We start from the raw sequence: 115,343 nt of genomic DNA, 5'->3' as shown, positions 1-115,343 counted from the left end.
AAAAACCTGTTCGATAGTATTGGCAGTCCCGGCGAATATTGCGACGTACGGGCTGCGGCGATGGATTCCGTCTCCGGTGCTTCACAATATTACTCTTCGCTCAGTGCGTTTAAAGATTCCGGCGTGCACAAATATGTGCCAAATGCCGGCGGTTTTCCATTTACCGAAGTAGAATATACCCAGGACAATACAGGGCGGGTGAATCGCCAGGGTGGGGTAGGGTCAGACTTTCGCCTGGGAAGCGGTCATGAAACAAAATATTACTACAGTACACCCGATCAGCGCGAGCTGGATGCCCTCTTCGGAACGGAAGTAGGTGACAGGTCGCACTACTTCAAAAACGTGGTGCGCGATGCCAATGGACAATACAGCGTTAGTTATGTGGACATGCGTGGACGAACTATTGCCACCGCACTCGCCGGTAACCCTGACGCTAACCTTCAGAAATTGAGTTCAAATGCACCGGCCACCCGCACGGAAGTAATTGCCGATCCTTACTCCGTAGTGATCAAAGACCTGGTGATGGAGCATAAAAAGAGTCTGACTGTTACCACGGCAGGCAACAGGACATTCTCCTATCAGCTCAACCCATTGTTGTTGAAAGAAGCAGGTTGCAATATGGATTCAGTGTGTTATGATTGCCTGTACGACCTGCAGATCACTATTACGGATGATTGCAATAACCAGAAATTTGCGTTCGATACCGTTGTGCGCAACTTTTCGCTCAATGCCATCGATACAACCTGCGATAATGGTACCGGTTTTTCCTTCACGTTCAATAAATGGATGCCGGAGGGGAATTACGAGATCACCAAAAGCTTGTCGGTAAGCCGCTATGCGCTGGATTATTACCGCGACAGTATTTATATGGCGGCCAATACCTGCAAAAGCCTGGACAGCTTTATTGTGGAGCAACGGGCTTTGCTGGCGCAAATGACCACCGACTGTAAACCTTCCTGCGATGGCTGTAAGGCAAGTTTGGGCACCTGGCCAGACTTTTGGACCAAATTCCGGCAAACCAATGGTGTCGACAATGTGGATACTGCGGTATACAAAAGCATGGCCCTTGCTGCTTATGACGAAGCAGTGCAACAGTGTGCCGAGTTGTGCGATTCGTTGAGCGATGTGTTAAGTATACGTCGCACCATGCTGATGGATATGACACCCTCTTCGGGCCAGTATGCCAACATCGATAACCCGCAGGATCGTTATTCCATCTTCTTCAACCGTATAGATTCAGCGGATGACAACCAGATCAACGATACCTTGCCTAAATATACGCTGGTCACCAATTACCTTGATGAAGCGGGAAATCCCGACTTGGTATTTGATGAAGGTGCCGGTAAACTGGTGCCTCCGCAAAACCTGTCACCGGAATTATTTGCCCTGCGATTCAAGCCAAGCTGGGCCGAAGCCTTATTGGAGAAGCACCCCGAATATTGCAAACTGGTACGTTATGAACAGCTGGCGGCCAGCCATGAGTGGGACCGGAAGTTTGAAGCGGTCGACAGCTATGCGGCAGCTGTAGCAGCGGGCTACCTGAATCCTACCAGCCAAACAGGTAGTATAGCTACTTATTTTGGCCGTAATACAAGCGGTACAGATCAGTTGTGGATTAAAGACAGTACTTTTTTTAGCAGTCTGCGCGATTCATTGAACCAGTACCGCAAAATAGACGGGCAAAACATCAGCCTGTGGAGCGTAGCTACGCTGACGGTGATGTGTCCCGGTCAAACCGGCTTGGCAGCCTGTATCAATAATTACAGGACCAACGACAAAGCCTTCAATACTTCGCTCATGTGTGAAGGCGAGCTGGACATGGCCTGGCGCACTTTCAGGCAGCTGTACCTCGATATTAAACGCACGCACGTCAATAAATGGATTAAAACTGGTTGTGGCAGTGCTATGACGGCTGGGCAGATCGTAGCCTCTGGCCATTCGCCCCATTTTGCCGATGCTAACGAAATGAAGGCGTTGCAATCGCCTGCCGAAGTACCTTCTTCAAAGGCTGAAACAGAAGCCTTCATGCAAAAATATTATGCGGATAACTGCAAAGCATATGCTACCCGGTGGGTCCAGGACCTCGCACCCTGCACACTGTATAATATCGATAGCCTCAACAATGTCATTATACCTGCATTGATCGCTATTTGTAAAGAAGGTTCAGACTCCGTACACCCTTATGGAGCCAGCTCTGTAAAGCCTTCAAGTCTCAACCCTGCCCAATTCCGTAGCTTCGAAGCCTACCTGAAGTATTACAACGCTACGCATAGCATCAATGATTCCCTCAATTGTAATGCTTATGGTATTACAGCCCCTAAGCCCTATGATCAGCAGGCCATGCATGGCAATAAGCCCTTGTATTCCAAGCCCGATACCTGCGAGTGTACCAATGTTACCCGTTTATACAACTTGTACAAGCCCAAAAAAGCCCGTTATGGCAGCTTTTCCCAATACATGCGGGAGGTATACAAGACCGTTGTGGAAGACTCTGTGCTCAATACCCTGCTGAGCCTTTGCGGTAATACCGACTTTCCGGCAGCCGATTGTGATTTTATTTCCCGGCGCATCTTCCTCCCACCGGTGTTCCAGTGCAATACAGGCGACGTATGTGTCGATTGCGATAAGTTCAAACAACTGGACACAGAATTCCGGCAACGGTTCCCTGCCGTAAAACCGGTCATAACCGATACACTCATAACCGATTCTGCACAACTTGCCTGGAACAGGGTATACGAACAGTTCATGAACTACCGGCTGGGCTATGTGAAGACAGCAGGCGAATACCTGTTGTTCAAAAGCCAGTGTAACGGTGATCCATACAATGCCGTATGCGATAGTTTACAGACCATTGTAAGTGATTATAAACAACAACGGCAGCAACAGTATGGGGTACGGTATCAATTTAATTCAGCTGAAGGAGACATTTATACCGATCTGCACGATCTGGTACGTAATGGAGCTATACAGCTGCCCGATTCAATACGGCAAAGACCTGGGGGATGGTACAATAATATTCAGATTGGTGGGATGAATAGTAGTAAATATTTCTGTGGCCCCGACGGCTATGCTATAGAAAGCAGGTGGAAATATTTGAAAAATACAGGACATGAAAATGGCTTTTACCTCAATGTTGACAATAAAATAAACTACCTGTTCTCACGCTATTCAGCGCCCGTTACTGCTGGTGGTGTTACTTATGAACCAGGTCTTTACATTAGTGGAATATCAGACGAGTCCGGCAATTCATTCGGTTTTGAAAATGGTGGCAGTGGCTTCAATTTTATATTGGTCGATACCAACGAAAACTCTCTCTTCGATTGGTGTACATTTAAATTGTTGGTAAAACCTGGTTACCATGAGTTGTATTATAATGGCAAACTCATCCGTCGTACTAACTGCACCCCTGCATTGACTTTCGGCGGTGCAGTAAATGTGGTCCTGGGTATAGGTGGCAGAAATGGATGCATGGATTGGTATAAAACCTATGATGCAAACGGAGCATTAAAATATTTCGAAGACTTCCTCGATCCTGATCATCCGGCATTCCCTGATCCATCTATCGTTTGTCCATCTGCACCGCCAAACTGCCAATCGTCATTTGTAACTTATTTTAATCAGCGTACAGGTCGCAGCTATACTGCCAGTCAGATCGATTCGCTATATACCGCAACCTGCGGAAAATTGCCTGGTGCTTGCACCAATACAGGTAGCCTGCAACAGATAGCAGACAGCTTTAAGGTCAGCAGACAGCAGACCTACGGCATCACAACAAGGGTTTCTTCCAGTGAAGAAGAATTCTTCACTGATTTCCGTGATATTGTGCACAATGGAGTGATACAGCTGCCTGATACCATCAGGCAACGTGGAGGGCCATTCTTCAATTACGTAGGTTATTTTGTAAATAATAGTAAACAGTTTTGTACCAGCAACGGTGGGTATGCATATGAATTCAGGATGAAATTCATGCAGGACCTTCCATCAGGGCATGCTTTCTATGCAGGGGCTACCCATCTTACAGGCACATTTACGAGGGCAGGAACAGGCCTTTATCTTTCCGGTGTGGCTGCCGATACAAGCCAGTGGGGCTTCGACTTTGGGTCTAACAAGTTTAGCTATATTTTGGCGAGCGATGACCCTAATGTGATAGCTGATTGGTTCACCGTTAAGTTCCAGGTTTCGCAAACTAAATATTACATTTATTTTAATGGAGCGTTGATTGCAGCATTTGACCGTAATCCGTTGCTCCCGCTGAACAACACTACCCAAATGGGTATCGGTTATGGAGGAAGATATGGTACTGTAGACTGGGTGAAAATGTATGATGCCAATGGCAAAGTCCGTTATTTTGAAGATTACCTGGACCCCAATAAGCCTGCACTCCCTGATGCAGATTATATTTGTCCCTCAGCGATACCTGATTGTCAGTCGTCGTTTGTAGATTACTTCAACCAGCAACAGGGTACCAGCTACACTTTACAACAAATAGAAGCGCTATATGCCGCGGCTGGTGTAGTGCTGGATGTATGTCCGGATGCCGATCCTTCCTGCAATAAGCTGGGCCAGCTGTTGACACAATTCAGGAATGAATACCATAACCCTGCCAATAGCTTTGTCGATCTTGACATGCGTACTCTGGCAGGTGATAAAACACCCGATGAAGGTCCTAAAGGCGTATTTGATGTAAATGAGAACCTGATCGGCAATACTGTAGACGGTACCACTGTCCAGATCAATACATCCTTTGCACAAATATGGAACAGCAGTGCAGTGAACAATGCAGTAGGTACATTGACCGCGCTACCCAATGGACGCTTCCGCCTGCAACTGAACCCGGGCCAAACCATGCCTTGCAACGGAATCATCGGCATGCGTTACTTCCAGTTCGATATTCCAACTGCTACGCTGGATGCTGTGCGGATTGGATCAGGAAGTTATATTGACTTTGGAGATAGCATCCGCATGAAAGTGGCAAGTACACAAAACAGCCATACTACTATAAATAGCTTTATAAGTGGTGATGGAGGTGGTGACGCGAGATTCATTAATAACAGGCAAGGTATTCGTGCATACAAAATTTGGCATTACTACAGTTCTGCCATGTTGCGTACCATTACCATTTACCATAGTGATATAAGGACCGAAGAGTTCTTCTTTGATTGCGGTAGCAATTGTGTGAACATGACCACTCTGAAGAATATTCGTGGCTATATTCCATCTCATATAAAGGTATGGGGTTTCCACAGTACCCAGGATTCTACCTTCAACAATACCGCTAACATCAGGAATTTTAATCAGGTTAATACTGTCAGGCTGATTGAATTTGGTAATGGCGGCGGCTATAATTTCAGGACTAATAAATGGGAAAGCTTTGCCGGCAATAGAGGTATGCGTTCCCTGTGGCTGGACAATGATGTGAGCTTGCCTTCCAGTCAGCTGAGACCAATTAGTCAGTACCTGCCCAACTTGCCGCAGAATTTCCCCGATATAGCGCATATACGATTGGTGCCTTATGACTCGATTGTAGGAAAGGACATGGATTTTCGTTTACCGAAGTTGAGGGCGCTCTTCTTTCAGGCCACGTCTGCTTTAACGGCAGCGCAACTGGATAAGATTATTATTGATCTCGCCAATACTACAACGGTCGATAGCGGTGCATTGGGACTTTGGAACCTCCCGGTATCAAGGACCTCCGCCAGTGATGCAGCCATCAATACACTTATAGCCAAAAAATGGTGGATAAACCTGAATGGTGTCCAGGTAAATACAGGACCATTAACGAATTTCAAATCAGCATTGCCTGCTCCGGACTCCATCCGGTTTGCGAATGAGTTTTCGGATTACATCAATAACAAACTGGGCACAAACTATACCCTGCTGGAGATACTCAATCTCTATCAGAATAAGTGTGGTGCTCAGCCGGATTATTGTGCAGGGCCTGAAGTTTCCCTTACCCTTTGTGGTCGGCAGGAACCGGTATTCCCGCCCACGTTACTGGAAGCAATCGACAATTGCAGCGATTCCACCTTCTTTATCCAAAGCAAGGCACAGGACCTCTATCGCCGCTATACTGATTCGCTGAAAGGACGTTTCGATAGCCGCTACATGGCTAAATGTATGCAGGCATACAAGTTCGAGAAATTTACCGTACGCCATACGGTGAGTGAGTATCATTATACGCTCTACTATTATGACCAGGCAGGTAACTTGGTGAAAACCATTTCGCCCGCAGGCGTACGTCCCAACTACGATTCCTTGTGGCTAGACAGTGTAAGTGCTGCACGGCTGGCCAAACAAGTGAAAGTACCTGCACACCTGCTGCCTACACAGTATCGCTACAATACCTTGGATCTGGTGACTGCTCAAAAGAGCCCGGATGGTGGCAAAACAGAATTCTGGTATGACCGGTTAGGCCGATTGGCGTTAAGCCGCAATGCCCGTCAGTTGGGACTTAGCAGTAATAATAATTATTATTACAGCTATGCGAGATATGATGTATTGGGCCGTATCACGGAAGTAGGGCAGGTAAAAGATACGTTCACACATGTGGTAAATGATACCTTTACCCGGAATGAAGTGACACTTGTCAACTGGCATGATAAACTGCTGAACTATCGTGAGCAGGTAACCAACACAGTATATGATATTGCTTATGATGGTTTCACCGGCATTGATGGCAAGATGGTGGTAGCACAGCAAAATGTACGCAACCGGGTAAGCTATATAACCTATACCGATACGCCTGGACTGACCACTTCTTATAACCATGGTAGTTTTTACAGCTACGATATTCATGGCAACGTGGATACATTGTTGCAGGATTATGGTCGTTCTGATATTCGGCCCAACCTCATGAACAAGAACGGCAACCGCTGGAAGAAGTTTGTCTATGAGTACGACCTCATCAGCGGTAAGGTGAATAAAGTACAATACCAGCCGGGTTATTCCGATCAGTGGGCCCACCGCTACTTCTATGATGCGGAAAACCGGTTGACTGAAGTGCAAACAAGCGGTGATGGTTACGTGTGGGAAAAAGAGGCCAAATATGAATATTACCTGCAAGGTCCGCTCGCACGCACCATTCTTGGTCAACAGCAGGTGCAAGGCGTGGATTATGCCTATACCCTGCAGGGCTGGTTGAAAGGAGTGAACAGCACAGGGGCTACGGCTACACACGATATTGGCGGAGATGGTAAAACGGGTACACTCAATCAATATGTAGGCCGTGATGCGTTGGGCTTTAACCTTAATTATTTCCTCGGTGATTATAAACCTGTCAATCCGGGAGCAGTTTCTACCTTCCCGGCTTACAAATGGTCAGGTGGTGGCTTGCCTGATACGGCTTATCGTCCATTGTACAATGGTAACATTAGCAGCATGGCCACGCACATACGGATGTTCGATGCCATGGGGCATGTGCCGATCCTGTACAATTTTAAGTATGATCAGTTGAACAGGATAGTGAAGCAGGATGCATATTTCAACTTCAATGTAGGCACCAACACCTATGGCACGAATTGGGCCTGGGACCAAACGTTCCACGAAGAAATGGCGTACGATGCCAATGGGAATTTCCAAAGTGCTGTTCGACATGCCATTGGCGCCAATTCCAGAATGGATGAGTTGAACTACCATTATTATGCTGGCACAAACCAGTTACGGCGCGTAACGGACAATATAGACTCTACCAAGTATGGCTCGAATGCCTGGGAAACGATCCAGGATCTCGATACCCAGCCACATGATACCAACTATGTGTATGACGCTATTGGCAACCTGGTGCAGGACAAGAAGGAAGGGATCACCAACATCAAATGGAACGTGTATGGCAAGATCATGGAGATTACGCGCAATGTTACGACCCGGAATAATGTAGTGAAATTGGTATACAATTATGACGCTCAGGGCAACCGGATTGGCAAAGTGGAATACCTGAATGCTGGCACACGTAATTACACCTGGTATGTACGGGATGCGCAAGGTAAACTAATAAGTACCTATGCTGCAGTGGACAATAGCTCTGTATCACCCAATCAACTGGACGGGCTACAGTTGAGCCGTACTGAACGACAGCTCTATGGCAGTAGCCGGTTGGGGGCTATCCATTATGGAAGTAGTGTGGATGGTGGACCTGGCAACAGCCAGTTCTTCTCTGGAGGCGCTTACGATCGTGGACGCCGCCAGTATGAGCTGACGAACCATTTGAGCAATGTGCTCACCACAGTGAGTGATCGTAAAATAGGCGTATATTCGAATGGCTCTTTGACATTACCCAATGACAGTGTAGTGGCCATTGTGGATTACTACGAACCCCATATGGTAAATGCCACAGACTATTATGCCTTTGGCATGCCCAGCAGGATAGCCAGCAGTGCTACAGGAGAAGGATACAGGTTTGGCTTTAATGGTAAGGAGAATGACAATGAGGTAAAAGGTTTCGGTAATCAGCAGGATTATGGCATGCGTATTTATGACCCGAGGGTTGGGAGGTTTTTGAGTGTAGATCCTTTGACTCAGGAATACCCATGGTATACGCCTTACCAATTTGCAGGCAATAATCCAATTAGGTTTATTGATTTAGATGGTGCTGAACCTGGTGATGATGTGTCAAAATATTGGGAAAATCAGCCTCAAATTGATATGACAAAGGCTACTACAGTAAAAGGAACTAACTCAGCTGGGTTTCCGAGAAATGGTGTTTGGGCTGCACGTCAGCAATTTGCGCAAAAGCCAGAAATGTTTAGCCCGGATAATCAGTTTAAAATTTTTAAACAAAACATTATGCCTGAGGTCGATGAACAATGGGTTAAATACAATCCTACACATGCACCATATATGGGTAATACGACACTTCATCACCATATTGATGGACAAAATAAAGCCGTTATAATTCCAAAAGAATTAAATAGAGAAAAGTTTAGTGAGTTACATGCATATTTAAAAGATAAGGTTAAAAATGTAACAAGAGGAGGGAGGATTAAAGGCATTTCAGGCGGCTTAATGAACTTTTTAGGTTTTTTAGGAACTATTTCTATGTTTAATGCTAGCAATCCTGATGCTTTAATAAACGCATTTAGCGGAGGAGAGCAGCCTGAAGATTATGTTGATAAAGTAAAAAAGGATTTCCAAAGTGGTGTTTATGTAGAAATTACTGGAGTTAAGATAGAAAGGTTACCTATTATGAAAAATGGTAAGCCGATACTTGATAAAAATGGTAATCCCAAATTGTATATTTCTAAACGCATTGTGAATGGTACATTGTATTCGGGCTATATTTATGATGAAGATTCTAAGCGATATAGAGGTGTTGATAAAATTGGTACGCGCGAAGAAACTTGGACATATGATCAAAATGGCAATCGTAATAATGTACGAAGTATTGACCCTGATAAAATATTATGAAAATAATGAATAAAGATTCCTTTGTAAAAGAAATAAAGCGATACACACCTTCAAGAGATGACTTTAAGGGACTAGGAGTATCGGAGGGATTTATCGAAAGGGAGTTGAAAAAGTATGATTGTTTTCAGCGTGAAGCCCCTATATCTAATGTGTTTATTAATAGCGAGGTTTTACATCTGGTGAATTGGTATGACTGCTCAAAATTGGAAATAGGTGTTCTTAGATTCTCTAATATTATTTCGGAAACGGAGGATCACTATTTGATAGGAGAGATTGAGGCTGATGTCTTGGCTGTGAACAAAATTACACTGGAAATTGAGGTCTTGGACTATACGGATTTAAATTGGGTGATATGGAGTTGTGCTCAAAATGGACAAATGTTTCTTGATGCAATATTACTTAGCGCAGAGTACTTTTCGAAGATGCTTACTAATGATGATTTAAATCAGGATACAGCATTTAGACATAAATATGTATTGGAATGTGCCGAAAAAGCTGGAGGTGGAAAATATATCGAATTTTATAAATTATTGTTGGGATATTTTTGAATAGGTTAGACAGGCCCTCAACTGGCGCAAGTATGCAGTTAGGCTTTGTGCGGATGCGTACTTGTGCCTGGAAAGTTAAATGGAAATACGTCTTAAAAATAGACCGCTGGAATACCAGCGGTTTTTTCGTTACTGTGCACGAGTAAAGAGTACTTGTGTCTGCGAGGAAAGCAGTCATATTTCTTTTTTTCATTTAAAACCTACCCCACGACAAACAACCCTGCATACTGAGAATACCCAGAAAACGGCCATTATGCCAACCCGTAATCTTTTATTATTTTGTAACCAGTCCCGTAAAAGCCTTTAGTACAATGTATGAAAGAGTACCTGCTGAATAGGATCGAAAAGATAAAATGGCTTGTCAGGGCCAGCCTGATAGCAATAACAATTTGCTTGCTCCTTAGCGTATTGTTAGTGCCGGTTTGGCATGGAAATATGGAGCCTGCCGGAGCTCTTGAAGGAATAGCAGGTGCCATTATATGGATGGCTATTATCGGAGGACTATATATTCCCTTCGCATCGTTTGTCATCTTAGCGATTATTGCCTGCATTTACCGGTACTACAAAATAACGATCTGGCCTTTAATAAAAAGAGAAGTGATATGGACGGCCATAGCTATTGCGGGTATCCTGATGTTGGCTGGTGTAATATGGCTGATGGGGGTGTACAAAGGCATATAATAAATCAAAACAGATGAGCAATTTTTCGAACATAGGGTTTCGTGTAGAAACTGAAGAAGCCTTTCCGCTGCTGCTGGAAAAAGCTTACCAGCAAAGCCAGGCTATCAAAGTGCCTGAAGGTTCATATGCCGTATACCGCGATGCATCCGGTGCAGAATTATGGCTGCAGTTCAATCACAAAAATGAATGCATTGGTGTAAACCCACATTACAAAGGCAAGAGCAGCAGAAAAGTTTGCCTCACCGAAACGATCAACAGGCCCGAAAGCCAACTTGATGGCTCCTTCCATGGATGGGCAGAACCCGAAACAAAGAACGATCCCGACAGCGGTGTATATCCCTTTGTATTCGACCTGCCCGACTTCAGAACTGTTGGTACGATCGCCTTTCCGCGCGATTACAATATTCAGTTGACCGCCTTTGCCCTGGAGATCTCCCTCTATGCTTCTGAACAGGAATACGAGCAACAGCCAGACGGCGAACCAAAATTCGCCTCGCAGTCTTTCGTGCCCAGTGGTTTGTTTGCTACCACAACTGGTGGTGAGCAGGGTCAGCCACAGGCCGTGGGCATTTTCACCGGCATCATCAAAGAAGTAGAACGCAAGCGCAATGCTATGACACAGGATGAATATTACTGGATGCTGGTAGACACGCTGGGCGGTGAGGTAGACGTGGTAGCCGATGTTGCTTTGTTGGAAAAAGAGCCTGTACAAGGCGGCGTAGTGCAGGGACAGTTCTGGCTTTCCGGTCAATTGATCAATCCGCCCGCCCGCGAAGACAAAGCACCCGTCAATTTCCTCCGCAAACTTTTCGGGAAATAAGATTTCATTACAAATCATTTATTCTAACACAGTTCATCCTTATTCGTCATTTCGAACGAAACTCATTCTCATTGTCAATTCGAACGGACCTCACTCTTATTTGTCATTTCGAACGAAGCGATAGCGCAGTGAGAAATCTGCTATCGAAGCAAACGCAGTTCGCCTCCCTTCACACCAAAACTCCCGAAAGAGACCAAAAGGAATAATCTGGCCTCACCTGCACCGGAAACGGCTCATGCACATTTACAAGGCTCACTTTTTAGCACTACATTTGATGAACTATATTATAAGTGTCATTTAGACAGCAGTAGTGACAGGACGGAAGATGAGACAGGCAGATGAAGCGAAGATAAAGGCAGGGTATGGTATGGATGAAGTATAGCTACGGTATAGATGAAGTATAGATAGAGTATTGAAATAGCGTAGTTGACTAAAACGTGCAGTTTTCACCAAAAACAGCAGGGCAGTTCACGCCTGCAAATAATCAAACACGATTGAACACAACTTGCAACATATGAAAACGATAATAGCAACCCTCTTGCTGGCAATAACCCTGTCGCCTGCCATGGCACAAAGCAGGCAACCGGTAGTAAGAGAAAACATTCCTCTGGATTCTATACGCCTCAGCGATCCTTTTATCCTCGCAGATAAAAACACAGCGATGTACTACATGACAGGCACTGGCGGCTTGTTGTGGAAGAGTAAGGACCTGAAAACGTGGACTGGCCCTTTCAAGGTCACAAAACACGACACTACCTCATGGATGGGCAACAACCCGATGATCTGGGCGGCAGAGCTACACTACTACAAAGGCAAATACTATTACTTCGGCACCTTCACCAACCGCAACGTAAAGATCGACACAGTAAAAGGCAACGTCATCGAGCGTCGCGCTTGCCACATCCTGGTGAGCGATAAACCTGATGGACCTTACGTGCCGATGAAAGATCCTACCTACCTGCCCGCCAATATGCCTACACTGGATGCCACGCTGTGGGTTGATACAGATGGTAAACCTTACTTGGTCTATTGCTACGAGTGGCTGCAAAACTGGGACGGCACCATCGAAAAGATACAACTGAAGCCAGACCTCAGCGGCCCCGTAGGAGAGAGGAAACTTTTGTTCAAAGCCAGCACATCACCCTGGAGTAGGGAGCGCAATGAAAATGGAGATACGATCCCCAACAAAGTAACCGACGGGCCCTGGCTCTTCCGCACGCAAACCGGTAAGCTCGGCATGTTGTGGACCAGCTGGGTATACAGCGATTATACACAAGGAGTAGCCTACTCGCAAAGCGGCACGCTCGATGGCCCCTGGATACACGAAAAAGAACCCATCACCCCGCCCAACTTTGGCCATGGCATGATGTTCCGCACCTTCGAAGGAAAACTACTATTATGCCTCCACAGCCACCGCGTAGGAGAGGGTGGCCGTTATATCCGCATCCCCCGCCTTTTTGAAGTAGACGATACGGGAGATAAGATCAGGATAGGTAAATCCTGGTAAGCTGCCCAGGTATGTTATAGAAAATTAGTGCCGTATATATGCTTTTCTTTTTGCAAGTCTCTTATGGCTATCCCAAGCAGGTATGAAAAGCAGGTACATACGTTATTTAATTATCTATAAGCATGAAATGCCATATACATGATCGATCAGGCAGCAACGTTGGCGACGCTAAAAAAGCATAGAGATATGCTGGAGGAAGCATTTGCTGCTTTAAATGCAAGTATAGTAAAAACACCGGTAGGGCCTTCTTTTAATAGTGATCGTTGGGGAGATATCTACAAGGTACTGCGGCAATGGCAGGAAGCATTGGATACAAGTATTCAGACAGGTCTCTCCGAAAATGCGAACGGCTTTTTTCACGACCAGCGTTTTGCTAAAAACGTGACGCAGGAAGTAAATGTATACCTGAGCTGTTTGGTAGAAGTATTTAAAATATACAAGCAACTGCTTTTTCGCTTCAAAGCTGCCGGCTTCGATCCGCCCGCCATTAACTTTGAAACAGTCTTACCTTATCTCATCAAATTTGGCGACTCAAGGTCCAGGAGGCATGTAGCGAAATTAGCTGACTACCTGCCTGCTGCACTGCTTCAATTCTACAAAGACCATATGGTCGAGCGGCGTAGAAGAAAGAACTGGCGGCTGTTGGGTATATCATGCTTCACCGTTATCATTGCCTTTGTATTGAGCTACCTGTTGGGGCAACAAACCAGGTCTGTACTGGCTGTTCAATGTGCCCTTGGTCTGGGTGGCATGGTGGCTGCAGTATGTGCACTTAGTGCGGGAAAGCTCCGTGTACTCGATCACGCCTTGGTGAGAATAGGCATTGGTGTGGCAGTTATCATCTTTTTCATACTGAACCCACTGATTGTCGAAGATAAGTTCGACGTACAGTTTGTGTTAAGAAGACCAGATCTGTCACCTATTGTCGAACAAATGGAACCTGGATTGAAGGTGGGAGAAAAGGTAATCATTACGCTACATCCACATGATGAGATCTACTATCAGTATCATGGTCTTCCTGCACGTTATAAAAACAGGCTGGCTGAACTATCACTATATGATAGTAAATGGATGTTTCACAATGGAAAAAAGGATACTACCCTCACGTTGGCAGCAGTTGATGATCAAACTATCTCCATTACCCTGATACGAGACCCTGCTACACTGACTGTTCATGGAAAACTACCCGTTTCTGAACCCGTTGAGATTCATGTGGAAGGCTATCCGGCGTTGTCAAAAAATACCGATTCGGCAGGTAGCTTTTCCGTCCGTATGCCCGATAGCTTTGAAGGCAACTATATAAAGGTTTCATACCAGAATAAGCAAGGAGCTCGCGAAGAACGGACCATGAGCGTTGATAAAATATACAAGCCTATTTTTCCGCAACAACATCATCATCATTAATCATCTTCCTGGAGTTGCATAGTCACCGCTTCCATAACGATCGCCAGTTCTTCCTGAATTTGCGGGTCATTACAAGTGGTGAACAAGTCAAGCAGTGCGGTCAATTGCCCAACATTGTTCATAGCCCAATCTGCTAATTGATCCCTGGCCTCTTCACGGTATTCACTATCGGGCGAAGCCAGGCTCCAGGCCAATAGCAGCGGCGGCCCATCGAAACAGTCATCGGGTTCCAGTTCCACCGACAAAGGATGCCCGGAGCTATAAAAACGTCCGGCATTTTCTTCGTTCAGGTGTTGTCCATACAACGCCATCTCCCGGGCAACCGGTGTAGGGAATGAAATTAGTAAGGCATGAATGAAGTTTTTGCCCAGGTTCAATGCCTGATCGTATATGCGCGGTTTGATGAGGTCTGATATGATCAGCGCCCGTTCCTCCTGGCTATGGAGAAATTTTTCCTGAAGGATCGGTAAATAACCCAACACCTTATCACTGCTACTGCAACGAAGTACATGTAGTTGCAAAGTCAATAGCGAAAGCGCGTCAAAGTCGTTTACCCAATAGCTATTTTCTCCCACCATAATGCCATGATCTTCATATAAGACCAGTGCAGTGTAAACGATAGCATGATCGTTGTAAGGAAATTTCAAGGAGGTTGGTAGCTCCTTTAGTGGCTGGCGGGTTATTTCCGCTGTAGCACGTAGCGCAATAAAGTAATCAGCATAAGATTGGTAAGTGATGGAGTAGATGATGTCAACGGGCAACAGGCTATTGCCGCTCGGTAGGGACTCGCGAAGCAGTATACCATACGCACACAGCATATCCAATACCTTACCGGCAGAAACGCTGTCAATCCTCGACGGATCGATGAGCGTGATCGCTGTCACAAGCTGCTTATGCGGGATATGCTGCTCCTGCATAAACAAGGGCATCATACCCAACAGGATATTGCGGATGAGTTGATCCGCAGGAGACCATAGGAGTGGTTGTTGTTCGAAGAATTCCTGGGAGAGCCGTTCTATTTTATGGTTGAGTAACGTAGTGAGGCTGGTGGTCACAGCGTGATGGATCGTCGACAGGTCTTGCCCGGCATACTCCTCACAAAATAGTTTGAGCGAGAGCGCATTGCTGAACGATTGCAGTAGCCAGGGCGTTTTTTCATATTGTATCTTGAAGTAGCTGAGGTATGGAGGCACTAACTGCGTCAGCGAAACATCACCTTCTCCGCGCAAAGTAACAGGCAGCATCCAGGATTCGCTCCATTTCTCATTGAAGTAAGTTGGTCGATCCAACCGGATAGGCCGGGTGGTAAAGACAAAAACGATCCTTGGAAAGTGTTGATGCAAGGAAGCCACTTCGCCGATGCGTGCAAGCCAGTTCAGGTCATCACGCACCTCGTCCAACCCATCTACACAAATCAACACACGCGTCAGCTCAGGCATCATTTCATGCCCCTGACTGCCGACCGCCAGTTTGATATCGCAGGTATGGGCCATGGCCTCCAGGGCCCGTAGAATTTCAAAGTCAGTCCAGCTATAAAGCCCTCCAAGGGCCGATTGAAGGATATTGGCCCAACTGGTGGCTTTCACGGAACTGGCCTGAACGATCATGGCAGGAAGACCTTGGGCCAGTCGTTGCGCCACCGCGTGCACTACACCGTGCGTCTTTCCGGTACCCGGGCCGCCAGTTATGATACAACTGAAATGTTGCAGTAACGATGCTGACAACCTATGTTCATGAGCTTTCAAGAGCCTGAGCTGCAAACTTGCCCGTTCAACGATATGCCTGTCGGAATCAGGAAAAACCAGGACGTCGATCCTGGCGCGCAGATCGGCAACTTTCAGGTCATCCGGTCTTTGCACAGTTAGGGTAAATTGACCATGTTCCAATTGTTGTATTTGCTCCTCATCGATAGCAATGATAGCGTCGATCTTATGCAGCAGGTTGGAAAGAGGAGCCCACAAATCATGTGTTGCGTCCAGCACGTTGATCAATGCCAGAAGCGCATCTTTGGCGCCTTGGTATAAGGACAGATAATAGCGATACTGTTCGATAGCAGCTTCCCGGAAAGTGGGCGTGTACAAGAGTTTATTAATAGCCAGTTGGATATCCCCTTGCGCATGCAGGTCGGGTATATAACGCTCTTTAAGCCAGCCTTTGCGCGCTAGGTCAAAACGCTGTTCAAGGAACCCGATGGTGATGAGTTCCCGGTCAAACCAGTATTTGCGGATACCTTCATTCCCGGGTTGTTGAAGTTCGGCCAGTAGCCGGTGCTCATTCCAGTACTCGATCTGTAGGTGGGGGTGATTGACTTGCAGGCTGTCGGCCATTGCTTTCAGTCGCTGCTCCTCCGTGTTCGTTACTGGCCGGCCTCCTTTCGTTAACTTATCCGATTGAAAGTCCCTGGGCAGGCAAATAATATATCGGCTAAGTTGTGGACGCACCTGTAGGGCGGTCTCGATCGACTGTCGGATCTGACTGATCTGTCCTGGCCCCAGTACATGACGAAACCATTTCGCTTGCATGCCAATGGTCCCTTGATTGCTCGTTACGCCACAGGCCTCTATCCCTCCATCGCCCCCGGCACCGTTGATGGTAGTAAAAGAAATGAGCTCATCGGCATAAGTGCGCAGCAGCCACTGCTCGAATAACTGGTTGCAGAGCGCTTCAAACGCACGCTCGTAAGAATTGTTATGAGTGTGAAAGCCGGCGAATGTCATACGAAGTATAAGCTACACAAATTCTGGCATTCTCCGCCGGAGATAAATTAAGATAGGTAAACCCGGGTGATCTTAACACTGATAGCTTGCCGCACCCTTTTGATGTATTGAGCCAGCGGCATCTTGAACTGCTTCTTGAAGTTACGCCTGAACTGCGCAGGATAATGATAGCCAACCGCTTTGGCCAGCTCATTCACGCGGAAATTGCCGGCGCCGATCAGGTCGGTGGATTTTCTCAGCCGCACGAGGTTGATGACATCGCTGGGCGACATGCCCGATACATATTTGATCTTGCGGCTTAGCGTAGACTTGCTCATATTCATCAGCTGCGCTATCCTTTCTACATTCAGATCGGTATCGGACAACTTGCTAAGAATGAGGTCCGTTAACTCCTTCCAAAAAACTTCTTCCTCCTTTGAATGAGGCGTATTGCCCACATGCAGGAGCGGCGACCGCGCATAAGACTCCTTTAACTTCACGCGGTTCTCCAGTAAATTATCTATCTGGGCAAGCAACAGGTCCAGTGAAAAAGGCTTTTCGATATAAGCGTCAGCCCCTGTCTTGAGACCATCTATCTTCGATTCCAGCGAGCTTTTACCCGTCAACAGGATAATAGGAATATGACACAGCCCGGCAGTTGACTTGATAGTTGAACAAAGCTCGAACCCGTCCATCTGGGGCATCACTACATCGCTCACCACCAGTTGCACCCATTCATTGTGTAAAATGGCGAGCGCTTCATGCCCGTCCATAGCAGTATGAACATGATATTTTCCACTCAGGGATTGAGACAGGTAGTCCAATATCTCCTCACTGTCATCCACAAGCAGGATCACAGGCATAGCAGTTTTGGATAAGGGCACCATTTCCTCCATGGCGCTTAGTTTTGGTGGTGATTGTATAGGATACGATCATACAACACTAAGACAATTGGCCTCGGTGTTACAATTAGCGACTTTATATATTTTTATTCAATAATAACCTGCTGATCCTCTTCAGGTATTTGTGTATTCCTTACTTTTTCCAGGGTCAACGGTCCTATAAACCGGTAGTTGATCGGGAATGCAGGATTGGTAATATCACTATACCAGTATTCAAGGTTCATGGTGATATACGTCTTTTGGAGATAAGGCTGCACCTCATCCTTTCTTTTACTCATAGACCAGGTACCCTTTTGCTGAGAAAATTTGATCGCAGCATCAGGGGCGGAAAGCGTTACGGTACTGTCGGAATTCAAGGTCGCTATCACTTTGTATTTAGCCCGGTCATAAGCCTCTTCGTCGATATTGCCGGCAAAGAAGAATACGGTCTTCTCATTCACCACCCAGGCGTTCCGGTAAGGGGTAGTCAGCGCTGTCTGATTATTTTGCGGTACATCCCGGTTCCAGATCAGCCCGGCATTCGAATACCTGCCAGAATAATCGTTGAAAGGAATGATTTGCATCAGTGATTTGCTGAACCATCTCCTCGGCGAAACATTATTCCTGGAGGTGGACACTATTTTTACGGGCAGAATATATTTATTGATCAGGTCCAGTCCCTCCATCTTCAGGTTCAGGTCGAAATAACCCTGTATGGATCCGGCAGGAATAACAGCCGTCATGGAGGAGAATGCATAGTTGGCAGCAGGCAGTTCCTGGAAATACAGATCTTGCCTTAACCTAAACCGGTCGAAATTGAGATTATTGAGCGTATCCCTGTCCAGCCCGATGGATACTTCAATATCCTGGTTATTGCCGGTAGAACCACTGACTATCACGGGCACTTTAAGCGTAACAGAGCCGCCTTGGCTTTTGTACATGGCATTTAAACGCACCACGCCACTCTTTACAAAAGACACTTCTTTCACATACAATTCCCGCGTCCACTCTTTGGTACAGCCCAGGCCAAACAACAGGCCCGACAATATAACTAAATGAATATTTTTCATGTTGATGTAGTTTTAAAAAGGAGTTGTCCAACCAGGATTTTGAGTCAGTTTTCTGTTTCTTCTCAATTCGTCATGCGAGATGGGCCACAGGTACATTTTCTTCACGAATATGGTAGGGAAGGAGGGGATCACAACAGGCGTATGAAACAGGTCACGCTGCGCAACGGTCATATCCATATTGCAGCCCATCACGGGGGTGGCTTCTTCTACAGGCGCATCCTTCCAGCGCCGCAGGTCATAATACCGGTGGTTCTCACCCAGCAGCTCGATCTGCCTTTCCCGCTTAAGCGCTTTCCGGAAAGCCTCTTTCGAACCATAAACGCCACCATCAAAATCGGGTAGGCCTGCTCTTATACGCACCTGGCTCATAGCTTTGCTCATTTCCAGTACATCCCTCGAAACAGCGATTGTTTTAGCACCTGTATGATCGGCAATATTGAACGAGCCACTTAATTCATTCAGTGCCTCTGCGTAGATCAACAACACCTCTGCATACCGTATGGCAGGCTCATACTTGGGCACTACAAAAGAACCCAGCACTTTCCCATCATGCGAGTCGGTAGGGTTGATAAACTTTTTGACACCCAGCCCGGTCCTTACATGAAACTGAGGCGAGGCAGGCTGCTTTCCATCAGGCTCACCACGGTAATAGAAGATCTGTTTACTTCTCAAACCAGCATCGAGCGCACTCAGCCGGTACCAGATGCTGCCATTATAAGAAACCGATGCATAAAAGCGCGGCTCACGGTTGGCGTATTGTAAAGAAACACCACTCGGCAAAGGCAGGTAATCCCGGTCATTGGTCGTAAATCCAGGAGCTCGCGGCGTAGTAGGAATATCATTGCCATTGCTCATATAATAAGCATCACATTGCTTTTGCGTAATGCCATGCGCATTCCAGCCACCCATCGAGTAAGGCGTCTGGTGTTTGGCCAGCGCTTCAGGCCCCACGCCGCTCACCTCGGTCACCCGCGAAAAGATGAGTTCGGGATTACCGGAAGCAGTAAGCGCACCGTTGAACAATTGTCTATACGATTCAAACGGGTCGATATTCCGCCAGCCATTCGGAAAAGACGCATCTGAATACTTCGGATGATAAGGAGGCACGATCGTCTTGGGTTGAGCAGGCCCCTGATCATTAGCATTGAAGGGAGCCGTAAACAGCTGATAAGTCCCCAGGTCCATCACCTCTTTGGCAGCAGCAGCAGCCCTGGCCCATTTCTCCTCACTATACGTCTGCGATATCAGCGGTTTGCCTTCATGGTCTACCAGGTCGGCCATCTCCGTATTGCCATTGAACTCCGGACTGGCCGCATACAAATAAACTTTCGCCCGGGCAGACAGCGCCGCACCTTTCGTGGGCCGCACCTGTTCCCGGTTGGTACGGCCAGATGGAAGGTCCTTCGCTGCTATGGCCAATTCACGGGTAATAAAATTTACACAACTATCATAATGACTGCGGGGCATAGCCAGGTCTTCATAAGGCAGCGTATAATCGATGCCCTGGTCAGGCACCAGCGGCACTGGCCCATACTTGCGCAGCAACAACCAGTAATAATAGGCCCTCAAAAAACGAGCCTCTGCCTTGCGGCCCGCAATATCCTCCTGGCTCATTTCACGGTTGCGGTCAATATTGAAAATGAAAATGGAAGCCTTGCGAATGCCCTGGTAGCAGGAGCCCCAGGAACCTTGCGTCCAGCTTTCTGTATACTCCCCGTTCTTGTAATTTTTATAACTCCTGCCATCCAGCTCATCACCACGGTCACCAAAGAACATGTCGTCGGAGATGAGGTTGAAAGCTGCATAATCCTTACTGGCCACATCGAGATTTTCACCCCGTAAATGCGTGTAAGTATCCGCCAGCCATTGCTCCGCATAATCCTTTCTCACAAACAACGTATCTACATTCATCCGGTCCTTGAAGAAGTGATCCATATTCATAAACTTCTTGCAGGAAGTCAGCACGCTGCAAACAAGAACAATCGATAATAACCTGTATATAATAGATATCATGACGAGCTTTTTTGAGGTTGATTAAAATTTGAAAGTCATACCCGCCGTGAAAGTCTTGGGCAAAGGATAACGCGTACCATCACTGGTAGCCATTTCAGGGTCCCACACCTTCACCTTGTCCCACACCATCAGGTTGTTGCCAATCAGGTATATACGCAGGCTCCTGAGCCGTAGCCGCGTGCAAAGGTTGGCAGGCACAGTATAGCCCAGCTCTAATGTTTTAAAGCGCAGGTAGGCGCCATCCCGCAGCCAGAAAGTAGAAGGACGATAATTGTTGGCATTGCCACCATAACTTAAGCGTGGATATTTGGCCGTAGGATTTTCAGTACCCTTGTCACCACCGGATATGGCTTCCGATACCCACCGGCTGCCCGGCTCTACCACTTCAGTCAGGATATTGCCCCAGCCCCCTTCCACAAAAGGATAGACCGTTGGGCCATTCAGGAAGTAAGAGTTACGCCCGGCGCCCTGGAAAAGCACGTTCACGTCGAGCCCTTTCCAGCGGGCGGATAAACCCATACCATATTCAATAGAAGGTCGCCAGCCGGCGCCCACAGGCACGATGTCCTCATTGTTGATAAGGCCATCACCGTTTACATCCTTGTACTTGATGTCACCAGGCATATAGCTGCCAAACGTTTGCCGCGGACTATTCCTGATATCCTCATAATCTTTGAACAAGCCCAGTGCGATCAAGCCCCGCGTTTGTTCAGCACGATAGCCCTTTTGCATCAGGTAGCGGTAATTATTATTTTGTTCATCCCGCTCCAGTATCTGGTTCTTGTAATAAGTCATATTGCCCCGCAGCGTGAAGTCGATCCCCTTGATCTTTTTGTTGATCGAAAAGTTGCCATCGAAACCCCGGTTGTCCATTTCCCCTACGTTGGCCCAGGGCTGACTGCTGATACCCACCATACTGGGAAGCTGGCTTCTTTGAATATAGATGTTGCGGCGTTTCTCCTGGAAGATGTCAACCGTGAGCGAGAATAAATTGTTCGCAGTACTGATATCGATGCCTAAGTTCTGCTTCCGGGCTACTTCCCAGGTAAGCGCGTCCGAGGCCACCTGCGTATAATACAAGCCCGGATAACTATTAGGACTCACCGGCTCGCCAAAGTTGAAGCTGCCACCACTTTCGATGGTGCTCAGGTAAGCAAATCGCAGCCCACCAAAGTTATCATTGCCCACTTCACCAATAGAGTAACGGATCTTGAACAACTTCAGCCAGTCGAAATTATTCTGAATGAGTTTTTCTTCCGCTACGTTCCAGCCCACTGCAACAGCAGGGAAGAACCCAAACTGGTGCCCGGTCTTGAAGTTCTCCGATCCCGTATAACCAAAGTTGAACTCTACCAGATACTTGTTCATGTAGCCATACATGGCCCGGCCCGAAAGAGAAAGGTTGCGGCGCGGTAAACCATTTCTGATATCTGTACCCAGGTTCTGCGTTTGCCGTTGCTCACGCACAAAAGATTTCACCAAACCCTCTACATTGTGCTTCGAAGCAAATACCCGGTTATAGCCCAGTTCAAGATCCGTCTGGTAAACCCTTTCCCCCCATGAACCCGTTTCCTGCGTCATCAACGACTCAGTAGATATCCGGTGCATAATGAGCTTGCCGTTTCTGTCCCTGCGCCGCTCCACATTGTATTGCTCAGGCCATTTGATGCGGTTGATATCGTTGATGCTATTCGCGTCAAAGGCCAGTCTAGCTGTTAAGCGTAACCCGCGGGTCACCATGTCCAGCCGTTGATTCAGCGTTACGTTCGATTCTGTCTTATTCTCCCAGTGTTCGCGGTAGCCCGTTTGCGTGGCCAGCACCCAGGGATTGGTTCTGTTGCCGGTGCCATAGGCGGGTACCAGTCCATTGGAATACATAAAAGGGATCGATACCGGCGACTGCCCGATCAAAGAATACCAGATATTGAGATTGTTCAAGCCAGGGAAATTCTGCTTTTCAAGAAATCCGGAAACGCCGAGCGAAAGCGTAGTAGACTTGGAGATATCGAGATCATAATTCACCCGGTAATTCCACCTCGACAAATTAGCATTCGTTCTATAATCCTTTAATGCCTGATCGGCTTTATACATGCCCCCTTCATTCACATAACTGGCCGAAACAAAATAACGCGCAATAGAAGCCCCACCGGAAAGATTGATAGCAGCCCGGTAGATATTCGCCCCATCCTTCAGCATACGATCCTGCCAGTTTACATTAGGATATAAGTCTGGGTCCAATCCCTCTTTGATCAGCTCCAGCTCATTAGCCGTATACAAAGGCTCCTGGTTCCTGGTGATCTTTGCTTCATTGACGAGCTGTGCGTAAGTATAGCCATCTACAAACTTGGGCGTGCGGGTACGCGTTAAATAACCATACTCGATTTTGCCGTCGATGTTTACTTTGCCGGCCCGGCCCTTCTTGGTAGTGATGAGCACCACGCCATTGGCGCCCCTCGAACCATAGAGCGCAGTGGCCGAGGCATCTTTCAATACCGAGAACGATTGTATATCCTCGATGTTGATTTCATTGAACGGTCGCTCAAACCCATCTACCAGCACCAGCGCACTTTGATTGGCGCCAAAAGTAGAAATGCCACGGATCCAGAACTCAGATTGGTTATTCCCCGGCTCACCTGAGCCCTGCATGGCGATGATGCCCGGCACGTTGCCGCCCAGGCCATTGGTGATGTTGGCAGTGGGAATGCGTATTTCATTGATGTTGACAGCGGTGACTGCGCCCACCACCGACAGTTTTTTCTGTGGCCCGGCAGCCGTTACGATGACCTGCGTCAGCGCATTGGAATCGCCGCGAACAAGCGTCACATTCTGCAACCCCTTATTCCCGATCTTGATCTCCTGGACAATAAAACCAACATACGAGAAGATCAAAGTACTGTAAGGCTCTGTTTTGAGCTCATATTGTCCCTTTTGATCCGTCATAACGCCGCCGGTCACTTTATCCTTGATGGAAACACTGACGCCAACAAGCGGCATATTGGCTTCATCGATAACAGTACCGGTTACCTGTATCGTTTCCTGGGCAAAAGCAGTCGTTAAACTACCCGCCATAAGCAGTAGTAAGGTGATGTATCTTTTCATTGTAACAATATTCAGGGTTAACCCCGTGTAGGGTTAGAAGAAGATGCGTTGATTATTCAGTAGAGATGATCCTGATGCGTCGGTTTTTTTGATCGGCAACATAAAACGTTCCCGATTCCCGGTCATAGATAATACCCATGGGCCGGTCAAATTGAGCGTCCCGTAAGGCGCCGTCAGCGTATCCGTAACTCCGGGGACGGCCGGCAAAAGTGCTTACCACACCCTCGGGCGTTATTTTACGGATACAATGATTGAAAATATCGCACACATAAAAGTTATCGTTTTCATCGAAAGCCCCCTGGTGTGGCTGATCAAAGCGTGCATCTGTGCCCACGCCATCGAGGTGGCCAGCACTTCTTCTGCCTCCTACAAAATGTACCGGCGTCTCCAACTGCCTTGTTTCCCGGTTGAAGTTTGCTTTAAGGATGTAATGTTGATTCACCACCACGATATAGGCGAAGTTGCCGCTTGGCGCAAATTGAATATTGAATTCCCAGCTCACATCGCCAATACGAAATAGTTCCTGGGCCACCTTCGCTGTCCGGTCCCATTTGAAAATGGCGCCATTAGAATAAGAATTGTAGAAATAGTCGCCCGTTTGAGGTTGTGCAGCGCCACCGTTAGTCTGCAGGCTATAGATAAGCGAAGTCCACCGGGTAAAATTATCCGCTTTGGTAGCCACCGCCGTACTTAAGCCCGTCCATGATCCCTGATCATTGGTGATATAAAGCGTATCGTACGTAGTGTTGAAAGAAAGCGTGCGGGGCCGCCCCAGGCCGTTACCGGTCCTGAACTTGGTAGACACCTGCGTTTTGGCGGCATCGATAAAACGCATCCCCCGGTATTCTTCCAGTACATAGATATTTTTATTCTCATCGAAACACAACCAGTACGGCTCTTCAAATTGCGCCTTCTCGATAGGACCGTCTACAATGGCTGTGCGGCCATCCTTGTCGGTAAAACCGGCCAGCGTACTTACAGAAGGTAAGAAGATGTACTTGAAGGGGGTGGGGGCCACCACTTCTTTGGCGGGGTTGCCGATCACGATCTTTACCTCGCCCGTACCGGCTTTGGAAGGCACCAGCACATAAAGCGCCGTACCATTAAGGCCAATCACGCGCGCCGGGTGCCCATTGATATACACTTTGATAAGCGAAGTGTCACTTCCAAAGTTGGACCCGTAGATGATCATTTGCGTGTTGACCCCGCCACTATCAGGCGCGATGCGGGTCACGGTTACTGGCTTGGATGGATCGTAAGGAATGCGGTTGTCGATTGTGCCTTTGTCGGAACAGGCAGCGAAGAAAAGTAGCAGCAGGGCAGCCCATGGCAGGCCCCGTTTGAAGGCACAGGCAGTGTTTGGTTTCATGCTCAATCGTTATAGTAATCAAAATTACAAGACCCCTAAAAACACATGCTGCTGTGCTGATCAAAATAGGTCTAAAATGAGTCATTCTTCAAACGAGCTGACACCACTTACATACATGGATAGCTTATTTTTTGCTTAACAATAACATTTGTACCCATTTATATATTCCCATCCGGTTACTTTCGTAAAAGCAACCATTTCTTACTATATTGAATGCTATGTCCCGAAAGAAATATGTAAAAGGTTTTTTAATAGTGATCCTGGCAGTTATTATTTACGATAACCTTCCTTCACTGCCCATTCAATATTACCAAACCACCAACCGCCAGTACGGCAGCAGTTCTGATATTACCAATGGCGCACTCAGTCAGCTCAATAATAGGACCTATGTAATACAATTCGAAGACGGAGAGCAGTTGGTTTCGGGTACTGGGAGAGACAGTGTTATACTAAAGCAAAGCGGCAACTTTCATTTTGGACTCATGTCATTGCTGCCTTTCTACAAAACCATATCCCCCAAACTTGTCTTTGACTGTTATATAGCCAGGGGCAATAAGTACATTGGTAAAATTGAAATAGAGGAAAAGATAACCATGGCTGGTCTGTTCAACAGGAGCACTATGAAAAAGGTGATACAAAATAAGTATGTCAATGAGACGGTAAACGTGCTTAATTATAAGGCGATTAGTTATGAAGAAGCTTCCGGTATCAATCCGGTAATCAGCCAATATAAGCAAGCGGGTAACAAGTCAGTATCACTAAGTTCGGGTCTTGATCCTAAAAATCCCCGCATACAGGTTACGATCATGGATAGAGAGCTGTCTTTTTCCAGAAGACTCCCTATTCGTCAGCGGGACTTGGTTTACTCGGATACGATTTTCTTTAAACGTAATGATGCAGATTCCCTGTATCCGCTCTATGAAGTTTGTGAAGTCAGTAAGCCCAACAGACTTTTAACTTACAGGAGCTATAACGCCTCCAATAAGTTGATCTATTCAAAAAAGTTCAAACTGGAAAAAGTCGATGAAAACGGAAGTGGTTTTAATTTCACATCCTACTCCACCCATAATATAATAGAGGCACAATAAAAAAGCAAACCGAGCGGCTTGCTTTTTTTGTGAACCCGTTCGGACTATTATCGAACTCTTTCTGGAAAGAGTTTAAAATGCTGTTCGACCTGAAGATATTAATAGTCAGTGGTTTATAGCCGATATTAAGTGTTTTCGCATAAAAACGAACACCTGTCTGTGCAAGCAAAAGCGCGAATAAGCACGCCTAATCGCACTTTAGAAATGTCTTGTAAAAATTTGACAACAAAAACTGCCGGAGTAGACAAAGAAGTGCGCGGCTGGGAAAAGACGAGCGACCATGCGCCCGTCTGGATCGAGATTCGCTGAGTAATGATACTGGGGTAACAGGTCGTTGGCGCCGCACCCCAAATAAAAAAGGATGCCTCTTTTCATGAAACATCCTTTAGGAAGTACGAGACCATATTATTAATACATGGAATTCCTGCTGCGATCTTCTCTTTGCTTCGCCTCATTCACTTTAAGCGCTCTTCCATCAAGCGCAATGCCGTTTAAAGCAAGAATGGCTTTCTGTGCCTCCTGCTGATTCGGCATTTCAATGAAACCAAATCCACGGCTACGGTTGGTAAATTTATCAAGGATGATAGCAACAGAAGAGATAATACCATAAGGGGAGAATAGCTTTTTCAGGTCATCCACCTGCACGGTGAAGCCCAGATTAGAAACATAAATGTTCATTTTGATCAATTTAGAAGTAAAAATTAGCTGAGGAGAAAAGCAGGAGGTAATATTCGGATTACAAGATGCTGATAAACTCAAACTGTTATCTCATCGAAGATAGCCTTAATAGTTGATCCGGCCCATTGTATTTTACTTCAGTCAAGATGGGTTTATTCCTCTACCTTCACCAGCAACACAAGTACATCATCACCTATGGCAATAAGCGTAAACAGAACAGGCATCAGATTGAATCCGGACCTTTCCAGGGTCATTCCACGGTTTTTTAATATAGGAGAGGCCCGTTCACGGGCGTTGATCCAAAAGGTGCTGGAAATGCCCGAATCGGCAGCAGATCAATTACTGCAATGTGTTATGGAAGAGTTCTGTGCCCGGTACAGGGACATCGAGTTCATCTTTTATAAACACTTTCAATTAATTCAGTACTTATTACCTGAAGCTGAACTTCCACAACTTTCCCGGGAAAAGAAAATGTTAATGGGATCCTATTTTACAATGGAATACTCGCTGGAAGCGGCTGCCTTGTTCAATCCTTCAATCGTAGAAGATCCGGACCAATCAGGTACAGAACTGGGCGAAAAGAATGTGATTATCAGCTTCCGGGCTACGGGAGAGGGGCATATTTCGTCTGTCGTATTCAAACGTGGCAAATTGAGCAAAGAGGCATGGCTGCAAATAGAACCTTCAGCCAATTTTTCAGCGGAGGGAACCATTACACAAGTTATAAGAAACAAAAAGGATGTGTTCAAAGAACTACTATTGCAGACTGCTTTACCGGAACACATCCGCAACAGTATACTTTCTAAACTAAAGGATAGTTTTACCTACAAAGAGATCGAAATATTATTACGATCGGCGTTGCTGTTGATACCCTCTGCAACAGAAAGAAACAAGCTGCGATACGATATCCTCAGCATGGTAAATACAAGCTATGAGATCAACTTTCCTACACATTCACGATTAGCTGAACAGGTTATTTTTCCTGCGACCTTTACAGAGAAGAACGGTATGGAGGACGCAAGATTTGTAAAGTTTGTGGATGATGATGGTTCGTTCCTGTACCTGGCTACCTACACTGCCTATGATGGAACTTACATTTTGCCGCACCTGATAACAACAAAAGACTTCCTGCATTTCAAGATATCTCCTCTGCACGGGAAAATGGCAGTAAATAAGAACCTTGCTTTATTTCCCAGAAAGGTTAATGGACAGTATGTAATGCTATCCCGGATAGACGGCATCAGCAATTACATCATGTTCTCTGACGACCTTTATCTCTGGGAAACAGCCAGCTTATTACAACAACCTAAATACCCCTGGGAATTCGTGCAAATAGGCAATGGCGGCTCACCCATTGAAACCGAGGCAGGATGGCTGATTATTACACATGGCGTAGGACCTATGCGCAAGTATTGCCTGGGAGCCAGTCTGTTTAAACTTGACAATCCCACCCAGGAGATCGGCCGTTTAAAAGAGCCTTTGCTACTGCCTGCTGAGGATGAACGGAAGGGGTACGTGCCTAATGTGGTGTATACGTGTGGGGCCATGATCCACGAAGGACTATTATTCATCCCTTACGCTGTATCGGATTATGCTACTTCTTTTGCGACTGTGCCCTTGGATATGCTGTTGAATGCATTACTTCAACCACCGGCTGAGCTATAGCCCATTTGCATGAAGAGAGATCTTTTCATACAAGGCAATGTATCGCCTGGCCATAGTCTGGCTGCTGAAATTAGCCAGGGCATGTGCGCGGCAGGCCTCCCGGTCAATGTATTTTAGTTTATGCACAGCGGCTACAGCCTCATCTGTATCTTTCACCAAAAAGCCGTGTATACCATCTGCAATCAATTCTTTCATAGCCCCCCTTTCAAAAGCGATCACGGGCGTTCCACACATCATGGCTTCTGCCACACTTAAGCCGAAAGGCTCTTCAAAACTGATGGGGTGCAAAAGAGCGAGGGCGTTGCCGAGTAGTTTATTGCGGTCTTCAGGGCCTACATTTCCTTTATAAATGACATCTATGCCATTGATGAAAGGAGCTACTTTTTCCTGGTAATAAGCTTCATCCTGAATAAGACCGGCCATCACCAGTGGCCTATTTGCCTGGCGGGCTATATTGATCGCTTCGTGCGCTCCTTTGTGTGGATGTATCCTTCCAAAATACAACAAGTAATCACCATTTCCCTGCCCCGATTCAAATTGCTCTTCGTTTATTCCATTGTACACGGTATCGAGGTAATGGAGCTCCGGGCTACGGTCGCTATTGCTGATGGATACATAAGATGAGTTCCCATTATATTTTTTATATACGGGAATGATCTGTTGGGAGGAAAAACCATGAATGGTGGTGATGAAAGGAGTACGCACCATGCGTGACCAGGCAAGCGGTAAAAAATCGAAGTGATTGTGTATGACGGTAAAGTCCGCAGCCTGTTCCATGAGATGCGAAATATGCAGGCATTCGCAGACTTTGGCGTCAGACGGGTATTCACCCAGCGGCCAGGGACAAACGGATTCCAATTTAGCATTCGTGACAGAATCACCGGTAGCGAATAAAGTGACATCGATGCCATTTTTCACCAGCCCTTCTGTCAGCACTGAAGCCACCTGCTCCCACGGGCCATAGTTCCTGGGTGGCGTTCTCCAGGTAACAGGTGATAATATGGCTATTCTCATTCTTCCAGGGTTGAGGCTACCACCAGGTGAGATATCCAATAAGCGAGCGTGCTCTCTGCACCCTGGTTCAGATTGATGCCCGTGCTGTGCAGCCCATCCGCACATCCGCCGGTAGCCGGATCATACAAGGATAGTCCAAGGTCATTGGCACCCAGGAACCATTGGTAACTTTTATACATATATTCCCGGTATTGGTCTTCGCGGGTGATCCGGTAAGCCTGCTGGTAATACAAAACCATTGCCATAGCATCAATGCCCTGTTGATCAAACTGGGCAGGGGCACCACCATTGATCGACAACCAGCCCTGATTGCCTATCGGACGCAGGACACCGTTAACAAATACTTTTGACTCCAAAAAAGCCATAGCATCAAAAGCGATATCGAGGTACTCTTCCTGCTGGGTCACTTCGTATGCGTTTAACAAAGCCAGTGGCAGTATGGCATTATCGTAAGTAAGTACTGGCTCAAACCAGCTCCATCCTTCTTTTTTTGTCGACCGGTACATACTGATCATCTTATCTGACAGGAGGATCACTTTATCTCTTTTTAGATCATCTGGATAGTTGAATTTAATAAACTGGCATATACCAATAATGGAGTTGGCCATGCCGCGTATAGAAACGAGCCTTTCGGCATGCGGATAAGCTCTTGTGAAGATGTCTATCGCCGTTTTGGTAAGCAGCGGTACGCGGCACTCGTTTATCATAAAGCCGAGGGCCATTAACGTCCTTCCGTAGGAATCTTCAGAGCCTCTTTCTTCGTGGGTTGTTTTGGAATAGCTGATGAAGTTGCGAAAGTACCCATCGTCGGTTTGCATATAGTGTATGAAACTCAGATAAACGGACAGGTAACCGCTGGCCTCCTGTTTTTTCCTGTCTTTGCCTGCCCAGACGGCTAATAGCAAAGCGCGGGCATTGTCGTCTATGCAATAACCTTCTTTACGGTTTGGCATCGCAAATACAGCATGCTGGATCATACCGGTCAGATCGGTCAGGCTACTGATATGCTTAAAATTAAGGATAGGCAATTGCCGGTCTGTAAAAGCAACTGGCTTTTCGACGGGTCTTTTTATTGTTATTTCCATGTTTGTTTGCTTTAATCGTTGACGGGTGATACGATCACCCTTGTTTCCGGCGCCAGGATCTTTCCCAGGATCTGGCAAAAGAGGTTGAGGTGCATCAATGCTACTTTATTCCAGACAGTATCTCTTGTTTGCAGATAGGCATGATAGCCCATTTGCTTTCTGCGTTTGGGCTGCTGCAACAGCAAAATAGCCTGCTCTGCCAGTTCATGTTCATCATTTCCTTTCAGCATGATACCTGATTGCGCATTCAACATCTCCTCAGCGAGCACAAATGGATTGGAAATAATAGGGCATCCGGCACTCATAGCATACAGGAAGGTGCCGCTCATGGCCTGGTATGGGTCTTTCGAGGTAAACAAGTAGATATCTGTCAGGGCGAGATATTCCATCAGCTTTTCAGTTGGCACATATTCATTGATTAGCCGGACATTCTTCTGCAGGTTGTTATCGTCAATCAACTGTTGCAAATAAGAACGGTACTTCTCGCCCTCCTGGACCAGCAAATTAGGATGCGTATGTCCGACAATGATATACACGGACCCTGGAAAAGCTATGCTGATCTCTTTCATGGCCAGTATACCTTTTTCGATGCCCTTATTAGGACTTAATAAACCAAAGGTGGTCAATACCAATTTTCTTTTCAGGTTGTACCTGGCTTTCAGCTCCAATACATTGGTCCTGTTTTTCTCATGGGTACCATGTGATATGATGCATACCTTATCGTTATCGATCTGGTAATCTTCCTGTAGCAAACGGGCGGAATTCTTTGTCATGACGATTATTCTATCAGCCAGCAATGCTATGGTCTGCACGATTTTCAATCGTTTGCTATCGGGGGAGGGTAATACGGTATGGAACCTGATGACAAATGGTTTTTCCAGCAGTGCCAGGAATCCCAGCAGGTATTCACCCAGTTCACCACCATACAAACCAAATTCATGTTCGATACAAATAAGTTCTATAGAGGCATCCTTGTTAATAAGGCCGGCGGCTTCAATACAGGAATCGAGGTGATGGCCATCCATGATCATAGAGACTGGCGACTGGTATAGATGTGCATTTTTCTCTTTGTCCAATGCACAGACGCTGATCAAAAAAGCCCTTTTCATTTCAAGGGTGGCAGCAGCCAACAAATCCTGTGCAAAACTGGCTATTCCGCATTTGGCAGGGGGAAATGTACTGATCAATAATATCCGGGAGGGAGTAATAACGGTAGACATAAGATTACCTGTTTAATATGGTGACATGATCCATAATCCGCCACAACAGCAGTTATGAACAATACCTGATTTGCAAATAAGGGACCTAAAGCAATAGATTGATTGGCAGAAAGGACTATTATACGAAAAGAGAAGAAATAAAGCCTGACTCAAGTGAAGATAACCTAATTATACGGTTGCACCTAATTTAAAATTTCCGGCGGCAACTTTAGGGAGAAGTTGAGGATCGCTTGAGGACTTCATTCATTCGGAGATTTCATAAGATGTGCGGATCGTTGGCTATAAACAATCAATGCGAATGATACAAATAAACTCCTTTCAACCAGTTGAAAACTGACAATTCACTTTTCATATCGGAAGGCAGTTGCCAATGAATTAGCTTTTCAATTTTCTTACCTGTAAAAGTGGATGGGAGGCCGATTGATTGACAAAAACAGTTAATGATAAACAACACCTGGGCGCCGTTGTTTAAATCGAACAAACGGCGACTAGGAATGCCTTTGTACAGGTTGCCACATTCATTTGACCAATTATACTGATAATCCAGGTGTTCTCTTTGAAAATAAATATTCATGACTGTTATATGTGAAATATCGTCTAAAGCAATCTGATTGAAAAAAAGCCCGCACACAAGGTGCGAACTCTTCTTTTGTTACTATTTACGTTTGGAAAACTCGTTATCATTCCTGAAAGGACTACTTTGAAATGATTTTGCAGGTTTAGGTCTGGCTTCGGACACCTTGATTGATCTGCCATCAAGGCTCGACTGATCTAATTGATGTATAGCTTCAAGGGCGGCTGTACCATCCTCCATTTCTACGAATCCAAAACCTTTCGAGCGTCCTGTCTCTCTGTCATTAACAACTTTTGCAGAAGCAACGGCGCCAAATGGTGTAAATAAATTCTTCAACTCTTCATCCTGAATGTTGAAGGCAAGGTTTGAAACATAAATGTTCATTGTAATAATTTAAAAAAATGAAATCTGAGGAAGGCAAGAAGTAAGGTGATAAATGTGCAGAGGAATAGCAGATCGATGACTTTTACTGATGCGAGGCTCAAATGAATGAAACAAAGGTAACCTTAATAAACGGTACTATAATATTTATTTTCACCGTCAATAGACTATCTTCAAAAAAACAGCTATGATAGCAAAAGTGTTTTTATCATTAACGACATATCCAGTATTCCGCAGAATGATCTGGAAGCCCATCTATGAAGGCTTGGCGAAACATCTTAAAATAAGCGATTGGCACTTTATGAACTATGGCTATGCGCCGCAAACGTCTGAAGCGTATTTAACTTTGCTCCCGAAGGATGAGATCAACCGGTTTCCTATTCAGCTATATCATTTCCTTGCCAATAAAACGCAGATTCATGATAAGCGTATATTGGAAGTGGGAAGTGGTCGTGGTGGTGGGGCAAGCTTTATTTCCAGGTATATGAAACCGGTAGCGATGACCGGTGTGGACATTGCCCGTAATGCCATTAAGCTTTCGAGGCAAAACCACCGGGAAAAGAATTTGCATTTTATGCAGGCGAATGCAGAAAAGCTTCCGTTTGCGGAACAAAGCTTCGACGTAGTTATAAATGTGGAAAGTTCACATGCTTATGGCTCAGTACCACGTTTTCTTGCCGAAGTAAAAAGAGTGTTAAGCTCAGGCGGCACACTGCTGTTAACAGACATGCGCGATAGGAAAGGCATGTCTAAACTTAAAGAACATTTACAGTTAAGTGGATTAAAAATATTGTCAGAAGAAAACATCACCAACAATGTAATAAGTGCTATTGAACAGGAAGACAGTATCAAACAGGAACGAATCAGCAAGCACGTTGCCCGTTGGATGCAGCCGGCTTTCAGTCAATTTGCGGGCAGTAAGGGCTCCCGTATTCATCAAGACCTTCAGTCTAATGCGCTGATATATTATAGTTTTGTATTGCAGAAGACTTAGAAGCAGAATTACAGCCGTAAGTGGCCACCAAAACCAGCTACGCCCCATTCAGGTAAATAATAAATTAGTCAACTCCAAATAATAGGGTTATCTTGAACTATTGGCTTTCTATCGTGTAGTTTTACTTACTCCTCCCTACGCATGCACTTTACCTGGTCAATCCATCACCTCAGTAAATTGAACATTATGCGTATATTGATCAGCAACCTCAATAAACTTACTACTACCTCACAGGTAATAGCCTTACTGCTTCCTTTTGGTTTCGTTAATTCTGCTAAGGTAATAATGAATGCTGAAAACGGTTATTCGGAGGGATATGCCTTGGTGGACATGGAATACAACGCCGGAAAAATCGTAATACATGAACTCGATAGTATGCGATTCATGAATTGCTACATTTCTGTGGAAGAAACGTATGACCCGAAATGACTTAACGAACATAAATTATCTATCCCAAATACTTCGTTATATCAATCGATGATCAAGATATAAATAGCTTTCATTATCATCTGTCTCCGTCTTACCGCGATATTCTCGCACGACTTGGTGCAACCAGGAGTGCCAAAATTATCTGTGTTCGACAATTAGTTTTAGAATGATATTTCTCGAACACAAAAAAGCCTTCAAATTCAATCGAATCTGAAGGCTTCTTATTTTTCCGTGATCCGGATTGGATTCGAACCAATGACCTACTGCTTAGCTTACCAACTACAGGTTTCCCTGCGTCCTTGCCTGTTGCAAGGCTTTGTGGTCTGGACTATATCTTCACCATTTCAGGTGTGCCACGTGTAGTCTCTACGGAACCTTTTTGAATTCAGAAGCCAGGCGAATACCTTGCTGTTGATGATTCAAAGATGTTTTTTACCTTTAAACATGCAGACTTACAAGTCTAATTTAACCTTCAAAACACCCAGATCGCCTTTGCATTCATCACTAACAGGCGTATCTAAAGTTTCCTCGGGGTTGCCATCTGTCAAAGACAGGAAGGGTTCACCGATATAGTGGCATCCACTTATAAGGTTACTTTTCCCTTATAAGGCTCCTAGATTGAAGGCAGTTGCTCTATCCAACTGAGCTACCGGACCTTTTTCGAGCGGCAAATATAGAGATTAATTCCCATTGTCCTATTGATAATCAGAATGTTTATCCCACTTTTTTGACCAGGTTCAAAAACTGGTAACGCTGCAAACTAAAGCAAGCAGCAATTTCCAATCCCTTGTTTTCCAATTAAATACAGCTTGCCCGCCACCCGCCATCCTCCCATTCGCATTTATCTTTTCACAAACCTGCTCATCCTGTCGATTATCGTTTTATCTTTAGAATAGTAGAACTGCAATGATGTCCCGTTACTTGTCCGCAACCTTCTTTCTTTTTAATTGATCCGCCTCACACATGTTAGTGACTGATTAGAACAGCAATCCATCTATCTATTCACGTAAAAATTGATTGTATGAGAAAAATCAGAATGATCTGCATTGCAGTTGCCATCACCCTCAGTGTCGGTGGCGCTTTTGCCAAAAAAGCGGCTTCTTGTTTCGCATGTACCAACTTTCCACAGTACTGGTACGATGGCGCCAATTATTTGACCGCAAGCCAGTATGGCGTCATCTACTATTGCGAAGACGAACCAGGCGTTTGCACCTGGTACAAGCCCAATCCTTTCCAGCCCAACTATTACGCACCCTGTCGCGAAGGCAGATACGAGTGGGTAGAGTAGGAGCCAATTCATTCTCTTGGGTTCTGAACCATCTTGCTATTAGCCAGCACATCAACCGGAAAAGGGAAGGTATAACGCAGGTCATTCGGCTGCAAAACATAATACCTGCCCTTCACAAACCGCTTGATGATGTGGACAGGATTTTCTTTGTTCAAACGGCGAAGATCTGTCCAGCGCAGGCCACGGAATGCGAGCTCCTTCCTTCTTTCCTGGAACACCAGCGCCAAAGCACTATCCGGTGAGGCGGCACTCAGCGCGTGGAAGGTGCCTGGTTTATACCGGTGTTCCAGTAGCTTGTTCAGCGTGGCCATGGCCAGCGGGAGGTTATGATTACGCGCGGCGCATTCTGCACGGATCAGGTAAAGTTCATCCGTGGCAATACCTCCAAAGCAAAAGATGGAACCGGAGTAACTGCCATGTAGAGAGACCCTTTTACCATCGGCCCTGTAGAAAAGCGTTTTGCGCAGATCATTGGAATCGTAAGAATCGTAAAGGGAAGAATCGATCAGCAACTCGCTGTTGTTGATTCTTCCCTTTAACAATTTGCTGTCATCATGCAGGTAAGCCTGGTACACAACTTCAGGGTTCACCTTGCCAAAAGGAAATGGTTTGATGTTGATGACTTCCTGATAGTTGAGCAGGTGATCGTAATACCTTAAACAACTATCTGCATACTGTGCTGCAGAGGAGTAAGCCCGCATGCTTAAATAAGTCCTGGCCAGCAAGCCCCAGGCGGCCACCTTGGAGGGTTTGTTAGGCTTTGCCGGGTCTGGCAGCAGTGGCAACAACCCCACAGCTTGCCGCAGGTCGTTGATCACCTGGTCATAACAAGCCTGCATGGAAGAGCGATACTGATCCCCCTCTTTATCCAGCGTCAGCACAAGCGATATACCCATATCTGTAGCAGCCGTCGCGGCATCATAAGGCCTGGCATACAGTTGCAGCAGGTTATAAAAAGCATAACTGCGGTAAAATAAACAGGCCCCTTCGATATTATCTCTGAGGGCCTGTTGCGAAGGAACAAGCGGGATACGTTCTAAAGCATACAACACCTCGTTGCAGTGGTTGATCTGCTTGTAGGGAAAAATATAATCGGGAATGTTTTTCTCCTGTTGGTACAGATCGGGCTCCCATACATAATGCCGTAGGTCCATGGGCGACACATCAGACGACAAGGCACTGTCCCTGAAATAATAATTGTCAGCCGAAATCTCAGTAGCCGCCGGCTGCTTCCCCATATTATCGGTATTGTTCAATACCTCTTCACACTTTTCCAGGCTGTTGATCGTCGAGATAGTATTCGCCACGGGTTGCTGCAGTTGCTTCTCACAGCCCGTCAGCACTGCCGCCAAAAAAAGGATAAGTACAAAATGTTTCATGCTCGGGTATTAAAAATTTAACTGCATACTTACGCTGATCCCTTTACCAGGCCTGTAAGGCAAGTATATCGTTTCGGGATCTTCGTGATAAGGGTTTTTCGTCCAGATGGGTTTCAGGTTGTGTACCGTCAGGTAAAAGTTCAGCTGCGATTTCTTTAAAACCCGCAACTTGGTATGGTCAAACACAAGCCCCAGCCGCAAAAACTCCAGCCGGATATGATCGGCCGGCTGAATAAGCGCTTCACTGTGCTCGTAAAAAACATCCCGCGCTGCGTAGTTGGTGGTCACGATGGCAGGCACAGAAGTCGTAAGCTCATCGCCGGGATGTTGCCAGCGACGGTAATAATCACTGTGCAGGGCAAAACCTTTGATCACATCTCCCGACAACAAAGAAGACCGCTTATAAAAATACCCCAGCTTGTAACTCACCTGAAAGGCCACGTCTATAAAGTCGCGGATCAACATAGAGTGAGTAAATCCGCCGTAATACCGGGGCGTAGCAGGCCCCACATACTTGATGGAAGACGGGTCGCCATTATTGGTGATCTTTTCATAATCCTGGCTGGTATTGCCGTTGAGGTAGCCGATAGGATTGCCTTGATGATCAACACCCGCATACCGGAAAGCATAAAAAGCATTCACAGGATGCGCAAGCTGCGGCCGGTAATAAGCCACCATGGCATACTTATATACTTTGTCCAGCGGAAGCAGGGGCGAAGTGATCGTGTTGGTGGAGTAGCTGAGCCACGCAGAACTGTTCAGCGCCAGGGCAGGCCATCCATAACGCGTTCTCATATAAAAATCGAAACCATAACCTTTGAGAGAGCCACTGTTACTTTTGATCAATCCGCCCCCGACATTGGGATGCAGCTGCTGCCAGCTCCACAGGTTGTGACTTCTTTTCTGAAAGATGTCGAAGCCAAACTGAAAAGTACTGTCTTTCAGCGTCAGGTCTACACCAGCATTGATGATCTGTACCCGTTCCGGCTCCAGGTGCGTGTTGGCATATTGATCGATGTCGGCCACAGGATCATCGTATGCATTAAAGCCACCACTGAGAATGGTGCTCTGTAGCAACAACGATTTATTGTCATTGCCCGATTCTCCAATGGTGGCGCGGAAGGTGAGTGCAGGCAGCTTGTTGAAAAAAGGAACCACCTTATGAAGATGAATGGCGGTCCCGGCACTGTAAAAAGGCCAGCCTTTCAATAAAGGCTGAGGGCCGTACCGGTTTAATTGGTCCTTGCGTAAACTGCCGGAAAAAATGAACTTGTCCTTTACGGAGTAAATAGCATTCAGGTAAATACCGGTGTAATAATCGAAGGAGTCGACGTTGATATTGGGCACGGCAGTTTCAGGTTGCGTAGTGCCATAACCATACGTGCGGCTATTCGCCAGGTGAGTGGTAGTCGATTGTGTTTCTATACCTGCAATAGCAAAAAACTTATTATGATCCCCCTTGATGCTGAAGTTCGCTTGTGCCCGGAGATCATTGAATCGCATAGACGATACAAGCGTATCCACCATGGCACCGCGTGCTATCTTGAACCACAACACATGATTCGTGACGGCCGAATGTTGACGAAGCTCGTTACGCGTCAGCAAGCTCTGCTCATGGTGAACGGTAGTTTCCAGGTAATCCTGCCGGCCATGATTATAAATAAAGTCCAGCGATAGCCACGACTTCACTTGCCAGTTGAAGCCTGGATTGATGGTGAAGTACGATTGCCTGTATTGATTGTTGGTCAGGCGCAATTCCTGCACAGGAAATTCACCCACACTCAGCTTTTTGCCATCCGCCATCGTGTCCGACAAACTGGTCTGGCCACCCCCTTCAATCGGCAGCGGGTTACCTTCCCTGTCTGCCAGCGCAAGAAAAGAAATAGGCTTGGATAAGCGATAAGGCACCTTATGACCGCTGATGCGCGCAAAATAAACATGCAGGTAAGCAGCGACACGGTTGATAACGTTGGAGTGCAAAGACAGCTGACTGGTAGTGCGGTGTCGAAGCTCCCCTTGCAGCGGAGAGCTCGACTGATCATTACCAATGGATGCAGAAAACGCCCACCGGCTAAACGATTGCGCCAGCTGCAAATGAGTTTGCCGGCTGATGCTGGGCTGATAAAAATAATTGCCAAGGTCCCGCCTGATGTCTTGTGCTTTGGCATACGCCAGGACAGAGTCGAGCCCAGCCTCCGATAAAACCCCACTGCGGCGATCCGCCAGCGCAGCGATCAGGTATACCAGCGGCTCTTTCTTGTTGATCCTTTCATCATAAGCGCCTTTGTTAAACAATTGCTGGGTCAGGTCTACATGATCCGCGGCGCGCACACCCACAGCAGGAAAGTCAGTAGGACGCTGTATATAAGAGTAATGATTGGTAAAACGGCCTTGTAGCTCACCGCTGCGCGATCTTTTGGAAGTCATGATTACCACCCCATTGGCTGCCCGGCTTCCATACAAAGCCATGGTAGCCGCATCATTCGCAAAAGTAACAGTAGCGATATCGTTGGGGTTGATGGCATCCAGGTTCCTCACGGGCATATTGTCCAGCACATACAGCAAACCCATATTCCCATCGATGGTACTAAGGCCCCGTGTAGTACCTGTCAGCGGCAGCCCGCCGGGTATACCGGGCACGTACGGTTGATAGGAGGGAGTGCTCACACGTAGCCTGTCAACGATCTGCAGCCCCACACTTTTATCATATTGCGCAGCATCGGCCACCTGGTTGGCGCCGGTAACATGGTCCGCTTCGATATCCTGGTACCCGTTGGAGCGTTTTACGGAGAGGCTGGATAGAGCAGCGATCCGCGCAGGGAAACGAACAACCTGTGCAGTGCTGCCACCAAAAGGATGGATGACTTCTTCTGTATTGATCGAAGGTAAGAACCGGATACTGTCGCCTGCTTGCAGGCCCGGCAACAGCAGGATGCCTTTGTCCCGCAGCAGGAAGCGTTGTTCCACGCCACCATTGATGCGCAGTTTTACCTCCTGCAAAGGTTCTCCCTCCTTATCCAGCAAAAAGAGCAAGGTGTAATGCCTATCCAGCACCGAATCACCCAGCGAGGAAATGGTAAAGCGGATCACCGACTCGAGTATACTGTAGGTCACTAACGCGTTATTACAATAAGTGTCCAATACATCGGTAAGCGATGCTTGCCTGGTACTCGTTGCCGGTATAGGCATGATCAGGTCCCACGCCTTTTCTTTACAGGCAACGTGGAAGCCACTTTTAGCGGCCAGTGGCCTGATGAAAAGCTCGGGCTTCACAAGCGCACGAGGTGGTTGAATAAATTGAGCCTGGACAATACTAATAGGTAAAATCAGGAGCATGGCTGCTATTTTGCTTTTCATTTAACTAACCATTTTTTGTGATGAACAAAAAGAGAAGCTGCGCATAAGCCGTGCTTACTGCGCAGCCTGTTTTTCATGGATGAGATGTTCATCAACACTAATGTCGAGCCGGTTCTGGTATAGTGTTGGGGGATGGTTTAATGGTTAATAATGGCTAAGGTTAATGGCTGCCCAAGGCTAATTCGTTACAATAATTTCTTTGCCGGATACGCGATACTGTAGCGATGTAATCGAACGAAGATGATTGAGTGTAAGGGATAAAGACTGTGTTCGGCTAAAAGTGCCACTGAGCCGGTCATTTTTGATAGCAGGGTCAATGACCACTTTCATATCGTACCAGTGGCCGATATCTTCCATCACCGATCGCAGGTCCTTGGCAAGGTTGAAACTCGATTGTTGCCAGGCATTTTTATCGGCATTGGGAGAGTCGCAGGCAACAATACTTTCGCGCTGCCCGTCGGCTATGAACTGGTGAAGGGGTTTGATGTGAATGTTCTTGTTGATATGCACTTTACCACTGGCAAGTTGCACCACGGTTTGTGTTTCTGCCGGATAAGAGCGCACGAGAAACCGCGTGCCGGTGGCAGTTACATCATACTTGTTCAAATGCACTATAAACGGCGTATGCCGGTGTGGGTCGACCTCGATATACGCTTCCCCTTCGATATGCACCTGTCGGGTATCACCGGTAAAGGCCGAAGGAAATTTGATCGTGGAAGAAGCATTTAAATAAACCGATGAGTTGTCCGGCAGGTACAGGATACAGGTGCTCCCCACCGGTAAGATCAGTTTGTTCTGTTGGCTGCCGGAGGCGTCGCCCGTACCGATTTGCTTCACATAAATAGCCAAACCTTGCTTCCTGATCTGCAGGTGCTCCGTTTGCTTGATGATACCGTCTTGTTTATCTCGTAAGAGATACTCCGATCCATCATACAGCAACAGTTTGGCGCCGTTGGGTGGCGGGACGATTTTTTCTTCGGCAGCAGTAAGATAAACAGCGGGCGTAGCCGGTTCTTCCCCGGAAACAACCCGCGGCTCCGGGGTGCGATCGTAAACAAAATAAAGGATCACACCCACCAGTAGGGCTGCTGCGGCAGCAGGATAAATCCAGCGCTTCCTGGCGCGAAGCCGCGCTTGCCGTTGTAAGCGGGCCGCCCGCCGCTCCACATCCCGCCAGCCGGCTTCCATAGCTTCGGTGGCAGCATGCATTTCCTGAAGGCGCGCCAGGCTCCAGGCAGGATCGCTGATCTGCTGAAACTCGGCTTCCCGCGCAGGAGAAAGTGAACGTTGCCGGTCGAGTTCCGCTTGCTCGTCGGCAGTGAGGGTGCCCTGCCAGTATTTCACCAGCAAGTCGGCCCATGGAATTGTGTTTTTTTGCATCTGAAAAGGTTTAATAAATGGTCAATGGTATTATTGCTAACAAATAATAAGCGTTCGTAAAAGCATACCCTAAAGAGGCCAGCGCCAGCAACACCGCAATAGATAAGATACCTCCATCCTTCAGCATGTTCAGCAAAGTCTTCTTGGCTCTGGAAACATAATTCCTGGCAGTAGCTTTTTTTATATCCAGTGCTGCGCAGATCTCCTCGTATGACTTACCCTGCATCCATTTCAACACGAGAACGTCTTTGTCGGGATTGGGTAGCTGTGCTATAAATTCGTTCACTTTGGCGAGTATTTGTATGATCAGTAAATGCGCCTCGTCTTCTTCCGGGCGCTGTTCCATATAATCGATCAGGTCTGGCCTTGTATCTTCCAGGTACCGGCGGTAGCCGGCCTCCTGGCGCATTCGCTGCTTGATCTTGTCATAACATTTATTCCTCGTAGCTACGAATAAGGTGGCTTTGGCCTGTTCATAACTCTCGAAAATTCTTTGTTGCACCACCAAATAAGCAAACACCTCTTGCACCACTTCATACCCCTCTTCCTTATCCCTAAGTAGATTAGAGGCATAAGCGAGCAGGGTAGCGCCAAAGTGGATATATAACCAGGTCTGTTGCTCATGACTATCCATCCTGTCAGGTACGAAATCCGGTAACTGGTCTTTTAGCATATGATTAGCAGTTAGTGAAAGGCTCCATATATAATACGACGGAATTGAAAAACATCACTTTTTGCCCTGTTTCCCGTTTCAACGTGTAGGTATTACACACGCAGCGGATCGTTGGTGACAGTATAAAACGGGGTAGAAAGCATGGCCAACCACCGATAAGCAGCAAAGCCATTTTCGCAAAAGGGAAACTTTTTATGTTGCAACAGCGAGTACCAGTGTACCTCAAAGGCCTTTTCAACTAACCCGCCAAAGCCCTTTCAACCTATCAACTTGTTAACTTATCAACTTCTCTTTACCTTAGTAGCTAAATCGGTATAGTTTGCCGGTTCACCCATTATCAATCGTAACACAACACTTGCATTATGAAACGTAGGATATTCCTTCAGCAAACAGGCCTGGCAGGCGCCAGCCTGCTCATGGGGCCTTTGTCATCATTGGCTGCTTCGGGCGCCGAAGCTTCAGCGAAGGCGGCCACGAGCATCGACGAATTCCCCGTAGTCCGCATCCCGGCCGACAAACGCCATTTCTCCAGCGCGGCCGTAGAAAAAGCCATAGCAGAGTTCAAAGCCAAAGTCAGGAACCCCGAGCTGGCCTGGCTGTTTGAAAATTGCTTCCCCAATACCTTAGATACCACCGTATACCATACCACCAAAGAAGGCCGCCCCGACACCTATGTCATTACCGGCGACATCGACGCCATGTGGCTCCGGGACAGCTCGGCCCAGGTATGGCCCTACCTGCAGTTCATGAAGCAGGACCAGCCCTTGCAGCAATTGGTAGCGGGTGTCATCAACCACCAGACCGCCTGCGTCCTGAAAGATCCCTTTGCCAATGCTTTTTATAATGACCCGGAGAAAAGAGGAGAGTGGACAAAAGACCATACCGACATGAAACCCGGCGTGCATGAGCGCAAATGGGAAATAGACTCCCTCTGTTATCCCATCCGCCTCGCTTATCATTATTGGAAACTCACCGGTGATACCGCGCCGTTCGATAGCCAGTGGCAGCAGGCCATCAAAGCCATCTATGACACCTTCCGCGACCAGCAGCGTAAGACGGGCAACGGCAAATACAAGTTTCAGCGTACCACGCCCTTTGCCACCGATACCCTGCCTATGAACGGATACGGGTATCCGGTAAAACCAGTAGGATTGATCTGCTCAGCATTCCGCCCAAGCGATGACGCCACAGTTTACTCGTATTTGATCCCTTCCAACTTCTTTGCAGTCGTAAGCCTGCGCCAGGCAGCGGAGATGTTGACGGCCATCGCAAAGGATACCAAAACTGCGGGCGAGTTAAAGGCATTGGCGACAGAGGTTGAGAAAGCCTTGCAACAACATGCCATTGTAGAGCACAAGGCGTTTGGAAAAGTATATGCCTACGAAGTAAACGGTTTCGGTAGTTATAATTTGATGGACGATGCCAATGTGCCCAGCTTATTATCCATGCCCTACCTTGGTTCAGTAAAGGGAACGGACCCGATATACCAAAATACGCGCAAGCTGGTATTGAGTGCAGAGAATCCTTTCTTCTTCAAAGGTTCAGCTGGCGAAGGCATTGGTGGTCCCCACGTCGGACAGGATATGATCTGGCCCATGGCCATCACCATGCGTGGCCTAACCAGTAGCAGCGATGCAGAGATCAAAGCGTGCATCAGCCTATTACAAAAAACGCACGGCGATACCGGCTTCATGCACGAAGCCTTCCACAAAAACGATCCCAAAAATTTCACCCGCAAGTGGTTCGCCTGGGCCAACACCCTCTTCGGCGAATTCCTCTGGAAAACCTACAAAGAAAAACCAACACTGTTAAGCTAATCAAGTAAGCCAGCTAATAAAAAGCTATTGCCAAATACAAATAGCAGTAAGTAAAAAATAATCAAGGACCCTGCATAGTAGAAATTACAAAAAGCAGGGTCTTTGCCATTAATAATCCACCCCAAAGCAAAAAATCCAAAAAGATAGTAAGCAAAGCTAAACCTGGGGTGGCGTTGGCCCGTCAGGCCGCGCGGAGCGTTCGGGCCTGACTTGATTTTTCTTTGGTTACTTTCTTTTCATCAAGGAAAAGAAAGTGACATCATCGCAAGCAGCGATACAAGCTGCAAGCTTGAAAAAAAGTAAGATTAATTTAAACTGATAGTAAACGTTGCGCCTTGTCCAGCGCCCCTGCTGTAAGCCTGTAAGTCCCCTCGCTGATGCCTAATAATCTTCCGACTCAAATAAAGTCCCAGCCCCGTCGTCGGCTCCCCAGCCGTCCCCTTACGTCCGGATTTAGTAAATCTTTCAAAAAGCTGTTCACCAATACCAGCGTCAAAGCCAATACCACTATCAATCACCTCGATAAGGGTTTGATGATCCTGCTGATGAATGCGAATTAAGACAGAAGTCCCAGGATGAGAAAATTTGATAGCGTTACCAACGAGATTTTTCAACACCTGTTTAAAGAGATCGGCATGCACATGAATCGATCCTGCATGACGCACATCAGTCGTGAGCGCGATCTGTTTGTTGGCAGCGATAGGTTGCATGGATTGGAGGATGTCGTCAACAAGATGAGCAAGCGAGACAGCTTCAAGCTGACTACTATCTTGGAACAGATAATCCATACGTAAGATCTCGAGGATGTTGTCGAGGATCAGCTGTTGTTCTTTGGCCGATTCGGTGATGCCTTCAGCAATCTCTTTCACCTCTTCTGGAGAGAGCGACTGCTCTTGAATGATGCCGGCATACGTTTGTACGTTGCGTAGGGGCGTGCGTAGGTCATGCGATAGGAGAGCGGTGAGGTCTTTCTTTTCTTCCAGCACACTGTTGAGTTCGGTGAGGGTGAGTTGAATATGTTGCATCAGCTGACCGGCCTCGTCGGCATAGTGCGTGGGCAGTTGAGGCAGTTCATGCTCGTTGAGGAAGAGCTTTAAGGTATGCTGACTTTGCCGCAAGGGCGCCAGCAGGCCATTCAATATAAACAGCGTGGCGGCAGTAGCGCCCAGCGTTAGCAGTAAGGTTATTAATAAGATAGCGCCGGTGCTGATCACGCCGGTAGCTACCAGTACAAAAATGATCAATCCGATAAGCGGCACGTGAATGCCGAGAAAAGCAATAAACAGGAATTTAAAAGTGTAGCTGCGCGATAAAAAACTTACCCGCGACAGCTTGTCGTAGATAGGATGCATGGGGTTGGGCCTTTAACCAGGTTAACGAATGACATTGCCAGAATTGATAGTTGACTATTTTTCCCGGCAACACGGTTTAGTGAATGCATTGTAACGGACCCCGATTGGATATATTTTATCCCCTAAGCATTTTCGCTTAGATTTTAATGTAACCGTCACTAGACAGTAATTCCAGCAAGTGTAAATATGACAATTGTCAAAGCTAGTAACAATAACAGCGACTATGCCCAAGACATGAACCCCGCCTAACTGCAACATCGAAACCAATGAACTACCCAACAATAATCCATCCCAAAGCAAAAAAAACAAAAAAGTAGTAATCAAAGCCCAACCCGGGGTGGCGTTGGCCTGTCAGGCCGGCCGGAGGCTTCGGGCCTGACTTGATTTTTCTTTGGTTACTTTCTTTGCATCCAAAGCTTGTCCCGCTCCGCGGGAGCAAAGAAAGTGACATCATCGCAAGAGGCGATATTATGCGCAAGCATTAAAGAAAAGGTGGTAGCAAAACAGCGACACATTCGCAAAAAGTAGTATACTAATTAGCCCTTTTAAGCGTTTAATAACTAAAGTCAATAATTAAACGACGAATAATCGTCGAATTGACATTTGTTAAGCTTTTTTTATTACTTTCAAGTTGTGTTTGACTGATATTTAAAAATTGATAAATATTATTAAACAAACAATGGTTAGTATTAAGGGAAAGTTATCTTTGCCGCACTGCGGCAAAATAGAGCCGCCAGTTTTCCCACCTTTCCTTTTCCTGACTATAAAATATTTCCGATGTGCCTTCAGGAAGAATGTGTGTGCTACACATTCAGGCTATTACAGTGATAAAAGTTACTAACCCCATTAATAACTACTATGCATGCACCCCTTTGCGTAGGCCAACCTTTTTGTATGGCTGCATCGGAAAAAAGATCATTTAGATTCAACCAATCCAATCGTGAAGAAACCGCATTCCTTCCAAATGCCTTTCTATCTTCTCTCGTCACTTTAATACTTTGTCTGTTTATCGTGACTCCCGATGCTGCCGCCCGACAGGTATTGCCGAAGATGTTTGATGATGACCCATCTGTACAAGAAGTATCGAATGCGTTGACGGCAACCAGGAGGGTGGAGGTCAAATCAGCGATTGCCCCGCCACCTAAGGCATCGGTACTCAACACGCTTACGTCCCTGTTTTCCAACTATACCCTTGTCCGGAACCAGGTAGACCTATATTGTCACCTGGACAAGAACATTTACATCCATAACGAAAACATCTGGTTTGCCGCATATGTGCTCAACCCCGATACCGCAGTGAAGCAGCACACCTTGCGCGCTCTGCTCGTAGAGGAGTCCACTAAAAAAATACGGGCCTCAGAAAGGTATGTAATAGAAGGCGGCCGCCTGGCTGGGGGCGCATTATTTCTGCCCGATTCACTACCTCCTGGTAAGTACAACTTCATTGCGTATACGAATACCTATCTCAATCTTTCCAACCAGGTGGCGTTCCAACAGCCCATCATCATAAAGGGAAGAAGCAACAGTGTAGAGCGGAAACCAGTAGCTACGTTAGTCTCGGCTGCCCAACAGAAAGTAACGATGAAGTTATTTCCCGAAGGTGGTGTTCCGGTCAGCGGTCGGCATGGACTGTTAGGCATAGAGCTAAAGACAGATGGAAGGCCCTTCTCCACAACGGGTCAGTTACTGGAGGATGGTATACCAGTGAGTAAATTTTCCACCGATCAGTGCGGCCTGGGGTATACCCGCTGGCGGCCACAAATGGACAAGAGATATACAATCCGGTTGGCCGATTCTACTGTAAAGGTGGTAGGTGATTTTCCACTAATTGAGCCCGAAGGATATACCCTTCACGTGCCGGAGGCAGTAGTGGAAGGCGATAACCTGCTTACAGAGATCGGTGGTCGAAGTGGCGACACCTGCCACTTGCTGATCCACAATTACCGCGATATCTTTTTTTCAGGTTCGTTGTTGCTGAAGAACAGCCGGGCACGCATGCGATTGCCCGTAAAAGATATACCCGAAGGCGTGGCCACGCTCACCCTGTTCAATGCAGCCGGAGAGCCGCAGGTTGAGCGGGCCGTATACATCAAAAAAGGAGAACCCCTGCAGGTGAGTATGAAGGCATCGCCTCAATACGGTACGCGCAATAAAGTGAAATTGCAAATAGAGGTGACTGATGGCAAAGGCCGGCCGGTACAAGCCTATTTTTCATTGGCATGCGTGTTAGCCTCCCGCCTCGATACAACAGACGTGCCCGACATGGTGCGTTATTACAATCTCGAACGCTTCCTGCCGGCCAGGGCTGAGGGCACTCCGGGCAATCTTATAAGGGGCGGGGCAAACATAGAACGGTTATTGCTCACCCGTTTTTGGACACAATACCAATGGAAGAAAGATGTGGAAAAGGCTGGAAACGAAGGGCACCCGCAGGAGGAAAGAAAATGCATCACCGGATATGTCTATTACAAAGGCAGGCCGGTGGCCGAGCCGACGGAACTCACCGTGATTGGCGCCGGCATGTATAGGGTGCGTACCGACTCCACAGGTCTTTTCGCATTGCCCGATCAGGCGCTGCTGGCCCAGGCCGATCAAAAGCCGGTCGTACTGCCTGCGGCAGATAGAGGGCAGGCCCGGTATTACGAGGTAAAATGGCTCGATGCCTGCAGCGGCATGGAAGATACCTTGGTGCAGACCCGTTATCAGGAAACGGCTTATCCGGTGGCAGAAGGGGAAGAGTTTGAGCACGGCCCCTTCAATCAAACGCTCACAGCCGTAACCGTCTCGGCTAAAAGGAAGGAAGACCTGATAAGCATAGACGCAAAAGCCCCTGTCTTTAAAAGTTCCACCTGCAATGATTGGGTGTGCATGTATAAGTTCCTCAACTGCAAAGCGCATCCGGTAGGCACTGTTCCACAAAGCGGGGAGCAATATTATTTTCAAAATCAATGGGTCACTTACAGGGGCTGTGAGTCGGATAATGACCAGGGGCCTGCATTTTTATTGCAAAGGGTAAATGGGGTGTATTTTTCTAAACAGTTTTATAACACCGACTATGAAAAGTATAAGCTTGGCGAAGAGGAAAGAATGCCCACCCTATATTGGTCACACAACATATTGACAGGTAGAGACGGCAAAGTCGAAGTGCCGTTTTATACCAACGATCTTACAGGTAAATTCAATTGTATATTACAAGGATATAGCCACTCGCAAGGCCCCATCAGTGACAAAATAGCCTTTCGGGTGGTAGCAGGTGAACAAAAGCCTGGATATGCTTTGCTTGCGTGCGATTGAAGAGGCGATTGTCAAAGCCCATTGATCATCAATACCTTTTATCGTATCTTTGTACAGTTTATGAGGACTTTCGAAGATACATATAGGCACAAAGGGCTCCGCATGCAGTTGGTAAAGATATTGCGCGAAAAAAACATTACCGACGAGCGCGTGTTGGCAGCCATTCAGAACATTCCCCGGCACTTTTTCATGGATTCCGCGTTTGACAAGATCGCGTATGAAGACCGGGCTTTCCCCATCGAAGCTGATCAAACCATTTCGCAACCCTATACCGTAGCCTACCAAACCCAGTTATTGGAAGTAAAGCCATTGGAAAAAGTATTGGAGATTGGTACCGGCAGCGGCTATCAGGCCATCGTGCTGGGGGAGATGGGGGCCAATGTGTTTACCATCGAGCGGCAGAAAAAACTATTCGATGTACATCGTAGGTTTGTCCTGCGCGACAAATATCCCCGTCTGAAGTATTTTTATGGTGACGGCTATGAAGGGCTGCCTACTTATGCGCCTTTCGATAAGGTGATCGTGACGGCTGCAGCGCCCTATATCCCGCCTAAGTTGGTACAGCAGTTAAAGACGGGTGGCAAAATGGTCATCCCCGTAGGTGAAGGGCATGTGCAACGCATGTTGCGCCTTACCAAGCAGGCCGATGGCAGCACTACAGAAGAGATATTCGAGAACTTTTCGTTTGTACCAATGCTGGAGGGGCGTAATAGCTAACAACTACCATAACTATGTCAGAGTTTACCCCCGTATAAAACGGGGCTGAGCTTGTCGAAGTCCCCTTCTTCAAACTCAGCCTGAAAAGCTATTCGTATAGTAGCGAACTACTTCTTGGTATAGCTTCCTTTTACTTCCCAATTATCACTTTGAGTTTCGGTCGATTTCTTGTGCACATTAAGTTGCTTATCATCTGTTGAGAGGCTCCAAATCTCTACCCGCGTGGCATCTACAACAGTGGGATTGTCAACCCGGTAATAAACAGTAGTAAGCTCAAAGGCTTTTTTATCGTTTAACCATTTCAGCGTTTTGACAAGCTTTCGAAGGCTGGTAGCGCTGGTGCTGGTCACGGGTTGGCCGTTCATGGCTACAGCATGACGGCTGCTGACAGTGGTTTCATCCTTGCCTGCGTTAAGGCTTTCAATAATCAGAGAATCTTTTTGTAAATGAAAGGTGATTTCTTTAGGGATCGAATTATCATAATCCAACCCTGCAATTGGTTCCTTGTTTTGCATTGTCCAGGAGCCAGAGAAATTGCTTTGTCCCCAAGCGGTCATGTTCAACAGAAGCCCGCAAGCAAGCGCACAAACAGCAATAGTTGACTTTTTCATACACATCTTTAGTTGATATTTTAAGTACAACGGGCAATGGCGGTGGTTTAACCATCCACCTATCAATAAAGCATCTTGCAATACATAAGGTCATGAGAGATAATAGTTAAACGAGTGTAGGTTATCTGCTTTGGTCGGGAAGGGTATACATTTTGCAACCGTGTAAATAAGGGAATACGAATATATTGGGCAGATTGTGCAAAAAAACTGGGCATAGATTTTTGAATACCCTTATTTTCGAGTAACATTGCCTGTCTGTCAATGTTACTCCGTTAAGCCTTTAAACCTTTTATCTTCCGAATACGATCCCCCTTCACGTTTTTAATAAGCCCATTGTTTGGCTATCGTCTTTTTTTACCCGGTAGGCCGGGAAAGGGAGCACACATTATCCTTTGATGCAGTACAGCGTCGCTGTGCAATAGTGTTATCTTTTTATTTAATGCTTTTTTGATTAATAGCTGAGAAAGAATGAGGATTCCTTCTGAGATCAATAATGATGTGCAATTGGCGGCTGCATTTAAAAGTGGTGATACCACAGCACTCAACATGCTCTGGAAAAGCAACTATAAGGCATTGGTGTATTTTGCCGATCAGTTGGTGCGCAACAACCTGCTCTCGGAAGATATTGTAACCGAAACCTTTGTAAAGCTGTGGAAGATGAGAGAGAACTTTGAATCAGTGCCCAGTATCCGTTCCTTTCTCTATGTATCTGTCCGTAATAGCTGCTACGACCACTTGCGCAGCCAGGAAATCCATACCCGTATCCACAAAGAGATCTTGTATACCTCCGACTCCCAGGCCGAAATGAACCGCGACGATTACGACATGATGTACGCGGAATACATCCAGCAGCTATATGTCCAGGTGCAGCAATTGCCCGACCGCTGCAAGGAAATATTCAGCCTGTACTTTTTCGAACGCCGCACCACTAAAGAGATCGCCTCCTTGTTAAACATCTCCGAGCAAACCGTCCGCAACCAAAAAACCAAAGCCGTCGCCATCCTCAAATCCGCCCTCCTAAAGAAAAACATCCTGCCCATCGCCATTTTGCTGCATTTCTTCGCCGTCCTCTGCGCCGCCGAAGAATAGCCGCAAGTTCGTTGTTGCACCTGAAGTTACCTGGCTGAGAGCCTGCAATGAATAAGGAATGTTACACCTAAGTGGCTTGCTGCCAATAATAAGTAAAGGATGTTACGCCTTGGAGAGGCGTTGGCCCGTCAGGCCGCGCGGAGCGATCGGGCCTGACTTGATTTTTCTTTGGTTACTTTCTTTTCATCAAGGAAAAGAAAGTGACAATCCCGCGCGAGAAGCGCAAAACCTTTGCGTACGCAAAAAGGCAAATACAATGAAAATGACAAAAGTCTAAGCATCACGCCAAAAGACTGGATTTAACAAAGAGAATTTCTAATACCAATAGTTGCACCGAGATACCTATACGTTCTATCAAAAGGCAGCAAACTGCCTTTTTTACCATTAACCATTACCTATCAAAATTTTACTCATGCAAGAATCCGCCGTTAATAGGATCGTGCACTTATTGCTATTGCAGCAAAAAGGCGAAATTTCCGTGCCAGAACAAGAGGAATTGGATGCTTGGACCAATGCTTCTGTACCCAACCGTCAGTTTATAGAGCGTTGCCTGGACCAGCAGCAGGTAGCTGCCAGCCTGGAGCAAATGGAGAAGATCGACGAAGAAGCTGCTTGGCAGTCGATGATGGCGAGGAACGCCTTTGAATTCACGCCAGTGGTTCCCATGCGCCGTCGGAAAACCTGGCAGTGGATAGCGGCAGCCGTAACAATTGGCATACTGGCTACAGGAGCCTATCTATACTTAAATCAAGACAGTAAGAAAGCCAACCCCGAAGTGGCAGTCGTCGACAAAGGCGAAAATATTCAGCCTGGCTCCAACAAAGCTATCCTCACATTAGGCGACGGACGCACCATTACCCTCGATGAAGCGAAAGATGGCATGCTGGCCAAAGAGAGTGGGGCAGCGGTGAATAAAACAGGTGATGCGCTGGTATATAACCCCGATAAAGCAAACGGAACGAATACAGGCAGCAAAGTACCAGTAAGCTACCATACCGTTAAGACCCCTCGTGGCGGTAGTTATGCCATTATCCTGCCCGATCAAAGCAAGGTATGGCTAAATGCAGAAACCAGTATCCGTTACCCCACCATATTTACAGGCCCCGAACGCCGGGTTGACATCACCGGCGAAGCCTACTTTGAAGTAGCAAAAAATCCCAACCAGCCTTTCATTGTATCGATAAACGAAACGGAAGTTAAAGTGCTTGGCACTCACTTCAATGTAAGAGCCTATGCCGACGAAGCTGCTGTAAAAACTACGTTGCTGGAAGGAAAGGTAGAGGTAGGCAATACGGCTACAGATAAAAAAGTGATACTGAAACCAACACAGCAAGCCCAAAGCCCTATATCCTCCCAATCCAATAAATCCCTTGAAATCATGGTTCAGACGGTGGTGGACCTCGAAAGCGTCATCGCCTGGAAGAATGGCTATTTCGATTTTAAGGCAGCCCCACTATCTGAAATTCTGAAGGAGATCAAACGCTGGTACAGCGACATCGACGCCATTGAGTTGAAATTGCCTGCAGATGAAGCATTTACAGCACCTGTACCCCGAAACGTACCGTTGAGCACCATATTGAAGATTCTGGAATCTACCGATCGCGTCCATTTCGAACTAAAAGGTAAAACCCTTATAGTAACTAAGTAATATCGAAGAGCTACAAAGCAACCGAATAATGAGTAATCAGTAATTAATAATCAAAAGCCTTTCCCGCTTTCCCATTTCCCATATTGATGTGTAAAGCCTTTGCTGCAAGCAGAGGCTTTTTTGTATTCTTCCGCCTTCCTGTCTTCCCGGCAAGATTCCCCAAAAAATAATGCAAAAAGGAGAAAATATCATGCAATCGGTATAGTTGGGGTTCTTCAGCTATCCGTTATAATCACAGTAATGACTTAACGAAAAATTGACCATTCAATAACAAAACATTAAACCACATAAATTCTTTTACTAATCATTCCATTGATCATTAAACAAGTTTTACCAATGCCCGGCCAGGGCTGATAGCCATGAAAAGCCTGCTGAAACCAAAGAAAGAAATCCATTACCGAAAAACATTTCCCTGGCTGTGCTGGTAAACTATCCAATGATTGTTGGAAGCCTGATTAGAGTTTAAGTAGTAAGGTAGACCATAGTTACTTACTCCGTACGATTGCTTCCAATGAAGTATGTTAGTCATTAACCCTTTGCCTTCTTCTATGAAAATGAACCCTGCAAAGGACCGAAATGGCAGTGACCTGTTCCTGCCGATTACTAACAACAACATTAAGAACCAACTATGCTACGTTCTGCTTATGGTAAAGGCTGGTATGGGTATGTATTGCCCTTCAAACGATCTGTAAAAATTTGTTTGTTATTGATAATGAGTTTCCACCTGCAGGCATTTATGCCGGGGGAGTCCCAGGTGGTGACGCTGGTATTCAAGGATGCGCAATTGCAAAAAGTGTTTGCGGAGATTAAAAAGCAAACAGGGTATGCATTTGCGTACTCTGAATCCGACTTGGCAAATGCTAAACTGGTAAGTATAAACATTGCAAATTTTCGTATGCAGGATGCATTGTCGGTCCTGTTTCAGGACCAGCCGCTCACGTATACAATTATCGAGAAAATTATTATCATCAAAGCCAAAGCTGAAAAAAAAATAACCCAGGGGCAAAGCCCTCTCTTACCGTTGATGGACGTAAAGGGTAGAGTCACCAATGAGGAGAATGACCCTGTGGCTGGGGTCTCGGTTATGGTGAAAGGTACAAAGGTGGGTACCAATACAGATGCGGATGGGGAATTTACTTTAAAGAACGTAGAGGCCAAAGCCACTTTGCAGTTTACAGGTACAAATATTGAGACAATAGATATAGGAGTAGATGGTAGAATTAACCTCGAGGTAAAAGTCAAAGGAAGATCAAGCATACTCGACCAGGTACAGGTCATTGCTTATGGCACTACCTCGAAACGGTACAACCCCGGTAATGTAACAACTGTAAAGGCGGCTGATATTGAAAAGCAGCCAGTTCAGAATCCTTTATTGGCGTTGCAGGGGCGGGTGCCGGGGTTAGTGATCACCCAGAGTAGTGGTATGCCGGGGGGAGGGATACGAGTACGCATACAAGGACAGAATAGCATAGATAATTCAAGTTTACCATTATATGTAATCGATGGAGTGCCGTTGCAATCCATATTACCGCGCCTAGGTGCAGGTGAGGAAATTTTAGGTGGATCACAAAGAGATGGATATGGAAATCCTTTAAGTTATATTAATCCACAAGATATAGAAAGCATAGATGTATTAAAGGATGCAGATGCTACAGCCATTTATGGTTCCAGGGCTGCAAATGGGGCAATATTGATCACAACAAAAAAAGGTAAAGCAGGTAAAACGCAATTGGATTTGAACTTGCAACAGGGATGGGGAAAGGTAACCCGGTTTGTGAATATGATGAACAGACGGCAGTATCTTGATATGCGTTATGAAGCTTTTAGGAATGACGGCTTGATTCCTTCGGCCGATCCATTGGCAGACATACCTAATAAATATGCTCCGGATTTGATGGTATGGGATACCACACGGGAAACCAATTGGCAAAAAGAACTGGCTGGCGGAACATCGTTATATTCTAATGCTAATGCCAGTGTGTCTGGCGGTAACGTCGATCTGCAATACCGGATCGCAGGAACTTATAACCGTCAATCCACCGTTTTCCCGGGCAACTTTGCCGACCAGCGGGCTTCTATGCATGCAAACATTAGCAATACCTCGCAAAACAAACGCTTCAAGCTCCAATTTTCTGCATTATATATGTTTGATGACAACCGGTTGCCTGGATCGGATTTAACTGCATTCGCAAATCGTTTGGCTCCTGTAGCGCCTGCTTTATATAATCCTGATGGAAATGTCAATTGGGCCATTGGACCAGAGGGTACATCCACCTGGGGGTACTTTCATCCCTTAGGTAGCATTCTATATAGGAAATATAAAAATCAAACAACTAATCTTGTTAGCAATTTGCAAGTTGGGTATACTATTGTGAAAAAGTTAGAGTTGAAAGCGAATTTCGGGTACACGAACTTGCAAACGACAGACTTCACAGGATATCCCTTAGAGTTTTATTCTCCTGCTGACCGTCCTTTCGAACAAAGATACGCTGAATATGGTAGCCGAGCAATACGTTCATGGAATGTTGAACCACAGTTGGAGTATAAGACTAACATTCTTCAGGGTAAATTTGATGTATTAATAGGATCAACTGTTCTGCAAAGCAGGACTAATGCTACTACATTAGCAGGGATGGGCCATGCAACTGATCAAGTGTTGGAAAATTTTAGTGCATCAACTTCATTTTTCTCCCTTGGTTCTACAATTTCAGAATATAAGTATAATGGTCTTTTTGGTAGATTGAATTATAATTGGAAAGGCAAATATGTATTGAGTTTGAACGCGAGACGTGATGGCACAAGTAGGTTCGGATACAAGAATAGGTTTAATAATTTCGGCAGCGTAGGCGCTGCCTGGATATTTAGTCAGGAACACTTACTGCAAAAGCATGAATGGTTAAGTTTTGGCAAATTGCGGGGAAGTTATGGCACTACAGGAAGTGATCAAGTAGGAGATTACAGCTATCTGAGTTCTTATAGCTTTTCTTCATCAACAGCAGTCCCATACCAAGGTATGCCTTCACTTGTTCCTGGTCCTCCAAATAACCCTTATTTGCAATGGGAAGAAACACGCAAGTTACAGGCTGGTATTGATTTGGGTTTTTTTAGAGACCGAATATTATTAAGTGGGACCTATTCCCGCAATAGGTCTTCCAACCAACTTTTGACAAATCCGCTTCCTTTGATTACCGGAGCATCATCTATTCCGGTAAATTTGCCAGCTTTGGTTCAGAATAGTACGCTTGAATTTTCATTGAATACAGTCAATAGCAAAAATAAAAATTGGGAGTGGTCTAGCAGCTTTAACATTTCTTTTGCTCGCAACAAACTCCTTGAATTTCCTGGGTTAGAAAAGTCTACTTATTCAAATAGTCTTTTAGTTGGGCAACCTTTATCAGTCAGCCGTATTTATCGGTATGCTGGAATAGATCCAGCCACTGGATATTACCAGTTTTATGACAGAAATGGAAATATTACGATGAATCCACAACCCATAACGGATCAGGTATTTTTTTCCAACTTTCCACGATTTTACGGTGGATTTCAGAATCGGATAGGTTATAAAGGCTTAGAGTTAGATTTTCTCTTTCAGTTTATAAAGCAAGACGGAACGGCAGTATTCATTAACAATGGCTCGCTTCAGATACCTGGAAACTTATCGTCTTCAGGCAGCAACCAACCAGAAGCAGTGGCTGACAGGTGGCAAAAGACCGGGGACAATACATTGATACAAAAATATACTACAGAAGCAACCGGTGTTTTGCTCGACCAGTTTCGAAGAGCACAAGGAAGTGATTTGGTGTATACAAATGCGTCTTTTATTAGATTAAAAAACTTGTCACTAAGTTGGTCATTGCCTGCTCAATGGAGAACGGTTGCCAAGTTGCAGAGTTGCCGTTTTTTTGTTCAGGGTCAAAACCTGTTAACAATAACTGGTTATGAAGGTAGTGATCCTGAAAATCAGGGTAATGCGACCCTGCCACCGTTGCGTATTATAACAATTGGATTAAAAGTAGGTCTGTAATGATGATTTGTAACAGCAAAAAAAATGATATGCGTCAGAAAAAAATAATAAAAGATATAAATGATCCCATTACGAAACAAACATTTTTTAAATTGAATTTCCTTTCATTAAGCATCATTAGTCGGTCAAAGGATAATAAGTCTACTTCTGATACTAACCAGCCTCAAAAAGGGACTGCAAAAGTGATCAATATAAGCACAAAGATAACTGCGTGTATGTTGATAGCGGCGTTTATAAGTTGTACTAAACTCGTCGAGGTAGATCCACCAGTTACGAATGTAAATGCAGACAATGTATATACAAACGATATTACGGCAACGGCAGTTTTAACAGGATTGTATACAAGATTAGCACAGGGAGTTGGAGGTTTTACAGGTATTGACGGTATTTCAGTTAGGGCAGGGTTGTCTGCCGACGAGTTTGCCATATTGGGTAATGTTACTGCAAGTAAAATACTGGCATACTACCGAAACAATTTAAGTGTTTCTACTGGTTTGGGTTCAGAATTATGGGCAGGATGGTACCAGTCTATTTACTACTGTAATGCGGCTGTAGAAGGAATAGCTACCTCTAAAGCAATTTCAGAAGGTGCAAAAGAGCAATTGATGGGCGAAGCTAAATTTCTTCGGGCTTTTCTTCACTTTTATTTGCTCAATACGTTTGGCGATATACCGATCGTGTTAACTACTGATTACAAGGTGAATTCTTTCTTGGGTAAAACTTTAAAAGATAAAGTATACCTGCAAATTATTTCAGATTTAAAAGAGGCTGAAGAATTATTGAGCGAAAATTTTTTGAATGGCTCTTTGCAGCCCTACGTAGGTGAGGTAGAACGTGTTCGGCCATCCAAATGGGCTGCTAAAGCCATGTTAGCAAGAGTCTATTTGTATACTAAGAATTATGTGAATGCGGAACAGAAAGCTTCCGAGGTAATAGACGCCCCACTATTTGCAATGGCTAATACAGGTAATACCTTTTTACGGGCTGGTTTAGGCAACAAAGAAGCCATTTGGCAGCTTCAACCAGTTATTTCAGGATGGAACACCGAAGATGCACGTGTACTCCTATTGAACGGAGCCATCGGCAATAATAGGCCAGTGCAGTTAAGTAAAAGTTTGCTAACTGTTTTTGAACCAGGAGACAAAAGAAGGATTGACTGGGTACGAGACACCGTGATTGCGGGTAACCCAGTGAAGTATGTCTTTAAGTATAAAAGTGCTAAACTTAATAATTCCGTTACAGAGTATCTAATGGTGTTGCGGCTTGCAGAGCAATACTTGATCCGGGCAGAAGCTAGGGCGGCTCAGGATAACTTGCAGGGAGCAGTGAATGATCTCAATATCTTGCGCAATCGCGCAAGAGCTATGCCCACTGTTGATGTGCCAAATCCGTTGCCTGATTGGGACGCTGGTGTGTTATCGAAAGTTCAAGTGCTTGACAAGGTAATGGGCGAAAGAAGGATAGAATTATTTAGTGAATGGGGGCACCGCTGGTATGATCTGAAGCGAACTAATACCATCGACGTGGTGATGACGACGGCGGCAATAGCTAAAGGCGGTATTTGGGATAGTTATAAACAGTTATACCCGATTCCAACTTCGGAGATTGAAAGAAATTACAATATGGTCCAAAATTCAGGATATTAAATTGAGTGACTATGAAAACTATGCTTGTTAACTTATTGTTAGTTTGTTTGTATTCAACTGCACAAGAAGTATCTCCCACGGGGAATGATACTGCAGGTGTAAAATGGGAAAATGGGATATCATGGAATGACATTATTAAAAAAGCAAAAAATGAGAATAAATATATTTTTGTGGATTGTTATACTACTTGGTGTGGTCCTTGCAAAAGAATGGACGAGGAGGTATATGTTAAGGATAGTGTGGGCAACTTTATGAATGCTAAGTTTATTAATGTACGTGTTCAGATGGATAGAACAAATAAAGATGCTCAAATGGTTCAAGATTGGTATGTAGCTGCTGATGTAATGCGCAAACAGTATAAGGTGACGGCTTTTCCTTCTTATCTTTTTTTCAATTCGGATGGCCAGATTGTTCATCGGGATGTTGCTTATATAGCACCTGATAAATTTGTAGAAGTGGCTTCCAAAGCATTTGATACTAAGAGCCAGTATTATACATTGAAAGCCGAATATATAAGTGGCAAAAAGAATTACTCTATTGTGCGCTATCTTATTAGTAAGGGGAGGCAATTTAATGATCAGGATTTTGTACAGCAGGTTCAAAGTGACTATTTGAAATATTTGTCCAAGCAACCAAAGTCAGTTGTTTATACAAAAGATAATATAGAATTTATTGCATCAGTGATACCAAACACAAAAACGAAATGGTCTAGGATCTTTTATAGAGATGGGAAAAAGGTTAATAGATTGATGGAACAAAGTGGCTTTGTACGACGGGCTATAGATAGTGCTATTGCGCGAGAATACATCAATCCGATATTCAGTAGGTTGCAAAAAGATGAAACTCCGGATTGGAGTAAGATGTATAATGAAATCGAAACTAGATTTGGTAAGGATACGGCAAGTCGGAATATTACTTGGAGAAAAGTAAAATGGTATCGGAAAAATTCCGATAAGGAGAATTATAAAAAATGCTTTATTGAGTTGTATGAAATGGGAGGCTTGGATACATCTTTTTATAAAAGCGATTTTGAAATAAACTATTTTGCTTTTTTCGAAGTATTGCAATGGGGAAGTGAAGCCAAAGAATTAAATCTACAACTATTGAATATTGCAATAAATATGATGGAAGGCGTGATCAGAAGAGCAGATATAGTGATAAACGTTAGTAACGGTGATCATGAAAAAGATATTGCCTTTACAAAATATTGGAAGGCATCTAAAATAGATACCTATGCTTCTTTGTTATATCGAGCTGGGATGCGAGAAGAGGCCATTCGGTGGGAAAAAGAGGCATTCATTATTTCTACATCTATAGGAGATGAAGCTAGTAGTAAATCGTATAAAAGTAATATAGAAGCAATGGTAAATAAAAGCTTCTAGTTGCATAGCAACTCATTATTTAATATAATTGCATATAAAGAAATTCCTGCCTCATTTATTTGAGGCAGGAATTCTATTTTTTGTTATGATTAGTCAGCTATTAACCTTACAGCCGGACAAGGCAATTGAGCTTCTTCACATTGAGTAGTTGTTGTGATAGGATCTCCATCTTTATCAAGTGAAGTAGCATAAATGGTTGGAGTGCCGGCAACAACTACTCTATTTGGTAAAGTGGTTGTTAAATCGCAGATGCTTGTAGCAGGTCCACCTGCTACGAAAGTTTTTGTGCAAAACGCTGCATTAAATGTTTTGGCTTTAAATGCGAGTGCTGCTCCTAAAACTGCGAAAACGGCCAGAGTCATGAGCATGATTTTTGCTTTTTTCATAATAATCGTGCTTTTTGCAATCAAAAAGCTAAAGTCTGATTTGGTAAATGATTGCCTACTCTGTTGTAGTGGTTTTCGGCTTGTCCACATATCAGACAACTTTAACAAGTGGATCCTGGCTTGCTATTATGCCTGATAATAAGTTGTATATAGAAAGGAGATTTTCTTGTTCTAATACTTGGTAAAATTAATATGGCGGAATAATTAGAAAAGAAAAATTGGTGATGTGACTAGAAGTTTTATTCAGCATTATAAAATACTATCCGAATTAAACTGTCTACCACTTGCATTAGAAATGACGGTTAACTTACGCATTATTCCGCTATTCATTTATTAATCTAATGCTTTACCGTTATGCTGTCTGGAGTTCCTGCTCATACATTGCCTTTTAGAAACTGGATATGGAAAGTAAAGGAAAATAAAAGAATGCTTTTATTAGTCGCAACAGCAGTAGTTATTCAATTTGTTACCTTTAAATTTTTATACCCTTTTGCTAATCTGGCGGATGAAAGTTATGTAGCTATAGAGGCGGCGCATAAGAATTGGGCCGTGGGCTATTTGCCGGTAGGTTATCCTATGTTCCTGCGGCTGGTTAGTAGCTTTACCAGCAATGATACTATTCTTGTGTTCCTTCAATATCTTATATTACAGGCAGCTATCTTGTATTTGTTGTTTAGTATCAAATATTTATTGGTAAAAGGTAAATGGGTTATCAGGATAGTGATTGCAATCAGTGTATTAAATCCTTTACTCCTGCAGGTCTGCAATCTTATTACAGCCGACAGTCTTTTTGCTGCACTTATGTTGATTTGGTTTACACACTTAATGTGGCTTTTACACCAGACGCGATTATCTTCTATTCTATGGCACAGCGTATGTCTTTTGTTGCTCTTTATGGTAAATCATAATGCCTGGTATTGTATACTCATCAGTATTTTGGTGTTTTTGTTCTTGCCTATACAAAGAAAGATTGTTGTAATAGGAATAGCGATGATAGTGGTATTGTTTGCTGGGTTTATTGGCGGCACCCAGGCGGAGTTTAAAAGGCGATCCGGTTGGGTACAGTTTTCTGCTCAATGGGGGTGGCAAAAGGCTGCTAATGCGCTTTATGCTTATGCGCATGCTGATACCTTGGATCGTAAGAAAGTACAAGGCCGATTTCGTGAATTGCATGGCATCGTGAATGAGCATATGTTAGGATTGAATAAGTTTCCCGCTTTTGTTAGACCCGATAGAAAGCCAGACGATTATTACCTTATGAAGGAAAATGCACCGTTGAAAACATATATGCGGGAAGCATGGACAAGTAACGATTCATCAAGTGCATTTAAAAAATGGGCAAGTATGGGTCCGCTCTATACTCAATACGGTGACTTTCTGATTGGCGAATACCTTGGACTTTACTGGAAATACTACCTCCTACCCAATCTTAAGAATTATTATGTTCCGGAGACTGAAGCATTGAGTACTTATAACAGACTTAGAGATACAGCTGGCAGTGAGGCTGTTGCCTTTTTTCAATGGAAAAGCAACAAGATTACTACGGTGTTTAAAAGTAAATTGTTGAAAGTGCCATATTATTCCTCTATTCCACTTGCGGTAATTAACCTTGTTTTCATACTTGGTTTTATTGCTTTATCGCTGGCAGGCGGCTTTTCTGCTATTAGTTCATATTGTAAGCGGCTGTTGCTGCTATTGTTATTTACTTGGTTGGCCAATGTGATATTTAGTGTATGGGCTTCGCCCATCGTCTTGCGTCAGCAGCTGTTTGTCATGCAACTTACGTTGACCTTTGGGGTTTTATTTGTGGCTATGCTGGTGCAAATGTCGTTTAGTAATAACACTGGCGAAGGTGAATCTGCTAAAACAAGACTTCTACCCAATCCGCTTTAATTTTTGAACCACACAATTATCCAGGTTTATGGAATTAACTCCTGTTATAGAGCAAAGGAAGTCAATAATAGCCTCTGAGCAGGCTTCATTTAAAGATTTTTTATTGAATGACCGGCGAAATAAATGGCAGCTTATGGTGACGGCCGTTGCAATAGTCGTCCAGGTTTCAATTTTTAAATACTTGTATCCGTTTGCCAGTTTTATTCATGGCGATTCTTTTTCTTACTTATATGCGGCCTTTGATAATGCTGATATTAATACTTACATGGTTGGTTATTCACGTTTTCTTCGTCTGTTCAGTGTTTTTACCCGCTCTGATACTGCCTTGGTAGCTTTCCAGTATTTGTTTCTGCAAAGCAGTGCGTTGTTTTTAGCTTTTTCAATGTTTTATTTTTATCAGCCCCACCGCATCACGAAAGTACTGCTTTGGGTTTTCATGATATTTAACCCGCTGTTTTTGCACTTGGGTAATTTGGTGAGCAGCGACGGTTTCTTTGTAGCCCTCAGTATGACTTGGTTTGGCCTGCTTTTGTGGATCATTCACCGGCCATCGGTCTGGATACTAGTAATTCATACGATAGTTTTGTTTATCGCGTTCACTGTCAGGTACAATGCACTTATTTACCCCTTCATTGCTTTGGTGGCGTTTGCGTTGACCCCCATGATACCTTGGCGTAGAAAACTTATAAGTTTAAGTATTGCATTTTTGCTGTGCGGATTATTTGTGGGTTATACTACCTATAAATACTATAAACTCACGGGCTATGCCCAATATTCTCCTTTTAGTGGCTGGCAATGGGCCAACAATGCCATGTACACATACAGGTATGTCGACAGCGCAGCGCGTAAACCGGTACCTCCACGATTCAAAGCTTTGGACAATATGATAAGGCAGTATTTCGATACGACCAGGGACATAAACCGGTTTCCAACAGAAAAAGTACAGGCCAGCACTTTTTACATGTGGTCTCCCGGAATGCCGCTTGTGCAATACCGCAACAGTCTCTTTAAGAAAGATTCGACCGCAATTGAGCTAAAAAGATGGGCTTCAATGGGGCCTTTATACAAGGACTACGGTATATACATTATTAAGCAATATCCAGGGCTTTTTTTGAAATATTTTATCTGGCCCAATGCTAAAAAATATTATGCACCTCCCGTGGAATTTCTGGAAAGTTTTAATTCTGGCAAAACTTACATACCCCCCATTACAAATACTTGGTTTGGGTACAAAGGTGCGTCTATACATACCCGGATGAAAAATAATAACGTATGGGTACTGAATTTTTACCCGATCTTATCAGGGGTATTAAACGTAACCATGCTGTTCTTATTGATATGCTATATAAGTATGCGCGGCTGGCGGCAAAATAAGATGATGGCGAGGGGAGTTTTTATGGGAGGGTTAGTGTGGTTACTCAATGCAGCTTTCACTATTACTGCTTCATCTGCTGCTTTGCGTTTCCAGTCTTTTCCGTTGCTGCTTACCACCATTTTTGTTTTCTTCCTGGTAGATTGGTTGGCGCGGCTGGCTTTTGCAGACAAAGTAGAAAAAGCTGAAACAGAAAGTGACATTGAGCCTGGTATTCATTTAGGAACAATATGAGTTAATCTGTAAAAATTATTAATTTATGAAAACGTTGTTTTTTTCTTTAATGGTGATCTTGGTTTTTGGATGTTACGGTATCGATCCGGTAAATACCACACACATAGGTAAAAAGTTGCCGTCATTTAATATATTGGACAAGGACAGTACGGTATTCAGTACGCAACAAATTCCGGAGGGGCAACCACTGGTATTGTTTTATTTTAGCCCCTATTGTCCTTATTGCAGAGCACAGATGGAAGACATTATTGGGAATATTGAAAGCCTGAAGGATATAAAATTTTATATGGTTACTTCTTTCCCTTACCAGGATATGGTCAAGTTTCTCAAGCATTACAAGGTTGAAAAATATCCTAACATTTCTGTGGGTGTGGATATGCAAAATTATTTTTCGAGCTATTTTGACGCCAAGGGAGTGCCAGCCACTGCCATATTTAATAAAGAAAAGAAATTGAATGCATTTTTTATGGGACAAATGGATGTACGGCAAATTAAGGAAGTGGCAGAACAATAAGTTCCCATAAACATATGATTAATGTAATTTAAAAGTTTATACGATGAAAAAAATGTCTTATGCTGGTTGGTTCTTTTTGCCATTTTGGGTGCAATTTTGGCGTTTAAATCACAAACTTATAATACAATGTGGTGTACTAACACGTTCCAAGTTGGGGACCCAGCTCAAAGTTATTGTCCATTATGTGGACCTGTGAATAGGCAATTAGTTTCTGGTGTACCAACTATTTATGCTACATCCTTAGATAGTGAGGGTCATAACAACTTGTGAACAATGTACTGAAGGTTTATTACCTTGTCCTGCTGTAAGATTAGTGGTAGATTAATTATTTATGACCAATATTGATTTCATTACATACATTACATTGCACTCCACATTTGCCGAATTGATCTAAATCGTATCCATCATCAATCCCTTTTTGGCTCGCCCGGACACCACGAGTCATCCAGTGTGGGGCTGGCAATCCCTTAAGGTAATGGTCAAAGAACTGAGTTATTCGGATAGTGAAATCTATAGACTGTTTACCGCCTACCACATGCCCTCCATCATCATATTGCAACATCCAGACGGGCTTTTCCAGGCGTCTGAGCGCAAGGAACATCTCTATGGCTTGCTCAAAGGGTTTGCCATCGGCTTGATTGTGAAAGATGAGTAGTGGCGTCTGTACTTTATCCGCCTTTAAAACAGGAGATTCTGTCTGGTAAAGATCTGGCCTTTCCCAAATGCTGTAATGATTAAAGTTGTCTTCAAGAAATCCCATATAGCTTTCTGTTTTTGCTTTTCCGGCAGCGCCCTCAAGTTGAAGATAGGAACTCGTCATATCGGTCCAGCCGGCGCCGGCAATTACGGCCTTAAATAAGTGACTGTTAGCGGCTATATAATAAGCGGTTTGTCCCGAAAAGCTATGCCCTGTCAAAGCTATTCTTGAGGTGTCAACATACGGTAATTGGGCTATTGCTTGTATACCGGTTTCTACCGAGATTAGCCCGCTTCTACCATGGGCACCAAGCATATAATGAATATCTGGCACAAAAACCAGATAGTCTCGGCTGACCATGTAAGGAATATCGAAGATGGGAGTTGATGAATAATTAGGTCGTAGATATCGGTTTAAAGCATCTGAATGCCTTGAATAGGCACTTACAAGCAAAGGATATCTTTTATTAGGATCAAAGTTGTCGGGTTTATAAAGTATTCCTTGATTGATATCTCCGTCAGGACGAGTCCATGTAATTAATTCCGATTGTAGGAAATTGTAGTTCTTTTCAGGTGTGATATTTGTTAATGCTTTAAAATGTTTAAAGTCGTGCGTCAAATAGTAATTAACAGATTCATGGTTGCCTTGCCTTTTAACAAGCCATTGATTTAGATTGCCTGCACGAATGGGAGGCATGCCTGGATCACTGTTTATGTGGGTATAGGCACTTTTGGGTGGATGATAATAAGTATGTGAGCTAATCGTAAGTAATTGTAGTTTGCCAGGTTGATTAGGGGGCAGTCGATAAAATCCATTTTGTTTAGTATCGCAATTAAAAGCCATGAGTAACAAAGGCGCTTTCCAAGAGAGACCGGTAAGTAGATCACGGCTGGCAAGTCGGAAACGAATATTATTTTCTCTGCCATATCCTCCAGTCAAATTAATGGGTAATCCACTACTACTAAGATCAAATTGCCAAATATCAAAATCGTCATATACTAACACTTTGTCTCCCCCTTCCATCCAACCTGCCACACCTATTGTCCAGTTTAATATTAGCTTTTTACCCAGCTGCTCGAGCGGATAAGTATAGGGCTCCAGCGATCGATTTGCCATCGTTAGTGGTTTTAACATGGCGGTTAAGTTTACGGTTTTATTAGTAGTCAAGTCTATGCTTAAATAATTTTTTATCTTAGGATCATAGTATAGTAAATATTTATCGTTGGGGGAGAAGTTATATTCGATTTCGCTGTTAACAGTGAGCAACCTTTTTTCTCCGGTTTTTAGGGATACAAGCCAATTGCTATCTTTAGACGATTGCCAAAAACGATCTCCGCTGGCGTTACCGCAGATTACAATATAATCGTTTACGTTTGAGCTTCCTATTCGGTCTCCGAATTTATGCGTTAACTGGATTAATTGGTTGCTGTTAATGGCTATTTTGGCTATGTATTGTTGAGGTTCTAAAAGTCCTTCACTTCCTGCATGAAGTTGAGTAGACTGTAATAACGTATCTTTATAATTCCAAATATCTACATGCACGTCATTGCGTGTTATTAAAGTGTTGGTAGCACGCTGCAATATAATGTCAATATATGAACCATTTGGGTTGAAGGAGATGCTATTGCTGATAGTAAGTCCAGAATCTATGCCGCTTGATTCGTTGTTGGCCTTTTCTATAAGATGGTTCATTCCTCGTTGATACAGCCAGACAGAGTTTTCCGAATTACTTTTGTGTTTTTCTTGAAGTATAAACGCCAGTTGCTTCCCCGCATGATCTATGGCCATAGCGCCCGGTACTACATTATTTGTTTTCCCGGTCCAAACAGTAGAAGTTTGATGCGATACAAGATCGATCCATTCAATGCTATTATCGTTTTTTTTGAGCACAAGAACAGTCCCTTGTTGGTCAAACAGGTAATTAGCTACATCTTTATATTGATATTCTTTTCCGGTTACAAGATTGTATACATAAAGATCCTGGCTCGCTTTTAATTGCCAGCCTGCCCACACAAATTCATTGCCTTCTGACTCTAACCAGGAAAGTTTCTTAGCCTCTGCTGGAAGTTGACTATTTTTGATGCTGGTGATGGTGCGGAATAATTTCCTATCTTGTAAATTGTAGATACAAAGGCTGTCTTTGGCTTTATAAATAAAATAACGACTGTTTTTTGAAAAACCAATTAAATCAACGCGTCCAAAATCGAGTTTCCAGTCGTTAACTATCGATTGTAATATTATCCTTCTTGGAGAATTTTTGCTTGCTATCTTATAAGAAAAATACTTTCCGTTTTCGGTTGTTATAGGAGTTCCGTCTGGTATAAATTCCCAATTCTGTATGGCAGAATCATCTATGACCGGTTTAATGGAGTTTATGAAGCTCTTATCTGTAACGCGATCTCTGCTTGATTTCTGGGCAACTGCCACAGAGCTAACGATAAGGAAAAAAATGAAAAACTTTTGCATAGCTTAAAAATTAGCCTACCTGAGACTTTATTTACAGGATTGCTGGTGGATTATGTAAATAGGACTAAAGTCAAAACGGACAAAAACTATAATCAACCATTCAAAAATGAAATCTATTCCAAAAAAGATATGCGCTCGGTAGAACTTTTCGGTAGGAGCCAATAAAAGCTAATTGCAAGGATGAAATGCCACATGGTAACCCTCCTTTTCCGTGTAGGTGAAATATGACAAGAGATGACATCAGAAAATACTTTTCTCATTAAATATATTCCTAACCCAATCAAAATAGATAATTAACTTAGAAGATATTCAATGTGTCTATAGGTATTAATCGCCCTGCAGTAAGATAACTTATAGGAGTCGCAATGAGTGGAGCGTAATTGGTGAAGCAAAACGCTATTGTAATTCATTGTAAAAATCCCTAAACGTTAGCTTTTTCAACGTAAAAAGCACTGTAGTATGAAAAAGGCAAGGATTCTGCTGCTGGCAGTAGTGCTGCTCGCTGCGGTATGTGGTGTACTGGCTTTCAAAGCCAGGAATTATTCGCTGAATTATTGTGTATCTACTTATGACTACATTTTGACAATGACATCTTATTGTCCTGATTTTGTGTCAAATTCGTTCCCGGATCCCTATGGTTATCCAGGACAATACAATTATTACGCAACATCTCTCGATTGGAATGGTTTTATGATCCTTAGCCCCTATCAATGCTCAGGACACCTTCATTGTCCACGTATAAGTTTGGTGGAAGATTATTAGAGCTTTTTAAATAGATAAACTTTATCTAATCACCTAACGAACCTAAACTTTAGCTTTTTTGGATACAAAAAGCATCACAATCATGAAAAAAGCAAAAATCATGCTGCTGTCACTTACCCTTTTTGCTACTTTCGGTGGAATACTGGCTTTTAAAGCAAAAACATTTAATTTAAGTTATTGTACAAAGACCTTTATCGTCGGTGGACCTTCAGTAACTACTTGTGACAACACTACTACTGCCAGGAATAGTATGGAAATATTTGGCACACCAAATGTATATGCAACAAGTTTAGATAAGGGAGGCAACCCAATTACTACTTCATTACAGTGTACGGAAATGGAATGTCCGGCCGTGCGTTTAGTCTTTGATTAAAGATTGTTCAGCAAAATATGGATGACTTTGCTGCATCATATATTCATTTATATTATGAAATATGTTATTTCATATATTAACCTACTGGACGAATAGATTCTAATAGTTTCAGAAGATTTGTATTAGGATATTCAAAAAAAACTGCATTATGAAACCGAAAATCGTATTATTATCATTCGTGGTTGTTGCTATTTTAGGAACAGCACTTGCTTTCAAAGCAAGGACTTATAATGCAATATATTGTACACGTACATATGTTGCTGGAGGACCTGCTACTAGTTTTTGCCCTAATTGCTTAAAGAACCGAATAGAGGTTCCAGGAACTCCAACTATATATGCTACTTCTTTGGATGCTGAAGGTAATGCTATAACTTCTTGTGATCAATGTACTGAGGAGTTACCTTGCCCACGAATGAGGCTGCTTGTTGATTGATAGCCCATTTTATAATGGTAATGATATTTTCAAGACAAGAGATTGCTATCTGCCAAATCCAAGCCTAACATGAAGTTGTTGTCGATGTTGGCAATTGGCCAATTGATACAATTATTCTTTCTGGTAGGCTGGTAGATTTTGATAATGTTGTCTTTGTTAAATGCGTGCAAATTAGTTACTTCTAAGATGCAAGGTATCTCCCATTACCACTGGCTATAAACCTGCCAGTGGATAGTCCTTCTCAATGTTATATTGCCTCATTATCAATGATTGGCTTTGCGGAAAGTGCATAATTGCTATTATTTGACCTTGTTGAATGTATCTCTGCTTGTCTAAATCCGGTAAGGCTGGTGAAAACAAAAAAAGCGAAATGCAATCGTATATGCCAAAAGTTTAATCAGACGATGTTTAAGTCCCATCCCCAAAAAGATACTTAATCGTTTACTTTAATTATTTAGTATCCACACAACTTCTGAATAATAAACGAAACTTTAGCTTTTTGTATGCAAAAAGCAGCACAATTATGAAAAAAGCAAAAATCATGTTGCTCTCTCTTACCATTTTTGCCATTGTTGGAGGCGTACTCGCCTTTAAAGCAAAATCATTCAACGCCAGTTTCTGCACAAAAACGTTTCCCTTAGGCGGCGGGGGGGCAAATAGTTTCTGTGATCTACCTACATTAAGGGTAAATAGGCAGATAGTTGTAGGGAGTGCCACGATATACGCAACCTCATTTGATTTGGAAGATAGATCAATTACAACTACAATTCAGTGTACGCCTTTTTTGGTATGTCCGGCTGTAAGACTTGCTATCGACTAAATAAATACCTTGATTACTTGTATTATTATTTCATTTATGCAGACTATGATGTTTATTAACCTAAACTTAGATTAACTAAAAGTATTACGTTTATGAGAAAAGCAAAAATCCTACTGATGTCTTTGGCTATTTGCGCAGCATTAGGAGCTGCACTCGCATTTAAAGTCGAAGTATCTGGTGGTGGCTTCACCTTTTGTACAAAAACCTATGTAGTTGGTGGGCCTTCCGTGAGTATTTGCGATTTGTCAACCCTTTTAATTAATAGTCTAGTAGTTCCAGGTAGTCCAAATGTATACGCTACCTCACTTAACTTAGAAGGCGAACCAATTACCACCACACTTCAATGCACACCAGAATTAAGTTGTCCAGCTCTAAGATTAAAAAAAGATTAAATACTAAATCATTGATGTGATATGGGTTGGCTCAATTCTACAGCCCCGCTTAGATAAGTGGGGTATGGATGATCATATACTCGGCAATGATCAGCAGTAGGCTAAAGGGGAATGCCTGCTCCTTCGGAATAGTAGTAGTACATAATCATCCTATGCAAACTAAAAGGCTACCGACCCTTATATAGTTGCCATTATATACGGTTGGCCCATTCATAGTAACCAGCAAGTTAATATTTTGGAGATTATTGGATATGTTTAATGTTATTGATGGTGCTTAGACGTACCTTTTTAATCTTGAATTGGCTACTATAAAAGAATACTAATTTTTTTATAGATGGGGGCATAATCCGTTTGGCGGTTTTATATGGCTGAATGCTATCCTCATGCCTTAGGTGAAAGCCCTCGAACCAACGGGAGGCTTTCTATAGTGATCTGTATAGAGACTAGATCGTGATATCATTTATAATGATAAAGAATAGCTTACAAACTTCTTCATCTCATTTGAAGTAATATTTAGTTAGTATTCGTTGGATAGAGAATATATAGAGAGTATGTTTTGAAGAAAACTACTGGTTGCATTACAGTTGTAGAGTGAAGGGTAATGGATTTGCTCCATGTGATTGTCTGATAATATTCCTATAGTCGATATAATATAGATTTACTGAATTAATCTTGAAAGCTCTCCAGAACAATAAGCCTGTTTTTATTTTTTAATAGTATAAATACCTTAAGTTGATGCTAATATGACATGTGAAAGATTTTCCTTTTGTTAAGCTAGATACTTCATAGTTGTTACTTTCGAAAAGATTTTTCACTTAGTTATAGCTATTACATACTACGCAATGAGGCCCACATTTATTGGTTGTATCTAATGAGTATCCATCATCAATCCCCTTTTGACTGGCTCGTATGCCACATGTCATCCAAAGAGGTGGAGGTATGCCCTTGAGATAGTGATCAAAAAATTGGGTTATCCGAATAGTAAAATCAATAGCTTGTCTGCCATGCACGATATGACCGGCTCCATCATATTGTAACATCCATACAGGTTTTTGTAGTCGATACAATGCTAAATACATCTCTAATGCTTGTTCAATAGGCTTTGTATCGCCTTGGTTATGGAAGATCAATAAGGGAGTAGTTACCTGATCTGCTCTCAAAATGGGTGATTCTGCCATATATAGATCCGGTCTTTCCCAGATTGTATAATTACTAAAATTAGGCTCCAGAAAATCCATAAATCCACGGGTTTTCGCAAAGCCTGCTTTGCCAGAAAGTTGCAGATAAGAACTAACCATATCCGTCCATCCGGCGCCGGCAATAATGGCTTTAAACTTGTTACTATTGGCTGCCACATAAAAAGCAGTTTGTCCCGAAAAACTATGACCGGTTAAAGCCATTTTGGAGGTATCTATATACGGTAGACGAGCAAGCGCATGTATACCTGTTTCTACCGATATAAGGCCACTTTTCCCGTGAGCGCCGATCATGTAATGCATGTCTGGCATAAATACAAAATAGCCACGACTAATCATATAAGGAATATTGAAGACGGGGCAATTTGAATGTCTTGGTGTTAAATACCTGTATAACCCATCTGATTGTCGGGAATAGACATTTACGATAACGGGATATTTTTTCGTTGGATTAAAACCGGATGGTTTATACAAAATGCCTTGGTTAGTATCGCCATCAGGCCGGGACCAGGTAATCAGCTCCGCCCTTAGCCAATTATATTGCTTATCTGGAGTATAATTGGTCAAGGCGTTAAAATTTTTGAAATCATGTGTTAGATAATAATTAGGAGCCGCCCGGTCACTTTGCCTTCTGACGATCCAGGAGTTATTACTTCCCAGGCGAATAGGGGGAATGCCCGCATCGTCATCAACACTTAGAGATACACTTCCGGATGGGTGGTAGTAGGTGTAAGGCCCAATGGTTAAGAGTGCCGGATACCCTAGTTTATTGAGCATCGCCCGGTAAAATCCATTTTCTTTGGTAGTCAAGTTAAGGGCAATCAATAATAAAGGTTCTTGTAAGGAAATTGTCAAGAGTGCGCCCGGGGCGGCTGCCAATCGAAATCGGATATTGTATTGAGCGCCATAGCTACTCGTCAAGTTTTTAGGAGCTTCCCGGCCGCTAAGGTCCAGTTGCCAGATATCATGATTATCATAGACCACTGCTTTTTCTGAGTTCGCTATCCAGCCAGCGATGTCCTTAGTCCAGTTCCCAATCTGCCTTTTGCCAGGTTGTTCAAATGCATAAAAATAATCATCCCGCTCAGCAGCCATAGCTAAAGAAGGCAATGAAGCAGTAAGATTAAGTTTTTTTCCTGTGGCCAGTTCGAGGCTATAATAATGATGTACGTTCCCGTCATAATAAAGAAGATATTGGCCGCTGGGCGAAATATGATAGCTTAAGTAGCTGCCAATCTGTAGTAGCTTTCTTGAACCATCTTTGCAGGATATTAACCAGTTACTGTCTGCCTGGGACAACCAAAAGCGATTGCCGATAAAATTACTACTGGTAACGACAACGTAATCCATGACCGGAAGACTTTTGATCTGATCACCGGGTTGATGATGTAATTGAACCAGCTGGTTATTGTCTATATTTATGGTGGCTATATACTCAGCCCGTTCATATTTATTAACAAATTTATCGTATAACTGTACAGATTGAAGAAAGGTATCCTTGTAATTCCAGACATCTACTTTTATGTCATTGGGTGGCGGTTGAGATGCGAAAGGTCTTTGTAGAGTAATAATAAGGTATCGGCCGTCAGGATTAAAAGATATATTATTAGTGATGAGAAGGCCATCATCAATACTCTTGGATTGGTTGTTGGCTTTTTCTTCTATTCGGCCTGTACTCCGTTTATACAACCAGATTGAATTGGTTTGCTTCTGGATACTTTTGTCTTGCACTACAAAAGCCAATTGCTTCCCTGCCTGATCAATAGCCATAGAACCGGCATATAAATTTTTTATTGAATCACCTTCCCAAACATTAGATGACCGATTGGTTGGCAGGTCAATCCATTTGATAGTATTATCATTTTTGTGAATTACCAGCACTGTACCTTGCTGACTAAACAGGTAGTTGAATACATTATGATAATGCCGTTCTATGCCGGTAGTAATATTCAGTATATAAAGGTCATGGCTGTTTTTTAATTGCCAGCCCACCCATTCATATGCTTGATCTTCCGAATGAAGCCAGGAAGTAGGCCGACTAATACTAGGTAGTTGGCTGTTTTTAACACCAGTAATAGAACGGAATAATCGACGTTCTGCCAGGTCGTACAAGCAAAAAGTGTCTTTAATTTTATAAAGGAAGAAACGGCTTTTTTTTGAAAACCCAATTACATTAATGTTGCCAAGGTTTATCTTCCACGAATCTTGCAGTGATTGCAGGGCCACAATCTGTGGCAAATTGGGTCGGTATAGTTTATAAACAAAATATTTGCCATCATCACTGGCTACAGGTTTGTCAGTGGAAAGGGATTCCCAATGTTGTATGGCCTCATCATCGATGGGCTTGTTCGAAGTTGCCTGCCGTTCTTGTGCCAATCCACCAATGCTGACAAGCATAAAAAGAAGAAAACCCAGCAGCATATCTAAAAGTTTAACCCGCCAGTATTTTTTTAGAATAGTCGGCAGTTGTTTAGCTATAATTAAGAAATAAGTAAAGCCCGATTTTAACTAATCGAAAAAAAATGATCATTTCTGAGGGAAATATATTCCAGAAAAAGTATTCGCCCGGGAATATTTTGACTGAAAGATTGAGTGTTATTAATGATCTGATAATGACAGAAGAGAAACTACTAAATGCATTAGATATACTGCTGGTTGCATTAAAAGAGCGTGTTAACTTACAGCAGAATCATCTGCTTTAAATTGTTACCCTATATCTGATACCAAGCTTCATAACTACCCAAACATCGCACTTTAAAAACTTTCTGAACAAACCAGACTTTAGCTTTTTGTAGGCAAAAAGCATCTTTATTATGAAAAAAGCAAAATTAATGTTGCTTGCACTGGCGCTTTTTTCGGTGCTGGGGGCAACTCTTGCTTTCAAGGCAAAAACAAGTCCTTATAATTGGTGCTACACTATTAGAGAATTAATTGCCGACATGCCGTTCACAAATGATTGCACATTTTTTGCAGAGCAGAAGAGGACGCTTGTAGGCCCGGTTGCTATTTACGCAACAAGCCAGGTTCAGGGCAATTTTGTTATTGATGCAACGAGTTGCGAAAACCCATTTATAGCTTGTGTAAAGGTGGGTCCCTTATTAGATAATTAATTTTTAGGGGCTTTAAGATTGGAGTCGTGTAATAACATTTATGTAGAAGTGAAAGGACTTTAATATTTGACATTAGTATTGCCTTCTGAACAATAAACCAGACTTTAGCTTTTTGTAGGCAAAAAGCATCCTGATCATGAAAAAAGCCAAAATTATGTTGTTCGCACTCGCACTTTTTACCGTGCTGGGAGCAGCCCTCGCCTTTAAAGCGAAAACAAGTGTTTTTAATTACTGCTTCACCACGCGGGAATTAGTAGCAAACATGGCAACTACTTATCTGTGTCCGCTATATGTAGAACAAAAAAAGTTTCACGGTCCGATTGCTATTTATGGCACGAGTAAATTAAATGATTCATTTATTGATGAGTTAGATGATTGCACCAACCCGGCTATAATATGTGAAAAGATACCCCTGTTGGTAAATGATTAAATGTTTATAGAATCATTTCCTCCCATCCTTAATACAGCATCAGACTAAGAGCCCTGCATAAACATGCAGGGCTTTTTCATGGCAAAAGTAAACAGTAACTATCTACAAGTTCTCATCCTTCGGCGTCACCGCTTGCGCCACAGCGCTGGCCACCGTACCAGCCACGGCTACATAGCCGGCTATCTTCACCAGCAGCGGAGGAAGCTCCACCGGCGTGGAAAGAACAGCGCCGCTAATGGCTACAAGGATCAGCCCCCAGTTCCGCAGCTTCGCAAAGAAGGGCGGGGTAGGGCTGCTCATACGTTCGGGAATACTCATATCAACAAGTTAAAAAGGTGAAATAATAGGTGGATCGATCAACAGCCCGGAATGCTGTCAGTACCAGCACTTGGTCAGCAATAGGCTGAAGGGGAGTACTGGCGGCTCCGGTAAGCGTCCGCTGGCACAGCGCAATCATTCTGGGCCTGTTGAAAGGCTACTGATCAAAACCCATTATCGCGATAAGGAACCCGGCTGCCGTTATACAGATCGGCCCCATCCATATAAAAATCAGCCTATACTTTTTTAGCAGCTCGTTTCGCAGGCTGCTTTTTATTATTAGCAGCTGTTCGTTTGGCAGCACTCTTTTTCGATCCCGGCTTGGCGGCCTTGGTAGGGGCAGGCAAGGAATCTTCCTGTACAGCGACAGGCTTCGCCTTTCTACTTCTGCCCTCTGATGGCAGGTTTTTAGGGTCCGTCTTCTTGCCCCCGGCAATGGATAGCGCACCCGTTGCCTCCGCCACTTGCAGACTGCCTGGTGTCTCCTCCTGACTTTCTACGGCAGACCGCTGACTTCCGTCTTCCTCCTTCGGCAAATACCCCCTTACCACCGACAGACTCCCCACGTCTACCTGCAGGGCGCGTACGGCCCGCGATGCCTTCACGATGGTGAAGGGGATCTTACCTTCCTGCTTCATCACATACGGAATACCATTGATCACCTGCAGCAGGCGTACGCCCACCGCCACCACAATAGGAAGGGCAGAGTCAACAGGAATGCCTGGCTGCAGCGTCAGTTTCGTGTCCTCATTGAAATTGAGGGCCGGGCTGCTGTGTTCATACGCCACAAAGCTGTCCCCGGCAAAGTCCAGCTCACAGGCCACGGCGATTACCTGCAGGTGGGTCACAAACCGCAAGGCGGTGGGCAGCTTGGGGCGGCTAAAGAGCGACAGCTGCACCTGGCACACGCCAGTACGCCGGTCCACGGTCACGGCAGGATACAAGAGGTAGCGCAGCAGCGACTGCTGTGCACAAAATTCAAACCCTTCCAGTTGGCCGATATCGGCGGCAGGCAGGCTCCGCTGCCCCACGGTATGCAAAGGATTGCTGGTAATAATATGGGTCAGCTTCGATACCAGGCGGGGAGTCTGCGTAGCGTCATGAATATCCTGTGTGTATTTATGGAAGGCGGTGCGGATCAGCGCTTCGCCACGCGAAGCAAAAGCTTGAGCACTGCCCGTTGCAGGCAGTTGATGAGGGAGTTGTTTGGCGCGTTGTTGGCCCATGATAATAAGTTTTAAAAATGAAGCAATGCGTTGTCATGACAATCGTGATAATGCAAACGTACGATCCCGGCCACCCGGTCTCCAAACCGTCATGCCCCAAATTGCCACAGGTGCTCCATTTTATAGCATAAAAATATTGCGGTTATGGGTAACAGATTGATCGTGATACGATTGAAAAATAAAAGGAGCAAATGGAGCAGGAGTGATAGAAACGGTCATGTGCAGTTGGAGACAGGGGATGCAATGTTGTACGTTTGTATCGACGGCAACAAAAGAACCTTATCAACGTATCAACTGATCAACCCGTCAACAGGCAGCAAGGCAGATAGTGCGTGGATAGTGTATAGATGGTGTATAGATGCTGTATGGATAGTGTATCAAAATAGTAGTCGTAAGCAAATAAGCAGTTTTGACCCAAAACAGCCGGAAAGCTGGCGTCCGGCAGCCAAAGTCGAAACCCGTTTATAGCCGTTGCACCGCGGGCAACGGCAGGTCACAATCAATCCAAACCTTTTAAAAGCAAAAAAATGCCCAAGCAAATAAACCGCCATATTAAGCTGAGCGGTACCATAGATGATATCAGTTTCTACAAATCGCAGGATGGTTTCCTCGCACGCGCCAAAGGCGGTGTCAGCGGCGACCGCATTAAGAACGATCCCAAGTTCCGCAACACCCTGCTCAATGGGCAGGAGTTTGCCACCGGCGGCAGGGCAGGTAAACTGTTCCGCGCTGCCTGCAACACGGAGATCGACAAAGCGGCCGACAACCGCGTGGTCAGTCGCATCACCCAGCTCATGGTGCGCATCCTGAAAACCGATCCGGAGAGCGATTACGGCCAACGGAAGGTAAGCCTGGGCAATATGACACTGTTGAAGGACTTCGAGTTCAACAACGCCATGTCATTCGATCAGGTATTTAAATTGCCGCTCACGGCGGGCATCAACCGCGTCACGGGCACATCCACGGTCACGGTGCCCGATCATGTACCGGTCACCGACGTCGCAGCGCCCGATGGCGCCACCCACTACAATTTCTTTGTAGCGGCAGCAGCCATCGACTTCGAAGGCAACCAGTTCACGGTCGTGCGGCAGCAAACGCCCAACCTGCCATGGGGCAACACCAACACCACCATGGGACCGCTCTCGCTCACCTTGCCGGCCAACAGCCTCTTGCCGTTGTTCCTGCTCGTAGGGATTGAGTTCGTACTCACGGTCAATGGTAAAGTATATCCGCAAAGTAAAAGCGTCAACGCGCTCAGGATCGCTGCAGTCGATCTCGCTTCGCCGATATAACAGCTACTGGCAACACGGAACCGGGCTCGTCCCGGTTCCCTTTTCAACTTATCAACCTACGACCATGCCAACTCGAATAACCAAACACGCCATCCCCGGTGTCACCGTCACGCCCCGCGACGGCTACTACAAAGTGCGCAAAATTGGTCTCTCCGCCCGCCGCGTGAAAACAGATCCTGCTTTTGCAGCCACCCGCAAGCAGGCCAAAGAATTTGGCGCGATCGTAAAATTAACCCAGCGCTGGAGTGATATCGTGGAGCAGGCCACCGGCAGTAAGATCGCCAGGCGCAAGCTCAGCAGTACCCTGGCTAAAATAGTGCTGCAGGATAAAGTCAACTTACCGGGCATGCGTAGCCTGTTGCAGGGAAACGTAGAAAAATTGAAAGGGCTCGACTTGAACCCCGCCGCCACCTGGAAAGAAGCCATTGGCATAACAGTAGAAACCGAATACAACCCGACAGCGAAACAGCTCACCTTACGGCTGCCCGCCCACAATCCGGTAGCAACGATCTCCCCGCCACCACAGGTTACACATTATCGTGTGAAGGCGCTCCTGCTGTCCATCGATGCGCAGTACAACATAGAAGCAGGCGCCCCGCTTCAAACCACCTTGATACCAGTCAGGAACATCAACATACCGGCTTGGTATAAGGAAAAAAGTGATGTTTTTCAAAACGAACGTATTTATATAGTAGTAGGTTGGATCCAATGGTCTGGTCCGGCGGCAATCCCCGGGCCGGTCACCATCATGGATTGCTATGGAGTTAAAAAACAGTAAATGGATTGGTAAGTACCGCTTTAGTAGGTTCAGTAGTAGCGCTGTAACCAAAATTTTATTAACGAAAACACTTTCTGCAATGACTGCAAAGCGTAAGTTAAAAACAATTACTACCAAAGAAGCTGCCGAAGTGATGAACAAATCGGTTTGGCAGGTACGTCGCGACTTTAGTGACCTGCGCGAAGACCTCGGCAAGAAAGACCGCCAGACCATCACCGTCTGGGAATTTTGCCAGGCCTTCAAATACAACATCGATGATGTGTACGAATTATTGGAATGGGATAAGCAATCCCGTAAATCAAAATGATATAAGTGCTTATGTGTAGCAGTTCCCTGCCTGCCATCCATGCGGGTGGCAGGCAGGGTTGATTTATGATAATAAATGAGCCATAAAACTACAGATCGTCTTTAATGCACGTTACGCAAGGCTTTTTTCGTATATTGATAATGTTATTGATGTGATCGATCCAATCCCTGTAAGGAGCTGCTCCACTATCGCTTGTGAAGAACGACCCCGTTCAAACCATTAAACCTTTTTCCGCATGAGTGAAGACGCTCTTGTTCGCGGGATCAATGAAAAAGATCCCAAAGCTTTCGGTATATTATTTAAGGACCACCTCCCAAAGATTGTTCTCCCGCTCCTGGTTAATTATCCCCTCTATGCAGAAGATGCTGCCTGCTTTGCAATGGAACAATTGTGGCTGTCCAAAATTACATTCAACACGCTGATAAGCATAAAAGCCTTTCTGCGCACAACTACAACCCGTAGATGTATTGATAATGTCCGGCAAGCTAACCGGAATGCGGAAAACGAGGAAGAGATTGCTGGCAATGTGCATGGTCCCGTTATTGACGAGGAAGAAGATAGCATGGACGTGGGGGCTGACATGTTCTATAGGCTAAATAAGGCAATACAAGATCTCCTCAAGGAGGAACGTGAAGTGATAGTGCTGGCTTATCTCGAAGGCCTGAGCAATAAGGAAATAGTAAAGAAGCTGGGAAAAAGTTACGATTCGATAGCCGGTTTAAAAAAACGGGCAGTTAAGCGATTAAAAAGCATGCTGTTGTAATCGACGGTTAATTATTTATAAAAAAAGAACAGCAAATAGTGACAAAACAAAGTAGCCTTGATCGTCTTTATATAGGGTACCCGTTTCAATACATCGCTAATCATGAACCTGCCTTGAATGCTAATGAATAAGAATGATAAAATTGTAAAGCTTCTGATGGAAGCTTATTTAGACGAGCTGCCAGCAAAAAAACAGGAGCAACTGACTGAATGGGCCAATCAGTCGGAAGAGCATCGTGCACTCGTAGAGCAGTTGACCAATAAGCAGGAAGTAGCGAAGCAATTAAAGGAACACCAGCAAATGATGGACAGGATGAAAGAGCGGATGAAGGAGTTTGTGCAGGTGGAGGAAGCAGAGCCTGTAATAAGAAAAGTAATCCCATTGTGGATCAAATGTGCAGCGGCAGCATTGATTGTCGGCATAGGAATATATTATTGGCTGGCAGGTGATAAACCCAAAAACGAAGTAGTAATAACCGATCCGCCGGTGTGGAAGACCGATACAACACGAATAGGAGAAACGCGCGCTGTAACATTGTCCGATGGATCGAAGATCTGGTTGAATGCGCAATCATCGGTATCCTACTACCAGCCTTTTGAGCCCGGTACGCGCAAGGTGGCGATGAAAGGAGAAGCTTACTTTGAAGTAATACACGACACAACGAAGCCGCCATTCATTGTAAAAGCAGGTAATAAGCAACCGGTTGAAATAACAGTGTTGGGTACAAAATTCAATGTGACGGCCTATGATAATAATCCACCCGCCACAGCGGTATTGAGCGGAGAAGTACGCGTTAAAAATGATAAAGGCAGTGTAAAGGTGAATCCGGGCAACGAAGCGGTATGGGATAGCACAGGCAAGTTGTATACAAAGGGCGTCGATACTAATCGGATATTGTATTGGAAAAGAGATTCGATCGAAACGGAAAAAGTAGCGATCATATTGGAAATATTGGGCAGCTGGCACAATTTGAAAATCACCTACAGGAATTCATCGGATAAAACAGCGGCGATGGATGATGTAATAATAGCATCTATTAAAAGACAGGATAGCTTGCAGACCGCTCTGGAGCCTATGCGACAGAATTATGAATTTGAAGTAAGAACAGGGGAACTCCTGGTCAAAAAGAAAAAGTAGCGCTTCTTGATATACACTTCGCAACCATCTTACCTTATTCTTTACCGCTAAGCAGGTTCATAGCTCCTCATCGCGCGTGATGAAGAGGACCATTAAACATTACTGAAGCAATAAAGGCCTTTCAAGGTTCTATTAGTAACCCTCTGCTGACAACAGACAGCAGAACATTATTCATTTTTTTATGAAGCAACCTCCAGGGCGGTCAAACCGTCCCAAAGTCCACCCTATGTCAACCACATCACGGGTGGCAGAATTGGTATTGAGCGTAACGTTCTTTTTCATCGCTTTCTTTGGGATGCCCTTTATCGAAATGCCGGTGGAAACAAGGTCATGGCGATGGGTAGCCATTGGTTTTATGGATCTATTGATCGCATGTACTTGTTGGTTCGATGACCTCGAACGCTGGTGGTTCGGACCAGAAGGGATCGGCGCAGCGTTTTTATCACAGTGGAAGACCCGGTGCTTTTTGATCATCCTGTTTTTGTCAGGGCTCTTATTGCTCCTCGGCAATTTGGTAATCCTGGCCACCATGGCGCTGCCCGTAACGGTAGTGGATTGGGTCATAGGTGCAAACCAGGTCAAGCATTGGAGCTTCTGCCGCAAGTACTGGGCCATGATGAAGAGAGCCGTTACGCTCTATCACCAATTACGGCAAAAAACGGGAGGGAATGGTTAAGTGGAACAGCTATACGTTTTAGTGTGGACCATTCAAAATTGACTCTTATGCGGAAATACAGTTGCTTGATAATCGGCTTATTGACTGTTCTTAATGTAGCGGCACAGGATTATAAAAATCCCCAGCTGCCCGTAAACAGGCGCGTAGCCGACCTGCTGTCCCGCATGACGGTCGAAGAGAAAGTAGCACAGCTGCAAACGAACCACGCCAACCCCCGTACACTCACCGAATCCATTTTAGCCAACCCGGCTAAAATGGATTCCATTTATAGCAAAGGCCTCGGCATGATCAACCCGGCATTCGATGCCAGCAAAGAACAGGTCATCAGCCGCCGCAATGGCCTCCAGCAATACCTCAAAACAAAAACAAGGCTCGGCATCCCCGTCATCTTTATCGATGAGGCCCACCATGGGCTGCTGGCCCGCGAAGCCACCGTATTCCCCCATGGCATTGGCTTGTCCTGCTCGTGGGACACGGTCCTGCTGCGCAACGTATACGATTTCATCGCCCGCCAGTCGGCCGTCCGGGGCACCAACCTGGTGCTCACGCCCGTAGTCGATGTAGCCCGCGATCCCCGCTGGGGTCGCACGGGCGAAACACTCGGCGAAGACCCCTTCCTCACCGGCGCCCTCGGCAGTGCCATGGTGCAGGGTTTCCAGGGTAGCAACAATGGCACCATTGCCCCCGGCCACGTAGCTGCCACCCTCAAGCATTTTGCCGGTTATGGACAAACGGAAGGCGGCGTCAACCAGGCACCGGCCAACTATTCCCTGCGCACCTTCCGCGAAGCACACCTTGAAAGTTTCCGCCTCTGTATACAACGCGCCAGGCCCGCCGCCATCATGGCTTCTTATAATGAAATAGACGGCATACCTGCCCACACCAATAAATGGTTGTTGAAAGATGTCTTAAGAGGAGAGTGGGGCTTCAAAGGCGTAGTCGTGTCCGATTGGTATGGCGTAGACCAGCTCTGGAACAAACATGGCGTGGCGCCCAACGAACCGGCCGCCGCCCTCAAAGCCTTCAACGCAGGCGTCACCCTCGACCTGCCCAACGGCCGCAACTACCGCCACCTCGCCCAGGCGATAACAGATAAGAAACTGTCGATGGCCGCGCTGGATAGTGCCGTAGCTGCCGTATTACGGTTGAAGTTCTCGATGGGTCTCTTTGAACAGGCGCCTATAGACGCCGCCAAAGTACAGGAAAGCCTCACCAATCCCGAAGGCCGTCGCCTGGCCCTGCAGATGGCCGAAGCCTCCATCGTATTGTTGAAGAATGCGGGCAACCTCTTGCCGCTGAAGAAAGACCAGTACAAAAAGATTGCCGTCGTAGGCCCTTGCGCCGCGGTAAACTACTTGGGCGATTATTCAGGCATACCCCTGCGCAACACAAGCTTGCTGCAAGGCATCCGCGAAAAAGTAGGCTCGGCCACGGAAGTAGTCTATGCCAAAGGCGTGAACCTCTCCGTCAACGGCGACACCATCAGCCAGAACAATTACCAATACATCGATAAGATCGTCCTCCCTGCACCCGCCGACAACCAGCGCCTCATCAACGAAGCCGTGCAGGTGGCGCAGCAGAGCGACATCATCATTGCAGCCATTGGCGAGAACGAACAATTCTCCCGCGAATCCTGGCTGGCCGATCACTTTGGCGATATGACGAGCCTCGACCTGCAAAGCCAGCAGGACGACCTCATCAAAGCGCTCGTGGCCACGGGCAAACCCGTCATCGTATACCTCACCCATGGCCGCCCGCTCAGCATCAACTGGATCGATGCCAACGTGCCCGCCATCATAGATGGCTGGTTCATGGGAGAGGAGGCAGGCCATGCCGCAGCCAATATCCTCTTCGGCGATGCCAACCCGTCCGGCAAGCTCACCATCACCTATCCACGTTCAGTAGGCCAGGTACCCATGTACTACAACCACAAGCCTGGTGCGCAGTTCTTTGAATACGTCACAGAAAAGAATACACCCCTCTATCCCTTTGGACATGGCTTGAGCTATACCACGTTCCAATACGGCGCACCACGCCTGTCCGACACAGCCATGAAAAGGAATGGATCCGTCACCGTATCGGTAGACATCACCAACACGGGCAGCAGGAAAGGAGAGGAGATCGTACAACTCTACATCCACCAGTTGGTAGCATCCGTCACCCGTCCCGTAAAAGAGTTGAAAGGATTTGCGCGCATAGCCTTGCAGCCCGGCGAAAAGAAAACGGTGCAGTTCACCCTCGATGCCACCAAGCTGGCCTTTTGGGATGCCGATATGAAATACACCGTCGAGCCCGGTATCATCGAAGTAATGACAGGCAAAAGCTCCGCCGATGTCCAAAAAACAAAACTCCGTATAGTAGAGTAAAAAAGTCTTTCAATACTCAAGGCTAAACACAGAAGGTACGAAGCTCCATTGCCGACTGCCGATTGCCGGCACTGCCGGCTATCCCGTCTTCGCCAACACCCCCTTACGCCACTGCGTAGGCAGTTCTTTATAAACCTTCTTGAACGCCTTGCTGAAGTTCGCTTCGTTGGCATAGCCCACTTTGGGCACAATGTGTTTGATCTTTTCGCCTTCCAGCATCAGTGCTTTGGCCTTTTCCATACGCTGCAGCTGCAGGTAGCCATATAGGCCATGCCCCATCAATTGCTTGAAGGCATACTTCAGCCTTTTTTCAGGCATCTTCACCTCCTTGGCAACCTCGATAATGGTATGATGATTTTCTAAAGAGCTGGAAATGAGGGCGGCGGCTTTTTTTACTTTCTCTACGTCTTTGGCAGTTAGATTCAGGGATTTCATGAATAAGGTTTTGGTCTGAACAACAAGATAGAGCGACTTAATGATGCAATCGGGAGTTACTGGCAGATATACATTCAAACACTTACACATTCAAGTTCGGTTCCTTGCCGATGTTATGCCATAGAGCATCCGCGTCGCGGCGGATTTTGCGCTCCGCAATAATACCGGTGATGCCCAGGGCAATAAATACGCAGTTGAATACAATATGTTGTCCCCATGACAATTGCGCCAGCACACCGCCACAGCTGCAGGGCAGGTGATCGGCGATGCTCATGAGCACGATAATATAAATAGTGAAGCCGGTCATCAAAGCGGTAGACGCATACAACCCCTTCAGCCGCCAGCGCGGCACTACCAGTAGCACCACCAGCAAAAACTCCAGGATGGGCAGCCAGCGCGCCACAAACGAAGCGGCAAATCCCAAAATGGGCGATTCCCGCAGCTGCTCTTTGAATACAGTATACTCCATGATCTTGCTGATCCCGGTATACAGAAACAGGATCACAAAAAGAAAAACAACGGTCTCGGTAATGGTTGTACGTTTCATACCTCTTAATTCAATAGGTGATCGGAGAAAGGCCGTCGAAGGCGGCCCTTACCGTCCTTCCGCCTTCCCGGCTAAGCATGGTTAAAAGAAACCCGGGGGCTGGAAAAAGTTCGCCTGGCAGTTCCTGGTGACTGCACTTCCTTCACATAAGCATAGCTTTGAAGCCAGCCTCCCGGATTATTGGGATACGTTTACAAAAAAATAAGCTATCTCGTTGGAGGTTAAAGGATCATACCCTAAGTTATACCCCTTAACTAATGCGCGCAGTATTATGTATAATGCAGAAAGTAATATTTCGGTTACCCTCCCCATTGCCGATTCACGACTGCCGATTGCCGATTCCACCAGTCCAAACAGCCCCCTCATCAAGCCAACTATTCAAACATAGAATTTAATCTATATCCCACCGGGACTTTTAAGCCTTTAACCGTTATATAAATGACGGTTTTTGCGCCCGGTTAAAAAAAAAGTTGCATTTTGATGTGACCGGAACGCACAGGATTCGTAATAATATCAAAGAAAGGAACCAAGAACTGACGCCTTATGATAAAAGAAACAAGCACAGAGCTGCCTGTAGGAGAGGAAGCCCTGAAATACCTCTTCGAACATGTATACTCCTACATGTACAATTACGCACACAAGCTATTACGCGATCGGATGGCCGCTGAAGATGCGGTGCAGGAGGCTTTTTTCCGGATAATACAACGCAAAAAGCCCTGGGAAAGCCTTACCCATGCAAGAAATGCCTGCCTCCAGGCCGTTTCCCACGTGTGCCTGGATAGTAAGAGAGAGAGAAATATCGACTACGCAGAATGGAAAGACAGCCACGACGGCATTTTGGACGGGGACGGCGATGGCCTGCAGAAACTGTTGCGCCTCGAAGTCTATGGACAGGTCATCAAAGCGGTCGAAGACCTGCCCCCCGCAAGGCGCGATGTGATCAAGCTCGCTTACTTTGAAGACAGGCCCCTGGAAGAAGTCGCCGAAATGATGGGCAAAAGCTATACAGCTACCAAAAACCTCAAATACGAAGCAAAACAAGAGCTGCGGAAGCTGTTGCTCAACAGGTACCACCTGCGCCCGGAACTCCTCCAACTGGTATGGATATTCTTTTTTTAAAAAAACTTTCAAAATCATATGACCGGCAGTCCACTTTTTCGTAATAAATATGGTGACCATAAACTTTATCAGTTATGAAAATGCCTACTATGAAACAAAAACTTATGCTGATCATTTGCAAGCTGTCAGATGGTCTGCCACTCAGCCCGGGGGAAAACAGGCTATGGAGCAAGTACCGCGACCAGTTCAACCCTGTCTTTAGAGAAAAGTTTGACAAAGAACTATACCTCGAGCTCAGGGCTGCCCACGACCGTGTCGACGAAGCCTGGTTGAGTTTCAAACAGCAACGCCTGGGTCAGCACACGTCCTGGCCACAAGGAGCCATCATAGCCCTGCCCATTGCCGGCAAAGAAGTAAGCCATGGAAAACTTCTTATGCTCCTGAAGCCGGCCGCAGCAGTGGCCGCTGTAATAGCCGCCTGCTGGTTCTATTGGCCAGGCCCCCAACAACAAGCGCTACCCATCGTGGAAAACAAGACAGAGGCAGCGCCCATCATATCGCCCGAATGGACAAAAGCGTCGCTCATCCTGAACGATAAAACCACCATCCACCTCGACCACCAGGAAAATGGCATCGTAGCCCATGAAGGCGCCGCCACAGTCAAAGCCGGCAATACCGGCATTGCCTACCTGCCCGATGAAGACTCGACAAAACCGGTTTGTCAGCATGAATTGAAAATACCGCGCGCAGGTCAGTACCAGGTGCAGCTGTCGGATGGCAGCTCTGTAATATTGAATGCAGAAACAGTACTGCGTTATCCTACCCGCTTCACCGGTAGTACGCGGGAAGTGGAACTGTTGCACGGTGAAGCCTATTTCACGGTGGCAAAAAACAACAAACCATTTGTCATCAAGTCCAATAAAATAGCCATCCGCGTCACCGGCACCCAATTCAATTGCAGTGCCTATGAAAATGACGATAATATTACCACCACGCTCGTCGAAGGGAAAGTGACCATCATCAAGAACGATTTTCCTTACGACCTGGCGCCGGGACAACAGGCCCGCTACGATAAAAAACACCGCAACGTAGAGATTGCGCCGGTCAACAACCTCGACGATGCCGTAGCCTGGAAAAATGGGTATTTCAGTTTCAACAACACAGCCCTGACCGGTATAGCCAAAACCATTGAACGCTGGTACAACGTAAAAGTGATAGTGCATGCCGGCCTTCAGGATAAAACCTATACCCATAAACGCATACAAAAAAATACACGCCTCGATAAGCTGTTGGATGCGATCACAGGATCGCTCAACATCAGCTACAAGAGCGAAAACGGTACAGTACACCTGTACAAATAAATCATTGCACCATTAACCATTTCCTTGCACTGTCATCATTGCCTTAGCCTTTCCTATAGTCCATTAACCTTAGCCTTATCCAACGGAGCCCCATGCAGCGTAGTGACAGCTTATTTCCCCCTTGTTCTCATGTCCACTACGCTGCAGGGTATCCGCATCGTGTCAACTGGATCCCTCAACTCTCTAATCAGAAAGCGATGATAGTAGCACGACGACTAACGATGCTGTTGGCCATACTGGTAACGGCCAGCCAACAACAGGCGAACGCACAAGACAGCACCACACTAATCTCACTCCACCTCCAGCGGGCGAAGCTGGAAAAGGTGTTCGATACCATTGATGCCATCAGCCCTTTTTCGGTAGGTTACTCAGGTACCCATCCAAAGCTGCAAATGCAAGTGAGCATACCCGCCCACCAATGGACCATCAAACGCCTGTTCGATACCCTCGCAGCACGTTGCGGATTTACCTACCGCTTCAGCGAACAGATGATCACCGTCATTTTTCCCGACAGTGCCGCCGGCAGTAAGAACGCCGATACCGTCAAGCGCATCATCATCAGAGGATACATTACCAACCCCGAAAAGGAACCCCTCGCCAGCGCCTCCGTACACCTCAAAGGCCTACGCGAGATCTACAAAACCGATGCGGAAGGCATGTTCACGATCACCGTCAACAAGCCCAACTTCACGCTGCGCATCACCAATATTGGGTATGAACCCAAAGACGTGTGGGTCAAAGATGCACAACCACTCACCATTACCCTCGATCGCCATGTGTCGCAGCTCGATTCCATTTCAACCACTACCTACCTCTCTACCGTCCGCCGCAAAAGCACCAGCAACATTACCATCATCGACAACCACAATACATCATCACAAGGACAGTCGCAGATCTTCAATACCCTGGGCAATGGCGTGCCGGGATTGTTGATAACACCCCTGAGCGGAGGAGCAGGCAGCATGGCCCAGATACAGGTGCGCGGCCGCAACAGCATCCAGCTGCCAGGCCGCAGTGGGGCAGGGGCCCCCTTGTTTGTAGTGAACGGCATTCCCTGGGGCAGCGACAACAGCCCACTCAACCTATTGCCCATTGGCGGCAACAGAGCCTACGACGTCGGCTCTTTCAATTACATGAATCCCGATGACATTGCCACCGTCGAAGTATTGAAAGATGCAGACGCCACCGCCATCTATGGTTCCCGCGGCGCCAATGGCGTCATCCTCATCACCACCAAAGAAGGCAAGTCGGGCAAAGGAGGCATAGAAGCCAACGTGCAATACGGCATCACCCAGGCGCCGAAGACCATGAACCTGCTCTCAACAGAGCAGTACCTTACCGTACGCAAAGATGCATTCAGACTCAATGGAGCCACGTCCACCAATACCAATGCACCCGATATCAGGCTATGGGATCCCAATCGATACACCAACTGGCCCGAACAGTACCGCGAAGCAACAGGACAGCAACACAAAGTGCAGCTGGCCCTGCACGGAGGGTCGGTCCGCATGGTCTATTACCTCAGCGGAGGTTGGTACAAAGAACAGCTGCCACTTCCCGGAAAGCCTACCAACGAATACGGCACAGCATACGCCAGCATGACCTTTCACTCCAAAGACATGCGCTTCACCGGCACCTTCATGGCCAGTTACGTATCCGGCAAATCCGTGGGCATCGCCACGGACATGACACAACTTCGGTTGCTCACACCCAATATGCCTGCCCTCGATTCGACGGATGGAACACCCATAGAAAATGGCAGCACCATCAATCCGTTGTTTTACCTCAACAACAAGTACACCGACCGGGTAGAAAGCACCTTGGGCGGTGTAAAACTGCAATACAAACTGGCCGGTAACCTCCTCTTCAAAACCACCATCGGCATCCACTACATGGATGTAAAAGAAGTAAGCCTCTTGCCGATAGCAGGCTTCGGCCCGGTGTTCAACAGGGGGCGGGTACTCACAGGCACGGCTTACCACGGCTCCAACTACCTCAACAGCTGGATCGTGGAGCCCCTGCTCCAGTACACCCGTAAATGGCCGGATATAAAACTCACCGTCATAGCAGGCACCACCTTTCAGCGAAAGGTCAACAACCAGAAAACCATCGAGGCATCCGGCTATACCACCGATGCCTTTATCAACCAGCTGAACATAGCACCCACTACCCGCAACAGCAACAACGATACCGAATACAAATACCAGGCAGCCTTTGGCGTGCTCAACCTCGATTGGAAAAACCAGTTTCTGGTCAACCTCACAGGCAGGCGTGATGGCTCCTCCCGCTTTGGCCCCCGCAGGCGCTTTGGCAACTTCGGCGCCGTAGGCTTCGCATGGCTGTTCAGCGAACTAACGGGCATCAGGAACAGCCCCTGGCTGCAGCTGGCAAAATTGAGGGCCAGCTATGGCCTCACCGGCAATGACCAGATCAAAGACTACGGCAGTCTCTACCTGTGGAATGTAGTGCCGGCCGACAGGCCCTATGCTGGCCTCCCCGGTCTCGAACCTTCAGGCCTGGTAAATGACGACTACCAATGGGAGAAGAACAAAAAACTGGAAGTAGGCCTCGACCTCCGGCTCATCAGGAAGATATATGCTTCACTCGCGTGGTACAACAACCGATCTACCAACCTCCTCACGGCACGCGGCTTACCGGGACAAAGTGGCTTCGGAGAAGTACTGTGGGAGAACACACCCGCCATTGTACAGAACAGGGGCGTGGAAATATTACTGTCCCGCGAAGAAACAAAACAGAACAAATACGATTGGTCCGCCACCGTGTCCGTCACCTTGCCGCAAAACAAACTCCTGGCATTTCCCGGGCTCGATAAAACCAACCTCAAGAACGTACTCGAAATAGGCCAGAGCCTCGGTGTCATAAAAGGATTTCGCTCCATAGGCGTAGACCAACAGAATGGTTTGTTCCGTGTGCAGGATGTCAACAAGGATACCAAGTACAACCAGGATGATTATGTGGTAACCGGCAACACAGATATTACAGCATACGGCTCGGTAGTGCTATCAGGTAAGCTCAACAAGTTTCGCGTGGAGATAGAATGGGAGGGAAGGAAACAACAAGGCATCGATCAACTCTATTATTATTCGCCGGCCCGCTGGAATACCAATGGCTACACCAACATGCCGGTAGAATTGCTGGGAAGTTGGAAGCAGCCGGGAGACAATGCCCGCTATCCACGCTTGCCCGCACAGGCAGTAGGCGAAGCCTATCAGTCCTGGCAATATTTCCGGGCAAGCGACAGGATCATCACTGATGCTTCTTTTTTACGCCTGAGAACAGCCACCATTGCCTGGAATTTCACGTGCGGCTGTGTGAAGAAAGGCCACTACCTGGAAGGAAAGGTCTATATAACTGGCATGAATATATGGACATCCACCAAATACCGGAATGCAGACCCATTGACCCAGAATTTCTATGGCCTGCCGCCACTGAGAAGCATCATGGCCGGCATGCAAATAAAAATATAGTATTGTCACGCTGAGCTTGTCGAAGCGTCAACTTAAAAAATGATTAAACGACTTATATATTATTGCTTATTCATACTCCTGTCAACAGGCTGTAAAAAGTTCGTGACCATAGCACCTACTACAGCAGTGGATGCCGATGTCATCTTCTCGGGAGATGAACCAGCCAACATTGCCCTGATAGGACTCTACGCCAAAATGGTGCAGGAATTTGGCCTGATGAATGGATACCCGTCCTTATATGGCGGTCAGTACGCCGACGAACTGCAGCCATTGTTGCCCCAGCCTTCCGACCTGCCCTTCTTTCACAATGAGTTGACTGCCGACGAAAGAGTGGTGAGAGGAATATGGTCAACGGCCTACAACCAGGTCAACCATGCCAACCAGACCATAGAAAAGATAGCCCAATCCGAAGGCATGACCGAAAAAGGAAGACGGCAGCTGACAGCAGAAGCAAAGTTCATACGCGGCATCTATTACTTCTACCTCATCAACCTGTTTGGCGAAGTACCGTTGATCCTCACGTCCCGCTACCAGGAAACCCAGCAGGCAAAAAGAATGCCCATCACACAGGTATACCAGCAGATAGAACAGGATTTGCAGGAAGCAGTGGCAGGTTTGCCGGAGGCCTGGCCCGTCTATCCCATTACAGGCGCCGTACCCATCCGCGCCACAAAGTTTGCAGCAATGACCCTCTTGGCCAGGGTCCACTTATACAGAGGCAATTGGCAACAGGCCATACAACAGTGCGATGCCGTCATCGATGCAAAGAAATTTAAGTTGGCCACAGAACCCAATGAGGTTTTCCGCATGAGCAGCCCCGAGATCATTTTCGCACTGCAGCCTACCAGCAAGGAATACAATACGGCAGAAGGCCACTTCTTTGTATACCAGCCTGCCATCATGCCGGCCGGCCCTGCCTACGTATTGACCGATAGCCTGGTGAAAGCCTTTGAGCCCACCGACAAGCGGTTCATAGCCTGGGCAAAGCCGGCCATGGTCGAGAATAAAAGAGTATACGCCCCCGATAAATACGAGGTATATGATGGAGAACAGTTGATAGAAGTGAACCTGGCATTACGTCTGGCCGAAGTGTACCTCATGCGCGCCGAAGCCTATGCACAGGTCGACAACACGCCGCTGGCATTAGCCGATCTGAACACCATCAGGCAAAGAGCGGCACTGCCTGCACTAAATACAGTAGAAGATAAACCAGCCTTGCTGCGTGCGGTACAACAGGAGCGTAGGATAGAACTCTTTGGAGAGTGGGGACACCGGTGGCTGGATTTGCGCCGCTGGCCTTCACAACTATACCCGTCCAATCCGGGTCGGTCACGCGCCGACGATATACTGGGAAATTTTCCGGGGAAGATATGGGCCCCTTGGAAGACAAGGTGGCCCATACCGGCCAGTGAGATAGTTAAACTACCTGCATTGGCGCAGAACGAAGGATACGATTAAAGAATCACCACAGGTTGCTGTAAATAGGCCGCAGTGGTTGATTGGGAAAGTAGCCATACTCGAATTCTACCAGTCCGCCTGCCCCGTCCGCACTGAAAGTGTACTCGGGGAAGATGCGCCGCAGACGCTCGATCTCCTGGTTGATTGTTAACGACGAACCAGTATAACCGGTCAGGTCAGGATCATAATACCAGTTGTACGTCATAACAAAATTGGGAGAGGCGGGCGCCTGTTCGGCTGACTGGGAGCGATAGCTACGGCCGGAGAGCTGCAGTGCCGTGACGCATAAGATCGCCACATAGAGGATCTTTTTCATCCTGTTTAGGTTTAATAGTTAATGATGAGGAACCATTTGCACGGTTAAAATAGGGTAGGATCACAGCCTGGCCAGACTGTCAGTAATTTACAACGTTTTTTGACCCGAAAGAACTGACAACGGTCAAGAAATGATGCGAAAAGAGCGGCTTTTACCCAACGTTAGTACCCGCAAACCCGCTCGCAGCAGGCAGCGCACAGCCCGGAGCTGGCTTTTAAAAAACTGCTGATCGAATAACTTTTTGTGCTAATTCGACAACTCGTATAACATAATTTGCATACAGGTTCAGGATACTGATAGGTGGCAATTGCCACAACAACATTCTTCTCTTACGTGCAAAACTCACCAGTTGTCAACAACAAAGAGCTCACGGTAGCTTTACCGGCGATACCCCTCTATGTCGCCAGAAGTCGACTGTACGCTTTTCGGGAACGGCTAAGACGCATAATGAAGCATTTGTACCAGATCTTAATGGTTTAATGGTTAAATGGTAAAGCTGTGTGCATACGGCAACAGCTTCTCCTGGAGTAAAATGTCGCCATTGCTGTCCGTGGCACAGGCCGGCAATGGTGCTTCCAGGGGAATGCCATGATCAGGTAACCATCGAGGTGGTGCGTATGTACGATAATCCCTTTTCCCTGAGCACCCTGACAATTTCCATTTTTTCAATTAAACCTTTTGCTATGCAAGTTCAATTAACCGATGCCGATGTTCAACGATTGGCCCTTGTGCGGGAAACTATCCTTAAAAACCTGCGGTATCATTACACCATTCCCACACTGGCGCAAACTGCAGGCATTAATGAATTCAAACTAAAAACAGGATTTAAAGCCCTCTACGGACAACCCGTTTTCGATTTCCTCACAGAACAGCGAATGAAAATGGCCATGGAACTCATGGAAAGCAACAATTACTCCATTGGAGAAATAGCCCACCGCTGTGGCTACAATCACCCTACCAATTTCTGTGCGGCTTTCCGCCGCCGTTATCATATCCGGCCTTCCGACTATCGTAGAAATGCAACCGACGCTATCCGAAGCGCTATTTAAACCATCCAGCACCATACAAACAATCCTATTTGCCCCGACAAACAAAAAGGGGGCTCACGCCCCCTTTACTATAAATTAACGGCTTGCAGCTATTTCTGCAATACCATTACATCATTCATCATAAACGTACTACCTCCATCTGCCACAATATTATACACAGGCTGAAGTCCGCCCGCTGATTCAGATTGGTGCCACACTTTGAAAGCGCGGTATTTACCCGTTGCCTTATCCAGGCAAAGGATCTCCTCGCCAACAGCAACTTCTCCCATCTTCTTTTGACCGCTTTGCGTCAACACAGGGTGGTTGGGAGTAGCCTGCAACACTTTGCCCGAGAGCGCCACTTCAGTACCTGCTGCAGTCACAGTTTCCTGTGCGGCCAGCAAGGTGAGACGTGTGATCGCATAGTTCTTCGGGGCATGACTGGTAAGCTCTTTCACCGTCACCACCTTATTTTGTTGGGTGGCAGGGTCTACTGTAATGATGCGATCACCAGGACGGATGGACGCCAGCTCACGCGTGCCGCCACCGGCCATGCTCACCTGCATGGTGCCGGGGAAACAGATATCGGTGCCATAGGTGCCGGCCTCTTTGCTGATGTCTTTACCGGCGTTGGCCGCTTTGTACAGCTGGAACCCAAACTCCTTCGACAAAACATACGACAACTTCAGTACGAAGTTGGCTTCCTGCTTATCGATGGCATGAATATCTTCAAAGTATTTCTCCCACACTTTAGGCCCGGCAGTAAAGTGCGGCATACAGGCTTTATACAACGTGCCCTTTTCATTGGTATAAAAAACCATGATACCTAAATCCTGCATCCCTTCTTTGGCGATCAGTTTATAGATGTCGATACGTTTCTTTTTACCGTCATCACCCGTGATAAAATACGGCTTACGGCTTTCATACCTATCCAGCACATACGTGTTCTCAAACTTCACATACGTATCATTATCCAGGTCCTTAACGACAAATCCCTTAGCCTTCTCATAATCCTCGACCGTCAAAGTCCTTTTCTCCTGTCCCCAGGATACCAATACCGACGAAGTAAGCGCAATAGCAAGAATAAACTGTTTCATTATTGTTGACAAGTTATTATGTTGAAAGTTATCCATCTTTTTGTCATTTCGAACGAAGCGACAGCGCAGTGAGAAATCTGCTATCGAAGCAAACGCACTGCCCGCCCTTGTTGTTTGTTTTTTAAGTACGTCGTTACGCCAAAGTAGCTTGCAGCCAATAACAAATGATCAAAGCTAAACTTGAAGTGGCTGGTTGCTCATAACAAGTAAAGCATGTTCCACAATGGAGAGGCGTTGGCCCGTCAGGCCGCGCGGAGCGATCGGGCCTGACTTGATTTTTCTTTGGTTACTTTCTTTGCATCAAAGCCTGTCCCGCGATAGCGGGAGCAAAGAAAGTGACAAGTCAGCGCGTGCAGCGCGAAACCCTTGCGACAGCAAAAGAGCAAAGAGCAAAGGACAAAGAAAATGACAAATGCGTACGTGTCATGCAAAAGAGTAAAGAAAGCTTAAGAGATCTCTCTAAAAGCTTTTGCAAACTCCTGCATCTCCTCCATAGTCCCCAGACTAATCCGACACCACTCCTTCCCCGCAAACCGCCACGTGCGTATACTAACCCCGCGTTTCACCATTTCCATTCCAAACTTGGAAGCCTCCATCTTAATCGGAAACATCACAAAGTTGGCAGAAGAAGGGATCCAGGTATAGCCTTCTTTCTCCAGCACTTCATAGAGAAACTTTTTAGAAGCCATGGTTTTGGCTTTGGCATCATTCAGGAATTCCATATCGAGGTAGCTGGCATAGGCAGCTTGTAAAGAAGTGGCGGAGATACACATGCCAGCGTTGGTATACTTGTTCATAGCCTGAACAGTAGCAGTAGGCCCAACGGCATAACCTACGCGCAACCCGGCAAAGCCATACAGCTTGGAGAAGGTGCGGGCGATGATCACGTTTTGACCTTTGCGCACGGCCTCCATCATAGAGGCGCCTTTGGGATCATCGAGGTAGTCGATATAAGCTTCGTCGATGAAGATGGGCACTTTGGGCGATACGCGTTCACAGAACGATTTCAGTTCGGCAGTGTCGAGTACGGTGGCTGTGGGGTTATTGGGATTACAGATATAGACCAGTTTGGTATCGGCGGTGATGGCTTTCTCCATGGCCTTCAGGTCCAGCTTGTAGTCGGCAGTCAAAGGTACCTTGATGATGTTGGCTTTGAACTGGCCGGCCTTTTCAGGAAGGTCGTTGTAAGAAGGATCGCCGGTGATGATGTTGCCGCCGTCTTTGCTGAAGTAGAGGGCGCCTGCCAGCAGGAGCGGAGAAGAGCCGGCGCCCATGATGATCTGGCTGGCTTGTACACCTTCATATTCGGCGATCTTGGTCACCAGTTCGCGGCTGAACATAAAAGGATAGCGATAACTGTCGGTGATGGCATCCTGGATGGCCTTCTTGGCTTTGGGTGAAGGGCCGAAAGGATTTTCGTTGGCGGAAAGCCTGGCCTTGATATCGGGAGGCGCGGAGAGGATCACCGACTCATCGGTTTCCAGCGCAGTCAGCGCGTCGAACACTTCGGCAGGGGGATGAGCTTGCGTTTTGTTGGCTAAGGCAGCGGGGATCAAACCCATGCCACCGGCGAGCAGAGCACCGGTTTTCAGCAGTTGGCGGCGGTTGATGAACGTACTCATGATTGTTAGTTTTGTTTACTTCTTAAATGGTTGACTGATGATAGGGCACAGCAATCAGTGCTTTTATATGGCAAGAAGAAAACTATCGATCTGTTTGTTCAAAGTGCGAAGCAATGGTATCCTGTAACTTAAAACCTTGTAACCTGCAACTTGAAACTATCCAGGATACTTAAGCCGTTGTTCCGAAAGCCGTCCATGAATGGCGGTAGCAACCTGCCGCGCAGATTCAAAAGCGCCGGCCATCCAGGAATTCAGGTAGGTAGTGTGTTCCCCAGCAAAATATACGTTTTTATCCGGAGTCAGCAAAGCTTTATAGCTGGTTTGTCGGTCCTCACTGCTATAAAGTGCCCAGCCACCCAGGTTATACTGCGTTTTGTGCCAGCTCACGGAAAAGCTGCGCTCAAACTCCTGGTCGTATTGCGGATGTATGAGCTTTCCCTTTTGCAGCGCCAGCTGTTCTCGTTGCGCAAAAGAGAGGTCGCCCACTACCTTGGCTTTGTCATTGAAATTATAGTAACCGATCAGCATCCCTTTTTTACCGAGATAATCATTGGAGGGATAAAAGATCTGCGTTAGTTCATTGTTGGTATGCGTAATGCCACCATAGATGTTTTCATCCTCCTCCCAGAAGCGGCGTTTGAACTGCAATCCGATCTTGCCCGTCTTGATATAATTGGCATAGTCGATAGCGCGGCTCACATTGGAAGAGAAGTTGTGGTCCACATTGCTCAACACCGGCAGTGGGATGGTGCAGATACAGAGATCACCCATAATGCTTTTCTCACCGGCAGCCGATTTATACTTCACTTCCACACCCTTGTCGGTATTGCGAACGGTAGTAACCACGGCGTTGAACACAACAGGCGTCAGAAGTTTCTTTTCAAACGCTTTGGCGATCATGTCCATGCCACCTACGGCCTGAAACATGGTCATTTGCAGTTCATACGTGTACTCAGCTACATTGTAGAAGTCGGGGTCCAATAGGCCCGAGCTCACGATGGCGGATAAAGTATGCGGATCGGCCACGCGACCGGCTTTCTCACCCACGCCGGGCGGCTCGATATAACCACGGCGGGCGGAAGCTTTGTACAGCTTGTCGAGGTCCAGACCACCTTCCGCGCGCAGGTATTCTACTACCTTTTGCGCATCTTCCTTGGTGAGGTGGGTATCCACTTTATCGCTGTCTACGGCTTTGGCCAGCAGTTCACTGAGGTGACCGCGCACATCATTATGCACTTCCCGTACCCGCACCTTTTTGTTGCTGAGTGGGCCTTTGCCTTCACTGAAGTAGTAGGCCGATTCGTTCACATTATTATAGACCTGCAAAGGCACATTGAGCTCTTTGCAGTAGTGTAAGCTGATCTGGTGGTGATGGGGGATGCGGGAGGGGCCGGCATTGAAGTAAAGACCTTCATCGAAGGCAGCCTTTTGTTCCGGTGCGCCCGTTTCTGTGTGCGTCGATCCTTTGCGGATGCTCCAGCAGCGGCCACCGGCGCGGTTGCGTGCTTCGAGGATGGTGCAGCGGTAACCCAGTTTTTGCAGTTCGTAAGCGGCGGTCAGTCCGGCGAGTCCTGCACCCAATATAATAATATGTTCACCTTTGGCAGCGCCTGGCAGGTTAAAAGCGTGGGCGGGGGCGTCCTTCAAAAGACCCAGCGCCATCATGGCCGGGTACGCGCCACCAGCCAGCTTGCTGCTGTGTTGTAGAAATTTTCTCCGTGAGATCTGGTTCAAATGATAAAAAATATTAATCGTTGACGAAACTGCTTTCAAGTTAGAATTTTTGCCCCAACCAACCGCAGGAATATAGATGAACGTTAAAATGATATGATCTTTGGGTAAAATTTGTAACGCCGTTCTTTTGCCTTGATGCAAAAGAACCAAAAAATCAAGGCTGCAGCGCAAAATGCTACAATTCACCGGCTGTCGCTACAAAGAACGAAGGCTAAGGCCCGGCCTTTGTGCGCTGATTGACCGATCTGCTGATCAGCCTTTACCCATCTATCATCATCGTTCTTTGTTGACGCGCCATCCGCCGAATTGCTTAACGCATTTTGCGCTGAGGCCGTTCCCTCACTACCTGCCAGTTGCTGAAGTCACGAACAGCTAAGGAAGAGCAGGCCTACAGAGCCAGAAATAGTTGCATGCAGGAATCGTAGCAGCACCTAAAGGCCGCAGGCAACGAAGCAAGCGTACGAATACAGCATAAGTGTAAGCTTGTAAATCATCAACCATTTAAAGCTAAGGTTGCCAATAATCAATAATCAAAGCTACACCTGGGGTGGCGTTGGCCTGTCAGGCCGCGCGGAGCGATCGGGCCTGACTTGATTTTTCTTTGGTTACTTTCTTTGCATCAAAGCCTGTCCCGCGATAGCGGGAGCAAAGAAAGTGACGTCATCGCAAACAGCGATAAAAAGCGCGTCGCGCAAAAATGCCTGTGCACAACTCAAAAGAATTATAAAAATTCCACCACCTGCCTGGTAACCTTATTATCGCGATAGATGGCCCGGTGCCCCAACCCCTGCGTAATCACAAACGAAAGGTTCCCATGCCCATCATCACGCACCTTCAGCGCATCCGCCAACGGAGTCAGTTCATCTTGCTCATCATGCACCCACAACACCTGCGTGCGCACTTGCTGCATGGCACGACGGATAGAATAATGCGAAGGCCAATAACCCGACCGGTCGAAGATCAGTTGGTCAAAAGCAGTGCGCACTTCCGGACGAAGATCAAGAAATCGGAAGAAGGTATCGATGGCCGTAGTCGTTTCAGTAGCCGGCGCAATCAGCGCCACACGAAAACCAGGATCATGTGGAATACTTTCTATGAAGTGCATCAGCGCCAGCCCGCCGAGCGAGTGCGCCATAAAGCTTTGGATGGGGCCATACTGCCGGTGAATCTCCTGTAAAGCGCGGACATAAAGTGGTAAGGTGATCAGTTTGCCGCCCGAGCTTCCGTGAGCGGGTGCGTCGAAGGCCAGTACTTCATAACCTTTGCGGATGAGTGGGGTAACGTAGCGGTCGAAGTTTTTGGCAGTGGATTCGAAGCCGTGAACGATGAGCACTTTGTGCGGTTGCGGATGGTTCCAGCGGTGACCGCGGATGGTGGCGCCGTCGAGGGAGAAGGAGAGTTGTTCACCGCGTTCAAAGACGGGAGGTGTTTTCTTCTTTGGTTTGCGGAAGGGGGTACAGAAGATGTCAAAAGCTTTGTCGGCAGCCCGTTTGGTCGAGAGCACGGAAAGCATATTGAGTTTGGCCCGGATATAATTGACAGCCAGTTTTTGTGCAAAGGTCATGCAGCAAGTTAAAACACTTGGTGTATATAACACTGTCCCTTCGAACGCAGCTCTCTCTTTTCTGTCATTTCGAACGGAGCGATAGCGGAGTGAGAAATCTGCTGTCGAAGTAAGCGGGCCGCGACAGAATTGCCCGGTCCTTTAGGGCCGGGATCAGGAACCACCAACTTCTCTGGGCTTTAGCCCAATGCCTTGTTATCTCTTTTCCTTAGCTTGCAAACTTAATTACAAGTTATGCGGGTTGTATTGATCGGCACAGGCAACGTAGCCACAGTATTGGGCAGGAAGATCAGCGGGGCAGGACATGCAGTGGCACAGGTATACGGACGGGAAGCTGCACATGCCAAGGCATTGGCAGAGCAGCTGAAGGCTGCTTACACCACCAACATCGAACAACTCGACAGCAATGCCGACATCTACATCATCGCGGTGGCGGATACAGCGATCCCCACAGTAGCCGCATCCCTGCAGGTAAAAAATAAACTGGTAGTACATACAGCAGGATCGGTATCGAAAGAAGTATTGAACACCAGCAGTAGCCGTTACGGCATTTTCTATCCCCTGCAAAGCCTGCGTAAAGAAATGCAGCACCTGCCGGATATTCCCCTGCTCATCGATGCGAACAACACAGCAGATATTGAATTATTAAAGAAGTTCGCAGGAAGCATCGTTACGCAAGTGCAAATCGCCAGTGACGAACAACGCCTGAAATTACATGTAGCGGCGGTGGTGGTGAGCAACTTTACCAATCACCTGTATGCATTGGCCGAACAGTATTGTAAAAAGGAGCAGGCAGATTTTCGCTTGTTGCATCCACTCATCCGTGAAGTAGCCGACCGGCTACAATACATATCCCCACAGGAAGCCCAAACAGGCCCCGCCATACGGAATGATACCACCACCATTCAAAAACACCTTGAATTACTGCAAGACCACGGCAACATCAAAGACCTCTACGCCTGGTTCACCAGGAGCATTCAAATGCAAGCTCAAGCCGCGAACCCCGAACGCTGAGCTGCGATCTCAATACAGTAAGAGAAGTTGAAGACTAAAAAGCCAGTGAAGTTTGCATTCAGTAATCGTAGCAGCACTTAAAGGCCTGCAAGGTAACGAAGCAAACGTACGAACGCTGCATAACAGTAGTCTTGCAAATCATCATCCATTTAAAGCTAAGGTTGCCAAAAAACAAATAATCAAAGCGACACCTGGGGAGGAGCTGGCTCGTCAGGCCGCGCGGAGCGATCGGGCCTGACTTGATTTTTCTTTGGTTACTTTCTTTTCATCAAGGAAAAGAAAGTGACAATCCCGCGCGGGAAGCGCGCAAACCATGCGGCAGCAAAAAGCTAATGAAACAAGCGAGAATATTACGGCTCATAACTCTTCTTAGCTTTTTTCTTCTTAGCGGGATACTCACCCAGATACCGCTCCTTAATAATATTCATGTGATGCGCCACATGCCCGGCACACACAAAGCCCAGTCCTGCTACACTCATCGCATTATTATTAGCCGTACCCCCTGCCATCAGTTGATCTTCATCGAGGGAAGCGAAAAACAGTTCCGTGGAGGTGCGCAGTGCCATAAACTCGTCGATGAGGTCGCTCCAACTGCGCTTGGGCGCCTTGGCGGTAATGGCCCATACATTCTCATCAAAGCCGGGGAGCAGGGTAGGGTCCTTGCGGGAAAAGTGGAGGGCACGGAAGACAAACACCCTTTCGGCATCTACAATATGCTGCAGCATTTCCTTGATGGTCCACTTGCCTTCGGCATAGGCATAGTTGATCTTCTTTTTAGGAATGTTCTTCAGCAGCTTGCGGAAACGCCTGGTGTTCTTCCGCAGCGCCTCTTCCAGGTTGTTTTCGCTAATGGAGTTGATATAGCCTTTAAAGGAGGCGGGCACCAAAACGTCTTTCCGGCTCACCATATGCAGGTTGTTTTCTTAAAGCTATCGAAAAGAGTTGAGAAGTTGAAATGTTGACACTAAACACTGTCACGCTGAGCCTGTCGAAGCGTTGTCGGAGAGCTGAGTAAAAAATAGGGTGGGGCATAAATAAAAAACAGCGTTTACCGGTAAAGTAGTAAACGCTGTTCAATTTATTAATTAAAGATATGATCAGGGCGCTAAACGGGTTTTTCCCTTTCAACTTATTAACCTTTCAACTTTTCAACCTAACTCAACCTTTCTTATTCTCCAACTTCGGCTTAGGCGCCTTCTTCTGCGGCGCTGCCTTGGCTGGCTGCAACGTAGCAGCAATCTTCGCAGCTTCGTATACATTGATCACACCACCGGTTTTGCTGATTTCGCTCAGGTTCACTTCTTCGTCAGTACCGGGTTTGTTCACTTTAGCCGGAGGCACCTGGGCTGACTTCTCCAGGCAGTATTTTACCTGCTGGGGAGTCAGGTAAGGGAAATATTCCAGCAGGAAGGCGGCAGCACCGGCCACTACTGGTGAGGCCATACTGGTGCCCTGCGCATTACCATACGTGGTAGTGCCGGGGATGGTAGAGTAGATTTTTACACCGGGTGCAAAAACGTCCACTTCCTTTTTACCGTAGTTGGAGAAAGAAGCAGTGATACCACCGGCCTTGGGGTCGCCGCTGGCGCCCACCGTGATCCAGTTGGTAGCTTTTGACTTGTTGTCGCGGTATACGGGGTTGGGGAAGTTGTCGGCAGTATCTACGTTCTTGGCATCATTACCGGCTGCATGTACCAGTAATACACCCTTGCTGTCGGCATATTGCACAGCTTCGTCTATCCATTTCTTTTGTGGAGAGAAATCTTTACCAAAGCTCATGTTGATCACTTTGGCGCCATTGTCTACCGCATAGCGGATAGCCAGGGCAATATCTTTATCGTGCTCGTCACCGTCGGGAACGGCACGGATCATCATGATGCGTACGTTATCGGCCACGCCGTCCATGCCTTTGCCGTTGTTGCGGATAGCGCCGATGATACCGGCTACGTGCGTACCGTGGAAAGGAGTGGAGGCCATCACATCAGGATTACCGTAGTATTTATCGTTGATGTCATCTTCGTTGTCACCTACAATATCTTTACGGTAGCTGGGGGGCACTTTATCCTTTGCTTCAGCTTTTCTTTCTTCGCCGCTTACAAACTCATCGAAGTCGCCGATGAGCTCTTTATTCGTTTGATCCATGCGTTGGTTGGCACGGAACAGGTACAGCAGATTTTCACGGGCAGCTTTATCCACCGGTGTGGCAGCAACCATGGTATCGAGATCATTACCATTATAGATATCTTTCTTCAAAGCTACCTGTAAGATGCTGTCGCCACGCTTGGCGCCTTTCAGCAGGCGTTTCAGCAGCAGCAGGTCGATTTGAGGTTCACCATCGCCGCCTTCCATCCGCGCCTTTGCTTTCAGCCACATCTGGTATTCAGCCAGCTCATCGCCTTTCAGGGTAGAAGCGTCTACCTTCTTGCCATCATATTTCAGCTTCAGCTTGTGGTATACACGGGCGCCTTCATAAGAATCCTGCTTAAGATTGCGGCCATCTTTATTACCAATGAAGTTCCAGCCATACACGTCATCTACATAACCATTACCATCATCATCGATGCCATTGCCGGGAATCTCTTTAGGATTCTTCCACAAGATATCTTTCAGGTCTTCATGCAGGGTATCGACACCGGAGTCGATAACAGCGACTACTACCGTTTTACCTTTCAGGTTCTTGGATTTGATAAACTCATAGGCCTTGTCTACACTGATACCATAATAACCATCCTTGGCCTTATCCAGCAAATGCCATCCTTTAGGCAAATCTTCGGTTTGTGTATGCGTATCCTGTTGCGCTTGAGAAATGAATCCTGACAACACAAGGGCGGCAGCAAGCCCTGTAACTTTTACCGGTTTAATCATTGTGATTGATTTATTACTTACTTCTCAGATGTTTTTTTGAATCGTTACGTTCGTTGCAAAGCGGCAAATATCTTCTTTTTTACTATTTATTAACGTTAAAATATAAAAAGAAGGCCATTCATGCTGTAAGATTACATGAATGGCCTATGAATATTTCGTAGTACGTTATTGCTCTATCAATTTAAGCTCCACACGCCTGTTCTTATTGCGGCCTGCTTCCGTGCTGTTGTCAGCCACCGGGTTGGCAGGTCCATGACCTGTAGCGGTCAGTCTGTTGGCGGCGATGCCTTTATCCACCAGGTATTTCTTCACTGCATCAGCACGTTTTTGCGACAACAACTTGTTGGCTGCAACCGCACCGCTATTGTCGGTGTAGCCGTTGATGTTCAAGCGGAGCGTTGCATTCTTTTGCAGGATAGCAGCCACCTCATCCAGGGCAGGGTAAGAAGTAGTGGCCAGCTTGTCGCTGCCTTTCGGGAAGAAGATATTACGAGCGGCGTAGTTCACTTTTTCAATAACCGCCTGTTCGATCACCGGAACAACAGGACAGCCATTGTTTTCGCGGGTACCCGATTCAGTGGGACATTTGTCTTCCTTGTCGATCACGCCGTCGCCATCGGTATCCGGTTCAGGCTTGGGCAGCGGACAACCATTGTTGGAAGCAGGACCCGCTTCAGTGGGACACTTGTCTTCCTCGTCGTTCACGCCATCCTTGTCGGTATCGGGAATAGGACAACCTTTGTAAGCCAGCTTACCAGCCACATCGGGACATTTATCTACACGATCGGCAATGCCATCCCCATCTTTATCCGGGCAGCCATTGGTAAGGGCCGGGCCTGGTTGCGTGGGACAGCCGTCCTGCGCATCGGGAATACCATCATTATCCTGGTCTTTGGGCTTTTTAGGAGCTGTAGGCGCAGCCTTGTTGAGCCAGAAACCTACAGAAGCGCCAAACACTTTATGCTTGAAAGAGGAGCCATCATCATCTGTTTGGTAGAAGTTACCCAGCCCCTGGCTGATAAAGCCAGAGAGGATCACACCACCCAGTTCAAAACCTGCACGGCCATTGATACCGTAGTCGAAAGTCTTGGCCTTGCGGGATGCTTTGCCCACTTCGATATCGTCTTCTTCTTTGCTGAATTTAAGCGCAGAGTCACCGATAGCTACCAGCGTTTCCTGGCTGTTCTTACCATTGTAGAAGAAACTGAGGTAAGGGCCTGCACTCACAAAGAACTTCGCTTTTTTGCCCAGTGGCATTTTGTAAGTGAGGTTCAGCGGAATGTCGATATAGCTGGTATAAAAAGTATTCTTTACTGAAAGGGTATCCGTCTGGATCAGGGTTGTATCGTAAAACCGTTGGAACTTTCGTCCCTTTGACATGTAGAAAATGCCTGGCTGGAAGTACAGTTTGCCAGAGTTATTCAGCGGTATGTCTGCGAGGAAACCAATATTGAAACCGCTCCGGTTACCATAAAAAGGCTTGACCTGGGTTTCCCAACCCGGAATACTGTTCTTTTCATCAACAGAGGCAGAGTGGGGGCCGGCAAGCAGGGCCACCCTGAGCTGGGCGAAACCCGTACCGAAAACCACCAGTAAACAAAGCAGTGTAAACAGTTTTTTCATAAAGACATTAGCTTTCCAACGACTATTAACGAATTGGACGACAAAAAAGTATAAGCGAAAAAGATTCACGCCTCAGAACGCAGGATACGCGAGCCTGCATCCAAAACCATGAAACTCAACCGTCAAGGCCCCAACAGAGGACCATTGATTGCGGGTTTTGGAATTGCCCGGCCTTTTAAGGCCGGGATACCATAAGTTACAATTGTTTTGGGCTTTAGCCCAATTACCGGAACAAAGACTATAAATCAAACTTAATCCCCTGTGCCAAAGGCAGTTGGGTAGAGTAATTGATCGTATTCGTTTGCCGGCGCATATATGCTTTCCAGGCATCACTGCCACTTTCACGGCCACCGCCGGTCTCTTTTTCTCCACCGAAGGCCCCGCCGATCTCGGCGCCTGAAGTACCAATATTCACATTGGCAATACCGCAGTCGCTGCCGGCATAGGAGAGGAACTGCTCAGCTTCCCGCAGGTTGAGGGTCATGATAGCAGAGGAAAGACCTTGCGGCACACCATTCTGAATGGCAATCGCTTCGTCAATGGTTTTGTATTTCAGCAGGTACAGGATGGGGGCAAATGTTTCATGCTGCACGATCGCGTATTGCGGTTGAGCTTCGGCGATACAGGGCTTCACATAACAGCCGCTTTCATAACCTTTGCCTTCCAGCACACCACCTTCTACGATAAATTGACCACCTTCTTTTTTACAAGCTTCGATGGAGGCGAGATAAAGGCGTACGGCATCCGTATCGATGAGCGGGCCTACATGGTTCTTTTCATCGAGCGGGTCGCCGATGCGGAGTTGCTTGTAAGCACTTACCAGTTTATTCTTGATAGAATCATACACGTCTTCGTGGATGATGAGGCGGCGGGTAGTCGTGCAGCGTTGACCAGCCGTGCCCACAGCACCGAAGATAGCGCCGAGTACAGCGATATCGAGGTCGGCATCTTTGGTGATGATGATGGCATTGTTGCCACCGAGTTCCAATAACGCTTTACCAAGGCGGGCGCCTACAGTGGCGCCTACTGCCTTACCCATGCGGGTAGAGCCGGTAGCAGATACCAGCGGCACGCGCGTGTCGGCAGACAGCCATTCACCGGAATCACGGTTGCCAACGATCAGTCCGCATACACCTTCCGGTACGTTATTTTTCGCGAATACTTCTTCTACGATATGTTGACAGGCTACTGCACAGAGGGGTGTTTTTTCAGAAGGCTTCCACACGCATACGTTGCCACATACCCAGGCCAGCATGGTATTCCAGCTCCATACCGCAACGGGGAAGTTGAAAGCAGAGATAATACCTACAATCCCAAGCGGGTGCCATTGTTCATACATACGGTGTGCGGGGCGCTCACTGTGCATGGTAAGGCCATGCAACTGGCGGGAGAGGCCCACTGCAAAATCACAGATATCGATCATTTCCTGTACCTCACCATATCCTTCCTGCAGGCTTTTGCCCATCTCGTAAGATACCAGTTTACCCAGCGGCTCTTTGTATTGACGAAGTGCTTCACCGATCTGGCGCACGATCTCACCGCGTTTGGGAGCAGGCCATTGACGCCAGGCCAGGAAGGCTTCCTGTGCTTTGGCGATCACCGCATCATAGCTTTTGCGGTCGGCAGCCTGTACGGAGCCGATGCGCTTGCCATCTACCGGGGAAAAAGATTCAATAGCGGGGCCGGAAGTATTGATCCAGGTTTTGCCGGTAGATACCCCGGCATTGTTCGACTGAATTTTGAGCGAGGCAAGAAAATCCATACCGTTGTTTTTGTTAAGACCGCAAAAGTACGGAATACAAAACTGTGGAAGCGCCCACTCGCCAGCGTTCCCGCCGCATGGCGGGATGACGGGTATTTGCTCGCCTCCGGCGAGCGGGTGATACCAGTCATTAAAAATCATCATTTTATAGCACGTTGACCGGTAAAAAAAGGCCCCGTTAGGGGCAAAGCTTTGTAGCACCACCAACATAAAAAACGAACGGCCCCAGCGGGGCCGCCCATATAGCCGGAAATGGTTAGAAAGTAAATCCGAGCCGGGCAAAGTAATGGCGCCCGCCAAAGTTCATCTGCACAGAATCCCACAAACCGCCTGCTTCCGTGTTCTCCTGGTCCTGCTTATTGGGGTACACATTGAACAGGTTGTCAGCGCCTATGTACAGCGCGATATTCCTGGAAAAGCGGCAACCCAGGGTAAGGTCGGTAGTCACCTTGGGGTCATACACATTGGGGAGGTCATCATAGCCGAGTAATATCACTTCGCCAAACCGCACAAAGCGGGCAGTGGCGCTGAACTTTGAAATGGTATAATCCAGTGTCAGGTTGATCTTGCTTTTGGGAGCAGAGGCAATGATGAATGACCTTTCCCGCGCGCTGAGGTAATTGTCTTCCTTTCCTATTAGCTTGGGACTGGTATGCACTTCTTCGATCGTCAGCTTGTTGAAGTTGGCAGCCAGTGAAGTACTCAGCCTGCCATTGCCCAGGTTGGCGTTGTGGGTGATGATCACATCGAGGCCGATATTGCGCGAGTCGATAGCATTTGTGAAGAAGTTGGCTGCGCCTACGCCCAATGCGGCCAGGTCGCCACCGATATCGGGATCACTCTGGTCAAAGGTACCGGTAAGCACAATGCGGTCTTTTACATTGATGAGGTAGCCATCTACGGTAAGCGTAAGCCCTTTGAATGGTTTTGCTGTGAAACCGGCACTTAGGTTCACAGACTTCTCTTCTTTGAGTGGCGGAATGCCCAGCGTGCGGGTCACCGTGCTGAGATTGTTCGCCAGTAGTATTTCGATAGGCACACCTTGTTCGAAGTTGGTATAGATGGTATTGAAGTAACGCTGTTGCAGGGACGGTGCGCGGAAGCCGGTACTTACGGATGCGCGCAGGTTAAAATCACGTGTCACTTTCACGCGGGTAGCCAGCTTGCCGTTGAGCGTACTGCCGAAGTCGCTGTATTTTTCATAACGTACAGCGCCTGATAACAAAAATGCTTTGGTGACATCCAGCTCCAGGTCCACATAGCTGCCGAAGTTGGTGCGGCTGGCAGTTACTTCATTGCGTGGCTGAAAACCGGGGAAGCCCTGAGAGCCTGCTGGCCGTTGCAACACATCGTATTTCACCACTTTGTTGTCGATCACCGTATCGATCACGCCATAGTTTTGCCAGGAGCCTTCTTCGCCCGCAAAAATGCCATAGCGGTCAGTACGGTACTCTGCACCGAATGCCACGTTAAGGCCTTCAGCCACATCGAAAGGCTTGGACAGGTTGATGCCCGTAGTGTTTTGCGAGAACCAAAACCCGCCTGCATCGAAGTTGGTAGGCGATTTGGCCAGCAGGGTGGCATTGAGCGTGCCATCGACGTAGTAGTGCATTTTGTTCTTGCCATACGTGTTGTTGAAGTCGATGTTCCAGCCATTGTGTACCGTGCGCACACCAACAGATATAGAGTTGTCGTCGATGGCCGATTGAATGCGTGGATCAAAACCGTTGGGATAGATCTCTTTCACATTGCGGTCGTCATCTGCATCCCGCGACCAGGCAAAGGCATCGGTAAAGCGATGTGTATAGCCGCCGAAAGCATATACGGAAGTGTTGGCGGCTACCGGTATTTCACTGTTGAAGAAAGTGCTGAAGTTTTCTGCTGATGCATCGCCAAATTCACGGCGGTAAGTCACGGCGCCGGGTGGCGGCGTCCGGTTGGTTTTGGCATTGGTGAGGTAATCGGCTGTAAAGTTGATGAATCCTTTCTCGCCAATGCGGGTGCCGTAGTTGCCATTGATCTGAAAGCTCTCGCCGTCGTAGTTGCGGTCGTAACGAAACTTTTTAGCGTCGTACACACCGGTGTTGATATTGGCAGAGAATTCATTGACCGATGATTTGAGGATGACGTTCACCACGCCGGCAATAGCGTCGGAGCCGTATTGGGCAGAAGCGCCATCACGCAATACTTCTACACGGTCGATGGCGGCGGCAGGGATGGCATTGAGGTCGGTACCGGTATTGCCGCGACCCCGGGTGCCAAAGAGGTTGATGAGGGAGCTTTGGTGCCTTCTTTTACCGTTGATGAGTACTAAGGTCTGGTCGGGACCCAGGCCGCGAATAGTGGCCGGGTCGATATGATCGGCGCCGTCGGAACCGGATTGCTTGTTTGCATTGAAGGAAGGCGTAGCAAACTGCAGCATGTTGTTTAGATCGAAGCGACCCGTTTGCCGGGCGATGCTTTTGATGTCAATGACGTCGATGGGAACGGGTGTTTCAGTGGACGTTCGCCCCAGTTTGCGGCTGCCGACGATGGTTATTTCCTGGAGGTTGCCCGATTGTGGAGAAAGTTCGATGTCCAGCGTTGCCTGGTTATCTACCGTTATTTCGGTACTGGCATATCCGATGTACCGGATGACAAGAATATCGCCTTTTTGTGTGGGGAGGGTGAAGGTGCCGGTGCTGCCGGTGGTGGTGCCTTGGTTGGTGCCTTTGATGGTGACGGAGGCGCCGGGGAGTGGTTCTTTGTTTTTAGCGTCTTTAACTGTTCCTGATAGGGTCTTTTGTGCGCATAGCAGATAAGAGCTGGCAATAAGCGCCAGCAGGAGCAATAGTTTTCTCATAAGAGTCCTGTTTGGTTAGACTCCTAATTTAACTTATTTACCCGGGAAAACAATGAAATGTGAAGGCGTGTTGATAAGTTGACAGGTTGAAAAGTTGATAAGGAAATGCAATCTCTGCCTATCAACTTTTCAACTTATTAACCTTTCAACTATTTCTTAGTACTGTTCCTGCTCGTTAGGAAAATCCCTGTCCTTTACATCCTTGATATAGTGCTTAACGGCGGTGGTCACCTGCTCATGAAGGTTGAGGTATTGACGCAGGAAACGGGGTTTAAATTCAGTGTTGATGCCCAGCAGGTCGTGCATTACCAACACCTGGCCATCGCAATGCCTGCCGGCGCCGATGCCAATCGTTGGGATTGCCAGGCTTTCAGATACTTCTTTGGCCAGCATGGCGGGTATTTTTTCCAGTACCAGGCCAAAGCAGCCAGACTCTTGCAGGATGCGTGCATCACTGCGGAGCTTGTTGGCCTCAGCTTCTTCTTTGGCGCGCACCGTATAAGTACCGAATTTATAAATAGACTGCGGCGTGAGCCCCAGGTGTCCCATCACAGGGATACCGGCAGCTAAAATGCGCTTGATGGATTCTACAATTTCTTCGCCGCCTTCCAGCTTTACAGCGTGGGCGCCGGTTTCTTTCATAATGCGGACGGCAGAGGCCAGTGCTTCTTTGGAGTTGCCCTGGTAAGAACCAAAGGGAAGGTCTACCACCACCAGTGAACGTTCTACACCCCTGATCACGGAGGAGGCGTGATAGATCATCTGGTCGAGCGTGATAGGCAGCGTAGTTTCATGTCCTGCCATTACGTTGGAGGCAGAGTCACCTACGAGGATCACATCGATGCCGGCTGCATCAAATATTTTGGCAAAGGAGAAATCATAAGCGGTGATCATGGAGATCTTTTCGCCTGTAGATTTCATTTTCTGCAACGTATTGGTCGTGATCCGTTTTACTTCTCTATTGACAGACATGAGACTATTTTTGGTTAAGCGGGCGGAAAGGTAGGGAAAATGTTGAATCCTGAATCCGGAATACTGTTTCCCGGAGCTTAAATCAAAAAGTGGGTAATTTCTGTTTGGCTTTCAGCTCTTCATAGAGGTGTTGAATAAGCCCATCTGCCAATCCGATCTTGGGAACATATATTTCGGAGATGTTGGCCCAGCGCATCACGTTGATATAGATCTGGAGGGCGGGAACGATCACGTCGGCGCGGTCTTCGCGCAGTCTATATAAGCGCATCCTGTCTTCAAGGGAGAAACTGCTGAACTCTTTGTAGTAATCTTTCAATAGCTCTAATTGTAGTGGCTTGCCTTCTTTGCGTTTGGAAATGGAAAACACTTTATTGATGTTGCCACCAGAGCCGATGGCTACAATATCATTATAGTGGCTACGGGTTTCGCGCTTGATCATGTCTTTCATCTCTTCCCATTGCGCATCTTCTACCTGCTTCTTCAGCAGACGGATGGTGCCAATATTGAAAGAGCGCTTGAAGACCAGTTTGCCGTCGGCAAAGAAAGTAAGTTCAGTGCTGCCACCGCCTACATCTATATAGAGGTAGGAGTGGTCTTTGTCCATATTCTCGGCAATATGGTTTTCGTAGATAAGAGCGGCCTCTGCATCACCGGAGATGATCTCGATGTCGATATTGGTTTCTGCTTTTATCCGCTGAAGAATAGAGGCGGAATTGGTGGCATCGCGCATGGCGGAGGTGGCGGCAGCTTTCAGGTGCTTTACTTCGTAAGCATCCAGCAGGTAGCGATAGGCTTTGAGGGTATTCATGATCATGGCCTCCTTTTCGGGAGAGATCTCCTGCTGTTCAAATACATCAAAGCCCAGGCGCAAGGGTACACGGATGAGGTTGATCTTCTGGAACAGCGGTTTACCATTGTCCTGAATACTTACATCGGAGATCAGCAATCTTGCCGCATTACTTCCTATATCGATAGCCGCCAGTCTCATGGGTTAGTTTAGTATCATTTTCTTCGCTGCATCAGGTGGTTGTCTCCGCAGGCTGTACAGTGGGCGGTTGTAAAAGGCCCAACACAGCGCTTGTTTTCTGATGCAGGTAATTATATATCTCCACCTGCGACCGGATTTTTTTCTGTTTTCTGTCGCGCACATACCGGTTGCTGAGATCGTTGTCCAAAATTCTGGCTTTTACATTATCACTCAATTGAATTTCCAGTATATTTTTCAACACTTTTTTAATATTCTCGTCGATAATGGGGCAGGTCGCTTCCACCCGGTGATCAAGATTGCGCACCATCCAGTCGGCTGATGAGATGTATACTTTTTCCGCTCCGTTATTGTGGAAAATGAATACGCGCGCATGTTCCAGGTACTCGTCGATAATGCTGACTGCCTTCACCGGGTACTTGAATTTTTTGTTTTCCGAATACATACAGAAGATACCGCGGATGATGAGCTTGATCTCCACACCAGCCCTGCCTGCATCATACAAGCGGGTGATCAGTTCTTCATCCGACAAAGAGTTCATCTTAAGGGTGATGGCGGCAGGCATGCCGGCGCGTGCATTCCTGATCTCCCGGCTGATGAGTTTATTCAATTCACGGCGCAAGCCAGTGGGGCAGGGGATAAGTGTTTTACATGTTTTCAGGAACTTGATCCCTTCCTTAGGTCTTTCGAGGTAATTGAATATCCGGTTCACATCCGCCATGATGAAGCGGTCGGCAGTGATCAGACAATGATCGCCGTAGAAGGCTGATGTCTTTTCATTCATATTGCCGGTGCTTACAAAGCCATAGTGAATGGTATGATTGTTCTGCCGCTTTTTAATGAGGCAAAGTTTGGCGTGTACTTTCATGTTGGGAATACCGATCACTACTTTTACCCCTTCTTCTTCAAGCCGCTCTTTCCACTCCAGGTTGGCTTCTTCATCGAAGCGGGCCCTTAACTCAAGCATCACGGTTACATGTTTGCCATTGCGCACGGCATTGATGAGGGCGTTGATGAGTTTGGAGTTGGAGGCCAGCCGGTAAGCAGTGATCTTGATGGACGTTACATCCGGGTCGATAGCCGCTTCGCGCAGCAGGTCGATCACCGGGCCGAATGAATGATAGGGGAAGTTGAGCATCACATCCGTCTGCAGGATCATGTCGGTAACCCGCATCGTGTTCTTCAGCAGGGGATGCTGGAAAGGCTTCTTCCGCTGTCCCTTGCGTTGGAATACATCCGGGAAGTCCATAAAATGGCGGAAGTTGTGGATGCGCCCGCCGGGTATTACGCTTTCTTTCCGGGAGATATTGAGCTTGCGGATGAGGTAGGCCAGCAGACCATCGTCCATTTCCTTATCATATACAAAGCGCACGGGTTTGCCCTTGCGCCGGTTTTTAAGTCCCTTTTCGATCTTTTGGATGAGGGAGGTGGACAGATCGGTATCCAGGTCGAGTTCTGCATCCTTGGTTACCTTGAACACCCACGATTGGTAGCGGTCGTACCCAAAGTAGGAGAAGATGCCCTTCAGGTTGAAGCGGATCACGTCTTCCAGTAATATAATATGATGTTCTCCCTCAGGGGAGGGGAGTTTGATAAAACGGCCTACTGCCTTGGAGGGCACTTCGATAATGGCATATTTGCGTCGCAGGGTAGCGTCTTTCCGGGACAGAACCACGCCTAAGTAGATAGATTTGTCACGCAAATAGGGGAATTGTGGAATACTTTCCACCATTAGGGGAATGATGTTGGAACGTACTTCTTCTTCAAAGTAGGTATGGACAAACTTCTGTTGGTCCTTATTAAGCTGTTTCTCATTGATCAGGTGGATCTTTTCCCGGGCCAGGTCCTTGCGGGTTGTTTCCCAGATCTGGTTAAACTCGGCCTGCTGCTCCAGTACGATCTGCTGGATCTGGTCGAGGATGCGATCGGGCGCCTGCTCCAGGTGCATGTTCCGGAGTTTGGGACCTACTTCCGTCATCCGCTTGAGGGTAGCTACCCGTACGCGGAAGAACTCGTCCATATTATTGGAGAAGATGCCCAGGAACTTGATGCGCTCCCGGAGGGGTACACTGGGATCGGCAGCTTCCTGCAACACGCGGGCATTGAATGACAACCAACTGATATCTCTTGCTATGGTTTTCCTTTTCATTGATAACATTTAGCGGGGCTTTTGCCAAAGATGAAACAGGCAAAAACAACTTTAAATTAAGGAATTATTAATTCATGAGCTTGTTTTTCATGCAATTGCGTGCCCAGGGAGTACTTATTGCCTTTTTATTAATAATAAAATATTGTTATATTTGTTCTATAAACGGCATTAACCAAAAACTACGGCTTAGCTTTATGAGTACGATCCAAATCCGCTTGTATGATATTTTTAGGAAAAACCTTAAGTTGCATGAACCCGAAGCGAAAGAATTGGTAGAGGTTATACAGGAAGTTTCAAGAACAGAACAGGCTGAAAAACATAAACACTTGGAGCAAATGGTGCAAAAGGATATAAAGCTGTTAAAAGAGCATATGGACTTTGAATTTGTCCGTGTGGCCAAAGAATTTGGTTACATGAAGGATTATATGGATAGCAGGTTCGCTACTAAAGAAGACCTCGCCAAAGACTTAGCGGCAGTAAAGGCTGAGCTTTCCAGAACAATCTACCTTACCTCACTCGGTCAACTGGTCGCTATTATCGCTTCTGTAATTTCTATCGTTATGATTCTTAAGAAGTAATGTATTTTGTATTGCCCTTTTTACGAATAGGTTCCCCGAAATTCACACTGTGGACAATCTTTATTGCAAAAACCCTGATTTTCTTTTTCATAATTCGCTGCTAATCGCTACCTTTGCCGTCCTAAATTTTTGAAGTCATGGCAAGAGTATGTCAGGTAACAGGTAAAGTTCCAGTGTCTGGGCACCGCGTTTCCCACTCAAATATCAAATCAAAGCGCCGTTTTCTGCCTAACCTGCAGACCAAACGTTTCTTTTTGGCTGAAGAAGACAAGTGGATTACCCTGAAACTGTCTACTGAAGGTATCCGTACCATCAACAAGCGTGGTTTGAGCGTTGTGGTGAAGGAGCTGAGAGCTCAGGGCGAGAAAATCTAAATAACGTAAAAAGTCTATAACAATGGCAAAGAAAGGAAGCAGAGTACAGGTGATCCTGGAGTGCACTGAGCACAAAACCAGCGGTAAACCCGGTACCAGCCGCTACATCACAACCAAGAACAAGAAAAACAACCCAGAGCGTCTGGAGTTGAAGAAGTTCAACGCGATCCTGAAGAAGGTAACCGTTCACAAAGAAATCAAGTAATTTGATGATGTGGAAATGTGCTAATTTGAAAATGAATTAGTACGGCTGT

Annotated in this window: 81 protein-coding genes (1 of these 81 running past the window's edge); 44 read left to right on the top strand and 37 right to left on the bottom strand. The window is 46.3% G+C overall.

Going from position 1 to position 115,343, the window contains the following annotated elements:
* The 6 genes from AC5JBY_RS21455 to AC5JBY_RS21430 form a co-directional block, all read left to right on the top strand.
* On the top strand, positions 1 to 9,402 hold the 3' portion of the coding sequence (locus AC5JBY_RS21455) for an RHS repeat-associated core domain-containing protein (protein ID WP_495906704.1). Its footprint begins 1,182 nt before the window's first position; only the last 9,402 of its 10,584 coding nucleotides appear in the window; its start codon lies off the left edge, out of view; its stop codon occupies positions 9,400 to 9,402.
* A 5-nt stretch (positions 9,403 to 9,407) separates the two neighbouring features.
* A complete protein-coding gene (locus AC5JBY_RS21450; RefSeq protein WP_495906703.1) occupies positions 9,408 to 9,950 on the top strand; it encodes a hypothetical protein in 543 nt (180 codons plus the stop codon).
* Positions 9,951 to 10,265: 315 nt separating this feature from the next.
* On the top strand, positions 10,266 to 10,631 hold the full coding sequence (locus AC5JBY_RS21445) for a hypothetical protein (RefSeq protein ID WP_495906702.1): 366 nt from the start codon (positions 10,266 to 10,268) through the stop codon (positions 10,629 to 10,631).
* A gap of 13 nt (positions 10,632 to 10,644) precedes the next feature.
* Positions 10,645 to 11,451, top strand: coding sequence for a hypothetical protein (locus AC5JBY_RS21440; protein ID WP_495906701.1), 807 nt, complete (start codon positions 10,645 to 10,647; stop codon positions 11,449 to 11,451).
* 514 nt (positions 11,452 to 11,965) lie between these two features.
* Complete coding sequence (locus AC5JBY_RS21435; RefSeq protein WP_495906700.1) at positions 11,966 to 12,958, top strand: glycoside hydrolase family 43 protein; 993 nt, start codon at positions 11,966 to 11,968, stop codon at positions 12,956 to 12,958.
* Positions 12,959 to 13,096: 138 nt separating this feature from the next.
* Positions 13,097 to 14,362 (top strand): hypothetical protein, encoded by a 1,266-nt coding sequence (locus AC5JBY_RS21430; protein ID WP_495906699.1) that lies wholly within the window; start codon positions 13,097 to 13,099, stop codon positions 14,360 to 14,362.
* Here AC5JBY_RS21430 and AC5JBY_RS21425 read toward each other — a convergent pair.
* The 6 genes from AC5JBY_RS21425 to AC5JBY_RS21400 all read right to left on the bottom strand — a co-directional run bounded on the left by AC5JBY_RS21425 (position 14,359) and on the right by AC5JBY_RS21400 (position 25,490).
* Entirely contained in the window at positions 14,359 to 17,079 is a 2,721-nt protein-coding gene (locus AC5JBY_RS21425) for an NACHT domain-containing protein (RefSeq protein ID WP_495906698.1), read from the bottom strand. The two genes, AC5JBY_RS21430 and AC5JBY_RS21425, sit on opposite strands and share 4 nt — an antisense overlap.
* Positions 17,080 to 17,126: 47 nt before the next feature.
* Positions 17,127 to 17,954, bottom strand: a complete 828-nt coding sequence (locus AC5JBY_RS21420; protein ID WP_495906697.1) for a response regulator transcription factor — start codon at positions 17,952 to 17,954, stop codon at positions 17,127 to 17,129.
* 92 nt (positions 17,955 to 18,046) lie between these two features.
* Positions 18,047 to 19,009: a DUF4973 domain-containing protein gene (locus AC5JBY_RS21415; RefSeq protein ID WP_495906696.1), complete on the bottom strand. Its 963-nt coding sequence runs from the start codon at positions 19,007 to 19,009 to the stop codon at positions 18,047 to 18,049.
* 12 nt (positions 19,010 to 19,021) lie between these two features.
* Positions 19,022 to 21,022, bottom strand: a complete 2,001-nt coding sequence (locus AC5JBY_RS21410; RefSeq protein ID WP_495906695.1) for a RagB/SusD family nutrient uptake outer membrane protein — start codon at positions 21,020 to 21,022, stop codon at positions 19,022 to 19,024.
* A 21-nt stretch (positions 21,023 to 21,043) separates the two neighbouring features.
* Positions 21,044 to 24,121, bottom strand: coding sequence for a SusC/RagA family TonB-linked outer membrane protein (locus AC5JBY_RS21405; RefSeq protein WP_495906694.1), 3,078 nt, complete (start codon positions 24,119 to 24,121; stop codon positions 21,044 to 21,046).
* A gap of 52 nt (positions 24,122 to 24,173) precedes the next feature.
* On the bottom strand, positions 24,174 to 25,490 hold the full coding sequence (locus tag AC5JBY_RS21400; protein ID WP_495906693.1) for an IPT/TIG domain-containing protein: 1,317 nt from the start codon (positions 25,488 to 25,490) through the stop codon (positions 24,174 to 24,176).
* A 218-nt stretch (positions 25,491 to 25,708) separates the two neighbouring features.
* Here AC5JBY_RS21400 and AC5JBY_RS21395 point away from each other — a divergent pair, with 218 nt between their 5' ends.
* Complete coding sequence (locus tag AC5JBY_RS21395; RefSeq protein ID WP_495906692.1) at positions 25,709 to 26,578, top strand: hypothetical protein; 870 nt, start codon at positions 25,709 to 25,711, stop codon at positions 26,576 to 26,578.
* A gap of 408 nt (positions 26,579 to 26,986) precedes the next feature.
* Here AC5JBY_RS21395 and rbp (AC5JBY_RS21390) read toward each other — a convergent pair whose 3' ends face one another.
* Positions 26,987 to 27,256: an RNA-binding regulator gene (gene rbp, locus AC5JBY_RS21390; protein ID WP_495906691.1), complete on the bottom strand. Its 270-nt coding sequence runs from the start codon at positions 27,254 to 27,256 to the stop codon at positions 26,987 to 26,989.
* Positions 27,257 to 27,451: 195 nt separating this feature from the next.
* Here rbp (AC5JBY_RS21390) and AC5JBY_RS21385 point away from each other — a divergent pair, with 195 nt between their 5' ends.
* Complete coding sequence (locus AC5JBY_RS21385) at positions 27,452 to 28,921, top strand: glycoside hydrolase family 130 protein (RefSeq protein WP_495906690.1); 1,470 nt, start codon at positions 27,452 to 27,454, stop codon at positions 28,919 to 28,921.
* On the opposite strand, the gene AC5JBY_RS21380 is transcribed toward AC5JBY_RS21385, so the two are convergent.
* The 4 genes from AC5JBY_RS21380 to rbp (AC5JBY_RS21365) form a co-directional block, all read right to left on the bottom strand.
* A complete protein-coding gene (locus AC5JBY_RS21380) occupies positions 28,916 to 29,935 on the bottom strand; it encodes a glycosyltransferase family 4 protein (protein WP_495906689.1) in 1,020 nt (339 codons plus the stop codon). The genes AC5JBY_RS21385 and AC5JBY_RS21380 overlap by 6 nt on opposite strands.
* Positions 29,932 to 31,020, bottom strand: coding sequence for a glycosyltransferase (locus AC5JBY_RS21375; RefSeq protein ID WP_495906688.1), 1,089 nt, complete (start codon positions 31,018 to 31,020; stop codon positions 29,932 to 29,934). Before AC5JBY_RS21375 ends, AC5JBY_RS21380 begins: the two co-directional genes overlap by 4 nt.
* Positions 31,021 to 31,031: 11 nt before the next feature.
* Positions 31,032 to 32,240, bottom strand: a complete 1,209-nt coding sequence (locus AC5JBY_RS21370; protein WP_495906687.1) for a glycosyltransferase — start codon at positions 32,238 to 32,240, stop codon at positions 31,032 to 31,034.
* 655 nt (positions 32,241 to 32,895) lie between these two features.
* A complete protein-coding gene (rbp, locus tag AC5JBY_RS21365; RefSeq protein ID WP_495906686.1) occupies positions 32,896 to 33,198 on the bottom strand; it encodes an RNA-binding regulator in 303 nt (100 codons plus the stop codon).
* Between the two features lie 184 nt (positions 33,199 to 33,382).
* Between rbp (AC5JBY_RS21365) and AC5JBY_RS21360 the strand changes: the two genes are divergently transcribed.
* From AC5JBY_RS21360 to AC5JBY_RS21350, 3 genes are all read left to right on the top strand, one after another.
* A complete protein-coding gene (locus tag AC5JBY_RS21360) occupies positions 33,383 to 34,189 on the top strand; it encodes a class I SAM-dependent methyltransferase (RefSeq protein WP_495906685.1) in 807 nt (268 codons plus the stop codon).
* 186 nt (positions 34,190 to 34,375) lie between these two features.
* A complete protein-coding gene (locus tag AC5JBY_RS21355) occupies positions 34,376 to 34,618 on the top strand; it encodes an RNA recognition motif domain-containing protein (RefSeq protein WP_495906684.1) in 243 nt (80 codons plus the stop codon).
* Positions 34,619 to 35,639: 1,021 nt separating this feature from the next.
* Positions 35,640 to 35,906, top strand: a complete 267-nt coding sequence (locus AC5JBY_RS21350; protein WP_495906683.1) for a hypothetical protein — start codon at positions 35,640 to 35,642, stop codon at positions 35,904 to 35,906.
* A gap of 8 nt (positions 35,907 to 35,914) precedes the next feature.
* Here the strand turns inward: AC5JBY_RS21350 and AC5JBY_RS21345 are convergent, their stop codons facing one another.
* The 4 genes from AC5JBY_RS21345 to AC5JBY_RS21330 form a co-directional block, all read right to left on the bottom strand.
* The gene (locus tag AC5JBY_RS21345; RefSeq protein ID WP_495906682.1) at positions 35,915 to 37,285 is read right to left on the bottom strand and encodes a RagB/SusD family nutrient uptake outer membrane protein; all 1,371 of its coding nucleotides are present in this window, start codon (positions 37,283 to 37,285) and stop codon (positions 35,915 to 35,917) included.
* Positions 37,286 to 37,294: 9 nt separating this feature from the next.
* On the bottom strand, positions 37,295 to 40,621 hold the full coding sequence (locus AC5JBY_RS21340) for a SusC/RagA family TonB-linked outer membrane protein (protein ID WP_495906681.1): 3,327 nt from the start codon (positions 40,619 to 40,621) through the stop codon (positions 37,295 to 37,297).
* A 198-nt stretch (positions 40,622 to 40,819) separates the two neighbouring features.
* On the bottom strand, positions 40,820 to 42,022 hold the full coding sequence (locus AC5JBY_RS21335; RefSeq protein WP_495906680.1) for a FecR family protein: 1,203 nt from the start codon (positions 42,020 to 42,022) through the stop codon (positions 40,820 to 40,822).
* 10 nt (positions 42,023 to 42,032) lie between these two features.
* The gene (locus AC5JBY_RS21330) at positions 42,033 to 42,695 is read right to left on the bottom strand and encodes an RNA polymerase sigma factor (protein ID WP_495906679.1); all 663 of its coding nucleotides are present in this window, start codon (positions 42,693 to 42,695) and stop codon (positions 42,033 to 42,035) included.
* 362 nt (positions 42,696 to 43,057) lie between these two features.
* On the opposite strand from AC5JBY_RS21330, the gene AC5JBY_RS21325 reads away from it, so the two are divergent.
* Positions 43,058 to 44,512: a glycoside hydrolase family 125 protein gene (locus tag AC5JBY_RS21325; protein WP_495906678.1), complete on the top strand. Its 1,455-nt coding sequence runs from the start codon at positions 43,058 to 43,060 to the stop codon at positions 44,510 to 44,512.
* 305 nt (positions 44,513 to 44,817) lie between these two features.
* On the opposite strand, the gene AC5JBY_RS21320 is transcribed toward AC5JBY_RS21325, so the two are convergent.
* Positions 44,818 to 45,864, bottom strand: a complete 1,047-nt coding sequence (locus AC5JBY_RS21320; RefSeq protein WP_495906677.1) for a sensor histidine kinase — start codon at positions 45,862 to 45,864, stop codon at positions 44,818 to 44,820.
* An 894-nt stretch (positions 45,865 to 46,758) separates the two neighbouring features.
* Between AC5JBY_RS21320 and AC5JBY_RS21315 the strand changes: the two genes are divergently transcribed.
* Both AC5JBY_RS21315 and AC5JBY_RS21310 read left to right on the top strand, forming a co-directional pair.
* Positions 46,759 to 49,158: a hypothetical protein gene (locus AC5JBY_RS21315; RefSeq protein ID WP_495906676.1), complete on the top strand. Its 2,400-nt coding sequence runs from the start codon at positions 46,759 to 46,761 to the stop codon at positions 49,156 to 49,158.
* Positions 49,159 to 49,260: 102 nt separating this feature from the next.
* A complete protein-coding gene (locus tag AC5JBY_RS21310) occupies positions 49,261 to 49,875 on the top strand; it encodes a protein-L-isoaspartate(D-aspartate) O-methyltransferase (RefSeq protein ID WP_495906675.1) in 615 nt (204 codons plus the stop codon).
* A gap of 107 nt (positions 49,876 to 49,982) precedes the next feature.
* Here the strand turns inward: AC5JBY_RS21310 and AC5JBY_RS21305 are convergent, their stop codons facing one another.
* Positions 49,983 to 50,486 (bottom strand): hypothetical protein, encoded by a 504-nt coding sequence (locus AC5JBY_RS21305; protein WP_495906674.1) that lies wholly within the window; start codon positions 50,484 to 50,486, stop codon positions 49,983 to 49,985.
* Positions 50,487 to 50,954: 468 nt separating this feature from the next.
* On the opposite strand from AC5JBY_RS21305, the gene AC5JBY_RS21300 reads away from it, so the two are divergent.
* The 5 genes from AC5JBY_RS21300 to AC5JBY_RS21280 all read left to right on the top strand — a co-directional run bounded on the left by AC5JBY_RS21300 (position 50,955) and on the right by AC5JBY_RS21280 (position 60,275).
* A complete protein-coding gene (locus tag AC5JBY_RS21300; protein ID WP_495906673.1) occupies positions 50,955 to 51,575 on the top strand; it encodes an RNA polymerase sigma-70 factor in 621 nt (206 codons plus the stop codon).
* Between the two features lie 412 nt (positions 51,576 to 51,987).
* Entirely contained in the window at positions 51,988 to 53,223 is a 1,236-nt protein-coding gene (locus AC5JBY_RS21295; protein WP_495906672.1) for a FecR family protein, read from the top strand.
* 628 nt (positions 53,224 to 53,851) lie between these two features.
* Entirely contained in the window at positions 53,852 to 57,247 is a 3,396-nt protein-coding gene (locus tag AC5JBY_RS21290) for a SusC/RagA family TonB-linked outer membrane protein (RefSeq protein WP_495906671.1), read from the top strand.
* Positions 57,248 to 57,276: 29 nt separating this feature from the next.
* Positions 57,277 to 58,893 carry a RagB/SusD family nutrient uptake outer membrane protein gene (locus AC5JBY_RS21285; RefSeq protein WP_495906670.1) on the top strand — a complete coding sequence of 539 codons (1,617 nt, stop codon included), beginning with the start codon at positions 57,277 to 57,279 and terminating at the stop codon, positions 58,891 to 58,893.
* 11 nt (positions 58,894 to 58,904) lie between these two features.
* Positions 58,905 to 60,275 carry a thioredoxin family protein gene (locus AC5JBY_RS21280; protein WP_495906669.1) on the top strand — a complete coding sequence of 457 codons (1,371 nt, stop codon included), beginning with the start codon at positions 58,905 to 58,907 and terminating at the stop codon, positions 60,273 to 60,275.
* 89 nt (positions 60,276 to 60,364) lie between these two features.
* On the opposite strand, the gene AC5JBY_RS21275 is transcribed toward AC5JBY_RS21280, so the two are convergent.
* Positions 60,365 to 60,661, bottom strand: coding sequence for a hypothetical protein (locus AC5JBY_RS21275; RefSeq protein WP_495906668.1), 297 nt, complete (start codon positions 60,659 to 60,661; stop codon positions 60,365 to 60,367).
* A 354-nt stretch (positions 60,662 to 61,015) separates the two neighbouring features.
* Here AC5JBY_RS21275 and AC5JBY_RS21270 point away from each other — a divergent pair, with 354 nt between their 5' ends.
* The 3 genes from AC5JBY_RS21270 to AC5JBY_RS21260 are packed head-to-tail and all read left to right on the top strand — an operon-like array spanning position 61,016 to position 64,674.
* Positions 61,016 to 62,554 (top strand): hypothetical protein, encoded by a 1,539-nt coding sequence (locus AC5JBY_RS21270; RefSeq protein WP_495906667.1) that lies wholly within the window; start codon positions 61,016 to 61,018, stop codon positions 62,552 to 62,554.
* Between the two features lie 28 nt (positions 62,555 to 62,582).
* The gene (locus AC5JBY_RS21265) at positions 62,583 to 64,160 is read left to right on the top strand and encodes a hypothetical protein (protein WP_495906666.1); all 1,578 of its coding nucleotides are present in this window, start codon (positions 62,583 to 62,585) and stop codon (positions 64,158 to 64,160) included.
* Positions 64,161 to 64,185: 25 nt separating this feature from the next.
* Complete coding sequence (locus AC5JBY_RS21260) at positions 64,186 to 64,674, top strand: TlpA family protein disulfide reductase (protein WP_495906665.1); 489 nt, start codon at positions 64,186 to 64,188, stop codon at positions 64,672 to 64,674.
* A 325-nt stretch (positions 64,675 to 64,999) separates the two neighbouring features.
* On the opposite strand, the gene AC5JBY_RS21255 is transcribed toward AC5JBY_RS21260, so the two are convergent.
* Entirely contained in the window at positions 65,000 to 67,837 is a 2,838-nt protein-coding gene (locus AC5JBY_RS21255) for an alpha/beta hydrolase family protein (protein ID WP_495906664.1), read from the bottom strand.
* Between the two features lie 844 nt (positions 67,838 to 68,681).
* Between AC5JBY_RS21255 and AC5JBY_RS21250 the strand changes: the two genes are divergently transcribed.
* The 4 genes from AC5JBY_RS21250 to AC5JBY_RS21235 all read left to right on the top strand — a co-directional run bounded on the left by AC5JBY_RS21250 (position 68,682) and on the right by AC5JBY_RS21235 (position 70,617).
* Positions 68,682 to 68,972, top strand: coding sequence for a hypothetical protein (locus AC5JBY_RS21250; RefSeq protein WP_495906663.1), 291 nt, complete (start codon positions 68,682 to 68,684; stop codon positions 68,970 to 68,972).
* Between the two features lie 148 nt (positions 68,973 to 69,120).
* A complete protein-coding gene (locus tag AC5JBY_RS21245) occupies positions 69,121 to 69,405 on the top strand; it encodes a hypothetical protein (RefSeq protein WP_495906662.1) in 285 nt (94 codons plus the stop codon).
* 523 nt (positions 69,406 to 69,928) lie between these two features.
* On the top strand, positions 69,929 to 70,225 hold the full coding sequence (locus tag AC5JBY_RS21240; protein ID WP_495906661.1) for a hypothetical protein: 297 nt from the start codon (positions 69,929 to 69,931) through the stop codon (positions 70,223 to 70,225).
* A 92-nt stretch (positions 70,226 to 70,317) separates the two neighbouring features.
* Positions 70,318 to 70,617, top strand: a complete 300-nt coding sequence (locus tag AC5JBY_RS21235; RefSeq protein WP_495906660.1) for a hypothetical protein — start codon at positions 70,318 to 70,320, stop codon at positions 70,615 to 70,617.
* A gap of 815 nt (positions 70,618 to 71,432) precedes the next feature.
* Here the strand turns inward: AC5JBY_RS21235 and AC5JBY_RS21230 are convergent.
* Positions 71,433 to 74,234: an alpha/beta hydrolase family protein gene (locus tag AC5JBY_RS21230; protein ID WP_495906659.1), complete on the bottom strand. Its 2,802-nt coding sequence runs from the start codon at positions 74,232 to 74,234 to the stop codon at positions 71,433 to 71,435.
* Between the two features lie 392 nt (positions 74,235 to 74,626).
* Between AC5JBY_RS21230 and AC5JBY_RS21225 the strand changes: the two genes are divergently transcribed.
* Positions 74,627 to 74,923 carry a hypothetical protein gene (locus AC5JBY_RS21225; RefSeq protein ID WP_495906658.1) on the top strand — a complete coding sequence of 99 codons (297 nt, stop codon included), beginning with the start codon at positions 74,627 to 74,629 and terminating at the stop codon, positions 74,921 to 74,923.
* 136 nt (positions 74,924 to 75,059) lie between these two features.
* Positions 75,060 to 75,353 (top strand): hypothetical protein, encoded by a 294-nt coding sequence (locus AC5JBY_RS21220; protein WP_495906657.1) that lies wholly within the window; start codon positions 75,060 to 75,062, stop codon positions 75,351 to 75,353.
* 102 nt (positions 75,354 to 75,455) lie between these two features.
* Here AC5JBY_RS21220 and AC5JBY_RS21215 read toward each other — a convergent pair whose 3' ends face one another.
* Positions 75,456 to 75,671: a hypothetical protein gene (locus AC5JBY_RS21215; RefSeq protein ID WP_495906656.1), complete on the bottom strand. Its 216-nt coding sequence runs from the start codon at positions 75,669 to 75,671 to the stop codon at positions 75,456 to 75,458.
* A 236-nt stretch (positions 75,672 to 75,907) separates the two neighbouring features.
* Entirely contained in the window at positions 75,908 to 76,897 is a 990-nt protein-coding gene (locus AC5JBY_RS21210; RefSeq protein WP_495906655.1) for a hypothetical protein, read from the bottom strand.
* Positions 76,898 to 77,424: 527 nt separating this feature from the next.
* Here AC5JBY_RS21210 and AC5JBY_RS21205 point away from each other — a divergent pair.
* The 7 genes from AC5JBY_RS21205 (at position 77,425) to AC5JBY_RS21175 (ending at position 84,216) form a co-directional block, all read left to right on the top strand.
* Positions 77,425 to 78,189: a hypothetical protein gene (locus tag AC5JBY_RS21205; protein ID WP_495906654.1), complete on the top strand. Its 765-nt coding sequence runs from the start codon at positions 77,425 to 77,427 to the stop codon at positions 78,187 to 78,189.
* A 64-nt stretch (positions 78,190 to 78,253) separates the two neighbouring features.
* Positions 78,254 to 78,967, top strand: coding sequence for a hypothetical protein (locus AC5JBY_RS21200; RefSeq protein ID WP_495906653.1), 714 nt, complete (start codon positions 78,254 to 78,256; stop codon positions 78,965 to 78,967).
* Between the two features lie 79 nt (positions 78,968 to 79,046).
* A complete protein-coding gene (locus AC5JBY_RS21195; protein WP_495906652.1) occupies positions 79,047 to 79,274 on the top strand; it encodes a hypothetical protein in 228 nt (75 codons plus the stop codon).
* A gap of 235 nt (positions 79,275 to 79,509) precedes the next feature.
* A complete protein-coding gene (locus AC5JBY_RS21190; RefSeq protein ID WP_495906651.1) occupies positions 79,510 to 80,037 on the top strand; it encodes an RNA polymerase sigma factor in 528 nt (175 codons plus the stop codon).
* Between the two features lie 156 nt (positions 80,038 to 80,193).
* Entirely contained in the window at positions 80,194 to 81,174 is a 981-nt protein-coding gene (locus AC5JBY_RS21185) for a FecR family protein (RefSeq protein WP_495906650.1), read from the top strand.
* 226 nt (positions 81,175 to 81,400) lie between these two features.
* Entirely contained in the window at positions 81,401 to 81,850 is a 450-nt protein-coding gene (locus tag AC5JBY_RS21180; protein WP_495906649.1) for a hypothetical protein, read from the top strand.
* 47 nt (positions 81,851 to 81,897) lie between these two features.
* Entirely contained in the window at positions 81,898 to 84,216 is a 2,319-nt protein-coding gene (locus tag AC5JBY_RS21175) for a glycoside hydrolase family 3 N-terminal domain-containing protein (RefSeq protein WP_495906648.1), read from the top strand.
* A gap of 78 nt (positions 84,217 to 84,294) precedes the next feature.
* Here AC5JBY_RS21175 and AC5JBY_RS21170 read toward each other — a convergent pair whose 3' ends face one another.
* Entirely contained in the window at positions 84,295 to 84,651 is a 357-nt protein-coding gene (locus tag AC5JBY_RS21170; protein ID WP_495906647.1) for a helix-turn-helix domain-containing protein, read from the bottom strand.
* 82 nt (positions 84,652 to 84,733) lie between these two features.
* Positions 84,734 to 85,198 (bottom strand): MauE/DoxX family redox-associated membrane protein, encoded by a 465-nt coding sequence (locus AC5JBY_RS21165; RefSeq protein WP_495906646.1) that lies wholly within the window; start codon positions 85,196 to 85,198, stop codon positions 84,734 to 84,736.
* Between the two features lie 543 nt (positions 85,199 to 85,741).
* Here AC5JBY_RS21165 and AC5JBY_RS21160 point away from each other — a divergent pair.
* From AC5JBY_RS21160 to AC5JBY_RS21145, 4 genes are all read left to right on the top strand, one after another.
* Positions 85,742 to 86,317, top strand: coding sequence for an RNA polymerase sigma factor (locus tag AC5JBY_RS21160; RefSeq protein ID WP_495906645.1), 576 nt, complete (start codon positions 85,742 to 85,744; stop codon positions 86,315 to 86,317).
* Positions 86,318 to 86,406: 89 nt separating this feature from the next.
* Positions 86,407 to 87,618, top strand: coding sequence for a FecR family protein (locus AC5JBY_RS21155; RefSeq protein WP_495906644.1), 1,212 nt, complete (start codon positions 86,407 to 86,409; stop codon positions 87,616 to 87,618).
* Positions 87,619 to 87,815: 197 nt separating this feature from the next.
* Positions 87,816 to 91,106 (top strand): SusC/RagA family TonB-linked outer membrane protein, encoded by a 3,291-nt coding sequence (locus AC5JBY_RS21150; RefSeq protein WP_495906643.1) that lies wholly within the window; start codon positions 87,816 to 87,818, stop codon positions 91,104 to 91,106.
* A gap of 39 nt (positions 91,107 to 91,145) precedes the next feature.
* Complete coding sequence (locus AC5JBY_RS21145; protein WP_495906642.1) at positions 91,146 to 92,564, top strand: RagB/SusD family nutrient uptake outer membrane protein; 1,419 nt, start codon at positions 91,146 to 91,148, stop codon at positions 92,562 to 92,564.
* 4 nt (positions 92,565 to 92,568) lie between these two features.
* Here the strand turns inward: AC5JBY_RS21145 and AC5JBY_RS21140 are convergent, their stop codons facing one another.
* On the bottom strand, positions 92,569 to 92,880 hold the full coding sequence (locus AC5JBY_RS21140; protein ID WP_495906641.1) for a hypothetical protein: 312 nt from the start codon (positions 92,878 to 92,880) through the stop codon (positions 92,569 to 92,571).
* Positions 92,881 to 93,563: 683 nt separating this feature from the next.
* On the opposite strand from AC5JBY_RS21140, the gene AC5JBY_RS21135 reads away from it, so the two are divergent.
* Entirely contained in the window at positions 93,564 to 93,929 is a 366-nt protein-coding gene (locus AC5JBY_RS21135) for a helix-turn-helix transcriptional regulator (RefSeq protein WP_495906640.1), read from the top strand.
* Between the two features lie 89 nt (positions 93,930 to 94,018).
* On the opposite strand, the gene AC5JBY_RS21130 is transcribed toward AC5JBY_RS21135, so the two are convergent.
* From AC5JBY_RS21130 to AC5JBY_RS21115, 4 genes are all read right to left on the bottom strand, one after another.
* Entirely contained in the window at positions 94,019 to 95,005 is a 987-nt protein-coding gene (locus AC5JBY_RS21130) for a Hint domain-containing protein (RefSeq protein WP_495906639.1), read from the bottom strand.
* A gap of 446 nt (positions 95,006 to 95,451) precedes the next feature.
* Positions 95,452 to 96,627, bottom strand: a complete 1,176-nt coding sequence (locus AC5JBY_RS21125) for a pyridoxal phosphate-dependent aminotransferase (RefSeq protein WP_495906638.1) — start codon at positions 96,625 to 96,627, stop codon at positions 95,452 to 95,454.
* A gap of 156 nt (positions 96,628 to 96,783) precedes the next feature.
* Entirely contained in the window at positions 96,784 to 98,361 is a 1,578-nt protein-coding gene (locus AC5JBY_RS21120; protein WP_495906637.1) for a flavin monoamine oxidase family protein, read from the bottom strand.
* Between the two features lie 721 nt (positions 98,362 to 99,082).
* Complete coding sequence (locus AC5JBY_RS21115) at positions 99,083 to 99,925, bottom strand: alpha/beta hydrolase (RefSeq protein ID WP_495906636.1); 843 nt, start codon at positions 99,923 to 99,925, stop codon at positions 99,083 to 99,085.
* 234 nt (positions 99,926 to 100,159) lie between these two features.
* Here AC5JBY_RS21115 and AC5JBY_RS21110 point away from each other — a divergent pair, with 234 nt between their 5' ends.
* Positions 100,160 to 100,939 (top strand): Rossmann-like and DUF2520 domain-containing protein, encoded by a 780-nt coding sequence (locus AC5JBY_RS21110; protein ID WP_495906635.1) that lies wholly within the window; start codon positions 100,160 to 100,162, stop codon positions 100,937 to 100,939.
* A 350-nt stretch (positions 100,940 to 101,289) separates the two neighbouring features.
* On the opposite strand, the gene AC5JBY_RS21105 is transcribed toward AC5JBY_RS21110, so the two are convergent.
* The 8 genes from AC5JBY_RS21105 to ppk1 form a co-directional block, all read right to left on the bottom strand.
* Positions 101,290 to 101,847 (bottom strand): DinB family protein, encoded by a 558-nt coding sequence (locus tag AC5JBY_RS21105; RefSeq protein WP_495906634.1) that lies wholly within the window; start codon positions 101,845 to 101,847, stop codon positions 101,290 to 101,292.
* A 250-nt stretch (positions 101,848 to 102,097) separates the two neighbouring features.
* Positions 102,098 to 103,804, bottom strand: a complete 1,707-nt coding sequence (locus AC5JBY_RS21100) for a S8 family peptidase (RefSeq protein ID WP_495906633.1) — start codon at positions 103,802 to 103,804, stop codon at positions 102,098 to 102,100.
* 165 nt (positions 103,805 to 103,969) lie between these two features.
* Positions 103,970 to 105,427 carry an OmpA family protein gene (locus tag AC5JBY_RS21095; protein ID WP_495906632.1) on the bottom strand — a complete coding sequence of 486 codons (1,458 nt, stop codon included), beginning with the start codon at positions 105,425 to 105,427 and terminating at the stop codon, positions 103,970 to 103,972.
* Between the two features lie 238 nt (positions 105,428 to 105,665).
* Entirely contained in the window at positions 105,666 to 107,189 is a 1,524-nt protein-coding gene (amaB, locus tag AC5JBY_RS21090) for an L-piperidine-6-carboxylate dehydrogenase (protein ID WP_495906631.1), read from the bottom strand.
* Positions 107,190 to 107,445: 256 nt separating this feature from the next.
* The gene (locus AC5JBY_RS21085) at positions 107,446 to 110,031 is read right to left on the bottom strand and encodes a TonB-dependent receptor (protein WP_495906630.1); all 2,586 of its coding nucleotides are present in this window, start codon (positions 110,029 to 110,031) and stop codon (positions 107,446 to 107,448) included.
* Between the two features lie 156 nt (positions 110,032 to 110,187).
* Positions 110,188 to 111,003: a 3-methyl-2-oxobutanoate hydroxymethyltransferase gene (panB, locus tag AC5JBY_RS21080; protein WP_495906629.1), complete on the bottom strand. Its 816-nt coding sequence runs from the start codon at positions 111,001 to 111,003 to the stop codon at positions 110,188 to 110,190.
* An 82-nt stretch (positions 111,004 to 111,085) separates the two neighbouring features.
* Entirely contained in the window at positions 111,086 to 111,991 is a 906-nt protein-coding gene (locus tag AC5JBY_RS21075; protein ID WP_495906628.1) for a Ppx/GppA phosphatase family protein, read from the bottom strand.
* A 31-nt stretch (positions 111,992 to 112,022) separates the two neighbouring features.
* The gene (gene ppk1 / locus AC5JBY_RS21070; protein ID WP_495906627.1) at positions 112,023 to 114,137 is read right to left on the bottom strand and encodes a polyphosphate kinase 1; all 2,115 of its coding nucleotides are present in this window, start codon (positions 114,135 to 114,137) and stop codon (positions 112,023 to 112,025) included.
* 194 nt (positions 114,138 to 114,331) lie between these two features.
* On the opposite strand from ppk1, the gene AC5JBY_RS21065 reads away from it, so the two are divergent.
* The 3 genes from AC5JBY_RS21065 to rpmG all read left to right on the top strand — a co-directional run bounded on the left by AC5JBY_RS21065 (position 114,332) and on the right by rpmG (position 115,294).
* A complete protein-coding gene (locus AC5JBY_RS21065) occupies positions 114,332 to 114,715 on the top strand; it encodes a hypothetical protein (protein WP_495906626.1) in 384 nt (127 codons plus the stop codon).
* A 137-nt stretch (positions 114,716 to 114,852) separates the two neighbouring features.
* Positions 114,853 to 115,089: a 50S ribosomal protein L28 gene (gene rpmB / locus AC5JBY_RS21060; RefSeq protein ID WP_275834013.1), complete on the top strand. Its 237-nt coding sequence runs from the start codon at positions 114,853 to 114,855 to the stop codon at positions 115,087 to 115,089.
* A gap of 22 nt (positions 115,090 to 115,111) precedes the next feature.
* Positions 115,112 to 115,294 (top strand): 50S ribosomal protein L33, encoded by a 183-nt coding sequence (gene rpmG, locus AC5JBY_RS21055; protein WP_315815617.1) that lies wholly within the window; start codon positions 115,112 to 115,114, stop codon positions 115,292 to 115,294.
* Positions 115,295 to 115,343 lie beyond the last annotated feature (49 nt).

The organism is Paraflavitalea sp., from assembly GCF_059502485.1.
This window is presented reverse-complemented; position numbering and strand designations above follow the sequence as displayed.

Bases quoted from the DNA above. Each gene is read 5' to 3' on its own strand.
- AC5JBY_RS21450 (WP_495906703.1), top strand. From the start codon at position 9,408: ATGAATAAAGATTCCTTTGTAAAAGAAATAAAGCGATACACACCTTCA.
- AC5JBY_RS21445 (WP_495906702.1), top strand. From the start codon at position 10,266: ATGAAAGAGTACCTGCTGAATAGGATCGAAAAGATAAAATGGCTTGTC.
- AC5JBY_RS21440 (WP_495906701.1), top strand. From the start codon at position 10,645: ATGAGCAATTTTTCGAACATAGGGTTTCGTGTAGAAACTGAAGAAGCC.
- AC5JBY_RS21435 (WP_495906700.1), top strand. From the start codon at position 11,966: ATGAAAACGATAATAGCAACCCTCTTGCTGGCAATAACCCTGTCGCCT.
- AC5JBY_RS21430 (WP_495906699.1), top strand. From the start codon at position 13,097: ATGATCGATCAGGCAGCAACGTTGGCGACGCTAAAAAAGCATAGAGAT.
- AC5JBY_RS21425 (WP_495906698.1), bottom strand. From the start codon at position 17,079: ATGACATTCGCCGGCTTTCACACTCATAACAATTCTTACGAGCGTGCG.
- AC5JBY_RS21420 (WP_495906697.1), bottom strand. From the start codon at position 17,954: ATGGAGGAAATGGTGCCCTTATCCAAAACTGCTATGCCTGTGATCCTG.
- AC5JBY_RS21415 (WP_495906696.1), bottom strand. From the start codon at position 19,009: ATGAAAAATATTCATTTAGTTATATTGTCGGGCCTGTTGTTTGGCCTG.
- AC5JBY_RS21410 (WP_495906695.1), bottom strand. From the start codon at position 21,022: ATGATATCTATTATATACAGGTTATTATCGATTGTTCTTGTTTGCAGC.
- AC5JBY_RS21405 (WP_495906694.1), bottom strand. From the start codon at position 24,121: ATGAAAAGATACATCACCTTACTACTGCTTATGGCGGGTAGTTTAACG.
- AC5JBY_RS21400 (WP_495906693.1), bottom strand. From the start codon at position 25,490: ATGAAACCAAACACTGCCTGTGCCTTCAAACGGGGCCTGCCATGGGCT.
- AC5JBY_RS21395 (WP_495906692.1), top strand. From the start codon at position 25,709: ATGTCCCGAAAGAAATATGTAAAAGGTTTTTTAATAGTGATCCTGGCA.
- rbp (WP_495906691.1), bottom strand. From the start codon at position 27,256: ATGAACATTTATGTTTCTAATCTGGGCTTCACCGTGCAGGTGGATGAC.
- AC5JBY_RS21385 (WP_495906690.1), top strand. From the start codon at position 27,452: ATGGCAATAAGCGTAAACAGAACAGGCATCAGATTGAATCCGGACCTT.
- AC5JBY_RS21380 (WP_495906689.1), bottom strand. From the start codon at position 29,935: ATGAGAATAGCCATATTATCACCTGTTACCTGGAGAACGCCACCCAGG.
- AC5JBY_RS21375 (WP_495906688.1), bottom strand. From the start codon at position 31,020: ATGGAAATAACAATAAAAAGACCCGTCGAAAAGCCAGTTGCTTTTACA.
- AC5JBY_RS21370 (WP_495906687.1), bottom strand. From the start codon at position 32,240: ATGTCTACCGTTATTACTCCCTCCCGGATATTATTGATCAGTACATTT.
- rbp (WP_495906686.1), bottom strand. From the start codon at position 33,198: ATGAACATTTATGTTTCAAACCTTGCCTTCAACATTCAGGATGAAGAG.
- AC5JBY_RS21360 (WP_495906685.1), top strand. From the start codon at position 33,383: ATGATAGCAAAAGTGTTTTTATCATTAACGACATATCCAGTATTCCGC.
- AC5JBY_RS21355 (WP_495906684.1), top strand. From the start codon at position 34,376: ATGCGTATATTGATCAGCAACCTCAATAAACTTACTACTACCTCACAG.
- AC5JBY_RS21350 (WP_495906683.1), top strand. From the start codon at position 35,640: ATGAGAAAAATCAGAATGATCTGCATTGCAGTTGCCATCACCCTCAGT.
- AC5JBY_RS21345 (WP_495906682.1), bottom strand. From the start codon at position 37,285: ATGAAACATTTTGTACTTATCCTTTTTTTGGCGGCAGTGCTGACGGGC.
- AC5JBY_RS21340 (WP_495906681.1), bottom strand. From the start codon at position 40,621: ATGCTCCTGATTTTACCTATTAGTATTGTCCAGGCTCAATTTATTCAA.
- AC5JBY_RS21335 (WP_495906680.1), bottom strand. From the start codon at position 42,022: ATGCAAAAAAACACAATTCCATGGGCCGACTTGCTGGTGAAATACTGG.
- AC5JBY_RS21330 (WP_495906679.1), bottom strand. From the start codon at position 42,695: ATGCTAAAAGACCAGTTACCGGATTTCGTACCTGACAGGATGGATAGT.
- AC5JBY_RS21325 (WP_495906678.1), top strand. From the start codon at position 43,058: ATGAAACGTAGGATATTCCTTCAGCAAACAGGCCTGGCAGGCGCCAGC.
- AC5JBY_RS21320 (WP_495906677.1), bottom strand. From the start codon at position 45,864: ATGCATCCTATCTACGACAAGCTGTCGCGGGTAAGTTTTTTATCGCGC.
- AC5JBY_RS21315 (WP_495906676.1), top strand. From the start codon at position 46,759: ATGGCTGCATCGGAAAAAAGATCATTTAGATTCAACCAATCCAATCGT.
- AC5JBY_RS21310 (WP_495906675.1), top strand. From the start codon at position 49,261: ATGCAGTTGGTAAAGATATTGCGCGAAAAAAACATTACCGACGAGCGC.
- AC5JBY_RS21305 (WP_495906674.1), bottom strand. From the start codon at position 50,486: ATGAAAAAGTCAACTATTGCTGTTTGTGCGCTTGCTTGCGGGCTTCTG.
- AC5JBY_RS21300 (WP_495906673.1), top strand. From the start codon at position 50,955: ATGAGGATTCCTTCTGAGATCAATAATGATGTGCAATTGGCGGCTGCA.
- AC5JBY_RS21295 (WP_495906672.1), top strand. From the start codon at position 51,988: ATGCAAGAATCCGCCGTTAATAGGATCGTGCACTTATTGCTATTGCAG.
- AC5JBY_RS21290 (WP_495906671.1), top strand. From the start codon at position 53,852: ATGCTACGTTCTGCTTATGGTAAAGGCTGGTATGGGTATGTATTGCCC.
- AC5JBY_RS21285 (WP_495906670.1), top strand. From the start codon at position 57,277: ATGCGTCAGAAAAAAATAATAAAAGATATAAATGATCCCATTACGAAA.
- AC5JBY_RS21280 (WP_495906669.1), top strand. From the start codon at position 58,905: ATGAAAACTATGCTTGTTAACTTATTGTTAGTTTGTTTGTATTCAACT.
- AC5JBY_RS21275 (WP_495906668.1), bottom strand. From the start codon at position 60,661: ATGAAAAAAGCAAAAATCATGCTCATGACTCTGGCCGTTTTCGCAGTT.
- AC5JBY_RS21270 (WP_495906667.1), top strand. From the start codon at position 61,016: ATGCTGTCTGGAGTTCCTGCTCATACATTGCCTTTTAGAAACTGGATA.
- AC5JBY_RS21265 (WP_495906666.1), top strand. From the start codon at position 62,583: ATGGAATTAACTCCTGTTATAGAGCAAAGGAAGTCAATAATAGCCTCT.
- AC5JBY_RS21260 (WP_495906665.1), top strand. From the start codon at position 64,186: ATGAAAACGTTGTTTTTTTCTTTAATGGTGATCTTGGTTTTTGGATGT.
- AC5JBY_RS21255 (WP_495906664.1), bottom strand. From the start codon at position 67,837: ATGCAAAAGTTTTTCATTTTTTTCCTTATCGTTAGCTCTGTGGCAGTT.
- AC5JBY_RS21250 (WP_495906663.1), top strand. From the start codon at position 68,682: ATGAAAAAAGCAAAAATCATGCTGCTGTCACTTACCCTTTTTGCTACT.
- AC5JBY_RS21245 (WP_495906662.1), top strand. From the start codon at position 69,121: ATGAAACCGAAAATCGTATTATTATCATTCGTGGTTGTTGCTATTTTA.
- AC5JBY_RS21240 (WP_495906661.1), top strand. From the start codon at position 69,929: ATGAAAAAAGCAAAAATCATGTTGCTCTCTCTTACCATTTTTGCCATT.
- AC5JBY_RS21235 (WP_495906660.1), top strand. From the start codon at position 70,318: ATGAGAAAAGCAAAAATCCTACTGATGTCTTTGGCTATTTGCGCAGCA.
- AC5JBY_RS21230 (WP_495906659.1), bottom strand. From the start codon at position 74,234: ATGCTGCTGGGTTTTCTTCTTTTTATGCTTGTCAGCATTGGTGGATTG.
- AC5JBY_RS21225 (WP_495906658.1), top strand. From the start codon at position 74,627: ATGAAAAAAGCAAAATTAATGTTGCTTGCACTGGCGCTTTTTTCGGTG.
- AC5JBY_RS21220 (WP_495906657.1), top strand. From the start codon at position 75,060: ATGAAAAAAGCCAAAATTATGTTGTTCGCACTCGCACTTTTTACCGTG.
- AC5JBY_RS21215 (WP_495906656.1), bottom strand. From the start codon at position 75,671: ATGAGTATTCCCGAACGTATGAGCAGCCCTACCCCGCCCTTCTTTGCG.
- AC5JBY_RS21210 (WP_495906655.1), bottom strand. From the start codon at position 76,897: ATGGGCCAACAACGCGCCAAACAACTCCCTCATCAACTGCCTGCAACG.
- AC5JBY_RS21205 (WP_495906654.1), top strand. From the start codon at position 77,425: ATGCCCAAGCAAATAAACCGCCATATTAAGCTGAGCGGTACCATAGAT.
- AC5JBY_RS21200 (WP_495906653.1), top strand. From the start codon at position 78,254: ATGCCAACTCGAATAACCAAACACGCCATCCCCGGTGTCACCGTCACG.
- AC5JBY_RS21195 (WP_495906652.1), top strand. From the start codon at position 79,047: ATGACTGCAAAGCGTAAGTTAAAAACAATTACTACCAAAGAAGCTGCC.
- AC5JBY_RS21190 (WP_495906651.1), top strand. From the start codon at position 79,510: ATGAGTGAAGACGCTCTTGTTCGCGGGATCAATGAAAAAGATCCCAAA.
- AC5JBY_RS21185 (WP_495906650.1), top strand. From the start codon at position 80,194: ATGGAAGCTTATTTAGACGAGCTGCCAGCAAAAAAACAGGAGCAACTG.
- AC5JBY_RS21180 (WP_495906649.1), top strand. From the start codon at position 81,401: ATGTCAACCACATCACGGGTGGCAGAATTGGTATTGAGCGTAACGTTC.
- AC5JBY_RS21175 (WP_495906648.1), top strand. From the start codon at position 81,898: ATGCGGAAATACAGTTGCTTGATAATCGGCTTATTGACTGTTCTTAAT.
- AC5JBY_RS21170 (WP_495906647.1), bottom strand. From the start codon at position 84,651: ATGAAATCCCTGAATCTAACTGCCAAAGACGTAGAGAAAGTAAAAAAA.
- AC5JBY_RS21165 (WP_495906646.1), bottom strand. From the start codon at position 85,198: ATGAAACGTACAACCATTACCGAGACCGTTGTTTTTCTTTTTGTGATC.
- AC5JBY_RS21160 (WP_495906645.1), top strand. From the start codon at position 85,742: ATGATAAAAGAAACAAGCACAGAGCTGCCTGTAGGAGAGGAAGCCCTG.
- AC5JBY_RS21155 (WP_495906644.1), top strand. From the start codon at position 86,407: ATGAAACAAAAACTTATGCTGATCATTTGCAAGCTGTCAGATGGTCTG.
- AC5JBY_RS21150 (WP_495906643.1), top strand. From the start codon at position 87,816: ATGATAGTAGCACGACGACTAACGATGCTGTTGGCCATACTGGTAACG.
- AC5JBY_RS21145 (WP_495906642.1), top strand. From the start codon at position 91,146: ATGATTAAACGACTTATATATTATTGCTTATTCATACTCCTGTCAACA.
- AC5JBY_RS21140 (WP_495906641.1), bottom strand. From the start codon at position 92,880: ATGAAAAAGATCCTCTATGTGGCGATCTTATGCGTCACGGCACTGCAG.
- AC5JBY_RS21135 (WP_495906640.1), top strand. From the start codon at position 93,564: ATGCAAGTTCAATTAACCGATGCCGATGTTCAACGATTGGCCCTTGTG.
- AC5JBY_RS21130 (WP_495906639.1), bottom strand. From the start codon at position 95,005: ATGAAACAGTTTATTCTTGCTATTGCGCTTACTTCGTCGGTATTGGTA.
- AC5JBY_RS21125 (WP_495906638.1), bottom strand. From the start codon at position 96,627: ATGAGTACGTTCATCAACCGCCGCCAACTGCTGAAAACCGGTGCTCTG.
- AC5JBY_RS21115 (WP_495906636.1), bottom strand. From the start codon at position 99,925: ATGACCTTTGCACAAAAACTGGCTGTCAATTATATCCGGGCCAAACTC.
- AC5JBY_RS21110 (WP_495906635.1), top strand. From the start codon at position 100,160: ATGCGGGTTGTATTGATCGGCACAGGCAACGTAGCCACAGTATTGGGC.
- AC5JBY_RS21105 (WP_495906634.1), bottom strand. From the start codon at position 101,847: ATGGTGAGCCGGAAAGACGTTTTGGTGCCCGCCTCCTTTAAAGGCTAT.
- AC5JBY_RS21100 (WP_495906633.1), bottom strand. From the start codon at position 103,804: ATGATTAAACCGGTAAAAGTTACAGGGCTTGCTGCCGCCCTTGTGTTG.
- AC5JBY_RS21095 (WP_495906632.1), bottom strand. From the start codon at position 105,427: ATGAAAAAACTGTTTACACTGCTTTGTTTACTGGTGGTTTTCGGTACG.
- amaB (WP_495906631.1), bottom strand. From the start codon at position 107,189: ATGGATTTTCTTGCCTCGCTCAAAATTCAGTCGAACAATGCCGGGGTA.
- AC5JBY_RS21085 (WP_495906630.1), bottom strand. From the start codon at position 110,031: ATGAGAAAACTATTGCTCCTGCTGGCGCTTATTGCCAGCTCTTATCTG.
- panB (WP_495906629.1), bottom strand. From the start codon at position 111,003: ATGTCTGTCAATAGAGAAGTAAAACGGATCACGACCAATACGTTGCAG.
- AC5JBY_RS21075 (WP_495906628.1), bottom strand. From the start codon at position 111,991: ATGAGACTGGCGGCTATCGATATAGGAAGTAATGCGGCAAGATTGCTG.
- ppk1 (WP_495906627.1), bottom strand. From the start codon at position 114,137: ATGAAAAGGAAAACCATAGCAAGAGATATCAGTTGGTTGTCATTCAAT.
- AC5JBY_RS21065 (WP_495906626.1), top strand. From the start codon at position 114,332: ATGAGTACGATCCAAATCCGCTTGTATGATATTTTTAGGAAAAACCTT.
- rpmB (WP_275834013.1), top strand. From the start codon at position 114,853: ATGGCAAGAGTATGTCAGGTAACAGGTAAAGTTCCAGTGTCTGGGCAC.
- rpmG (WP_315815617.1), top strand. From the start codon at position 115,112: ATGGCAAAGAAAGGAAGCAGAGTACAGGTGATCCTGGAGTGCACTGAG.